This window comes from Microcoleus sp. T3_A4 (assembly GCF_036700465.1).
GTDB lineage: Bacteria > Cyanobacteriota > Cyanobacteriia > Cyanobacteriales > Microcoleaceae > Microcoleus.
This window is the reverse complement of record NZ_JAUBOY010000004.1, coordinates 71,343-186,685: the sequence shown is the minus strand read 5'-3', so window position 1 is coordinate 186,685 and position 115,343 is coordinate 71,343. Positions and strand designations below refer to the sequence as shown.

The 115,343-nt window shown below is 46.2% G+C and carries 96 protein-coding genes and 1 pseudogene (1 of these 97 only partly in view); 55 read left to right on the top strand and 42 right to left on the bottom strand.

Translation table 11 applies throughout. The annotated features are described in order from the left end of the window. On the top strand, nt 1–643 hold the 3' portion of the coding sequence (locus tag QUA07_RS03805) for an ammonium transporter (protein ID WP_333322773.1). It extends 959 nt beyond the left edge of the window; 643 of the gene's 1,602 nt are visible here — the last part of the coding sequence; its start codon lies off the left edge, out of view; the stop codon is at nt 641–643. 415 nt (nt 644–1,058) lie between these two features. Here QUA07_RS03805 and QUA07_RS03800 read toward each other — a convergent pair whose 3' ends face one another. Continuing rightward, entirely contained in the window at nt 1,059–1,661 is a 603-nt protein-coding gene (locus QUA07_RS03800) for an IS607 family transposase (RefSeq protein ID WP_333322771.1), read from the bottom strand. Between the two features lie 282 nt (nt 1,662–1,943). Between QUA07_RS03800 and QUA07_RS03795 the strand changes: the two genes are divergently transcribed. Together QUA07_RS03795 and QUA07_RS03790 are read left to right on the top strand one after the other, a co-directional pair. Then, nucleotides 1,944–2,861 (top strand): SGNH/GDSL hydrolase family protein, encoded by a 918-nt coding sequence (locus tag QUA07_RS03795; RefSeq protein ID WP_333210339.1) that lies wholly within the window; start codon nt 1,944–1,946, stop codon nt 2,859–2,861. Nucleotides 2,862–3,324: 463 nt separating this feature from the next. After that, a complete protein-coding gene (locus QUA07_RS03790) occupies nt 3,325–4,761 on the top strand; it encodes an ammonium transporter (RefSeq protein WP_333322769.1) in 1,437 nt (478 codons plus the stop codon). 126 nt (nt 4,762–4,887) lie between these two features. On the opposite strand, the gene QUA07_RS03785 is transcribed toward QUA07_RS03790, so the two are convergent. Further along, nucleotides 4,888–5,277 carry a GxxExxY protein gene (locus QUA07_RS03785; RefSeq protein WP_333322768.1) on the bottom strand — a complete coding sequence of 130 codons (390 nt, stop codon included), beginning with the start codon at nt 5,275–5,277 and terminating at the stop codon, nt 4,888–4,890. A 200-nt stretch (nt 5,278–5,477) separates the two neighbouring features. Here QUA07_RS03785 and QUA07_RS03780 point away from each other — a divergent pair, with 200 nt between their 5' ends. From QUA07_RS03780 to QUA07_RS03755, 6 genes are all read left to right on the top strand, one after another. Then, complete coding sequence (locus tag QUA07_RS03780) at nt 5,478–6,683, top strand: 4-hydroxy-3-methylbut-2-enyl diphosphate reductase (RefSeq protein WP_333322767.1); 1,206 nt, start codon at nt 5,478–5,480, stop codon at nt 6,681–6,683. 731 nt (nt 6,684–7,414) lie between these two features. Continuing rightward, nucleotides 7,415–9,373 (top strand): CHASE3 domain-containing protein, encoded by a 1,959-nt coding sequence (locus tag QUA07_RS03775; protein WP_333322766.1) that lies wholly within the window; start codon nt 7,415–7,417, stop codon nt 9,371–9,373. Beyond that, complete coding sequence (locus tag QUA07_RS03770) at nt 9,336–9,800, top strand: response regulator (RefSeq protein ID WP_333322765.1); 465 nt, start codon at nt 9,336–9,338, stop codon at nt 9,798–9,800. The genes QUA07_RS03775 and QUA07_RS03770 overlap by 38 nt, the downstream gene beginning before the upstream one ends. Nucleotides 9,801–9,974: 174 nt before the next feature. Beyond that, nucleotides 9,975–11,450, top strand: coding sequence for an ATP-binding protein (locus tag QUA07_RS03765; RefSeq protein ID WP_333322764.1), 1,476 nt, complete (start codon nt 9,975–9,977; stop codon nt 11,448–11,450). A gap of 426 nt (nt 11,451–11,876) precedes the next feature. Further along, on the top strand, nt 11,877–14,795 hold the full coding sequence (locus QUA07_RS03760; protein WP_333322763.1) for a response regulator: 2,919 nt from the start codon (nt 11,877–11,879) through the stop codon (nt 14,793–14,795). Between the two features lie 910 nt (nt 14,796–15,705). Next, nucleotides 15,706–16,203: a hypothetical protein gene (locus QUA07_RS03755; protein ID WP_333216787.1), complete on the top strand. Its 498-nt coding sequence runs from the start codon at nt 15,706–15,708 to the stop codon at nt 16,201–16,203. Between the two features lie 66 nt (nt 16,204–16,269). Here the strand turns inward: QUA07_RS03755 and QUA07_RS03750 are convergent, their stop codons facing one another. The 3 genes from QUA07_RS03750 to QUA07_RS03740 all read right to left on the bottom strand — a co-directional run bounded on the left by QUA07_RS03750 (nt 16,270) and on the right by QUA07_RS03740 (nt 20,902). Beyond that, the gene (locus QUA07_RS03750; RefSeq protein ID WP_039886668.1) at nt 16,270–16,635 is read right to left on the bottom strand and encodes a response regulator transcription factor; all 366 of its coding nucleotides are present in this window, start codon (nt 16,633–16,635) and stop codon (nt 16,270–16,272) included. A gap of 322 nt (nt 16,636–16,957) precedes the next feature. Then, a complete protein-coding gene (locus tag QUA07_RS03745; protein ID WP_333322762.1) occupies nt 16,958–19,294 on the bottom strand; it encodes a polysaccharide biosynthesis tyrosine autokinase in 2,337 nt (778 codons plus the stop codon). 135 nt (nt 19,295–19,429) lie between these two features. After that, nucleotides 19,430–20,902: a polysaccharide biosynthesis/export family protein gene (locus tag QUA07_RS03740; RefSeq protein ID WP_333086208.1), complete on the bottom strand. Its 1,473-nt coding sequence runs from the start codon at nt 20,900–20,902 to the stop codon at nt 19,430–19,432. Between the two features lie 205 nt (nt 20,903–21,107). On the opposite strand from QUA07_RS03740, the gene QUA07_RS03735 reads away from it, so the two are divergent. The 3 genes from QUA07_RS03735 (at nt 21,108) to QUA07_RS03725 (ending at nt 25,327) form a co-directional block, all read left to right on the top strand. Continuing rightward, nucleotides 21,108–22,529 (top strand): O-antigen ligase family protein, encoded by a 1,422-nt coding sequence (locus QUA07_RS03735; RefSeq protein ID WP_333322761.1) that lies wholly within the window; start codon nt 21,108–21,110, stop codon nt 22,527–22,529. Between the two features lie 267 nt (nt 22,530–22,796). Further along, a complete protein-coding gene (locus QUA07_RS03730; protein ID WP_333322760.1) occupies nt 22,797–24,134 on the top strand; it encodes a flippase in 1,338 nt (445 codons plus the stop codon). A 161-nt stretch (nt 24,135–24,295) separates the two neighbouring features. After that, entirely contained in the window at nt 24,296–25,327 is a 1,032-nt protein-coding gene (locus QUA07_RS03725) for a hypothetical protein (protein ID WP_333322759.1), read from the top strand. Nucleotides 25,328–25,366: 39 nt separating this feature from the next. Here QUA07_RS03725 and QUA07_RS03720 read toward each other — a convergent pair whose 3' ends face one another. Both QUA07_RS03720 and QUA07_RS03715 read right to left on the bottom strand, forming a co-directional pair. Then, nucleotides 25,367–26,068, bottom strand: coding sequence for a CatB-related O-acetyltransferase (locus QUA07_RS03720; protein WP_333322758.1), 702 nt, complete (start codon nt 26,066–26,068; stop codon nt 25,367–25,369). 13 nt (nt 26,069–26,081) lie between these two features. Further along, nucleotides 26,082–27,026: a glycosyltransferase family 2 protein gene (locus QUA07_RS03715; protein WP_333322757.1), complete on the bottom strand. Its 945-nt coding sequence runs from the start codon at nt 27,024–27,026 to the stop codon at nt 26,082–26,084. 387 nt (nt 27,027–27,413) lie between these two features. Here QUA07_RS03715 and QUA07_RS03710 point away from each other — a divergent pair, with 387 nt between their 5' ends. The 5 genes from QUA07_RS03710 (at nt 27,414) to QUA07_RS03690 (ending at nt 32,778) form a co-directional block, all read left to right on the top strand. Further along, a complete protein-coding gene (locus QUA07_RS03710; protein ID WP_333322756.1) occupies nt 27,414–28,322 on the top strand; it encodes a glycosyltransferase family 2 protein in 909 nt (302 codons plus the stop codon). Between the two features lies 1 nt (nt 28,323). Continuing rightward, nucleotides 28,324–29,484 carry a glycosyltransferase family 4 protein gene (locus QUA07_RS03705; protein ID WP_333322755.1) on the top strand — a complete coding sequence of 387 codons (1,161 nt, stop codon included), beginning with the start codon at nt 28,324–28,326 and terminating at the stop codon, nt 29,482–29,484. Next, nucleotides 29,484–30,713 carry a glycosyltransferase gene (locus QUA07_RS03700; protein ID WP_333322754.1) on the top strand — a complete coding sequence of 410 codons (1,230 nt, stop codon included), beginning with the start codon at nt 29,484–29,486 and terminating at the stop codon, nt 30,711–30,713. Before QUA07_RS03705 ends, QUA07_RS03700 begins: the two co-directional genes overlap by 1 nt. A gap of 58 nt (nt 30,714–30,771) precedes the next feature. Beyond that, on the top strand, nt 30,772–31,854 hold the full coding sequence (locus tag QUA07_RS03695; RefSeq protein ID WP_333322753.1) for an NAD-dependent epimerase/dehydratase family protein: 1,083 nt from the start codon (nt 30,772–30,774) through the stop codon (nt 31,852–31,854). Between the two features lie 117 nt (nt 31,855–31,971). Next, on the top strand, nt 31,972–32,778 hold the full coding sequence (locus QUA07_RS03690; RefSeq protein ID WP_333322752.1) for a WecB/TagA/CpsF family glycosyltransferase: 807 nt from the start codon (nt 31,972–31,974) through the stop codon (nt 32,776–32,778). A 704-nt stretch (nt 32,779–33,482) separates the two neighbouring features. Here the strand turns inward: QUA07_RS03690 and QUA07_RS03685 are convergent. Next, on the bottom strand, nt 33,483–34,421 hold the full coding sequence (locus tag QUA07_RS03685) for a class I SAM-dependent methyltransferase (protein ID WP_333322751.1): 939 nt from the start codon (nt 34,419–34,421) through the stop codon (nt 33,483–33,485). A gap of 108 nt (nt 34,422–34,529) precedes the next feature. Between QUA07_RS03685 and QUA07_RS03680 the strand changes: the two genes are divergently transcribed. Further along, nucleotides 34,530–34,730 (top strand): hypothetical protein, encoded by a 201-nt coding sequence (locus QUA07_RS03680; RefSeq protein WP_333322750.1) that lies wholly within the window; start codon nt 34,530–34,532, stop codon nt 34,728–34,730. A 323-nt stretch (nt 34,731–35,053) separates the two neighbouring features. Here QUA07_RS03680 and QUA07_RS03675 read toward each other — a convergent pair whose 3' ends face one another. The 4 genes from QUA07_RS03675 to QUA07_RS03660 form a co-directional block, all read right to left on the bottom strand. Then, complete coding sequence (locus QUA07_RS03675; RefSeq protein ID WP_333322749.1) at nt 35,054–36,013, bottom strand: DUF362 domain-containing protein; 960 nt, start codon at nt 36,011–36,013, stop codon at nt 35,054–35,056. 126 nt (nt 36,014–36,139) lie between these two features. Continuing rightward, a complete protein-coding gene (locus QUA07_RS03670; RefSeq protein ID WP_333081738.1) occupies nt 36,140–36,466 on the bottom strand; it encodes a hypothetical protein in 327 nt (108 codons plus the stop codon). Between the two features lie 172 nt (nt 36,467–36,638). After that, nucleotides 36,639–38,063, bottom strand: a complete 1,425-nt coding sequence (locus QUA07_RS03665; protein WP_333322748.1) for an aspartate ammonia-lyase — start codon at nt 38,061–38,063, stop codon at nt 36,639–36,641. 331 nt (nt 38,064–38,394) lie between these two features. Further along, nucleotides 38,395–39,165, bottom strand: coding sequence for an SGNH/GDSL hydrolase family protein (locus QUA07_RS03660; RefSeq protein WP_333322747.1), 771 nt, complete (start codon nt 39,163–39,165; stop codon nt 38,395–38,397). 72 nt (nt 39,166–39,237) lie between these two features. Here QUA07_RS03660 and QUA07_RS03655 point away from each other — a divergent pair, with 72 nt between their 5' ends. From QUA07_RS03655 to QUA07_RS03625, 7 genes are all read left to right on the top strand, one after another. Continuing rightward, nucleotides 39,238–39,795: a helicase-related protein gene (locus QUA07_RS03655; RefSeq protein WP_333322827.1), complete on the top strand. Its 558-nt coding sequence runs from the start codon at nt 39,238–39,240 to the stop codon at nt 39,793–39,795. 2 nt (nt 39,796–39,797) lie between these two features. Beyond that, nucleotides 39,798–40,337, top strand: coding sequence for a SprT family zinc-dependent metalloprotease (locus QUA07_RS03650; RefSeq protein WP_333322746.1), 540 nt, complete (start codon nt 39,798–39,800; stop codon nt 40,335–40,337). 361 nt (nt 40,338–40,698) lie between these two features. Beyond that, nucleotides 40,699–41,553, top strand: a complete 855-nt coding sequence (locus QUA07_RS03645) for a hypothetical protein (RefSeq protein ID WP_333322745.1) — start codon at nt 40,699–40,701, stop codon at nt 41,551–41,553. Between the two features lie 834 nt (nt 41,554–42,387). Then, a complete protein-coding gene (locus QUA07_RS03640) occupies nt 42,388–42,819 on the top strand; it encodes a hypothetical protein (protein ID WP_333322744.1) in 432 nt (143 codons plus the stop codon). 219 nt (nt 42,820–43,038) lie between these two features. Further along, on the top strand, nt 43,039–43,323 hold the full coding sequence (locus QUA07_RS03635; RefSeq protein WP_333322743.1) for a peptidase: 285 nt from the start codon (nt 43,039–43,041) through the stop codon (nt 43,321–43,323). A gap of 134 nt (nt 43,324–43,457) precedes the next feature. Next, the gene (locus tag QUA07_RS03630) at nt 43,458–43,751 is read left to right on the top strand and encodes a hypothetical protein (RefSeq protein ID WP_333322742.1); all 294 of its coding nucleotides are present in this window, start codon (nt 43,458–43,460) and stop codon (nt 43,749–43,751) included. Beyond that, a complete protein-coding gene (locus QUA07_RS03625) occupies nt 43,738–44,067 on the top strand; it encodes a type II toxin-antitoxin system PemK/MazF family toxin (RefSeq protein WP_333322741.1) in 330 nt (109 codons plus the stop codon). The genes QUA07_RS03630 and QUA07_RS03625 overlap by 14 nt, the downstream gene beginning before the upstream one ends. A 95-nt stretch (nt 44,068–44,162) precedes the next feature. Here QUA07_RS03625 and QUA07_RS03620 read toward each other — a convergent pair whose 3' ends face one another. Next, on the bottom strand, nt 44,163–44,630 hold the full coding sequence (locus tag QUA07_RS03620) for a DUF29 domain-containing protein (protein WP_333322740.1): 468 nt from the start codon (nt 44,628–44,630) through the stop codon (nt 44,163–44,165). 202 nt (nt 44,631–44,832) lie between these two features. Here QUA07_RS03620 and QUA07_RS03615 point away from each other — a divergent pair, with 202 nt between their 5' ends. Together QUA07_RS03615 and QUA07_RS03610 are read left to right on the top strand one after the other, a co-directional pair. Further along, a complete protein-coding gene (locus QUA07_RS03615) occupies nt 44,833–45,978 on the top strand; it encodes an iron-containing alcohol dehydrogenase family protein (RefSeq protein WP_333322739.1) in 1,146 nt (381 codons plus the stop codon). A 99-nt stretch (nt 45,979–46,077) separates the two neighbouring features. Next, on the top strand, nt 46,078–47,259 hold the full coding sequence (locus tag QUA07_RS03610) for an aspartate aminotransferase (protein ID WP_333322738.1): 1,182 nt from the start codon (nt 46,078–46,080) through the stop codon (nt 47,257–47,259). Between the two features lie 133 nt (nt 47,260–47,392). On the opposite strand, the gene QUA07_RS03605 is transcribed toward QUA07_RS03610, so the two are convergent. Together QUA07_RS03605 and dapF are read right to left on the bottom strand one after the other, a co-directional pair. Further along, nucleotides 47,393–48,535, bottom strand: a complete 1,143-nt coding sequence (locus QUA07_RS03605) for a hypothetical protein (RefSeq protein ID WP_333322737.1) — start codon at nt 48,533–48,535, stop codon at nt 47,393–47,395. A gap of 229 nt (nt 48,536–48,764) precedes the next feature. Beyond that, nucleotides 48,765–49,607 (bottom strand): diaminopimelate epimerase, encoded by an 843-nt coding sequence (gene dapF, locus QUA07_RS03600; protein ID WP_333322736.1) that lies wholly within the window; start codon nt 49,605–49,607, stop codon nt 48,765–48,767. Nucleotides 49,608–49,919: 312 nt separating this feature from the next. On the opposite strand from dapF, the gene QUA07_RS03595 reads away from it, so the two are divergent. Then, nucleotides 49,920–50,132 (top strand): Hfq-related RNA-binding protein, encoded by a 213-nt coding sequence (locus QUA07_RS03595; protein WP_333150164.1) that lies wholly within the window; start codon nt 49,920–49,922, stop codon nt 50,130–50,132. A gap of 183 nt (nt 50,133–50,315) precedes the next feature. On the opposite strand, the gene QUA07_RS03590 is transcribed toward QUA07_RS03595, so the two are convergent. Further along, entirely contained in the window at nt 50,316–52,631 is a 2,316-nt protein-coding gene (locus QUA07_RS03590; RefSeq protein ID WP_333322735.1) for a cation:proton antiporter domain-containing protein, read from the bottom strand. A gap of 541 nt (nt 52,632–53,172) precedes the next feature. On the opposite strand from QUA07_RS03590, the gene QUA07_RS03585 reads away from it, so the two are divergent. Both QUA07_RS03585 and QUA07_RS03580 read left to right on the top strand, forming a co-directional pair. After that, a complete protein-coding gene (locus QUA07_RS03585; RefSeq protein WP_333322734.1) occupies nt 53,173–53,412 on the top strand; it encodes a glutathione S-transferase domain-containing protein in 240 nt (79 codons plus the stop codon). A 36-nt stretch (nt 53,413–53,448) separates the two neighbouring features. Beyond that, entirely contained in the window at nt 53,449–54,510 is a 1,062-nt protein-coding gene (locus QUA07_RS03580; protein WP_333322733.1) for an NADH:flavin oxidoreductase/NADH oxidase, read from the top strand. A gap of 215 nt (nt 54,511–54,725) precedes the next feature. On the opposite strand, the gene QUA07_RS03575 is transcribed toward QUA07_RS03580, so the two are convergent. Further along, entirely contained in the window at nt 54,726–54,953 is a 228-nt protein-coding gene (locus tag QUA07_RS03575; RefSeq protein WP_333322732.1) for a hypothetical protein, read from the bottom strand. A 40-nt stretch (nt 54,954–54,993) separates the two neighbouring features. Here QUA07_RS03575 and QUA07_RS03570 point away from each other — a divergent pair, with 40 nt between their 5' ends. The 5 genes from QUA07_RS03570 to QUA07_RS03550 all read left to right on the top strand — a co-directional run bounded on the left by QUA07_RS03570 (nt 54,994) and on the right by QUA07_RS03550 (nt 59,857). Further along, complete coding sequence (locus tag QUA07_RS03570; protein ID WP_333322731.1) at nt 54,994–55,899, top strand: D-hexose-6-phosphate mutarotase; 906 nt, start codon at nt 54,994–54,996, stop codon at nt 55,897–55,899. Nucleotides 55,900–56,231: 332 nt separating this feature from the next. After that, nucleotides 56,232–57,758 (top strand): phosphomannomutase/phosphoglucomutase, encoded by a 1,527-nt coding sequence (locus QUA07_RS03565; RefSeq protein WP_333322730.1) that lies wholly within the window; start codon nt 56,232–56,234, stop codon nt 57,756–57,758. A gap of 52 nt (nt 57,759–57,810) precedes the next feature. Continuing rightward, nucleotides 57,811–58,038 (top strand): hypothetical protein, encoded by a 228-nt coding sequence (locus QUA07_RS03560; RefSeq protein WP_333322729.1) that lies wholly within the window; start codon nt 57,811–57,813, stop codon nt 58,036–58,038. Between the two features lie 132 nt (nt 58,039–58,170). Further along, nucleotides 58,171–59,112, top strand: coding sequence for a M23 family metallopeptidase (locus QUA07_RS03555; RefSeq protein ID WP_333322728.1), 942 nt, complete (start codon nt 58,171–58,173; stop codon nt 59,110–59,112). Between the two features lie 208 nt (nt 59,113–59,320). Continuing rightward, on the top strand, nt 59,321–59,857 hold the full coding sequence (locus QUA07_RS03550; RefSeq protein WP_006631395.1) for a late competence development ComFB family protein: 537 nt from the start codon (nt 59,321–59,323) through the stop codon (nt 59,855–59,857). A gap of 131 nt (nt 59,858–59,988) precedes the next feature. Here the strand turns inward: QUA07_RS03550 and QUA07_RS03545 are convergent, their stop codons facing one another. Then, a complete protein-coding gene (locus tag QUA07_RS03545; protein WP_333081766.1) occupies nt 59,989–60,159 on the bottom strand; it encodes a hypothetical protein in 171 nt (56 codons plus the stop codon). A gap of 4 nt (nt 60,160–60,163) precedes the next feature. After that, nucleotides 60,164–60,877, bottom strand: a complete 714-nt coding sequence (gene psb29, locus QUA07_RS03540) for a photosystem II biogenesis protein Psp29 (RefSeq protein ID WP_333322826.1) — start codon at nt 60,875–60,877, stop codon at nt 60,164–60,166. Between the two features lie 344 nt (nt 60,878–61,221). Here psb29 and QUA07_RS03535 point away from each other — a divergent pair. Next, nucleotides 61,222–62,395: pseudogene (locus QUA07_RS03535) on the top strand (RNA-guided endonuclease InsQ/TnpB family protein). A 134-nt stretch (nt 62,396–62,529) separates the two neighbouring features. Beyond that, entirely contained in the window at nt 62,530–63,150 is a 621-nt protein-coding gene (locus QUA07_RS03530; RefSeq protein WP_333322727.1) for a chromophore lyase CpcT/CpeT, read from the top strand. Nucleotides 63,151–63,395: 245 nt separating this feature from the next. Here the strand turns inward: QUA07_RS03530 and QUA07_RS03525 are convergent, their stop codons facing one another. Both QUA07_RS03525 and hemF read right to left on the bottom strand, forming a co-directional pair. Next, the gene (locus QUA07_RS03525; RefSeq protein ID WP_006631392.1) at nt 63,396–63,758 is read right to left on the bottom strand and encodes an STAS domain-containing protein; all 363 of its coding nucleotides are present in this window, start codon (nt 63,756–63,758) and stop codon (nt 63,396–63,398) included. 57 nt (nt 63,759–63,815) lie between these two features. Then, entirely contained in the window at nt 63,816–64,859 is a 1,044-nt protein-coding gene (hemF, locus tag QUA07_RS03520) for an oxygen-dependent coproporphyrinogen oxidase (protein WP_333322726.1), read from the bottom strand. 190 nt (nt 64,860–65,049) lie between these two features. Here hemF and QUA07_RS03515 point away from each other — a divergent pair, with 190 nt between their 5' ends. The 3 genes from QUA07_RS03515 (at nt 65,050) to QUA07_RS03505 (ending at nt 67,251) form a co-directional block, all read left to right on the top strand. Next, entirely contained in the window at nt 65,050–66,120 is a 1,071-nt protein-coding gene (locus QUA07_RS03515) for an Mrp/NBP35 family ATP-binding protein (RefSeq protein WP_333322725.1), read from the top strand. A 131-nt stretch (nt 66,121–66,251) separates the two neighbouring features. Continuing rightward, nucleotides 66,252–66,443 carry an NAD(P)H dehydrogenase subunit NdhS gene (locus QUA07_RS03510; RefSeq protein WP_293145052.1) on the top strand — a complete coding sequence of 64 codons (192 nt, stop codon included), beginning with the start codon at nt 66,252–66,254 and terminating at the stop codon, nt 66,441–66,443. 139 nt (nt 66,444–66,582) lie between these two features. Continuing rightward, nucleotides 66,583–67,251, top strand: a complete 669-nt coding sequence (locus QUA07_RS03505; protein WP_333040001.1) for an HAS-barrel domain-containing protein — start codon at nt 66,583–66,585, stop codon at nt 67,249–67,251. A gap of 192 nt (nt 67,252–67,443) precedes the next feature. On the opposite strand, the gene QUA07_RS03500 is transcribed toward QUA07_RS03505, so the two are convergent. Continuing rightward, a complete protein-coding gene (locus QUA07_RS03500) occupies nt 67,444–67,707 on the bottom strand; it encodes a peptide ABC transporter substrate-binding protein (RefSeq protein WP_333223995.1) in 264 nt (87 codons plus the stop codon). 115 nt (nt 67,708–67,822) lie between these two features. Between QUA07_RS03500 and QUA07_RS03495 the strand changes: the two genes are divergently transcribed. Both QUA07_RS03495 and QUA07_RS03490 read left to right on the top strand, forming a co-directional pair. Continuing rightward, complete coding sequence (locus QUA07_RS03495) at nt 67,823–68,059, top strand: helix-turn-helix transcriptional regulator (RefSeq protein ID WP_333173917.1); 237 nt, start codon at nt 67,823–67,825, stop codon at nt 68,057–68,059. 99 nt (nt 68,060–68,158) lie between these two features. Beyond that, nucleotides 68,159–68,461 carry a Rieske (2Fe-2S) protein gene (locus QUA07_RS03490; RefSeq protein WP_333322724.1) on the top strand — a complete coding sequence of 101 codons (303 nt, stop codon included), beginning with the start codon at nt 68,159–68,161 and terminating at the stop codon, nt 68,459–68,461. A gap of 205 nt (nt 68,462–68,666) precedes the next feature. Here QUA07_RS03490 and QUA07_RS03485 read toward each other — a convergent pair whose 3' ends face one another. Further along, nucleotides 68,667–71,567, bottom strand: coding sequence for a TIGR02921 family PEP-CTERM protein (locus QUA07_RS03485; protein ID WP_333322723.1), 2,901 nt, complete (start codon nt 71,565–71,567; stop codon nt 68,667–68,669). Further along, nucleotides 71,557–73,131, bottom strand: a complete 1,575-nt coding sequence (gene xrtO, locus QUA07_RS03480) for an exosortase O (RefSeq protein ID WP_333322722.1) — start codon at nt 73,129–73,131, stop codon at nt 71,557–71,559. Before xrtO ends, QUA07_RS03485 begins: the two co-directional genes overlap by 11 nt. 127 nt (nt 73,132–73,258) lie before the next feature. On the opposite strand from xrtO, the gene smpB reads away from it, so the two are divergent. The 3 genes from smpB (at nt 73,259) to QUA07_RS03465 (ending at nt 75,496) form a co-directional block, all read left to right on the top strand. Next, entirely contained in the window at nt 73,259–73,726 is a 468-nt protein-coding gene (gene smpB, locus QUA07_RS03475; protein ID WP_006631384.1) for an SsrA-binding protein SmpB, read from the top strand. Between the two features lie 820 nt (nt 73,727–74,546). After that, a complete protein-coding gene (locus QUA07_RS03470) occupies nt 74,547–75,272 on the top strand; it encodes a tetratricopeptide repeat protein (protein ID WP_333322721.1) in 726 nt (241 codons plus the stop codon). Continuing rightward, nucleotides 75,269–75,496 carry an Osc7112_2153 family protein gene (locus tag QUA07_RS03465; protein WP_333081774.1) on the top strand — a complete coding sequence of 76 codons (228 nt, stop codon included), beginning with the start codon at nt 75,269–75,271 and terminating at the stop codon, nt 75,494–75,496. The genes QUA07_RS03470 and QUA07_RS03465 overlap by 4 nt, the downstream gene beginning before the upstream one ends. A 143-nt stretch (nt 75,497–75,639) precedes the next feature. Here QUA07_RS03465 and QUA07_RS03460 read toward each other — a convergent pair whose 3' ends face one another. Further along, nucleotides 75,640–75,786 carry a hypothetical protein gene (locus QUA07_RS03460; RefSeq protein ID WP_333322720.1) on the bottom strand — a complete coding sequence of 49 codons (147 nt, stop codon included), beginning with the start codon at nt 75,784–75,786 and terminating at the stop codon, nt 75,640–75,642. Between the two features lie 737 nt (nt 75,787–76,523). Here QUA07_RS03460 and QUA07_RS03455 point away from each other — a divergent pair. Both QUA07_RS03455 and QUA07_RS03450 read left to right on the top strand, forming a co-directional pair. Further along, nucleotides 76,524–77,267 carry a hypothetical protein gene (locus QUA07_RS03455; RefSeq protein ID WP_333322719.1) on the top strand — a complete coding sequence of 248 codons (744 nt, stop codon included), beginning with the start codon at nt 76,524–76,526 and terminating at the stop codon, nt 77,265–77,267. Between the two features lie 205 nt (nt 77,268–77,472). Continuing rightward, the gene (locus QUA07_RS03450; protein ID WP_333322718.1) at nt 77,473–83,121 is read left to right on the top strand and encodes an AAA family ATPase; all 5,649 of its coding nucleotides are present in this window, start codon (nt 77,473–77,475) and stop codon (nt 83,119–83,121) included. Nucleotides 83,122–83,407: 286 nt separating this feature from the next. On the opposite strand, the gene QUA07_RS03445 is transcribed toward QUA07_RS03450, so the two are convergent. From QUA07_RS03445 to QUA07_RS03410, 8 genes are all read right to left on the bottom strand, one after another. Beyond that, complete coding sequence (locus QUA07_RS03445) at nt 83,408–84,868, bottom strand: IctB family putative bicarbonate transporter (protein WP_333322717.1); 1,461 nt, start codon at nt 84,866–84,868, stop codon at nt 83,408–83,410. A 284-nt stretch (nt 84,869–85,152) separates the two neighbouring features. Then, nucleotides 85,153–86,040, bottom strand: a complete 888-nt coding sequence (locus QUA07_RS03440; protein WP_333322716.1) for a histidine kinase dimerization/phospho-acceptor domain-containing protein — start codon at nt 86,038–86,040, stop codon at nt 85,153–85,155. A 156-nt stretch (nt 86,041–86,196) separates the two neighbouring features. After that, a complete protein-coding gene (locus tag QUA07_RS03435) occupies nt 86,197–87,639 on the bottom strand; it encodes a 1-acyl-sn-glycerol-3-phosphate acyltransferase (RefSeq protein ID WP_333322715.1) in 1,443 nt (480 codons plus the stop codon). 446 nt (nt 87,640–88,085) lie between these two features. Continuing rightward, complete coding sequence (locus QUA07_RS03430) at nt 88,086–90,092, bottom strand: ribonuclease R family protein (protein WP_333322714.1); 2,007 nt, start codon at nt 90,090–90,092, stop codon at nt 88,086–88,088. A 313-nt stretch (nt 90,093–90,405) separates the two neighbouring features. Next, nucleotides 90,406–90,621 carry a 30S ribosomal protein S18 gene (gene rpsR, locus QUA07_RS03425; RefSeq protein WP_006631377.1) on the bottom strand — a complete coding sequence of 72 codons (216 nt, stop codon included), beginning with the start codon at nt 90,619–90,621 and terminating at the stop codon, nt 90,406–90,408. Nucleotides 90,622–90,789: 168 nt separating this feature from the next. Next, nucleotides 90,790–90,978 (bottom strand): 50S ribosomal protein L33, encoded by a 189-nt coding sequence (gene rpmG, locus QUA07_RS03420; protein WP_006631376.1) that lies wholly within the window; start codon nt 90,976–90,978, stop codon nt 90,790–90,792. Nucleotides 90,979–91,016: 38 nt separating this feature from the next. Further along, complete coding sequence (locus QUA07_RS03415; RefSeq protein ID WP_333081785.1) at nt 91,017–91,550, bottom strand: RDD family protein; 534 nt, start codon at nt 91,548–91,550, stop codon at nt 91,017–91,019. 113 nt (nt 91,551–91,663) lie between these two features. Next, nucleotides 91,664–91,906 carry a DUF7219 family protein gene (locus tag QUA07_RS03410; protein ID WP_190658612.1) on the bottom strand — a complete coding sequence of 81 codons (243 nt, stop codon included), beginning with the start codon at nt 91,904–91,906 and terminating at the stop codon, nt 91,664–91,666. A 361-nt stretch (nt 91,907–92,267) separates the two neighbouring features. Between QUA07_RS03410 and QUA07_RS03405 the strand changes: the two genes are divergently transcribed. Then, complete coding sequence (locus QUA07_RS03405) at nt 92,268–93,122, top strand: SGNH/GDSL hydrolase family protein (protein WP_333322713.1); 855 nt, start codon at nt 92,268–92,270, stop codon at nt 93,120–93,122. Between the two features lie 116 nt (nt 93,123–93,238). On the opposite strand, the gene QUA07_RS03400 is transcribed toward QUA07_RS03405, so the two are convergent. From QUA07_RS03400 to QUA07_RS03390, 3 genes are all read right to left on the bottom strand, one after another. Beyond that, entirely contained in the window at nt 93,239–94,138 is a 900-nt protein-coding gene (locus QUA07_RS03400) for a DUF4436 family protein (protein WP_333322712.1), read from the bottom strand. Nucleotides 94,139–94,369: 231 nt separating this feature from the next. Continuing rightward, nucleotides 94,370–95,866 (bottom strand): carotenoid oxygenase family protein, encoded by a 1,497-nt coding sequence (locus tag QUA07_RS03395; protein WP_333322711.1) that lies wholly within the window; start codon nt 95,864–95,866, stop codon nt 94,370–94,372. Between the two features lie 129 nt (nt 95,867–95,995). Beyond that, complete coding sequence (locus QUA07_RS03390) at nt 95,996–97,450, bottom strand: folate/biopterin family MFS transporter (protein WP_333322710.1); 1,455 nt, start codon at nt 97,448–97,450, stop codon at nt 95,996–95,998. A gap of 148 nt (nt 97,451–97,598) precedes the next feature. Between QUA07_RS03390 and QUA07_RS03385 the strand changes: the two genes are divergently transcribed. The 4 genes from QUA07_RS03385 (at nt 97,599) to QUA07_RS03370 (ending at nt 102,965) form a co-directional block, all read left to right on the top strand. Then, the gene (locus tag QUA07_RS03385) at nt 97,599–98,078 is read left to right on the top strand and encodes a hypothetical protein (protein ID WP_333322709.1); all 480 of its coding nucleotides are present in this window, start codon (nt 97,599–97,601) and stop codon (nt 98,076–98,078) included. A 45-nt stretch (nt 98,079–98,123) separates the two neighbouring features. Next, entirely contained in the window at nt 98,124–98,585 is a 462-nt protein-coding gene (locus tag QUA07_RS03380; protein WP_333322708.1) for a cupin domain-containing protein, read from the top strand. A gap of 6 nt (nt 98,586–98,591) precedes the next feature. Then, entirely contained in the window at nt 98,592–99,257 is a 666-nt protein-coding gene (locus QUA07_RS03375; protein ID WP_333322707.1) for a class I SAM-dependent methyltransferase, read from the top strand. A 351-nt stretch (nt 99,258–99,608) separates the two neighbouring features. After that, on the top strand, nt 99,609–102,965 hold the full coding sequence (locus tag QUA07_RS03370; RefSeq protein WP_333322706.1) for a Calx-beta domain-containing protein: 3,357 nt from the start codon (nt 99,609–99,611) through the stop codon (nt 102,963–102,965). A 289-nt stretch (nt 102,966–103,254) separates the two neighbouring features. Here QUA07_RS03370 and QUA07_RS03365 read toward each other — a convergent pair whose 3' ends face one another. The 6 genes from QUA07_RS03365 to kdpA all read right to left on the bottom strand — a co-directional run bounded on the left by QUA07_RS03365 (nt 103,255) and on the right by kdpA (nt 111,007). Further along, nucleotides 103,255–104,493, bottom strand: coding sequence for a sodium:proton antiporter (locus QUA07_RS03365; protein ID WP_333322705.1), 1,239 nt, complete (start codon nt 104,491–104,493; stop codon nt 103,255–103,257). A 175-nt stretch (nt 104,494–104,668) separates the two neighbouring features. Further along, nucleotides 104,669–105,811 carry a universal stress protein gene (locus tag QUA07_RS03360; protein ID WP_333322704.1) on the bottom strand — a complete coding sequence of 381 codons (1,143 nt, stop codon included), beginning with the start codon at nt 105,809–105,811 and terminating at the stop codon, nt 104,669–104,671. A gap of 174 nt (nt 105,812–105,985) precedes the next feature. Next, nucleotides 105,986–106,615 carry a K(+)-transporting ATPase subunit C gene (gene kdpC, locus QUA07_RS03355; protein ID WP_333322703.1) on the bottom strand — a complete coding sequence of 210 codons (630 nt, stop codon included), beginning with the start codon at nt 106,613–106,615 and terminating at the stop codon, nt 105,986–105,988. Nucleotides 106,616–106,656: 41 nt separating this feature from the next. Next, a complete protein-coding gene (kdpF, locus tag QUA07_RS03350; RefSeq protein WP_333322702.1) occupies nt 106,657–106,926 on the bottom strand; it encodes a K(+)-transporting ATPase subunit F in 270 nt (89 codons plus the stop codon). Between the two features lie 157 nt (nt 106,927–107,083). Further along, nucleotides 107,084–109,177 (bottom strand): potassium-transporting ATPase subunit KdpB, encoded by a 2,094-nt coding sequence (gene kdpB / locus QUA07_RS03345; RefSeq protein ID WP_333322701.1) that lies wholly within the window; start codon nt 109,175–109,177, stop codon nt 107,084–107,086. 69 nt (nt 109,178–109,246) lie between these two features. Beyond that, nucleotides 109,247–111,007: a potassium-transporting ATPase subunit KdpA gene (gene kdpA, locus QUA07_RS03340; protein WP_333322700.1), complete on the bottom strand. Its 1,761-nt coding sequence runs from the start codon at nt 111,005–111,007 to the stop codon at nt 109,247–109,249. Nucleotides 111,008–111,441: 434 nt separating this feature from the next. Here kdpA and QUA07_RS03335 point away from each other — a divergent pair, with 434 nt between their 5' ends. The 3 genes from QUA07_RS03335 to QUA07_RS03325 form a co-directional block, all read left to right on the top strand. Continuing rightward, nucleotides 111,442–112,542 carry a HAMP domain-containing sensor histidine kinase gene (locus QUA07_RS03335; protein WP_333322699.1) on the top strand — a complete coding sequence of 367 codons (1,101 nt, stop codon included), beginning with the start codon at nt 111,442–111,444 and terminating at the stop codon, nt 112,540–112,542. After that, entirely contained in the window at nt 112,539–113,231 is a 693-nt protein-coding gene (locus QUA07_RS03330) for a response regulator transcription factor (RefSeq protein ID WP_333322695.1), read from the top strand. Before QUA07_RS03335 ends, QUA07_RS03330 begins: the two co-directional genes overlap by 4 nt. 205 nt (nt 113,232–113,436) lie before the next feature. Then, nucleotides 113,437–115,343, top strand: a 1,907-nt coding sequence (locus QUA07_RS03325) for a DUF4347 domain-containing protein (RefSeq protein WP_333322692.1), incomplete at its 3' end; no start/stop codon positions are given.

Here is a 115,343-nt window from a genome sequence, read left to right as displayed (position 1 = left end):
CGCCCACATTGCGATCACCACCAACACCGGCGGCGCCTTCGGGGGAATTGCTGCAACCATTACTGCTTGGCTGTACCTGGGCAAACCCGACCTTTCCATGATTATCAACGGCATCCTCGCCGGCTTAGTCGGGGTAACAGCTAGCTGTGCTTGGATCAACGTGCCCAACTCTGCCATTATCGGCACGATCGCGGGCATCCTGGTAGTTTTCGCCGTAACTTTCTTCGACAACTTGAAAATTGACGACCCTGTAGGGGCAACTTCAGTTCACTTAGTCTGCGGCATCTGGGGAACTCTGGCAGTGGGCTTGTTTGCTGACGGGCCTGGAACGGGAATTTATACCGCAGGCCCGGCAGCCGGATTGCTTGTGGGCGGAGGTTTCGGTCAACTCTGGGCGCAGTTGGTCGGCATTATCTCTGTAGGTGGGATGACCGTGCTGCTGAGTACGATTTTTTGGCTGGCACTCAAAGCTTTGCTGGGTATCCGCGTTTCTGCTTTAGAGGAGGCTGAAGGTTTGGATATCGGCGAACACGGGATGGAAGCTTACACTGGGTTTGTGAAGGAAACGAGCTTGGATAACAGAAGTGAGACCAGCTACGGCGGTTATGGTGGGGGTTCTGGAGGCAAGACTACCAAACTGTAGAGCGTGCAAAGAGATCGACCAATTCAGCTTTCGTGTCCTACATTAGCTATTTATCAGCTAATTCACGCCTTTATTCAGAAAAACCACAATCTGAAATAGCTGCTAAGTTATGGCTGTCTATCGTTGTGCTCGTGTTTCAATCTTCGATGCGAACGCGGGCATAATTTTATTTTTAGTTGACCTTTAATGGCTGACATATGACGTTGCACAATTTGAGGATTATTATTGTGGGGTGTCCCGCCTGCTGTGAAAATACACGCCTTTGGGCTACCAGATCCCATCTGACAAAAAAATCAAAATCATGCCGCTATTATGCAAAGCCTTACATATAGTAGTTTCCGATTGCATGAGATGTGCGTCGGTAATTGGTAATTGAGAATCTGTAACTAACGAACTTTGCAAGCTGGTGTATTGATTATAGTTTACCGGCAATTGCTTTAAGTTCTTCAACGATGCGCTTGTTCTTGGGATTCCCGCTGCCATTAAGGCGGGCGGAGACAACAGTGATTATTTCTAATATATCTTTAGCTAAATCCTCGTCACAGCTAGTATTTTCGGTTTGATTTATAATCACTACCTCTGTCCCAAAGTGTTCGCACAAATTAAAAATTAGTTCAGAACCAAATCTCAGCAGTCTGTCTTTGTGAGTTAATACCAACCTTTCTACTTGATTGTCTGCGATCGCCCGAATTAGATGTTGTAAACCCCCCTTACTGTAATTAACCCCAGAACCTATATCCTCAATGATTTGGAATTGCCACCCCTGAGATGCACAAAACAATTCCAAAACTTGTTTTTGTCTGTCTAAATCATCTTTTCGGTTGTGACTGCTAACCCGAGCGTAAGCAACGGTTAAAGCGCCCTCGCGTTTTAAGCCCAGAAGATGAGCTAGGTCATAGCGTCTGTGACCGTTAGCGGTGCGTTCCGGTATTAGCTTGCCTTCGGCTTCCCACCTGCGTAAGGTGGAAGCACTCACACCTTTAATTTTGGCTGCTTCAGTTATGGTTAATTTTTTCATTTTTGGATTTTAGCATCAGAAATGGGTAATTTCGGTAAGTTTTAGATATATTTTTGTGCACAGCAGCGGCTTTGACAAATCCGATTCCGGTGCCAGAAAGTTTGGTAGGCAGATTTTTTATGGTAAAGTAGTGCGAAAAAGCAAAGTTCTGCATCGCCGCCCTTGCCCAACACAGCACAGTGCTTGATTATTACAAGAATTGAGGCTTTAATTGAGCGGTAAAATTTGATGCAGCAATCAGTGCAAATTATTCGGTGTGAGGCCTGCAAATAGCTTGAGTTTATGGAGAAGTTTGGAGGAGGTAGCAGAAGTAGAACTCATAAATCCCTCTTAGGGATGGAAGTTAGCCGATCGAAAGCTGTTCCGGTTTGGGCTTTGCTATCTTTGGTGACGAACGGGGTACTGATACTTACAGTCGCTCAACTACTGCTGCGGGGACACAACTTGACAGAAAGCTTCCAGGCGAATGATGCGGTGACGGCAGAAGCGGCCCAGGAACAAATGGGCCAACCGGTGATCTCTGCAAAGGCAGTGCTAGACGTGCCCGTTCCAGGACCGCGACATAAATGGACTTACCAGCAGTGGGTGACGCAGTTGGGTCGCGAAGCTGAGGCGGCGGCGGCGAATCGACCCTCAAGACTGAGTGTTTTGGCTGGGGATTCTCTAAGTATGTGGTTCCCGACTAAGCTGTTACCAGTCGATCGAATTTGGCTGAATCAAGGGATTTCGGGGGAGACTTCCCTGGGTTTGCTGAAGCGGTTGCAGTTGTTCGATAGAACTGCCCCGGATACTGTGTTTGTGATGATTGGGATTAACGATTTGTTACGGGGAAGCACCGACGAAGGGATTTTGGACAACCAGCGGCAGATTATTCGCGATTTGCGGTGGGCTCACCCCAAAGCACAAGTGGTTGTGCAGTCGATTTTGCCCCACAGCGGGGAACAAGCTACTTGGGAAAATCGCGATCGGCTGTTGGCGATTCCTAACAGTCGGATTAGGGCAATAAATCGACGGCTGAAAGAAATTGCTAGTTCGGAAAATGTTTTGTATCTGGATTTGTACCCGCTGTTTGCGGATGCTGACGGCAATTTGCCAACTGAACTCAGCACAGACGGCTTGCACCTTAACGATCAAGGTTATCTGGTTTGGCGATCGGCCCTACAACTGTTCGATCAGATGCAGTTGAAAAATGAGTCATGAGTCATTAGTTATTAGTTATTAGTCATTAGTTAGAAAGATAAAGGATAAAGTAACATTCTCCCCAACTCTCCCCCTCTCCTCCTCCGACTCTCCCCAACTCAAAACTCCCGCCCTCTCCTCAACTCCCCCTCTCCGATAACTCTGCGATCACTGGCTATGTCAAGTATCCACTGATAGATTAAGAAACATGATAGTTAGCTATTTAGTATAGGGTGATACAGAATAACTGTTGGTACAAATGGTGCAATCCAAAAGGCATAGACCATTAGATTGATAGTTGACGAATTTAGATGAGTCCGGCTATACGAAGTCGGGGGGTTGAGGATTGGGGAATTATCTATTGAAGATTTGTTCCGCTAAAACAGGGACTTAAAACCAAATAACTATTGCATCTAAAATCCTCACATCTAAAATCGGCTCGGTCTTCCCGGAAAATTGCTGAGTATGAAAAGGTACAACTAACGTGATCAAAAAAAGTTTAACGATCGGCATCATTGCACTGTGGCTGTTAAGCGTACCGCTGACAGGCAATGCCTTAGCTCAAGATGCTGGTGCCGCTACTGCGGTGGCGCCGAATCCGATCGACAGCGGCGATACGGCCTGGATGTTAATCTCCTCAGCACTGGTATTACTGATGACACCGGGGTTGGCGTTTTTCTACGGGGGACTGGTGCGATCGCGCAACGTCCTCAACACCATGATGATGAGCTTAGTCATGATGGGACTGATCGGCGTCACCTGGACGCTGTGGGGTTACAGTTTGGCTTTTGATGTCACCCCCGGCAACCTCAATGATAAAGGGTTTGCCCAAGGACTCGAAACCTTCATCGGTGGCTTCGACTGGATGTTCTTGAACAACGTCACGGCCGACAAACCTGATCCGATCGGCTACGCACCGACCATACCCCACCAAGTCTTCATGGTCTATCAGATGATGTTCGCCATCATCACTCCAGCCTTGATTTCAGGGGCGATCGTCGAACGGGTAACATTTAAAACCTATTTCTGGTTCGTGCTGCTGTGGTCTACCTTCATCTACTCTCCTTTAGCCCACTGGGTTTGGGGTAAAGGCTGGCTGGGGGCGATGGGAGCTCTCGACTTTGCCGGCGGCACAGTCGTACATATCAGTTCGGGCGTATCAGCCGTTATCGCAGCTTGGATGATCGGGCCCCGCAAAGACCACTTGAACAAGCCCCACACCCCCCACAACGTACCCTACGTCTTGCTGGGAATTGGGATGCTGTGGTTTGGCTGGTTTGGCTTCAACGGCGGTAGCGCTTTGGGATCTGGTTCTTTAGCAACAGTGGCTTTTGTCACCACGATGATTTCAACAGCAGCCGGCGGTTTAACTTGGACAATTGTGGAATGGGTGCTCAGAGGCAAACCGACAGCAGTGGGAATTGCTAGCGGTTTCCTAGCGGGATTGGTGGGCATCACACCTGCGGCTGGATTCGTGCTTCCAGTGGGAGCGCTTTTGATCGGATCGATTACTTCGGTTTGCTGCTTCTTTGCTGTTAGTTGGCGGGCTAAGCTGGGATTTGACGACTCTTTGGATACCTTCCCGGTTCACGGCGTAGGCGGAACTGTGGGCGCTATTCTGACTGGCTTATTTGCGACTAAAGCGGTTAACGCTGCCGGAAATGACGGTCTGTTTGCCGGGAATCCGGGGCTAATCGTGACCCAGTTTGTAGGCGTTCTAGCTACTTACGTGTTTGCGGCTGTCGGCACTTTTGTGATCCTGAAAATTTTGGGGCAGTTTATGGAACTGCGAGTGCCCTCATCTGCTGAAGACCAAGGTTTGGATATCGGCCTGCACGGGGAAGAAGCTTACGGTGAGGATTTTGCCGGCGGTTTCAGTTCGTTTGAATCGAGTTCTCCTTTTGCGCCGAAGAAGGTTTGAAGCTGATTTTGTGAATAAGTTCGATCGTGTAGAGACTCAGCTATCTGGGTCTCTCGGCTTTTTTTAAGTTTTTTTTTAACGAACCGCGAAGGCGCGAAGAGCGCGAAGAAGGAAGAGGAAGAAGGGTTAAGATGAAAGTACGATCCGTTTGATGCCTTCTTTGAGGATGGGAACGTTGAAGTTGATGAGAAGGCCCAAGCTGTTTTTGGTCATTTTAAGATAAGAGATAACTTGGGCTTCGTGGATGGGAGCTAGCTTTTCGACAGCTTTTAGTTCGACAATGAGGATATCGCCAACCATAAAGTCTAATTGACCTTCGCCGACTTGATGACCTTTGTAGGTGATTGCTACTGGCTTTTTAGGCTGACAAGGTATCTCCCGCATCCGAAATTCAACTTCTAAGGATTCCTGATACACTGATTCTAAAAATCCTGGCCCCAAAAGCCGATGCACCTCAATAGCCGCCCCCATCACTCTATAGGCTAAGTGTTCTAGCTGTTCGCCCAATTGTCTCATTACTCTTTCTTCTTCCTTCGTGTCCTACCCTACGGGAACGGCTTCGCCGAACGCGTCTTCGCGGTTCATTCCTTCTTCCCCCTCATGTGTCGATCGTATAAATAGCATATCGCCTCTTCGCTACTGAACCCATAATCGCGATCGCACCCCAAGCATTCTAAAATCAAAGGTAATTAACCTAGATTTCAACTCGATACCGCATGGATACTAAAGCTTTTAAACGATCGCTCCAACAGTCTGAAAACTACCACCGCAAGGGTTTCGGACATGAAGCTGAGGTAGCTGGCGTGATGCAGACGGCTTATCAAAGCAGTCTGATCCAGCAAATTCGCGACAATAATTACAGGCTAGAACGAGGCGCAGTCACGATCCGGCTGGCTGAGGCTTTTGGCTTTTGCTGGGGGGTGGAACGCGCTGTAGCTATTGCTTACGAGACTCGCCAGCATTTTCCGTCAGAACGGATTTGGATTACTAATGAGATTATTCACAATCCGTCTGTAAATCAGCATTTGCGGGATATGGAAGTTGGTTTTATTTCTGTTGAGAAGGGACAGAAAGATTTTTCGGTTGTCGATAGCGGCGATGTGGTAATATTACCAGCTTTTGGGGCAAGCGTCCAAGAAATGCAGTTGCTTAATGATAAGGGCTGCAAGATTGTTGATACTACTTGTCCTTGGGTTTCTAAGGTTTGGAATACTGTTGAAAAGCACAAAAAGAGGAATTATACTTCGATTATTCACGGTCAATACAAGCATGAGGAAACTGTTGCTACGAGTTCTTTTGCGGATAAGTATTTGATTGTATTGAATTTTCAGGAAGCTGAATATGTCAGCAATTATATCTTGCATGGGGGCGACCGCGATGAGTTTCTTGCTAAATTTAGCAAGGCTTATTCTGCTGGTTTTGACCCAGATGTGGATTTGGAAAGTGTTGGTATTGCTAACCAAACTACTATGCTCAAAACTGAGACAGAGAACATTGGCAAGTTATTTGAAAAAACGATGATGCGGAAGTTTGGGCCTGAAAATTTGAACGACCATTTTCAGAGTTTTAATACTATCTGCGATGCGACTCAGGAACGCCAAGATGCTATGTTGAGTTTGGTTGAGGAAAAGTTGGATTTGATGCTGGTGATTGGGGGTTTTAATTCTTCTAATACTACGCATTTGCAGGAAATTGCGATCGACAAAACTGTTCCTTCTTATCATATTGATTGTGCGGAGCGGATTTTACCGGGAAATCGCATCGAACACAAGCCTTTGGGGGCCGATTTGATCGTAACTGAAGGTTGGTTACCGGATGGTAAAATTGTGGTGGGCGTGACTTCGGGTGCTTCTACGCCTGATAAGGTTGTTGAAGATGCGATCGATCGCATTTTCGCGATGAAAGCGGCTGCTGTCGTGTAATTATATTGTTTCGGCACTGCACTCGGAATCATAATTTTCTCAGTGCAGGGCGAGTGTCTTTTTGCGAGTGCGATCGAGACGATCGATCGCAAAAAGATATAATTCCGATGTTAAACTAATTTCAACCCATTAATTCTCCCCAATTACCTGATCGCTCCCATTTCTGATTTCTGATACTATTCACCCGCGTCCTCGCCTCTGTGAATTTCTCCCTGCCTCTCCACGAGGATTATTTTTTAAATAAAATATTAAAAATTCGCCTTTTTTTTGGGTAAAAAGCTTGACTTGGTTATAGCGATAATGTATTATTTAATAATGGGAATAGTGCCAAAATTAAATTTTGTTTGACCACTCCTATTATCTAAAATATAACCCAAAAATCAACTGGGGTCAATAGGTAAAAACTCTTTTCTTTACGCCACAATTTGAAACTGCCCCAGGAACACGAACGATACAAAACTCGATACAAAAAAAGGCGAATTAAGCTTTGCTGGCTATCCTAGATTGTCTGGTGTCTGCCTGAACCACGAAACGCAAGAGAGCGATTTATGGCATCTCCGACTTAAGAGGGATGCGAGGAGGAGCGAGGCTAAACTAGACATAAGATCGCTCGCACATTTGAGCCTTAAATTTATAGTCTTTAGTCGCCGTCTCTGACCGCGCCAAAAATTCAGGTATTCTTAATCCAGCTAAAATAAAAGAAAAAGCAGGACTCGGGTGCCGAGTATTTCATGAAACAATCGCTGACTCGCCAAATCACCGCAGGTATCGGAATGGCCGTGGCGCTGCTAATTTTAAATGCGGCAACTTCCTACCGCAATACTCTCAAGTTAGTCGAAAACGAACGCTGGGTGGGCCACACTCACCAAGTTTTAACCGAACTCGAAGCCACGCTTTCCACCTTAAAAGATGCTGAAACCGGACAGCGCGGTTATTTGCTGACGGGAGAAGAACGGTATTTAGAACCCTATCACAGCGCGATCGCCCGCATCAACGAGCAAGTAGTCGGATTGCAGCAGCTAACGGCTGACAATAAGCGGCAGCAACAGCGCATTCGCGACTTGAAAATTGCGATCAACTCTAAATTAGCCGAACTTGAAGGAACCATCAATCTGCGACGCCAAAAAAACTTAGCAGCAGCCCTGCCGGAAGTAAAAAGCGGTAGGGGAAAGCAAATCATGGGCGGCATTCGGCAGCAGATAGCCGCCATGACTGCCGAAGAAACTCAGCTATTGCAGCAGCGCGCCCGAGAATCTAAAAAAAGCGCTAATTGGACAATCCTGACTTTTACCGTTGCTGCTTTAGTAAATTTCCTGTTGATGGTGGTGGTTTACTATTTGGTGAAACGCGATCAAACTTTGCGCGACAATGCCGAAATCAAGCAAAATCAACTGTTAGAACAGTTAGAACACGATCGCCACTCCCTACAATTAACCGAAGAACGTTTCCGCCTCGCCATTCTCAACGCACCGCTGCCAATTATGCTGCACGCTGAAAACGGACAAGTTTTGCAAATTAACTGCGCTTGGACTGAACTCTCAGGCTACGAATACTCAGAAATTCCCACAATTGAAGATTGGACAGAAAAAGCTTACCACAACCGCAAATCGCTAGTGCAAGCAGATATCGATCGGCTCCACCGCTTAAACGCCCGCATTTCTGAAGGCGAATATATGATTTCCACAGCCAGCGGCGAAACTCGAATTTGGGAGTTTTATTCCGCACCTTTAGGCCAGCTTTCCGACGGCAGAAGTCTAGTAATTAGTACCGCCCTTGACATGACTGCACGCAAGCAAGCAGAAGCGGAAATTCGGATGCTCAACGCTACCTTAGAACGGCGAGTGGAACTTCGCACCACTCAACTTCAAGCAGCTAACGAAGAATTAGAAGCTTTCACCTATACCGTAGCCCACGATTTGCGTGCTCCCCTGCGGGGAATGCAGGGATTGGCTGAAGCTTTATTAGAAGATTACCGTGACATCCTCGACGAACTTGGTCAAGAATACGCCCAGCAAATTGTTAATTCTGGCCAACAACTAGAAGAATTAATCCAAGATTTGCTAGCTTACAGCCGCCTGAGCCGCACTGATTTATCGCTGCAAGTTTTAGACTTAGAATCAGTTGTAGCCGAGGCAATTGCTATGGTAAAAGCTGACGCTAAATCCAGGCAGGCTCAAATCAGTGTTCGATCGCCCTTGCCTGCGGTAATTGCCCACCGCATTACTTTAGTTCAAGTAATCGCCAATCTGCTCACAAATGCTATAAAATTTGTGGAAGGCACACCACCCCAAGTGCATATCTGGGCTCAAGAAATTGAGCAGCCTCAAGAGGGAGAGACAGAGAGCAATACAATGGGAGAATTGACAAGGGGGACAGTGGGACAGTGGGAGCATTCCCAGTTACTGACGGCCACCCCTCTATTGCCAGTCCGCATAATCCGTCTGTGGGTAGAAGACAACGGCATCGGTATTGCTCCGGAACATCAAAAACGCATTTTTCGGGTTTTTGAACGGCTGCACGGTATCGAATCTTACCCGGGAACTGGTATAGGATTAGCTATTGTAAAAAAAGGAGTTGATCGCATGGGCGGTCAAGTTGGAGTGGAATCTCAAGTAGGACAAGGCAGTCGATTTTGGATACAACTGAGGAAGCATGACCCAAATGCAGACGATTTTGCTGGTGGAAGATAACCCCGTTGATATTCTATTGATGCAGCGGGCATTTCGCAATGAGACTTTTGCTAATACTTCGCTGCAAATTGTCCGAGATGGAGATGCAGCGGTTTTTTATTTAAATGGGGACGGAGAATACAGCGATCGCGATCGCTATCCTTTACCTGCGATAATTTTACTGGATTTGAAATTGCCCAGGCGCTCCGGTCACGAGGTTCTAATTTGGCTGAGGCAGCAGCCGGAACTAAAACGCTTGCCGGTGGTTATGCTTACTTCTTCTAGGCAAACACCTGATGTCAAGCGAGCTTACGATTTAGGGGTGAATTCTTATTTAGTTAAACCAGTCGGGTTTGCTTCTTTATTAGAAATGATGCAGAGTTTTAGGGAGTATTGGCTCAACTATACTGAACTGCCGGAACCTAGAGAGATTTCTGGTTTGTATTAGTGGTTTCCCAGTTTTGATTGCTTATTTCGTGGTTAACACGCTCTTTCTGGTAACGAGGAAATTAAGTTTCGAGTGAGGAAGCCCCTCCTCTATCTTAAAGGGGCAACCTCCAAAATTTTTATGATGAGTGATTGAGCGGCCCTCTAGTTAACAGCCAAATTATCAATTGTTAAAGTGGTACACATTCTAGTAATTGACGACAACCCAACGGATCGGCTGCTTGTCAAACGCGAGTTAGAGCGGCAATTCTCCAAATTGCAAATAACGGAAATTCCCGACGATAGATTATTTGCGGAAGCACTGAATCGAGGCGGATTCCATCTGGTAATTACCGACTACCAACTACGCTGGACGAACGGTATAGATGTGCTTAAAACTATCAAAGCCAGTTATCCAGGATGCCCGATTGTAATGTTTACGAATACTGGCAACGAAGAAATTGCTGTAGAGGCGATGAAATCCGGAGTGGATGACTACATTATCAAGTCGCCGAAGCACTACGTCCGCCTTTGCGTGGCGGTTCGCGGCGTACTCGATAGAGTTGCCGCCTGGAAACGAGTCGCCCGACTAGAAAATCAACTTAATTCTCTGCTAGAACGCTTAAATGTCGGAGTTTTTCGAGCGACTTCCGAGGGGAAGCTTTTGGAAAGCAATCAAGCTTTTTTGCGCTTGTTTGATGCCAGCAATTTAGCAGATGTCCAAGGGATTTATCTGCAGCAATTGTTTTTGCAACCCCTAGATTCACGGGAGTCTCGGTGTCAAAATCTGGAAATTACATTTCCTTTGGCAGACGGTCGAGTAAAATGGATTCGGTTTACTCAATATCTCTACAGCGCAGAAGGTGAAAGTACCATTGAGGGATTGGTAGAAGATATTACCGATCTCAAGCAGGCTGAACTTGCTTTGCGCGAATTTAATGAAACTTTGGAAGAGCGTGTGAGAGAGCGTACTGCTGAGTTAGAAGAAGTTAACGCACAGCTCGAATCGTTTACCTATTCAGTTTCTCACGACTTGCGCGCTCCTCTGCGGGGAATTTCGTTTTTTGCTGAAACGTTGCTCCAAGATAGAAGCAGCGAGTTGGATGCTACCGCCCAGGATTACTTGTATCGGATTAATGACGCTGCAAGTCTGATGAATACTTTAATCGAAAATTTGCTAGAGTACAGCCGCCTCAGCAAAGCTAACTTGCCGCTAAAAGCAGTCTCTCTGAATTTAATTGTGGCTGGCTCGATGGCGCAACTAGAGGCTGAAATTGCCCAAAAACAAGCTCGGATAACGGTTGTTGAACCGCTACCTACGGTGTTGGCCCATCCTGGTACGCTGCTGCAAGTCTTGGCTAACTTGCTCTCCAATGCTATTAAGTTCGTGCAGCCGGGGATAGAGCCACAGGTGCGAGTTTATGCAGAAGCTGAGGAGGAATATATCTATCTTTGGGTAGAAGACAACGGCATTGGTATTGCAGAAAAATTTCAAGACAGAATTTTTGGGTTGTTCGATCGCCTGCACGGTCAAGAAGTGTATCCGGGGACGGGAATTGGGCTGGCGATCGCTCGCAAAGGAGTCGAGCGGATGGGGGGTGCGATCGGGGTGAAATCGACTTTGGGAATCGGTACCCGCTTCTGGGTAAAATTACGAAAGTGCGAGAGTTGAGGAAGCAAGTTCGGCAACGCGCAGTGAATCGGGATTTAAAAAAAGATGAGGTTCTACGCAAGAGGCTTTTAACAGCAATATTCTGCTGTAGCTCAAAAAATCAATCAACCCGCTGGTTCACACCCGAAGACAGAATAAACAATTAGTATAATGATAGTTAAGTAATCTCTTGCACCGTTACCGGCTGAGCAGGCTTTCCGATCTGTTTTACAACAACTTACTTAATTAATTTGCTTGTGGACACGCCCCTAAAAAGCTGGTTGAGGATATTACAAGCTGTAAAATATAATAAAATACAAGCAAATACAATAAATTTACCGGCAACTCTAATTAACTCACCAAGTACATATTCAAATTGTCGAGATTGCTTAATAACATATTATTAGATTTAAGAATGTTTGCGCCCATACAAAAACTAAAAGGCTAATGCTGTCTATTCTGTTAATCGACGACAACCCGAACGATCGCCTGATGATCGATCGAGAACTGAGGAAAAGTTTTTCCGATTTAGAAATTAAATCGGTTATTGATATCCAAACTCTCGAACAAATCCTGGCAGTCGGGGGTTTTGATATAGTAATTACCGACTACCAACTGCACTGGAGCGACGGATTAACTATTTTCCAAAAAGTTCACAGTCGCTACCCGAATTGTCCGGTAATTATGTGTACTGACAGCGGCAGCGAACAAGTGGCAGTCGAAGCAATGAAAGCCGGCTTAAGCGATTACGTGTTCAAAGGGCGGCACTTAAAGCGGCTGGCGGGGGCTGTGGGCGAAAGCTTGAAAAAACAGCACTTGCGCGAGAACTACGCGAGAACGTCGGCGCAGTTGGCAATTTCGGAGGAAAGGCTGAGATTGGCGATCGAAGCCTCGAAAATGGGAACTTGGGATTGGAATGTATTAACTGGCGAGGTCGTTTGGTCGGAGGGACACGAACTGTTATTCGGGTTGGAAAAAGGCAGTTTTCCGGGAACTTACGAAGCGTTTTTTGCCTGCATTCACGTGGATGATCAAGCCTCGATCGCCGACGCTCTTGCCTTTGCTTTAGAAAACAAAACAGAATACAAGTACGAATTTAGAGTTTTTTGGCCAGACGGCAGCTTGCACTGGATCTCGGGTAGGGGCAAGTTTTTTGATGATGATACAGGTAAATCGGTGCGATCGATCGGCGTGGTTTGGGATATTACCGATCGTAAATTATCGGAAGCGAGGGTGCAAGAAAGCGAGGAAAATTTGCGCTTTGCTCTAGAAGCAGCTAACACAATCGCTTTTACCTGGGATGTGGCATCGGGGGAAGTCCGCCGTTCGTCCAATGCCGAAACACAGATGGGTTTGGGGCAAGACAGCACCTTTGGTACTTTTGAGCAAAAAAAGAATGCGGTGCATCCAGAAGACCGGGAAAGGTTTTTGGCAGATGTGGATGCCGCATTCAGGGGCACGGGAGTTTACGAGTCGGAATACCGCAAAGTGCGACCCGACGGCTCAGTGATTTGGCTTCACGACAAAGGGCGAGTGGTTTTTGACGCATCCGGTACACCCCTTCGGCTGTCCGGCGTGGCGATCGACATTACGGATCGCAAACAGTTAGAATACGACCGCTCGCGCGCGTTGGCCCGCGAGCAGTCGTATTTGCGCCGCCTGCAAAAGTTAACCTCCGCGTCCGTAGCTATCAACTCCACGCTGTCGGTGGCAGAAATACTTCAGTTAGCTGGCGATAGCGCCCGCCAAATTCTGGAAGTCCACCAGGTAGCGGTCAACCTCAACCCTGGCGCAAACTGGGATGCGGGAATTAGCAAGTTTTCCATGTCAGAAAAATACGCCGCGTGGCAAGATTACTGCGAAGAGCCAGACGGTACGGGCATTTACCAAAAAGTGTGCCAGCACCAACAGGCGATGCGAATGACTCAAAGCGAGTTAGAGGCTGACCCGGCCTGGCGGGGGTTCGGCAAGGCTGCGGGGAAGCACCCGCCGATGCGGGGCTGGCTGGCTGTACCGCTGACGACTCGGGACGGCAGAAATCTGGGATTGATTCAGTTGTCGGACAAGTATGAGGGGGAGTTTGCCGAAGATGATGAAACTATTTTAATGCAGTTGGCTCAGGCGGTGTCGGGGGCGATCGACAATGCCCGACTTTACGAGGAATCTCAGCAAGCAAATCGCATGAAAGATGAGTTTTTGGCAACTCTTTCTCATGAGTTGCGATCGCCCTTAAACGCGATTTTGGGCTGGGCGCAACTGCTGCAGCAACGCAATTTCAATCCGGCTGCTACGGGGCGGGCTTTAGAAACGATCGAGCGAAATGCTAAATTGCAAACTCAATTGATTGATGATTTGTTGGATATTTCGCGCATTATTCGTGGCAAGTTGACGTTGAATCCTTGTGCGGTAAATTTGATTTCAATGGTGGAAGGAGCGGTGAATACGGTGCGGTTGGCTGCCGATGCTAAGTCGATCGATTTGCGGTTTGCAATTGGAGATGTGGGCTTAGAGAATGCGGAATTTTCCGAACTTGGGAAGGTTTCTGGCAATCCTGAATATCAGTTAAATCCGAGATTTTGGGTATCAGGAGACCCTGGCCGCTTGCAGCAAGTAATTTGGAATTTGCTGACGAATGCGATTAAGTTTACGCCGCGCGGGGGGCGAGTTGAAATCCGGCTACAGCGAGTTGATTCGGAGGTTGAGCTGGCTGTTACCGACACGGGAATTGGGGTTGCACCGAATTTTTTGCCTTACGTGTTTGACTCTTTCCGCCAAGCGGATGCTACGATTACTCGCAATTATAGCGGTTTGGGGCTGGGTCTGGCGATCGTCCGGCAGTTGGTGGAACTCCACGGCGGCACGGTTTGGGCCCAGAGCCCCGGACTGGATATGGGATCGACTTTTACTTTCCGTCTCCCTTCGCTGCAGGTAAATTCGATCCCAGACGAGGAAGCGGAGGTTTGGGGTGGCGCTGGTAATTTACTGGGAGTTAAGATTTTGCTGGTTGATGACGAGGTTGATTCGCGGGAATTTATAAGGTTTGTCTTGGCAGATTCCGGGGCCGCTGTCAGGGCTGCATCGTCTGCTGCTGAGGCGTTTGATGTGGCTTCGCACTTTGGGCCGGATGTTTTGGTCAGCGATATCGGAATGCCGGAGGAAGACGGCTATTCGCTGCTACGAAGGCTGCGTTCTTTGAACACTCAGACAGGGAAATTTTGGGCGATCGCTCTGACGGCTTATGCTAGGGATGAAGACCGCGATCGTGCTTTTGCTGCGGGTTTTGACCGACATCTGTCTAAACCTGTGCAACCCGATGTCTTGGTAGAGACTATAGTCCAGTTGAGGCAGCAAGGGCTAACAACGTGAAATAATACCTAGCACTAACCTTGCGGTGAGCGTGTAGGCTTCGTATCTCATCTGCCGTTGCTTTGTTGGGTATCCCATTACTGGGTATTCGTCACCTAAGACGATCCGAGTCTGATATCATGTCCCGTCGATTACCCCTAATAAAAACTCCTGAAACTACTGGTACGAAGCGATCGTCATCATGAGCAATCGTTAGGGCCTCATATGACACAGCATCTCTGGGTTTTTATACCCTTTATCTTCTCCATAGAAGAACCCACGCAGAAGCCCTGTTTCCCAAGGCACAAAACTACTTTCGTACAACAAACATGGTTTATCTTTTACAGCAGGGCATTACCTTACCAACCAGCGGTCTGTTCTTTCCCCCTTTCTCTCGCAGTTTCCCGGTAAGCATATTACTGCTACTATGACCGTTTTGTTATTACAGTCGAGTGGGTGGGTCGCAACCAATTATATATTACACGATAAGAGGACAAGATCGAGAAGTTTTCGATTATTTCTTAGATCTTGCTTTGCTTATATCCCGACGCTGAACTGATTACAGTTACAGCGCGGGACTTACGCCAAAAGAGTTAAAAATTTCAATTAATAATTAATAATAGATAATTGTAATGGGAATTAGGAATTGTGTTTGTAGTGACGACTTTAATCCTCGTAAAACTCGATCGTACTTGCCTTCCTCACTATTAATCTATAATGCTAATTTTACCGGACACGACTTGATTAACCGGACTTGATATGGACAGAAATCGCTCAACTGAGAAATATAAAAATTTGTATTTTTCAAACTATTCAACTTCTGCTTGTGGGGCTTTGCTTCTAGCTCGCCTAAAATATGCAATTTCTATGCCGATTAGGTAATGGGTTTGTGTTAATATGCTAAAATATCCAACAACCACGCGGTAATTAGGTGGACAAACTTCAGACAGATATAGAGGCAATTTACTCTCAAATAGAGGAATTGCGCCTGGAACGCCAGCAGCTTAGTATTGCCGATGTTGTCCCAGCCGGTGATTCGCCCCAAGCGATCGCCGATGCTTATCGGCGTCACGCGAGGGAAACAGCACAAGTGTCGGCAGAAGTCAAGGGGATAGATGACGCGATCGCGGCTCTGTCTGCTCAACTGAGTCAGAAACAGCAGCAGTCGGTAAAGTTGCAAAGAATCACTCCGATGGAGGAGCAAGTTGAAGAAGGAAGAGTGCTTGCTCAGGGACACGCGGAACGGATTAATGAACTGGCGGCGGAACTGGCGGCGGAAGTGAAGGGACTCAAAGCTATCGCCGACCAAATTAGTCCCAGCTACTGGCAGGTTTATTACAAGCCTTTTATTACTGGTTTTAAAAGTATTTCTGTTCCATACGTGCGATCGGACGGGGATGTTTGGACTATTGTCAATCGAGTAGTTTAGAGAGGCTGCGGGAGCAGAAATAATCAGCGCTGAAGACAATTTTTTTCCTGTCCCTATTCCTCCACCTCAACCTCGCAGCAGTTGCTTAATGGTGCCGACCAATTCTTGAGGGTGAAATGGCTTGGCGATGTAAGCGTCTGCTCCTTGTTTCATTCCCCAATAGCGATCAAACTCTTCGCTTTTGCTCGAACACATTACCACCGGCAAATTTTGGGTTTTAGGGTCGCTTTTGAGCCGACGACAGACTTCGTAGCCGTTCATCCGGGGCATCACGATATCCAGAACGACTAAATCTGGGCGGTTAGCCTTGATTTGCTCTAGAGCTTCTACGCCATCACTCGCTACCGTGACGTTGAGTCCTCTACCTTTGAGCAAGTCGGCGATCATCTCCCGCAGAGTGACGCTATCATCAACAACCATAACTGTACTCATAGAATAATCCCTACCAAGTTTCTGGGTTGAAACGTTCTCATTAACGTTTACACTAACGTTCACCTTCAAAGGTGTCTTTTCCTGATTGAGATTGCGCTCTGCTAAATGTAGTTTACCCACTTTTGCTGATTTCTCAATCATTTTCTGAGTAATTACCGCCAAATTTAAAGATCCGCGCAATCTCGGTTGACACACGAGGCTATGTCCGTTAGTCTATCATTTTCTTTCTCAAATGGTACTATTATCAAAAAATCAGGGTATAGCTTGGTTGTGCGTTTCCCGTTGAGGACGGCGGTGCTCGGCCACCTGCATCAACATTTGTCTAATTAGGATTTTTCGTACCAAAAGCGGATAGTTTTTGGTCGTAGACCGTCTCTAAAACGACCGGGCGCTGGCGGTAGCTGTGACCGGTGTTTTTGCAGCCATTAGCAACGATTCCCAAAACGGAAGCTCCAGAAATTTTTAATTCTTCTAAAACTTTGCGAACTTGCGATCGGTCGGTTTGCCCAATTTGGACGACCATAATCGTAGCGTCTGTGTGAGCTGCGATCAAGTGGGTGTCTGCTAAGCCTGCTAGTGGCGGGGTGTCATAAATTACTAAGTCAAAAAATGCTTGAAATTGCTCCATCAGATACTGCATTTTTTTGGAAGAAAGAAGCTTGATCGGATCGGGGGGAATTTGGCCTGCAGTGAGTACAAACAAATTTTCTTGGTTCGGGGCTCGTTGAATCGCGTCATTGAGGCTGAGATCTGTGGAGATGGCATCGCCTAGGCCACGCACGTTTGACAGTCCTAATTTAGCGTGCAGTTGCGGGCAGCGCAAATCTGCATCTACTAACAATACTCGCTGTCCGACTGCTGCTGCTGTGGCTGCAAGGTGCAAAGCTACTGTAGATTTGCCGTCTCCGGCTACGGCTGAACCAACTAAGAGCGATCGAATTGCCCTGCCTGCACTCAGCAAGTGAATGTTCGTGTATAACGATCGAAATGCTTCTAAAAATTGATAGTCCAAGTCGCTCAAAATACTTGGTCCCCCGCTCATCGGACCAGTATGTCTAGCTTCGCCCGGTTCGACTACTTCCACTTTCGAGTTCGATCGAGCCGATGTTAGTTTCCTCTGTCTGGCTGGCGGTCTGCGCTTGACTTTTTTGGTAAACGGAATCACCCCGAGTATTGGCAATCTTGTGGCGATTCTCAGTGATTCTGGAGTGTGGAACACAGTATTTAGTACCTCTACCAGCAAGCCGACTGCTATGCCCAGGAGAGTGCTTAAAATTACTGCCAGCGCTAACTGTTTTCTGGTTTGTTTGACGGTAGCTGTTATAGGCTGGCCGAATTTGTCTAGCGGAATTTGCGGAGGATTTATCAGCACCCAGGGGATTTGCTGCTGAGCTGCATCGATCCGCAACGCTTCTCGTTTTGCCAAGAAGTCCGAAAAACTTTTAGTAACTACTTGCAGTTCCCGCTGTAAATTGTCGTATTGTCGGGTTGTGACTGAAAAATTTCTAATTTTTTGGTTGAGAGCATTTTGCAAAGCGGTCATTTCGCGATCGCGCGCTTCAACTTCTTTGATTTGGGTCTCTAAATTTCCCATCACCACTTTTCTTGCTTGTTGAGTGGCGGTTAAAATCAGTTCTTCCCGACTTTTTCGCAACGCTAAAACTGGCAAACTGTCTTCTCTATACTGAGCTAATTTTAATGACAATTCCGAGTCAATTCTCTGAATTTGACCTAAGAGTCCGGCGTAAGCTTGTCCTTGGGTCATCAGCAGCCCCTGGGGATTATTTTCGTTGAGTAGTTTTTCATAGCTTTGATAGAGGTTTCGCATCCCTTTTAGCTGAACTCTAATTTCTACTTGCTTACCTCGAATGCTTTGAACTTGTTCAGAGAGAGATTTTCCCTCCATCTGAGGTTCAAACAAGTTGCTCTGCTGCCGCAGTCTTTGGACTTGCAGTTGCAGAACTTCCACTCTTTCTCGGAGCTTGGGCATCTCCGTATCTATAAACTTAATACCTTGATTAATGCCCATCAGCCGTTGCTGCAAGCTGTAATCTAGATAAGCTTTAGAAATTTTCTCCAATACGCGGTAAATCTTTTTTTGGTCTGAATCTTTGTAGCGAACTTGTAAAATTTTTGTGCCTTGCTGTTTGCCATCTTTCGTGTAGCTGATGCGCTGGATCGACATTTTTGAGATCAGTTCGCTATAGTTCATTTGGGGATACGAAGCCCGCAATTCCTCAATCACTGGCTGCATCATTTTGGGACTTCGCAAAATCCTAATTTGGGTTTCGTAGTCTAGTAGGCTAATTCCTTCTATATTAATTCTTGCTAAGTCGGCAGATTGGGTATTGTTTAATTGTTTGGATTGCAAACCTTCAGCCGTGGCTGGTTCTACTAACAGGGAAAAGGAGCCTTCATACTCGATCGTAATCTGTTTAGACGTGAGGACGATCGCTGTTCCTGCCAGGGCGCTCAAAGCAATGGTGGCTGCTGCCATGACCAAGAAGCGACGGCGCACGACCCCTAACAACCAGGACAAGTCTAGCTTTTCTTCTTCTCTCTCCTCTACGAAGTGAGATCTGTAGTTCTGAGCTGATAACTCCGGCAGTTTGCCATTCGATTTGGGTTTGAAGGGTTGATAATCTTGTCTGCTATCCATATTCAGCCTGGGTATTTTTGAGGTTGATATTTTTGAGGTTGATATTTTTGAAGCGGCCAGGTCTCGGCTGGGTAATCTTATTGTTTCGTTTATTCTAGCCTTTGCCAGAAATTATCCACCTCACCCGCCGCCTTCTTACCTGAATAAAAATCGGAGAACGTTTATAAAATTTAACACTCCCGTAGCTGGCCCGACAGGTCCGATTACAGCGTTCATGCGATCGACAAAATTGACGAGACCCCTGCGAGATACGATAATCATGTCGTTGTTGCGAAGTTGAGGATTGGTTTCTTCGTTAATTCCTTGAGTCAAATTGACTTCGATCGTCCGTTTAGTAGCTGTACCATCGTTATTGAGGCGGACTAGCTCAACTTTATCCCTTCTAGCTCTGGTATTCTCGTAGCCAAAAAATCCTCTGGAAATTAAAGCTTGATTCAGGGTGGCATTAGCTGGGAGCCTCACGGGATCGAGGGATGTTCTGAGTTCTCCTACTACATAAACGTTAATGCCGACAGGGGCAAAGTTAGTGGTCGCCAGTACGCCAGCTTCTGCAGGGTTGACGATCGTAGCTTTGGGCACGATGATCGTGTCTCCCTGCTGGAGGATTGTATCTTGGGCACCGTCGCCGGACTCTAGGAACTGCCACAGGTTGACTGGGATAATTTGTTCGCCGCTTCTGGTGACACGCCGCACTTGGATTTGCCGGATGTCGGCATCGGAGGTGATGCCGCCGGCTAGCTGAATCGCCCGGATGACGGTGGGGAAACCTTCGCGGCTGAGGTCGTTTGTGGTGTTGCCACCGATCACGACGTAAGCCCCAGGGCGGGTGACTTGACCCACGATGGAGATCGATCGAGGTTTTTCTGGGGGTGGCGAAAAGTTGGCCGTCGCAAATTGACGAGCTTCTGCTTGGTTGAAGTTGGCGACTGTGGGGATCACGATTGTGTCTCTGTCTTGCAAAATGATGTCTTGAGAGATGTCTCCTTCTTGCAAGAATTTCCACAGGTTGACGTTGAGGACTTGATCCGGGCCGTCTCGTTGGGGACGGCGGACGCGGATGTTGCGGATGTCGGCGACACCCGTGACGCCTTCTGCTAGTCTGATCGCTTGGGTGACGGTGGGGTACTGGACACTCGGCGAGGCTCCCGGGCCAGGAGTTAGGGTGATGGTGAAGTTTCCGGGCCTGGTAACTTCTCCGATGACGCCGACGTTGAGGGGGCGGGCGGCGACGAGGCTGACTGTGACTATGGGGTCTTTGAGGACGCGGCGGTAGGCGTTCCGGATGATGTTGGTGGCTTCTACTAAGGTGCGGCCGCGGATGGAGACCAAGCCGATCAGGGGCAGGTTAACTGAACCGTCGGAAAGAACTTCGTAGCCGCGGCTGAGTTCGGGTACTTCGAGTATTTCTACTTGGATGCGATCGCCGCCGCCGAGTTTATAGCTTTCCGGCGATCTCGTAACGGGCGCAACATTCTGGGCTTGCTCTGTGCCTAGCGGGATGGGCAGTTGTGCCGGGGTGCTTCTGGCGTCAGCGAGGACACTGGAAGCAAACAAGACAACACCCACAACCGACCGGGCTATCTGTCTTGGAAAATGGGTGTTAACCATACACCACCTAATTTTATTGACTATGATTTATATAAGTGTAGCCTTTTTAGTGCTGGGCAAAAAGCTCATTATTTTAAGCGATCGCCGAAAAAACGATGCTGTATTTGTGCTTTATGCCTAATTTCTGTGTTAGCGTGGTTCCGGGTTGACGGCTATATTTTATATCTAGATAATTTGGTCTTTTTTCGGATAAAGGAAAGCAATTATGACTGAACCAGTGTCTCTACCAAATATGCTGAAAGAGCTGATTTTAGGTAGTTCTTCATTGACATGGATGCTACTTGCTATAGTCGCGGTAGCCACTATACTATTATTTCAATTTGCTAGCTATAAAAAAATAGGTTTGGCTTTAGAAAAAAGCTTTGCTGGTCTTTATATTTTTATCTCTCCCTTTCTGATACAACCTCCTTTTAATTACTTGCATTTTGTCAACTTGAAAGATCCAGAAGGTGGCATATTAAAACTCATACCTTATTTTTTTTACCCCTGGGTAGTATTTATTTTAATTTCAAGAATTAAAAAATTTAGTAGCAATTTTATAGAAATTTTTGCCAAAGTATTGACAATGAATCCTTTTTTCTTACTTTATATATTACTTCCATTACTGTCTACATTATGGTCTCTAGTTCCTGAAGCAACGCTAAGAGCAGGCCTAGCTTTTTCAGGATTTACTGCTTTCGGGTTTTACATTGCAGCCCAATATAAATGGGAGGATTTATCTCGTTTCTGGCGGTGGGGATACACGGCAATAGGTTTGGCAAGTTTTGTAATAGAACCCCCTGGAGCAGGCGATTTTGTCGGCTTAACCCAATCTAAAAATTCTTTGGGGGGAGTCTTAGCTCTCTGTACGGCATTTTGGTATTTGCATTATTTTCAAGGAGCTAAAACTCAGAAAGAGCGCTGGATTTCTTTGGGAATGATGTTCTTTTCCTTTTACCTAGTAAGGGCTAATAAATCGGGCTCGGCTCTAGTGATTACTATCATATTAATAATGGCAGTGTCGTCACTAAATTTTCTAAAAAAATTAAGTTTTCAGTGGGCATTTACTGCGATTATATGTTTCCTGGTGGTCAGCATAATTATGACTGTTTTTGTAGTAGACAACCTAGAGGATATTATTGTAGGTGGGTTAGGCAAGGACTTGACTCTAACTGGGCGGACAGAATTCTGGCCACAGTTAATCGCTGCGGTCAATCAGCGTCCCTGGTTTGGCTACGGATACGATGGATTTTTTCAACAAGATAAGTTAGGAGCGGGTACTCCTGCTTATTTTATTTATACTCCAAATGGATTTCAACCGAAAAATCCTCACAATGGCGCCATCGGGATCTTGTTAGCCTTCGGTTGGCCGGGATTAATTTTAATGATGACTTCCTTGGTACTCAATTTAGCTTACGCAGTTCGGTATTTGAGTCGTAGCACCCTGGAAGAAGCGGGAATGCCTATTTGTTTTCTAGTGTCTATTATTATAAGCAACATCACAGAAGGTTATATTATAGAGATAGCAAATCCTTGGCTGAGTTACGCAATGTTGACGGTTCGACTTGCGATAGATAATGCTAACAATAGTTCTAACAGTAGCACCAGTAACCCTCAAAGGCGTTCTTTAGCTCACACTGTCCATTGAAGTAACCATTGGGCGGATCGTGGGTCAAGTAGGGGAACATCTCATATTTGTAAAAACACTTCTTCTGATTCCTTCCTTCTTCCTCTTTCCTTCTGCCTCCTACCTCCTGCCTTCTGCCTCCAAACTCCAATTTCTAGGTTGGCTGCTTTCATTGAGACGCTCCCTCAAGTTGTGGTATGTTGTTATAGGATCAACCAGTCTAATTTTGCAAGATTGCCGACCCTGCCAGAACCGCGTTTGTGTTTTGTAAAGATTTAAAATATTCTGATGCTAGATAAGTTAACTGCGGTCAGTCAAAGGCTCGGCCCTAGTCTGCGCCAGGTACTCAGCAACATAGCTTGGCTGTTCACTGACCAAATCTTGCAGATGGGTCTAGGCCTGTTTGTAGGCCTTTGGGTGGCTCGCTATCTTGGTCCGACACAATTTGGATTGCTCAACTACGCGATCGCCTTTGTATCGCTGTTTAGTTCAGTGGCAACGATGGGGTTGGGTACTCTGGTAGTGAGGAATATCGCTCGCGACCCAGAATGCAAAAATGAGACTCTGGGAACAGCCTTCGGACTGCAATTTACTGGTGGCTGCATCACTTTGTTGTTCACTGTCACCGTGATTGCGCTACTCAAGCCCAACGACACTCTGACTCGGTGGCTGGTAGGTATCATCGCAGCAGGAACTATCTTTAATGCTTTTGAGGCTATCAATTTTTGGTTTCAGTCCCAAATCCAGTCAAAATATACAGTGTTGGCTAAAAATTCGGTATGTTTTTTAGTTGCTGCTGTCAGAATTGGGTTAGTGACAATTAAAGCCCCCCTGCTTGCCTTCGCCTGGGTTCGATTGGGAGAGGTGGCATTGGTAGGAATCGCTTATGTATATTTTTATAAGCTTACGGGGAATAAAATTAAGGATTGGCATTTTAGTTGGGAACGGTGTAAGGAACTGCTATCGGAGAGTTGGCCGATAATTTTGTCGGGATTGGCAGTTTATGTGTACTCAAAAACCGATCAGATAATGCTCGGCGCCCTGAATCAAAATGCTCAACTGGGCTATTATGCTGCGGCTGTTAAAATTTCGGAAATCTGCGATTTTTTGCCGATGATCATATCAAGCTCTATTTTTCCCAAATTAGCGAATTTGAGAAAGACAAATTATGAAGAATATCTAAATAAATTTCAAATTTACTCGGATATTATGATATTTTTATGGTTGGGGGTGGCCATACCGATATCATTACTTTCTCCCTGGATAGTGCATCTGCTTTACGGTGAAAAATATGCGAAGTCAGCAGCGGTACTGGCTCTCTACGTTTGGGCGCAATTTGGCAGTAACTTTGGAGTAGCACGGAGCACATATTTGAACATAGAAGGTCAGTTGCGCTACGGCCTTTACTTAACTGTAGTTGGATCTATTTTCAATGTAGCGTTGAACTTTTTACTGATTCCTAAGTATGGAGCTTTTGGAGCAACTGCAGCTACTCTTATAACTTATTTTTACGTGATTATATTAGTCAATTTCTTGATTAAGGAATTACGCCCCTTCGGAAATTTCATCTGGCGATCCCTTAACTTATACAAGGCAGCTTGTAGAATCAGAGGATTAATAAAGTGATTCAAATTAAACCTAAAATCGAACAGCGATCGAATTGCCCCTATTGTGGAACAGAACTTCATCCCAAAAATGTTCTGTGGCACGGTATCCACATTGTTCTAGACTCTAAGTGCGAGGGATGTGGCAGCGAGATAATCGACGATTTGAGAGTAGGTCATGGAGTGAAAAACTACATCCAAGTTAATTTAATAAAAGGAGAAGTTTTTGCAGCCGATACTTACAAAAAGGAATGGTTAGGCAAACCATTACTCTATTCACTCCAAAATCCTCAACCGGAACAACTTGAGATTGTAAAAGAAATTTTTAAACCCTGCAATCGGGTAATTATCTTAAACTGTATCGATCATCTTTATGGTCACTCCCTGCTCAAGTTGCTAAATGCACAAAGGCACTTAGAATGCAATTCTGACTACGGGTTAGTTGTGATAGTTCCTAAGTTCTTAAGGTGGATGGTTCCCGATGAAGTTGCAGAAATCTGGACAGTACCTATGTCTTTAAAAAATGGTCAGAATTACTATCCCAGTTTCGCCGAGTTTGTTGAAGAAGAAGCTAAACGCTTTGATGAAATTTATGTCAGCGAAGCCCATTCTCATCCCAGTCAGTTCGACATCACGCGCTTTACTCGAGTTCCCAAACATAACTTTGAGAACCAAGAAATTAAAATTACTTTTATTTGGCGCGAAGATCGTTTATTAGTTAACCGTTTGCTGTTTCGAGTGCTTAGAAAAATAGATCAACAAGCAATGTCACTGCGATTGCAAAATTTAAAAATTCAGCAGTTATTTGAGAAGATCAGGTTGCAAGTACCAGAAGCACAATTTGCAGTGGCTGGCCTGGGGACAAAAACTAAGTTTCCAGAATGGATTAAAGATTACAGGGTGGATAGTTTTAATGAAAAAATTGAAAAGGAGATTTGCCACCTTTATTCAGAGAGCCGCTTAATAATTGGTCTTCACGGCTCCAATATGTTGCTACCGTCTGGTCATGCTGGTATGACAATTGATTTGATAGATGAGCGGTGGGGAAACTTTGCCCAAGATATTTTATACCAAGAAAGCGACCCGAGAATGGCTACTTTTCGCTATAGATTTTTGCCGTATCAGACTAGCAATGATACACTGGCATTCATAGCGGCTGTAATGCTTCTCAAGTGGTCTAAGTTTAAATCCCAGATTACTGCTGATGTTATATAACGTCCGGCTACTTAGACATAATACCGAATTGGCTAGCATTCAACTATTTTCCGTATTATAAATATGGATGAAGTTGTCAATGTTGTGAAAGTCTTTGACATTTTTTCTCAACCATTGTTCATCCTTGTCCCACCACTTAAACTTCAGCAGAAAATCAATCTTTTGTTCATCAAACCTATAGCGAATAAGTTTGGCGGGAATTCCTCCACAGATAGCATAAGGTGGCACATCTTTGGTGACAACGGCTCCGGCTGCGATGATGGCTCCATCACCAATAGTTACACCATCTACAACAATAACATTTGAGCCAATCCAAACATCATTACCTATATGGACAGTTTTTTCCTCTTCTTCAAAATATTTTTTGTCTACAAAGGTTGTCCCGACTAGCATCTTGGGCGAATAAAATATCGGATGGCTTGAAACAAAATTTCCTACAGGATGTACGCCTAAGCGAATGATGCAGTTTGGCCCAATCGAACAAAAATTGCCGACAACACCATTGAAAATTCGCGTATTATCGCGCACATAAGTGTAAGAACCAATGACAGAATCTTTTATGGCTACGCGACTAGACACACTAACATTGTGACTGATAGTTGAATTGGTAACCAAAGCCATATAGTCTTGATAAAAATTATCATATTTAAACTTGTTGTTCCACCAATTGACTAAAAATCGCAGATATTCAGTGATCGGATTTTTGAGTAGAGAACTGAGAAGTGTTGACATTTTAGACATCGTTACTAATTACTTATTCAAGGTTAAATATTGTGTTCCCGCATAACTTATTTATTTTTTTCTTAATACGCCTGATTAATGGGGGATGATAATCATAAAATGTATCTTGAGTGAATTGATCGGCTACAAAATTTCGGATCGCGTGGTTGGGATGCCTTAAAGGAAAGGTTATTGCTTCCGTTGGCATATTACTGTATATACTATCTTCTCCTGAAGTATGGGTAGCTTGACTGCCAAATCCAATATTAGAAATTAAATTTTTTTCTGGAATAATAGCAAGTCCATTTTGAACCCAACAAGTAAAAAGCCATCTAAAAAACCAATTGTTGAGAGTTCCATCATAGGAAACTTGAAAAGCACTATCCCAAACTTTTACAGATTGAGGATTAGCTAATAAATTTTCGAGAAAACCTGCTTCCCGAAGTTGAGGCCATAACTTCATGTCAATATCATAGTATTGCCATGCTCTGCGCCAAGTTGCCCATCCCCAACAGTTACTAAAACGCGAAAAATAGTAACTGTCTTCTGTTCTTTTTCTCCCAAACTGTAAATTTACACCAGCGATTGACATAATCCGTTTGTCATCTCGATAATGCTCTAATAACTGCTCACAAAAAGGGAAGAAGTTTGGGTGGGGCAAACAGTCATCTTCTAAAATAATTGCTTCCTCTACGGTATTAAATACCCAGTCGAAACCGCTAGAAATGCGATCCTTGCAACCAAAATTAATCTCTGAATAATTTTTCAGAACTTCACAGTCCCAATCGACCCGATCGATAATTGCACGTACAGCGGCGCACTTTTCAGCTTCCCCAGGTTTGTTGGCACGAGGGCCGTCAGCAATTACTAACAGCTTAGGCGGCTTAACTTGTCTAATCGCCTCGAAGACTTTTTCGGTATTATCAACTCGATTGAAAACAACGAAAACAATGGGAGTTTTTATCTGGGAATGTGGCATTTAAACTGTTCAACTCCAAGGATTATAAATATTTTTGCTTAGTAGAACTCATCATTATAAATGTGCTAGGAAGCTTGCAGGGTTGGTCTGTTAACTTAAGTTCTAAATTCCAATTTATCACCAAAAAGTTCGCGGGTCAACTATAATACAGCAATAGTTTACCCAGCCAGACTTCTAGGACTGACGCTCTTAAACTCTCAAACCTTGATACCCCGACCCCCTTGGCTAAGTGGTGCACTCTTAAAGCCCTCTTGTGAAAGGGGGGAGCGACTGCGTAAGCCCTAATTTCGTTCTTGTAGCGGCGGTTGCAACCGCCGAGCGAGTGGCTAAATAAAACACTGTTACTTTTAGCCTTACCTATCGTTAAAAACCGCAACACAGGGAAGAATGAACCGTACTAATATCGCCGTCCTTTTAACTTGCTTCAATCGCAAACAGAAAACATTGGCTTGCTTAGAGGCTCTTTTTAACCAGGCACTTCCAGCCAATGTAGATATTTCCACCTATATAGTCGATGATGCCAGTACCGACGGTACCAGCGAAGCAGTTCACCAAGCCTACCCTCAAGTCAAGATTTTTCATGGGGATGGCAATTTATTCTGGAACGGCGGAATGCGCTTTGCTTTCACCGAAGCCATGAAAGACGATCCCGACTACTACCTTTGGCTGAACGACGATACAATTATGTATCCAGAAGCCCTTAAAACCTTATTAACAACCAGCAACCAACTCGCTCAAAAAGGAGAAATAAAAGCCATCGTCTCCGGTTCTACCTGCGATCCCCAAACGGGTAAAACTACTTACGGTGGCGTGGTGCGAGACCACCCCCTTCTTCCCTTCCGATACCGCCTCGTAGAACCAACTCAAGAAGCTCTACTTTGTAGCACAATACATGGCAACTGCGTTCTACTTCCTCGCAATGTCGTCCAACTTGTGGGCAACCTAAATCCTGCTTTTGTTCATTATATTGGCGATTGGGATTATGGTTTACGAGCGAGACAGAAAGGATGTACAGTTTGGATTGCTCCCGGTCATTTAGGAACTTGTTCCCTCAACCCACAGGTGACAAAAACCGCTGCCAAAAATTTGAGCGAAGGGTTAGATAAAATGAGCACGCCTAAAGGTTTATCTTTTAAAGATGCGACCCTGCAACCGCCTGGAGAATGGAAGGTATTTACTCAGCAGCATGGTGGTTTGTTGTGGCCAATTTATTGGCTGCTACCTTATCGAAGGTTAGTTTGGTTGTCAGTGTTGAGTAAACTGGGATTGACTAAAAACAAAACTCAAGGTGAATAGGATGGTTGACAAAAAGGAATTTCGCATCGCTTGGCTCGTTCCTTCGGCAGAATTTGGGGCCTATTGGCCGCCGGTTTTACATGAGCTCAAAAAACTAATTCCGAACACGATTTTTTATACAGGTCGTCTCTGGCCTCGCTACGATCCGGAAGCTCCTGGTACAGAAGTAGTCGAAGTTGTGGGAGATACTCAATTCATCACCACCCAAAAGATAGAAACGGGGTACAGTCGTGGTTATATTAAGGCTACTCCTGGGATTATTTTTCCTCTTTTGAAATTCAAGCCCCAGGTCATTTTTGCTAGTGGATTTTCGATCTGGACATTGGTAGCTATAATCTTTAAGCCTATAGGGAAATGGCGACTGGTTTTAGTTTATGAAAGTAGTTCCCCGAATGTAGACTTTCGAGATTCTAAGGTGCGCTCGACTATTCGACGCTGGATGGGGAAATTTGCTGATACCTTTGTTTCTAATAGTCGCCGAGGTAAAGAATATTTGGTAGAAGTGATTGGGGCCGACGAAAGTAATATCTTTGCTAAACCTTACATGGTTCCTGATGCTAAAGCTTTGGTACAAAAGTTAGAAAATAATAAGTCTGTATCGTTGTCATTTCCCCACCCAATTTTTTTGTGCGTGGGTCAAGTAATTTCTCGCAAAGGGATTAAGAATCTGTTAGAAGCTTGCACAATTTTGCAAAGCCAGGGGTACTCGAATTACACAGTCATTATCGTTGGAGACGGAGAACAGCGACCGGAACTAGAAGCACTTACAAAAGAATGGGGTTTAGAAAAACAAATTGTTTGGACAGGGTGGATAGAATACGGATACTTGGGGTCTTATTTTCTAGAAGCTGATGTGTTTGTTTTTCCTACGTTAGAAGATACTTGGGGAATGGTGGTGCTAGAAGCGATGGCATTTGGTAAGCCGGTTTTGTGTTCAAAATGGGCTGGGGCTTGCGAAATGATCGTTGAAGGTGAAAATGGTTATATTTTTGATCCCTATCAGTCGGAAGGTATTGCAAACGCGATGCGGGACTTGATTGATTGCCCCGAAAAGTTAGTGATGATGGGGCAAAAGTCCCAGCAACTGATCGCTGAACATACACCAGAAAAGGCTGCCAAATTAATAGCAGATGTGACAGCGCTAGTATTGGAGAAAAGTTGATGAAAGTTCTTTTATCTGCCTTTGCCTGCGAACCGAATCTCGGCTCCGAAGAGGGAGTAGGATGGAATACTGTTATCCAATCTGCTAAACATCACGAAAGTTGGGTATTTACTCGCACGTTTTGTCGATCGTACATTGAAGCTGAACTAGAGCGGAACCCAGTGCCAAATCTGCACTTTGTTTATTTTGATCCGTTTGGGTGGAGCGAAGATTGGAAGGGGAAACAAGGATTGCTGCAACTTCACTACTATCTGTGGCAAATCTGGGCTTATTTTATCGCTCGGAAGCTCGATCGCGAAATTGGTTTTGACATAGTACATCACGTAACTTATGTCAAACATTGGTCTCCAAGTTTCTTGGCGCTGTTGCCGCATCCTTTTATTTGGGGGCCTGTGGGGGGTGCAGAAGCAGCACCAAAGCCTTTTTGGCAAGATTTTAGCCGCCGGGGCAAAATTTACGAAACGCTGCGGGCATTGGCTCAAAGCGTAGGAGAACGAGATCCGTTTGTGGGTCTGACGGCGCGTCGCAGTGCCGTGGCGCTGGCAACTACGGAAGAAACCGCAGCCAGACTGCGATTTCTCAAAGCAAAAAACGTGAAGATTTTCTCGCAAGTCGGTTTATCGCAGCAGGAAATTCAAGAACTAGAGAAGTTTTCTCCCCCGCCTGAGCAACCAATTAGATTCATCAGTGTCGGTCGTCTCTTACACTGGAAAGGGGTGCACTTGGGACTCCGTGCATTTGCGGAGGCGAAGCTGGAACAATCGGAATACTGGATTGTCGGAGACGGGCCCGAAAGGCAGCGCTTGGAAGCTTTGGCAACAGAATTGGGACTGGCAAATAAAGTATTTTTTTGGGGAACTTTATCTCGCACTGAAACTCTTTCTAAAATGGGGGAGTCTCACGTTCTCCTCCATCCGAGTTTGCATGACTCTGGAGGTTTTGTGTGCACGGAAATGATGGGGGTTGGCCGTCCGACGATTTGTTTGGATTTGGGGGGCCCGGCTACTCAAGTGACGGCTCAAACGGGGATTAAAGTGGCTGCTACTGACCCCGATCGCACTGTGCAAGGTCTAGCAGAAGCTATAGTGTGTTTAGCGCAAAATCGTGAATTGCGAGAGCGCTTGGGTCGATCGGGTCAAACGCGCGTCAGGGAAATCTATGATTGGGATGTTAAAGGTCTATTCTTTGCCCAATTGTGCGAAGATGTATTCGATGGAAAATCAGGATAAGTTCTGATTGTTCGATCGGGCAAAACAAAGAAAACTATATTTTTTCAGGCGGTGAAACGTGGGCGTTGCAATCATTACTGGCTCGGCGGGTTTAATTGGTTCTGAGGCGTGTAAGTTCTTTGCCAAACAAGGCTTAGATATAGTTGGCATCGACAATAATATGCGCCAGTTCTTTTTTGGTGCTGATGGTTCTACAAACTGGAACCGCCAACTGCTCGAAAAGTCTTTGGGTACCAAGTATTATCACTTAGATGTGGACATTCGCGACTATGAAGCGATTACCAATATCTTTCAGCGGTACGGCGAGTCGATCGAATTAGTAATTCACACAGCAGCCCAGCCCAGCCATGATTGGGCTTCCCGTGCTCCGAAAATAGACTTTACCGTCAATGCCAACGGCACTCTCAATCTTCTAGAAGTAACTCGCTTGTACTGTCCTAAAGCGGTTTTTATTTTCACTTCTACCAATAAAGTATACGGCGATACGCCTAACACTTTGCCTTTAATTGAATTAGAACACAGGTGGGAAATTGAACCAGGCCATACTTACGAAAGCGGCATTCGGGAAGATATGTCAATTGATCAGTGCCTGCACAGTTTGTTTGGTGCTTCTAAGGTAGCTGCTGACATTTTAGTCCAAGAATACGGTCGATATTTTAATATGAACACCGCTTGTTTTCGCGGCGGCTGTTTGACGGGCCCAAATCACTCTGGAGCTCAATTGCACGGCTTCCTCGCCTACTTGATGAAGTGTGCTGTCACGGGAACTCCCTACACCGTGTTTGGCTACAAAGGCAAGCAAGTTCGCGATAACATTCATAGCGCTGATTTAATTTCGGCATTTTATGAATTTTATAAAGCTCCCAAAAGCGCCCAAGTTTATAATACAGGAGGAGGCAGGTACAGCAATTGTTCGATGTTAGAAGCTATCCAGATGTGCGAGGCCATTGCGGAACGCAAGTTTAATTGGACTTATGCTGAAGGAAATCGCATTGGCGATCACATTTGGTGGATTAGCGACAATTCAAAATTTTCCAGTCACTATCCCAACTGGAAAATGAAATATAACGTTAAACAAATTCTACAGGAGATTTATGAGTGTAACCGCGAGCGTTGGCTGAAAGAGGATGCCAATGATTGAGCGGGGCAAGAAGAATGTGGTGGGAATTTTGGTAAATGATTGAAGAATACAAGGTTAAACAAATCTTAGGGGAGATTTATGAGTGTAACCGCGAGCGTTGGCTTAAAGAGGTGCTCCATGATTGATAAAGGGAAAAAGAATGTACTGGGCATATTAGTTAATGCCGTTAATTATGAAGCGGCTGTTAGCAAAATTATTGCGGCAGCCAGCGCCGGAAAACCAATGTCAGTTTCTGCTCTAGCGGTTCATGGGGTAATGACTGGCGTTCTCGACAGCACTCATCGTTATCGGATTAATCACATTGACTTAGTATTGCCAGACGGACAGCCAGTCAGGTGGGCGTTAAATTTGCTCTACCATACGGAATTGCCCGATCGAGTTTGCGGGCCGAATGCGATGTTACAAATCTGCGAACGTGCGGCAGAAGAAGGATTGCCTATCTATTTGTACGGCTCTCAAGCTTCTGTACTGGAAGCTTTATCTCGCAATCTCTGCCAGCGTTTTCCCAAGTTAATTATTGCTGGAACTCAGCCTTCTAAATTTAGGCACGTTTCGCCCCAGGAGAAACAAGAAATTGCACAGGAAATTCGCAACAGCGGTGCAGCAATTACGTTTGTCGGTTTGGGGTGTCCCCGGCAAGAAGTCTGGGCTTACGAATACCGGGACGACTTATCAATGCCGTTGATTGCTGTAGGTGCTGCTTACGATTTTCATGCGGGTAATTTGGCTAAATCTCCTGACTTTTTATCTAAAATAGGTTTGGAATGGCTGTTTCGGATGATGAAGGAACCTCGGCGTCTTTGGCAGCGGTATGTTTTTTTGAATCCGCTTTATATCTGGTTGTTTTTACTACAAGCTTTGAAAATCAAACAGTTCGACCCCACAGACGCGACGCCGCCTGTAGAAGAAGTATTATATGGTTGAAATTTAAAAGTTTCTTGTGAATTATGGGTACTCACAAGAAAAATTTAAAAAGCAAACACATCGTAACTACTCGTTTTGAGGTGCAACTGCGATCGCATAAGCTGTTCCGGCATTTAAATTGTCTGTCAAAAAAAATTAAAGTCTTGTGGGGTGGGCGTCCCGCCCGCCCTGAATATACAATTTAAATTCGCGACAGCTTATTCAATAAAATTGATATCAAATCGGGTGGCATCCGAAGTATAGTGGGAGCTTAAGAGCTCGCGATTTGGGTAGCGATCTCTTAAGCCCCCACTGATATCATGTCCGAGCGATTAACCATAATATCCCGGTCGGGGCGGGTTTTTGAGATTGTCAATTATTGGCAGGTATTGTTCGTGAGGGGAGGCCCTACAACAATCGCGGTCGCACGACCGGACATGATATGACATGATCCAAATATATGATTCCGATGCAACCGGAAACGATCTTACGCCAGAAAACAATTTTTAAATTATCTATGTGGTAAGGTGCGGACTGCACACATTACATACAAAGTTTGTGCCTCAGTTTTGATCGAGTCAGGTGGATTGCTGGGTCAATAGTCGCATTTGGTTTGACTGTAATCCTGCCATGGGCGATGATCGCAGGGGATCACAAAAGTAGTATGAGTGTATAACCAAACTTGATAATCAAACCAAAAGTTTATTGCCCTTACCTCGATTTGGCTATGGCTTTTGTGCCACAATCCGGATCGAATCGTACTTGTTTTCATCAGCAGCAACAATTGTTTTCAGCAGTAGCTTCCAAGCTTGGAATTTACTGTTTTCTTGGAGCTTTACTATCTGATGAGATGCCATTGAATCGAACACACTGAAAATTTTTCTTTCATCATCGATCCAACTGTTGGCAAATTGGCGATAGTAGCCATTAAACTCAGTAGAAATTATCTCAAATCCCCCTTTTTCACAGATAGCGCGGAAGCTCTGCGGTGTGAAGAAATACAAATGCCTTGGTACATCTAGATGCATCCATGCAATCCCTGATGACTTCAGCCCAATACAAGAGTTATTTGGTACTTCCATTACCAATTTGCCACCATCCACGAGCAATTGCATGGCATTGCGGAGTGCAAGTAAAGGATCTCTGGTATGTTCGAGTACGTGGTTCATCACAATTATGTCGTACTGTCTAGACTTGACTTCCGGGGGCAAAGATTCAGCAGTACCATAAAATACATCAAGACCTCGCTGTTGGGCCAAAACCAAAGCTTGTCGATCGGGTTCTACACCCCAGACTTTGTGATCATCTGCTTGCAATTCTTGCAGCAGGTGCCCGTTGGCGCAACCGATTTCTAATATCGAGCAGGAAGCAGTCCCGAACTGTTGCTTCCACCATTTACTTGTGACATCTACTCCGCGATCAAAACGCCAAGCTAGATGGGTACGCAATTTATCGAAGAAGGAAATAGAAGAGGCAGATACGAAGCCTGTAAAGTCTATATGATGAGTATAATACTCATCGATGTCGTAGAAGCTGGCGATTTTGTTGAAATCGGGTAGAGGATGAATGCATCCAAGTTGTGACTTTTCGCACCAATACAATTGAAATGACTCTTTGTTTGCAGGTCTGCGCCAATCACCGGGTATGAATAGCCACGGTTTCATACTCTCTCCCGATATCGGGCAGACGACGGTAGGGCTTAAGGACGTTTGACTTGGCATTGGAGTTTTCATTATTTAGGTACTTGACGTACTAATAACCACTCGTGTCGGATGTCAAATCCAGAAATCAATTATGTGCGATTAACAATTGCAGAATCCGAAATACAGCAGATGACTGCCCAAAAAATATTAGGTTTCGGAAACACGATTGCTGCGGCGTGGTTTTCAGCTTACATCGAATTTAAGCTAACCCATTTAACTTGCTTTGTCACTTTGCATAAAAAAACTTCACATTCCGCGATCGGGATGTGAGTAAGTTTTCATATATTTACGAATTCAGCAATACTTCAAGTATAAATTAAGTTATAAAACTGGGTAGCGATGTAGGCTGCGAGCGAGACCAATAAAAACTTTCTTGCATTTGTACCTCAATAATATTGCTGAAATCTTTTGCGAAAGCGAAGTATAAAATTTGCCATTTCATATATCGGTGGGCGCAAATGTTGCGCCCGCTACTGTTCCTTGATCTGAAAATTTAGCTCCCAATTGAGTTGGGAAGCCAAACTTTTCTTTAATCTTCAGCACAAGAGCTGATTGACAAGCGCGCATTTTTATGAGTTTGTAGCGAATGCCTCCTATCGATCGGCGTAAGCCCCCATCCGTTCTTTGATAAACCGGATATAAAAATGCCTGAAAGTAGACTTAATCACGCGGGGCATACCAAAGTCGATCGGCATCATGTTTTCCGGCAACTTCCAATCCAAAACCTTGAGATTTTCCGGCTGCAACAGCGGAAAATCAAGATCCTCTAAATTCGAGCACAGTCCTAATCTCATCGCCGCAGCTACAGTGGGAACCGCCGCCGGATCAGCATTAATAATTTCAACTAAAGTTCTGTCCAAAGCAAACACATCATCAGACGCGGCCAAAATTCCCAAAAATTTAGGTTCGCCGCCGCTTGGCCCGTTACCTTCGTGACCGATAATGCCATCCAAAATCGTCAAATTTGGGTTAATTGCCCGGGCAGTTTCTACCAGCATTTCACCGAATCTGGCGCTATCTTTGCCAGCTTCCATGTGCCACCAGGCCTTCATTTTGCCAGGGACGCAGCCGAACAAGTTTTTCACGCCCATTGTCACGGTTAATTGAACGTGAGATTTGAGTTTGGGCAAATTAATCACTACATCCGCTTCCATTGCTTCTTTGCAAATTCGCAGATGATTGAAATCTTCGCTGACAGTTTCGTAGCGTTTTCCTTGAAACTCAACTACTGGCAAATTCAGTTCTTCCAACAGTGGCAAATAACCGTTTGCTTTGGCTACACCCATAGCGCTACCAAAAGCTGGACTATCGCCTAAAAATGGTTTTCCTCCGGCTTCAATGACCATTTGAGCGACGCAGTAAACCAATTCTGGGCGGGTGACGCATTCTTTTGTAGGGCGAGAACCGGTGAGGAGATTGGGTTTGAGTAAAACCCGATCGCCCGCTTTGACAAAAGCCGAGATTCCGCCCAAGGGTGCGAGCAAACTTTCTAAAGATGCTTGCAAGATTTGGCGATCGTATGAATTGGCCTGAACTAAACTAACAGCAGACATAATTATGAATTAATTTGTAATTGGTTATCGATGGGGGAATAATCTCAATGTAACGCAGGCACGGAACACCCTAAGCAGGGTGATCTGCGCCTGCGTTACCAAGAATCATCTCAATACAAATGAACCCTAACTATTCATCGGCAATCTACCAACAGCAGCCCGCTGCATGGTACTAACTCGCAGTGAGTTAGAGAATATTCCTTGACCTTGCAGTTCAGGGATAGCAGGTTTTACTTCTACTTTTACCACCCTGGCTGTGCAGATAAAAACCGTTTGATCGGCTAAATGGAAAGTCAACCAAGGTTGATTTAACAAAGTCAGCACTTCCTCTTGGAATTCTTGTGCAGGCATCGGAATAGTGAAAGTTTCAGCCTGACCTTCCACATAATGAAATGTCACTTGAGTTGTGTTCTCTTTATCTTGAGTTAATTTGGCAAAAGAACCTGCGCGCATAAATTTTGCTCCCCAACTTTAGACTATAAAAAAAACAGAATTAAATCTAAAAAAAATTAATTCTGAATTGTTTAACTTTAACCTGTGACAGCGATCGGGCAGAACTCAGAAGGCAGAAGGCAGAATTAAATCGAGTTCAGCCTTCTAGTTTCTAGCTGATTCCTGCGATCGCCTATACGTTAGCAGAAGATGTTGGCATCGCACTCATTTTCTCTAAATCTAGAACTTTTGCCAAGTCTTCTGCACTCATTAAACCCCGTTCTAGCACAATTTGCCGCAAAGATTTGCCGGTTTCTAGAGATTCTTTGGCGACAGCGGCGGCGTTGAGATAGCCGATGTGAGTGTTGAGGGCGGTAACGAGGGCGAGACTACCTTCAGCATAAGCGAGACATCGATCGCCCTTAGCTTCAATTTTGGCGAGGCATTGTGTAGTCAGGGCGCTGATGGTATTGCCTAAAATTTCGATGCTGTGAATGAGATTGTAGGCAATCAGGGGCATCATCACGTTTAATTCTAATTGTCCCGCTTGGGCGGCCAGGGCGATCGCGCTATCGTAACCCATAACTTGAAAACAAACCATCGATGTCATTTCTGCCATCACAGGATTGTATTTTCCCGGCATAATAGACGAACCTGGTTGCACAGGAGGCAGTTGAATTTCTTTCAAACCAGTTTTCGGCCCGGAGTCCATCAAACGCAAGTCATGGGAGATTTTAACGCAATCCTGAGCGAGATTTCGCAGTGCACCAGACACATTTACAAATGGTGCCATACTCTGCATAGCAGCCATTAAATGCTTTGCTGGTTTCAGAGGTTGGTCGATTAATTCGGATAGAATTTCAGCAACTTTTTGACAGTATTCAGGGTGAGTATTTAAGCCTGTTCCTGCCGCACTTCCCCCCAATCCCAGGGATGTCAAATCATCGGATGCCCTGTCAATTCTCAAGGTATGTTCTTTCAAAATTTGCGCCCAAGCACCAAAGGTGTCGCCGAGTCGAACTGGCACAGCATCTTGTAGGTGAGTGCGGCCGGATTTAACAATATTTTTGAATTCTTCTGCTTTGTTTTCTAGGACAACTACAGCATCCGACAAAGCCGGAAACAGAGTTTTTTCTAACGCCAACAATCCGCCGATCCGAATCGCCGTCGGAATCACATCATTTGTCGATTGACCGTAGTTTACATGATCGTTAGGACTGACGCGCTTGTAATTACCTTTTTCGTCGCCCATAATTTCCAAAGCGCGATTTGAAAGAACTTCATTAACATTCATGTGGTGAGAAGTTCCGGCGCCGGCTTGGTAGACATCAACTACAAACTGATCGCGCAATTTGCCAGCTAGGATTTCATCTGCTGCTTGGACAATTGCTTGACTGATCTCTTGGGGAATGCAGCCGAGTTCGCCATTGGCGAGCGCCGTAGCTTTCTTAATTAAAACACAAGCATCAACGTATGTTGATAAAGGCTTAATGCCGCTAATCGGGAAATTTTCAACTGCGCGCAGGGTTTGGATGCCGTAGTAGACATTAGATGGGATTTGTTTGTCTCCCATCGAGTCGCTTTCGGTGCGATAGGTTGTGGTTGGCTTTTGGGTCATATTGTCTGGTTTGTGATAATTAGGAATTGCACGCACAATTTTTTTGTAACAGCGCTGACTGCCACTGCTGCTTTACCGGGTTCGCTGGCGCCGGAAAGCACAAGTCACGATTGTAAAGAATTATCTCACACTTTGGGGTTAAATCTCAAATTAATCCCAGTTCCAAAAAGACTGCAACTGCAAGCAATATCTAAACTTTGGTGATACAAGCAATCTCAAATCTTAAATAGTACAATGGCGAGCGCCCTCCAGCAGATAAACTCAGATATAATCATAGAAGTAAACCCACTTCACAAGATTATTAAACTAAAATATGTGCTAAGACCCTAGCCTAATTCTGTCCTTTTTTCCGTCCCATTGTATTGAGTAGTTGCGACAGATGCTTGTTGATAATCACATACCCCTGTTCATTTAAGTGTAGTTCATCTGCTCTGTATTTCCGCAACATCATGCCCTGACTATCGGCAAGAATAGAGAAGGTATCAAGCACTATAGTTTTTTCTCCAGCTAATGTGGCGATGTAGGCATTCACTTCTTTAATCGCCGGACTTATCTCATCAGACCAAAAAGGCTTGCGCTGTAGTGGCGCTTCTCCTACTGGGAAAATAGTAGTCACGATCGCTACTGCACCTAGATTCGTAGATTCTTCTACAATTCGCTTAATATTCGCTTGACAATTGGCAACGATCGCATCTCTGCGTTCGGGAAACAAGCCAATGGTTTTCAGATCGTTAATACCAACCTGAATGATTACTAAATTTGGTTTTAGAGGGCGCACATGAGCGGCAAATCTTTGGATCGTCTGAACTGAGGTTTGAGAGCTAATTCCCCGGTTAATGAACTCATATTCACTGATACTAGGCGATATCCAACTAGCTGCTCTAGAGTCACCAAAGAAAACCACACGAGTTTGACCGGTATCAGTAACTTGCTTGAGATTTGTAGGATATTTGCTCAATCCCAGAGGATCTAAACGAGTTTGATTGAGCTCGCGATAAAACTGTTTAGCTCGACTGTAGAGACTAATATTTAGAAAAATTGAACTTCCCAGCACTACTAATACCAGAGTGCTCAACAAAATACTACGTTTGGTCAATATCATGTTTTTAGGTTTGGGCTGCAATTTACTCTCACATCTTACGAGCGATTAAGAGTTATCTACCACCGCTGTTAGCTGCAGAGGACTCCAATTCACCCTAAGTTATATTCCTTCAAATTCTCCCATCGATCAACCCGAATTGTTATTAACTCTACATCCGTTAACGCTTCATGCGCTCCTTTTTTAATTATCGGTGAGTTTCTGGAACAGTTGGATGCGATCGCCAAAATTACCGATTTGCCTCTGATTACGGGGAAGACAAAACAGGCAGAGCGCGATCGGTTATACGAAGCATTCCGTCACAAAGAGATTCCCGGATTAATTCTATCTCGCGTGGGCAATTTTGCCGTCGATTTACCCGATGCCGATGTGTTAATTCAAGTATCGGGAAAGTATGGTTCTCGCCAAGAAGAAGCGCAGCGCCTCGGACGAATTCTCCGCCCGAAATCTGACGGACATACTGCGAGTTTTTATACATTAGTATCGCTACAAACTTGCGAGGAAGATTTTGCCCGACACCGCCAACTATTCCTCACAGAACAGGGCTACAACTATCGCATAGAAGTCCACAAAGATAAAAGACAAAAAGACGGCGCACGATCGGCATCACCATCGAACGAGATGGGAAATTAATTTTGGCAACTCCCCCAGAAGTGCCAATAGAAACATTAGAAAAAGTTGTCAACGATAAGCGTTTATGGATTTACAGCAAACTGCTCGAGAAAGAATCCCTCAATCCTCCCACTGCTGCTAAAGAATATGTATCAGGCGAAGGATTTTACTATCTGGGACGCAGCTATCGCCTCAAACTGGTGGATGGAGTCAAGAGAAAGCCACCCTTGAGATTCTATCAAAGTCGCTTTGAATTGCAGCGGGAAGCCCAGACGCAGGGGAGAGAAGCGTTTATTAGATGGTATTGCGATCGCCTTTCCTCGATTTTAGATACACAAATTGCTGCTGTTGTCTCACGCCTCGAAGCTTCTCCGCGTTCGGTGCAAGTGCGAGATTTAGGCTATCGCTGGGGTTCCTGCAGGCACAAGGGAGATTTATATTTTCAGTGGCGAGTGGCGATGCTACCGCGAACCATGATAGAGTATGTGGTGGCTCACGAGTGGGTGCATTTGATTGAACCGAACCATAATCATGCGTTCTGGATAGGGTCGAGCAAATTGTGAGTGATTGGTGCGATCGTAAGCAGTGGTTAGCCCAGAATGGGGCAAGCTATGACCTTTAGGGATGGGTAAGAAGTGGCTGCGATCGCTTTCATAATTGGGCTGTAGAAACTTGAAAACTCTCGCTATACCTTTATTCAACTGTGATATCAAATCCGTTTGATGGCACACACAATAGAAATGCTCCAGCTAACGCCCATCTTGGATTATCGCATTTTGATAGTGCTGCCTATTAACCGAATTTGATATGAGACCTTACTGGAGGGTGAGACAAGTTTGAATCGAAGTAAATACTGGACGCTAGCATAATGGAAAAGTTATGAGTCAACTGAAAATATCATCTTCTAGGAGCCAATTTTAATAGATGCCTACAGATACTAATAATTCAGAAAAAAATAGTGTACATCTAGAAATAATTCAAGGGTTAAAAGTTCAACCCGAATACTTGTTTATATTTGGAATCCTTTTAATTTTTGCAACAGGATCGGTTTTAGTTGGAATAACTTCAAGCAGTCCAAGCGTTCAATTACTTACATTTGCAGTATTCTTTATCTCTTTGACGGCTTCAATAACTGTTATATGGCTTGTTATAAGCAGTAAAAAAGATATTCGTCAACTTAGATTAACTGAAGAAATATTGAGATTGAATGAAAAAGTTGATCGTCTTTCAAATGAAATTGAATCCGCTTGCAAATTAATTAATATAGTGCATTATGGCTCCCTGATATTTCCTCCTGAGCAGCTATACAGTATTTGGAAAAAATTGATGTATGACTTAGATAATAAGTTCTATGCTTTTAGCTATATTAATCCAGAAGAATGGACACAAGAATATGCTAGAAGATTGCTGTCTCCACTCAAAAGCAAAATTGATACTGACCATGCTGATGTAAATCGGATATTTGTAATTGATGAATTGAGTGAATTGCAAAAATTAAGTGAGGTCATTGAATATCATCACAGGTATGGAATAAATGTTTCATATGTTGAGGCTAAGCAACTGCATGAATCACTTCCTCCGATTTGTGAAAAACCTCTTAATTTCGGGTTCATACTTATTGATGATATGCGTTTAGCTATATTCCGCCTTGACGAGAATCGTAAACTCAAGCAGATTGAAGTTGTTTCGGATAAAGAAATATTTAAAAAATATCAAAAGATTTATGAGCGTACTCGATATATAGCAAAACCTTTACATTCTTCAACTTCAATAATTTAATTTCATAGCATCCCACCGTCTAACAACGCTGCTGCACCGGAACGAATTTAAGTTGTTGTTAGGAGGGAGTATCCCAATTTTGCAACTTGCCCCAAAAATTAACGGGAGAATGAGTCTTTCAGAGAGTGCTAGGAATGTTTTTGCACATTTGGGATGCTCCCACAAAGATGTTTAGTCGGCGTTGCATCATAGACCTCTGACAATATGACTGCTAACCCCAAAGGAGGATAGATTTGGCTAGTACAACTCTATCTCACCCGAGAACAAGAAATTTACAAAACACGTCCTGCGGTTGTGAGTAGTTCGGAAATGTTTAGTTCTATCCCCATTCGCATTATAATTCCTGTGGCTACATTGCCACCTAAATTTTAAAGTCGCCCTTTCATGATTCTGATTCAGCTAACAGAAGAAAACTGTTGAAACGCCGACTCAGCAGGGAAGGTTTTGCAAGGGCGGAGTGTAACTACTGAGCGATTTGTCAGATGTATCGGAAAAGTTTCTGAAACGGTTGTGCAAGAATTAGTAATAAGCTTAATTATCTGTGTTGATTATCCTCCATAAAACCAGGAATGTCGATCGCCCGAATTAGCTTTCTGAACATAAAACATACCAGAGGCTAGTCAATAGGTTGGGTTGCACTGGATTCAGGTCAACAGTGGCAAACCATCATCTAGTGGCGTTTCCTCCCTAAACCCAAACCTACCAAACTTACCCAACTATCCGCCCACTTCCAGCTTCAAAATTTACTATCCCGCAGGATGTTGATTTATTCCCACGGATCTGATTTGTTTGTGACACAATAGAATCTAGTATCCATCTATGTGAGGATTTTTCATGGCTCGTTTTAATCAAATCCTTGTCCTTAGCGCCATCAGCCTTATAGCTTTGGCTGGTTGCGACAGCGCTAAGGAAGCTTCCACTCCGCAAACTTCACCCGCCCCGGTTCCTGCTGCTACTGCTGTTAAAACTGAGAAAGCAGCATCCCAGGGAAACTATGCAGAATTGAGTGGTGTGGTGTCCAGTACCAAAGCAGCAGTTCAGGCTGGAAACTTTACCAAAGCCAAAACCGAATTTGACAAATTCGAGAATGCCTGGAAGAAAGTAGAAGACGGTATCAAAGCTAAAGCTCCTAAAAGCTACGATGCAGTTGAGGATACCACAGAAAAAGTGATGACTGCGCTCAAAAAGTCTCAGCCAAGTAAAGACCAAGTGCTAACTCAATTGCAGTCGCTTGAAAAGACTATTACTAGCATTCCTAAGTCCTAAATTTAAGTGGTGAGTGCTTGATTCTAAAGTCTGGGACGCAGAAACCGAGTTTTTTAACTCCGGTAATTGGTTCAAACCTTGAATAAAAGTTAAAATATCCGGTTTATGTGCGTCGGAGTGCGTAAGTCCTGTGAGAGTTATGCGATCGCAGTTACTTAGAAAAAAGCACTCAACGTTCGCTCCTTATATAACCTCAGTATTCCCAAACTTTCAACCACTATGAAGAGAGCATTTCGCAAGTACCACCGCATTCTAGGCCTTATTGTTGCTTTGCCGATCGCGCTGACTGTCTTGACTGGAATGGTGATCACAATTGTCCGAGAGTGGCCGCTTGGTATAGAAATTTCATCAAGATTCTTGTTAAAAATTCATACAGGTGAAATCTTTCACCTGCAAGCAATTTACCCGATTTTAAACGGCTTGGGAATGATTGGCTTGCTAGTGACTGGTTTAAGTATGTCGGGTGTGTTTGGCCGGAAAAAGCAGCCCACCTCCCACGATTAAAACCACAGAGGTGAGGAACTTTGGCCGGTTATATTGTTGGACTGGCTAGAATCAGGAACGCTCTCACCTTTGAGAGTCGTGACAATATATGTAGGTAACGCAGAAATATAACAAAGCTGAAGGGTAAAAATTCAATGAAACCCACTATTGATGTCGAACAAACCGTGTCAGAAAATTTGCGACTTCTGTCGATAGAAAAACAAGAGGAAGTGCTCGATTTCGTTCAATTCCTCTTGTACAAAGCCCAACAGACAAAGCAGTTTAGCATAAGTTCCGAATCTGGCACTTCAACAACAGAAACACCGCCTCTCCAGCGCTCGCTACTAGACGGCGAAGACTATTTAATTGACCCAGCTACTACTCGCAGCCACGACGCTTTTTTGAAAGGCTACGCACCCGAAGACGAAGGACTTTATGACGACTATTGAGCCTGGTGATTTTTGGGTAGCAAATATTCCCTTTACAGGCGGCGCAGGCTCTAAAAAACGCCCCATACTTTTACTGTGGTTGGATGGCGAGGATGTGGTAGCAGCAGTCGTTACCTCTGCAAAACCCCGCAGCCAAACTGATGTATTTCTTAATGATTGGTCTGCCAGCGGTTTGCGCGTTGCTTCAACAGTACGCTTGTCTAGATTAGATTGTCTGGAAAAGTCTTTGTTGCTAGCAAAAATCGGGCAAATTTCTCAACCAGATGCAGCAGAAGTGAAACGAGTCTGGGATTTGTACGTTAAGCCTCAATTTTAATAACATATAAAGGTTCTGCGTAAGTCCCGATCAGTAAACAGGTTAGGTTGAGAAACCAGGTGACTGCATCAGTCCAAAAAATGCGATCGCGCACATTACTCAAACTTTTCATCTTCTAAAGCGCCATCCGACAAAGTATATTCATCTTCAAAAACTTCTGACCAAGAAAGTGAGGTTAATTGACATTTTTTACCCATTTCATCCTCGGCATCTTTCACCGCAACTTTAAAACATTTCTCCCAGACAGACTCAATAAAATCACGGTTTAAACTAGGCATTTCTTCTTGACTTTCTTCAATCTCACGCCGCGCCGAACGAATACTAATAGCCCAGCTAGCAGTTCGTTTCTCAGGTTGAGATTTCCATTTAATAATATGAAGCATTAAACGAATTAACTGGCTTTTTACTGCTCGTTTTTCGGTTCTTCCCATTGCTTCAATTAAAGATTCTAAACCTGCCGTTGCTTCCATAGATTTTCCTTCTTTGAGAAGTGTCTGGACTGTGACAGCCGTTTGATAATGAGAACACACTGCTAACCAGTCCCAATCTTGTTTAGTCAGCATTGCCCTATCCTTGAAATTGCTTATATTCCTAAATTTATCATAGCGATCGCCCTCAACTGGGCCCTCCCGATCCCATCCCCAACCACAATACTTAATAAAAACTTTACAAAACTTACCCGATCGCCCAACATGGGTTAGAGTTATCCTAGAAAATCCAGCAATCCTGCAAAGCGTCAACATTCTCGTCACTTATCCAGTTTCGATGACTCAAACCCAAAGCACCAAAACCGCCACCGCACCAGCAATTTATTCCTTGACAATTGCTCCCGCCTGTGTGTTGCGGGGTCGATCGGCGATCGCACAAGCCGGAGATGCGATCGCCCGTTTCGGAAAGCGGCCGCTAATCGTCGGCGGCAGCAACTCCCTCGCCGCCGCCCAACCCTACCTGCAACCAATCCTCGAACAGCAGCAGTTAAAATCCGCCGAAACAGCTTACGGCAAGGATTGCAGCGAAACCTGCCTCGAAACCCTCCGCGCAGCAGCCCAAACCCATCAAGCCGACTTCATCATCGGTGTCGGCGGCGGCAAAGCCTTAGACGCAGCCAAACTCGTCGCCCATCAGTGCAAAATCCCGATCGTCACCATACCCACATCAGCAGCCACCTGTGCCGCTTGGACAGCCCTTTCTAACATTTATTCAGAACAAGGTGCATTCCAATACGATGTCACATTAGCCAGATGTCCCGACTTATTAATACTTGACTACGGCTTAATTCAAACCGCACCGCAGCGGACATTAGTAGCAGGAATTGGAGATGCGATCGCCAAATGGTACGAAGCATCAGTCAGCAGCGGACACTCCGAACAAACCCTGATAATTTCGGCCGTTCAACAAGCTAGAATACTGCGCGATATTTTATTCCAAAAATCAGCCGCCGCCCTCAAAGAACCCGGTAGCGAAACCTGGCAAGAAGTCACAGATGCAGCCGTATTGCTAGCAGGAGTAATCGGCGGAATTGGTGGCGCCCAATGTCGCACCGTCGCCGCCCACGCCGTCCACAACGGCCTAACTCATCTATTAGCAAGTCACGGCACATTGCACGGCGAAAAAGTTGCCTACGGCATTTTAGTACAACTGCGACTAGAAGAAATGCTGCAAAACAATCAACTCGCCGCTAGCGCCAGACAGCAACTGCTAAAATTCTACGCCGAGATTGGATTACCCCAAACTTTAGACAACCTCGGACTCGGAGACATTACCATAGCAGAATTGCAGCGCGCCGCCGATATCGCCTGCAATCCCAATTCCGACATCCACCGACTGCCTTTTAAAGTTGTTCCCCAACAATTAATGGCAGCGATGGTTTCTACCACCGCACCTGTGGGAGAATTAAAGATTAAGAATTAAAACAGTTTGTAGTAAGGACTAAAGTCCTGAAAAGGCTGTGCTAGCAAGGACGAAAGTCCTTACTACAAACCAGGAAAACTGACAACTGACACAAAATAAATGACCTTGGATTGGATTAGCCCTGCTGACAGGTTGCAAAAACTACCGCCCTACGTATTTGCCCGTCTCGACGAACTCAAAGCCCGCGCCCGCGAACAAGGACTCGATTTAATAGACTTAGGAATGGGAAACCCCGACGGTGCCACTCCTCAACCAGTAGTAGAAGCCGCTGTCGCAGCCATCCAAAATCCTGCAAATCACGGCTATCCACCATTTGAAGGAACTGCCAGTTTTCGCCGTACTATTACTAAATGGTACAGCCGTCGCTACAATGTTGAACTCGATCCAGAAAGCGAAGCATTGCCTTTGTTGGGTTCTAAAGAAGGTTTAGCACATTTTGCGATCGCCTATATCAATCCAGGGGACGTAATATTAGTACCGAGTCCTGCTTATCCCGTATTATTTCGCGGGCCAATCATTGCGGGTGCAAAAGTTCACAACATCATCCTCAAACCCGAAAATGACTGGGTAATTGACTTAGCCGACATTCCCGACAGCGTAGCCGAACAAGCCAAAATACTCTATTTCAATTATCCCAGCAATCCGACTGGAGCAACTGCACCCCGCGAATTTTACAAAGATATTGTGGCTTTCGCACACAAGCATCAAATCTTGCTGGTTCACGACTTGTGTTATGCGGAATTAGCCTTTGACGGCTATCAACCGACAAGTTTATTAGAAATTCCCGGCGGTAAAGAAATCGGCGTCGAATTTCACACCATGTCCAAAACTTACAATATGGCAGGCTGGCGCGTCGGTTTTGTAGTAGGAAATAGCAAGATTATTCAAGGTTTGCGGACATTAAAAACTAACCTAGATTACGGTATATTTTCCGCATTGCAAACAGCAGCAGAAACAGCACTGCAATTGCCGGACAGTTACTTGCACGAAGTGCAGAATCGTTACAGGACTCGCCGTGATTTCATGGTGGAAGGATTGGCAGAATTAGGGTGGAATATTCCTAAACCTCTGGCTGCAATGTATCTTTGGGTTCCCTGCACTCGCGGCATGAGTTCTACTGATTTTGCCCTGAATGTTTTGCAGCAAACGGGTGTTGTGGTGACTCCTGGTAATGCTTTTGGGCCGGGCGGCGAAGGATATGTGAGAATTAGTTTAATTGCAGATTGCGATCGACTGGGAGAAGCCCTGCGGCGTTTGAAACAAGCAAACATTCGATATTAGTCATTAGTCATTAGTCATTAGTCATTAGTCATTAGTTATTGGTTATTTGTGGGTTGTTAGTTGTTAGTTCTTATTGGTTATTTGTTGGTGATAATAACCAATAATCAACTAACAACTGACAACTGACAACTGACTATAACGTTTTAATTTGCTCAATCACCCAATCAAAAGTTTCCATAACTTGGTTGAGGGCAGATTCATCTTGCAAAGTAAACAAAGCCAGAGTCGGCGACCTTCTCTCACCCGGTTCTGTAGGCAGCGACAGACCGATCGAACTCAGCTTACTTCTCAATTCCAGCCAATTTTGTTCCGCATTAAAAGGCTGCTGGGAACCATAATTATCAGCAGAAATCTCCATTCTGCCAGCAATATCTACAGTGAATAACTGATAGGGCTTTCTGCCCTTTTGAGGCAATTGAGCGGCGAAACCGCCGTAGGCATCCCCCGTTCCCCACTGGATTTGAACTTCGGGTTCTTGACTTTTTGCCCACAGGTAAATTTCTCTTGCCATTTGCGCCTCGTCCGCGCCTCGTCTAGCTTTGATTTCCGCAAAAAATGAAGATTCATCCCAGCGCCTTCTTTCGCGCGTTGCGCTGGATTTTTTCTGCTGTGCTTCGGCTGTCTGACCGATCACTCTGGGAACCAGCGTTTTCAAACCGTCTTCGCTTACATACTGCTTAATTTCCAGGGCCAAAACTTCAACCGGGTCCATTTGTTCGTTGAGAAATTCCACAACTCGACGCATTTCAGCGGAAATCTCGTCAGCTACAAACACTAAGCGAACTTTACCAGCTTGCAAATTAGTTTTAACCTTCTGCCAAAATAGGTCTTCATTAGCATCCGCACCGAGAAACTCTTCAAAAATCTGTTCAGGATCGCGACCCCGATCGCGACAATTAGCTTCAAACAGAGCAATAATTGAATCGATGGGCCAGTAAAACAACGCATTAGCAGCATAGTCGATCGACTGACCCAAAACTTTTTGCCGCAGTTCGGCATTCGGAGTTCGCCGCACATCCACCAAAGTAGGAACGGCATTTTGGTCGAGAAACAAATGATCCAGCGACCACTGCACCGCTGTTTCCTCATCGCTGGGTGCAGCTTCCCGCGAAATTAACAGCCACCTGCGCGCCGTCGCGCGATCGATTTGGTCTCCCGCGATCAAATTAGGATAAGTTACTAGCAAGTCTTGTAACTGGTCTTCCGAGTCGTAGGGCTGTTCCATCATTTCTACCAGCCTGTCGTCGTCCTGAATCAGATAAATACCTCCAGCCATGCCAGCCCACCTACTTAATTTTAGATTTTAGATTTTAGATTTTAGATTTTAGATTTCAGGCTTAGTTATTAGTCTTCAGTCTTCAGTCCGCAGCCAATAACTTCTGAAGGCGGAAGGCATTAGTCAGAATTCAATAAAAATTTTGAAGTCAATAATTTTTATTGTTTGTTAATTCAACAAAAAATCCCTTCTGACTAATGACTGATGACTAATAACTGATGACTAATGACTAATCACTAATACAACCAGTAAATACTCGCTGTGCCGGCCCAGTCATGTAAATCCGCCCAGAAACTTCTGCCCATTCGATTTCCAAAACGCCGCCGGGGAGTTCAACCGCAGTTACCCGATCGCACTTGCCTACCAACACCCCAGCTACCACAGCAGCACAAGCACCAGTCCCACAAGCTAGAGTAACACCCGCGCCTCTTTCCCACACCCGCATTTTTACATAGTCTGAACGTACCACTTCAATAAATTCCGTATTGGTACGCTGCGGGAATGCTTTGTTGTGCTCGAATTGAGGCCCGACAGTTTCTAAAGCAATAGCCGCAACATCCTCTACAAACGTAATGCAGTGAGGATTACCCATGCTGACACAGGTAACAGACCAAGATTTATCAGCAACTTCGATCGGCACATCTATAGCTTTGGCATCCGCTGCAGCCAAAGTTGTCGGAATTTCCGCCGCCAGCAGCCGGGGCACTCCCATATCCACCTTAACCTGACCGTCCGATCGCAATTCCGGGGTAATCACACCAGCCAGAGTGTGGATGCGGTACTGAGTTTTCGCCTCTGACCCTTCCAAATCGGCGATAAACTTAGCCAAACAGCGAATCCCGTTGCCACACATTTCCGGTTCCGAACCGTCGGAGTTAAAAATCCGCATCGTATAGTCAGTGTCGTTTTGACCCGGAAGAGCAAATATCACACCGTCTGCGCCAATCCCGAAATGTCGATCGCACAAATCCACAGCTTGTTCTGGCGTGATCGCCGGTTCTGACGAGTGGCGGTTGTCAATCAGAATAAAATCATTTCCCAGTCCGTGATACTTCGCAAACTCGATCGGCATAAAAACAAACCTCTTTTGGTTAAAACTGATTAGATAATTTGCTGACCAAATTACCCATTTCCCAGTATTATAAAACTTTATGCAATTTATAGTCCTTTCTACTGAAATATAAACAAATATAATATTTATAACTCCACAGGGATATCTAATTAATGCTGATGTCAATGGCTCAATGAATATCGGTCGAAAACTAGCTACCAACTAATTTCTCTCTCATCGGGTACAGGCACTTGTAGTTGCGGCAGTAAGGGTTAAACGGTATAAAGAGAAGAATATGGTTTAAGGTAATATTTGACTATATTTTTCTGAACTATGTCTGAATTTGAAACCGGATTGCCCAGCGTTCGCTTAATACAAAGCTACATCAAAGACAAAAAACAGGTGGAGATCAAACTCCTTACCGGCGACTTAGTAGCTGGCAGAATTTTTTGGCAGGATAATAGCTGCATTTGCCTCCTCGATCCCTCAGAAACACAAATTCTGATCTCGCGACCAGCCATTGCTTATCTCAAACCCAACGGCTGAGAGTGGGGAATGGTGAATGGGGCATGGGGCATGGGGCATGGGGCATGGGGCATGGGGCATTGTTGACTGTTCGCTGTTGACTGTTCGCTGGAAAGCTCACCACTGCCAACTGCCCACTGCCAACTGCCCCATGCCCCATGCCCACTGTCAACTGCCCACTGCCCACTGCCCACTGCCCGCTGACTAATCGCTAAACAGCTTTTCGATGACTTGGGCCTTGACCAAAGGCAGCTTTAAAGCAGGTTGTGGCACCGGTGGTGAGGCCGTCCGCTGCATCAAGCCGAGCTCGTAGAAGCCGCCACACAGCAGCAAACGATCGCCTTCTTGCAAATTGCTACTTCCGTCGGGCCAGCGAGTAAATTTCCCTTCCCGGCGGATCGCCCGCACCTGCACCCCGTACTGGGTCAGCACATCTACCTCTGACAGTTTTTTGCCCGCCCAAGGGCTCTTTGCTGGCAGCCTCAGCCACTGGCAAGAACTGTCACCCTGCGGTACTGCAACTTCCCCCTTCGCCAGCAACTCAAAACTGATGAGTTCTTCCGGTTCTCCCACTACAAAAAGTCGATCGCCCGGCTGCAAAGCTGTCTTCCCGTTAGGATAATCAATTTCCTCGCCATTCTCGCGGACGATCGCCATCACACTGACGCCTGTCAACTGGCGCAGGTTAGTTTCTTCCAGAGTCATGCTGGCAATGGGAGAACCCGACGGCAAGCTGTACCACTCGCTGTTCATATCTCGAACTGCCACTTTCAAATCCCGCGAAACCGCCAAAGGTTCGCGCGGTGGCCGCAATTCCAGATAGCGGCTGCTGCGAATTTGCTGCACTTCCCGCCCGATCGCCATTGCCGAGATCCCAATACTAGCCAACAAGTGGGCAGACAGTTCTAAACTAGCCTCAAACTCCGGCTGCACGACTTCCCAGGCCCCCAGTTGGTAAAGCAGTTCGATATCTTTATCTTGGTTGGCCCGCACCACAATATCCAAATCCGGGACTAATTCTAAAGCCCGCTTCAGACACAAGCGAGTGCTCATGGGATCGGGAAGGGCGATCGCCATTGCTTTTGCCCGTTCCACCCGCGCGGCTTCCAATACGTGCAAGCTGGCAGCATTCCCGTAAATGTAAGGAATTCCTTGCATTCTGCACTCTTGAATTCTACTTTCTGACTCATCGATTACCACAACAGAACAGTTGCGGCTTTGCAGCATTTTGACTAAAATTCTGCCGACTCGCCCGTAGCCACAAACCACAACATAATTTTGTTCCGGCAAACTTTCAGCTATTTCCACAGGTTGAGATGTTTCGTCAAAATAGCGCTGCAAAGGCCCGAAATTTTCCGCCCATTTCAATAACTGTGGCACGCTTCTCAACACAAACGGAGTTAGCACGAGGGTGACGGCTGTCGTTCCTAAAATTAACAGGTAAACGTCCCGCGAAACCAGCCCCATAACTTGGCCGGCACTAGCGAGTACAAAGGAGAATTCTCCTATTTGAGCTAAGCCCAAACCTGCGATCAATGCTGTTTTTAGTGGATAGCCAAATAGTCGGACGATCGGCGTTATAATCAAGAATTTGCCGACAAATACTATAAATACCAGTCCCAGAATTACTTCTAGATGGTTCCACAGAAACATCGGGTCAATTAACATCCCGATAGTGACAAAAAATAAGGATGCAAAAATATCTCGCAAAGGCTCGACATAAGTTAGAGTTTGGTCGGCATATTCCACCTCCGAAATCATTAAACCCGCCACAAATGCGCCCATCTCGATCGAAAAACCCAAATATTCTGTAAGCAGCGCAATCCCTAAAGCCAAAACCACAACTCCCAGCAAAAACAGTTCCCGGCTTTCTGTTTGCGCGAGGTAGCGCAGCAACTGCGGTACGATCCAAATGCCCGCGACTACAGCACCGATCGCAAATAACCCGATCCGCAGCAGGGCCCACGCTACCGTCATGCCGATCGCCTCTGCTGGCTGATTGAGTGCGGGCAAAACTGCTAGCATTAGCCCCAAAGCCAGATCTTGAACTACTAATATTCCCAGCATGACTTGACCGTGGGAAGTACCGGATTCATTGCGTTCCATCAAGCATTTCAGGACGACTGCGGTCGAGGAAAGCGACAGAATCGATCCTAAAAACACGCCTTGAGCAGGCGATTCTACCCACCCTACAGCCAAGGAAATTGCAGTAGTAATGGCGATCGTCAGCACAATTTGCAAGCCCCCCCCGCCCAAACTAATGGTTTTAACTTTCTGGAGTTCGGCGAAAGAAAATTCCACTCCCAAGGCAAATAACAGAAAGGCAACCCCGAATTCAGCCAGGGTGTCTACCTGAATTAATTCTTTAATCAGCCCCAAACCGGCCGGCCCAACTACGATCCCTCCAAGGAGGTAGCCGAGAATTACCGGCTGTCGCAATAGCGATGCAAAGAGTCCTCCTGCTGCGGCAGCAGCGAGAACTAGAACTAAGTCAACGATCAGTCGGAAGTCTTCTTGCACAACTTTATGAAAAAAGTATAAAGTTATATTATAGTGTCTAATGTGTTGATTATGTTTAGTGGGTTGAATGTAGTTGGGGAGTCAGGGCAACTGCAACTATAGAACCAGGTATTTTCTGATACCAAAGAGTTTCACTCCTCAAAAGAAGCTTAACCTCTGGCAAGTAGATCGAGGCATTGCGCCTTGATTGAGGGTAATGTTTCACCTCAACGATATGAGCGCGGAGAGATTAAATCAAGTTACTTTATTTAATGAATTTCAGGCGGAATAAAGTGGTGTTGATTACTTTTTTCTATTGGGCGGTTTTATCACGGTTTACGTTCACAGATCGGCGCTCGGTAAAAAGGATTAGTTAACATCGTTTTTATTTATTCAAGCCCTGCTTGCGGATTTACCCGATATACTGGATAATTACTCAGGCACTTTTGTGTCTTTTTCTAGTAATCCCCGGTTTTGCTAACAATAAAGATTTAGGTTTTAGACAAGTGATTTGGTCGTTGCTCTTGATACCTCAAAATGACTTGTCCATTCGGGATGTAGGTTGGACAAAGCTGCCATCGCACCTGTAAAAACTGCACTAGAGGCGATCGAGTCCCTAACTGTAGGACACCCGTATTTGCTCGGTCACGAACTGAGCATTGCCGATTTTTACCTAATTCCGGTCTTCACCTACCTATCGCAGACCCCAGAGTACGAAGCAACGATGGCTCAAACTCCGAAACTGCGGACTTGGTGGAATGAAGTCAGTCAACTTCCCAGCGTCAAGAAAGTCTGTACTTGACATCTGTAGCATTTTATAAATCACGGGTTTACAACCATGTCGCATTTATTTGAGCCATTGGATCAACGTGGCGTTACCTTCCGAAATCGCATTGCAGTTTCTCCCATGTGTCAATATTCAAGCGTTGATGGATTCGCGAATGATTGGCATCTGGTTCATCTCGTCAGTCGAGCCGTAGGAGGGGCAGGGCTTGTCATGACTGAAGCAGCGGCAGTCGAGCCTGAAGGACGAATTACGCCGCAAGATTTGGGAATCTGGGACGATGCTCATATTGAAATGTTGGCGCGAATCGTCGAGTTAATTCACCGCAACGGTGCGGTTGCGGGAATTCAATTGGCTCATGCAGGTCGAAAAGCCAGTACAGCACTTCCGTGGGAGGGCGGCGATGTGCTTTCGGAATCTGAGGGAGGATGGACTTCGATCGCCCCTAGCGCCATTCCATTTAAACCCGATAGCCCCGCCCCCATTGCTCTGAGTATCGAAGAGATTCAGAAGCAGACGGCACTCTTTGTCAACGCAGCTCAACGCGCCCTAGAAGCCGGATTTGAGGTAATCGAGATTCATGCTGCTCACGGCTACCTACTACATGAATTTCTGTCTCCCTTGAGCAATCAACGGACTGATGACTATGGTGGCAGTTTTGAGAATCGCATCCGGTTTTTATGTGAAGTTGTACAAGCGGTGCGAAATGTTTTGCCCGATCGAATACCACTTTGGGTTCGCATCTCTGCAACCGATTGGGTTCCAAATGGTTGGGACATTGAACAAAGTATTGTACTCAGCGATAAATTAAAGTCACTGGGCGTTGATTTAATCGATTGTTCTTCAGGCGCAATTGTATTCGGTGAAAAGATTCCCACGGGTGCAGGTTATCAAACTATTTTTGCCGATCGCATTCGACGCGAAGCGAACATCGCCACCGGAGCCGTTGGTATGATTACTGCACCCGCCCAGGCTGACCACATCATTCGTACAGGTCAAGCAGATATGGTGTTACTTGCCAGAGAAATGCTGCGCGATCCTTATTGGCCGATGCGGGCTGCGAAGCAACTACGTCAGTCGGTGCCTGCTCCAATTCAATACGATCGCGCTTGGTAATTAAGCGGATTTGCGATCGTCGGTTTTACACAAATCCACTAGGAATAACTTTTTTAGTGTTTCTGTAAACCAGTCGCTCAATAAAGGCTTTTTTGATGCGGCCTCAAGTACAAGGCAGGTTCCCATTGCCGTGACGTGATTCGATGCGAACGCTAGCGGATGCAGTCACTCGGATAGCGCTCTTTGGCTTGTTTTAGGCGCATTTCTGGCAATTGTCACCTGAAATCACCCTCGAAGAGATGCGGAGTTTGGCGGCTGCGCCGTGTTTTGATGAACTGCTGCATTAGCTGGCTGACGGGGAACTCAGCAAGGTGTGTCGGTGGGTTCGATCGCACATCCCCTGGCGAGGTGTTGGCACTCCCAATTCGTTTCTCTGAGTGCATGATTGTGTCGATCGCACCTTCCCCCGTCCAACCCAACAATCTAATCAATCTCGCAACCATAATATCGGATAATTGTAAAGCAATTCACCAAGCCAAAAGCATGAGTATTGACCAATTAAACACAGACTACGGCATTGCCGGGAACCTCACCTTCGCCACCGGAAACGGTGGTTTCCCGATGATTCACATCGACAACGGCCAAGCCAAAGCCTTAATTTCTGTGTATTCCGGTCAAGTGCTCTCCTTTCAACCCGCCGCCGAAACCACAGACTTGATGTTCGTCAGCGAAAAAGCTTACTACGCCGAAGGGAAAGCCATCAAAGGCGGTATACCCATCTGTTGGCCCTGGTTTGGCCCAGATCCCGAAGCCTTGGGGCGTCCGAGTCATGGGTTTGTGCGGAATCGCCTCTGGAATGTGCTAGAAACCGCCACAACCCCAGACGGCGCAACCAAAGTCACTCTCGGACTCAAGGATACCGATGAAACTAGAGCAATTTGGCCCCAAGCCTTTGAACTGGCGATCGCAATTACGATCGGCACCAGCCTCACGATAGAATTAATCACCCGCAATCTAGGCGACAAAGCATTTCCCCTCACCCAAGCTTTCCACACCTATTTCCAAGTCGGCGATATCAACCGCGTGCAGATTTTAGGCTTAGAAAATAGCCAGTATCTTGATAAAGCGGATGGTGGTGTCGAAAAAACTCAAGTGGGTGCAGTAGTAGTAACAGGTGAAGTCGATCGTATTTATCTTGATGTCACCAATGAATTAGTCATTGACGATAGCGCCCTCAATCGTCGGATTCGCATTAAATCATCTGGTAGTAAATCCGTCGTAGTGTGGAATCCCTGGGTGACAATTTCTGCAAATATGGCCGACCTTGATGATGCAGATTATCAGCGTTTACTCTGCGTAGAAACGACCAATGCAGCTACAGATATTGTCGAAGTTCCCCCTCATGGTGAGTTCCGCTTGCAGGCAATTTACAGTGTGGAACGCGACTAAGAAATTAGAGCTTAAGCTTAGCGGTGATGGGGTCAAAATTCTCCGTCAGCGGGTCAACATTTCAATTGGATATTTTGGGCGTTGCTCAAATCCCACCCACAAGACTGGGATTGTTTCTTTAAATACAACTTAAATGCCGATTAGCTGATTGAATTGAAAAACTCTGTCACCCTAATGACTAATAATACCAAATCAAAAATTTCTCCGCTGTTTATTTCTTAGTCCGCGAAAGACGTTCGGCTAAGCTGACTCGAACCGTCTAGCCACAGACAAAACTTTGTATGATCGGTTTCAATCGCCGACTCCGATCTTTTTACTTACCATCAATTATTATGCAAATCTTCAACTGGACAAAACTTCAAAATGGATCAGACATTCGCGGTATCGCCCTCGAAGGCGTTCCCAATGAAACAGTCAACCTAACGCCCGAAATTGCGACAATCTTAGGTAAATCCTTTGTCAGTTGGCTGGTGCAAAAAGTCAATAAACCAGCGGCAGAATTAACGATCGCGATCGGGCGCGACAGTCGCCTATCAGGGCCAACCTTAATGCAAGCAGTCATGGAGGGAATCGCCTCAGTTGGGGCAACCGTGTACGACTTTGAAATGGCCTCAACCCCCGCCATGTTTATGAGCACCATTACCCCTGGTTTTGATTGCGACGGCGCGATTATGCTCACTGCTAGCCATTTGCCATTTAATCGAAATGGCTTAAAGTTTTTCACTGCCAAAGGTGGGTTACAAAAGCAGGATATTACAGATATCTTAACACTAGCCCAAAGCAATTACTTTCAGCCCGCCTCATCGCTCGGTAAGATTACAAAGCATGATTTTATCTCAGTTTATGCTAACCAATTTGTCACCAACATTAGGGAAGCAGTCAATCATCCCGATAATTTTGAGCAACCACTAACAGGATTAAAAATTGTTGTAGATGCAGGAAATGGTGCTGGCGGTTTTTATGTTGATAAAGTTTTAAAACCTTTAGGTGCAGACACCACGGGCAGTCAGTTTTTAGAACCCGATGGTACTTTCCCCAATCATGTGCCAAATCCCGAAGATAAACAGGCAATGCAGTCAATTTGTCAAGCGGTAATTGAACATCAAGCGGATTTTGGGATTATTTTTGATACCGATGTCGATCGCAGTGCGGCCGTCGATCAAGTTGGCAAGGAACTCAATCGCAATCGCTTAATTGCCTTGATTTCTGCCATCATCTTAAAAGAACACCCAGGCTCTACCATTGTCACGGATTCTATCACCTCCGATGGCTTAACGCAATTCATCGAACAAGATTTAAAAGGGATTCACCATCGCTTTAAACGCGGCTACAAAAATGTGATTGACGAGTCGATACGCCTCAATGAAGCCGGACAGGAATCATGGCTGGCGATTGAAACCTCTGGACATGGAGCTTTGAAAGAAAATTACTTTCTGGATGATGGCGCTTATTTGGTCAGCAAATTGTTGATTGAATTGGCTAAGTCAAAGCTAGCAAATCAATCTTTGCCGGATTTAATTGCGAATTTAAAAGAACCCGAAGAAAGTGCAGAGTTTCGGATTAAAATTGGTGTGGATGATTTCAAGGCTCACGGCGATCGGGTTATTGAACAACTGCAACAATTTGTCTCGACGCAAGCAGACTGGAAAATAGTTCCCAATAACTACGAAGGTCTGCGAATTTCCTGCACGTCAGCTAGCGAATCCGGCTGGTTTCTGTTACGCTTATCACTCCATGATCCGGTGATGCCTTTGAATGTGGAGTCGAATGTTAAGGGTGGTGTCGCTCGCATAGTGGCTAGGCTTTTAGCTTTTTTCCAAACCACCGAATCTCTTGATTTTTCGGCACTATCGATTTAAGTTTTACTCGTGTCAGACTATTACTAAACCCAACCCAAGGAGGAATTTCATCATGTGGCTTTTAACCATAAAATGTTCTGCTGAAAGCTGGGATACCCATTCCAAAGCTTTCAAAGCGATCGCTGATAAATATCCGGCTACGCCTCTTTCTTCCAAAAAGATGAAAGGCGATGGTCAACGGATTATGGAATATCAGCTTGAGAATGTCAATGATGTAGAGGAATTTATGGAAGAATGCTTAACCTTAAATGGTTTCACCGCTACCTTTGAATCCCTATAAATTTAGGTGATAAGATTATAGCCATTCTCAATTTTTATCTACGGCTGTTTCTCTGGACTCATTGCGGATTGCTATAGTTAGTCTAGATAGTTAAAAATATATCAGCGAGAGAAAGGTTAAGGACTGCTAGTGATGGTAATGACTGTGAATCGAGACAACTGCGGGCTAAGTACGGAAATAATTACAGGTCGGATTTTGCGGTGGGGGCAGTTGAAAGCAAACAAGCTAACCGCCAGTTCGATCGGGGGAATTGTTGCTGGCTTTCTGAGTTTTGCCCTGCCGGTGCAAGCTTTGCAGGTAGTTGTGACGCCGGCCAATCCCCAACTGGGAGATACGCTGTCAGTAATGATTCAGGTTGACGGTAACGGCGGGGAAACTCCCAAAGTGTCTCTACAGCAAAAAAACTACCCCGCGTTTCCGATCGGCAACGGCCGCTTTCGGGCCCTGCTACCGACGACGCCGCTAGAGAAACCCGGTGGTCGCCAAATCCAAGTCGCAGGTGACGGACAAGTGCAGAACTTGAGCGTCCAAGTGCGCGATCGAGATTTTCCTACTCAATCCATCTGGCTACCGCCCGGGAAAGACGAGGAAGGTACAGATGCTGAATTCGATCGCGTAGACGCATTTAAAGCACTCGTGACACCCGAAAAACTTTGGGACGGCAAATTGTTGCGCCCCAACTACGGCGAAATTACCACTATTTACGGGGTGCGACGCTATTATAATGGGGTATTTGCTCAAGACTACTACCACCGCGGCGTGGATTACGCGGGTGCTTCCGGTTCCCCTGTAGTGGCACCAGCAGCCGGTCGGGTGTCTCTAGTGGGACGTGAATCGCAAGGCTTCAAAATCCACGGAAACGTGGTTGGTATCGACCACGGTCAGGGCGTAGCAAGTATTTTGATGCACCTCAGCCGGATTGATGTCAAGGAAGGCGATGTCGTGAAAGCCGGTCAAGTAATTGGTACTGTGGGGTCAACGGGGGCTTCTACAGGCCCTCACCTGCATTGGGGACTTTACGTGCATGGGCAGTCGGTCGATCCTGTACCTTGGCGACTTCAGGGAGTTGAGTAGGAGTTTTTACAGGTTTTGACGGATTTATCAGTCAATTATGGGGTAAGTTTGTGGCTAGGGTGTGCAGATAACTGTGATGGGTTATCAGTATTGAGTTAGGATTTGTATAAAATTTCTCAACTCAACTCTCAAAACTCGAATCTCAAGACGCTAACAATCGCGTCTTCACAAAACTTTATTGATGATGCCGTTGAGCGGGGACGCATATATGAGTATTGAAAAAATTGTTGAACAGGCTTTGCAGGATGGCTATTTAACGCCGTCTATGGAAGCTGAGGTGGGACGGATCTGCAATACGGCTTCGGAATTGTCGATCGAAGAGTACATGGCTCTCGATCGTCTGATGGGCTCTTTGTTGACTGGCGAAGTTGTAGTTCTGCCACGCAAACAGTTCATCAACGTGATGGAAGAGTTGGTACTCAGCGATGCGATCGCTAGGGTAGCAGAAATTGAGGCGACGAGCGACCTGAGTCTGGATGTGGGAGATATTGCAGCTTATGCTTTAAATAGGCTGCCACCTCTGTACGCTACGACGGAAGAGGGCGCTCACTTTCAAAGGGCTAGGGCTAAAGAGCAACTTCACGATTTGATTTCCAAAGAAGTCAACGCAGCGATCGCCCGCAACTTGGATCGGCCCGACACCCCAAACCCCACAGCTTTGGGCAAGTCTTCGGGAAACGAAGTTCTTTCACAGCTAAGCACTTGGCTGCAAGCTAACGCCACTAATTTTGAGCCCCAGCCTTAGTACCACCCCAACAGCTATATTTTGATTAAGTCGATCCCGCTCAATTCAGAAAGCGGGATTTTTAGTTTCTGGGCAACCAACATCTGAAGGCACAAGGCCGAAGCCAGAATTCAAGAAAAAAAATTAAAAATTTAAGAGTTTTTATTTGATGTAAAAAATAAAAAACTCCCTCTTTCTTCTTCCTTGTTCCTGACATCCGTTACATCCGTTAGAGAATCCGTTGCCGAACTTCCTTCTTCCTTGTTCCTGACATCCGTTACATCCGTTAGAGAATCCGTTGCCGAACTTCCTTCTTCCTTCAAACGATTAATTGCTGCTGTCAGAAGACTCAGCGGAGGGGCCAGCGGTAACTTTTGTTTCTCGCTTTTCGCGTTTTTTCCGTTCCGCTTGGATGACATCTTGAAGCACTATTCGTGCTTGAGCCATTTTTTCCAAATTGCTGCGGTACAAATCTAAATCTTTGCTAACTTTGTCTTCTGGCAGGTGCAAGGCCACACAGACTTTAGCGATCGCGTCGTTTCGCGTTTCTTGGTCTTTTACTAAGTTAGGGTCAGCTTTTTCTAACAGCGAGAACAAACCGATCGCGAACAAGCGGCTGTACTTAAATTGAGGGTTGCTGGCGATCGCCCCTAAAGACGCTTGCAAATCCGCTGTATCTTCAAAGCTGGTAGAGCGATCGAGCCACGAGAGCAACTCTTGCCCAGAAAGTCTATCTGCCAAGCTTTCCAATCGCTGAGCGTCTTGGTTGTAGCGCTCTGGATCGTCTTCTAGGGACTTGCACAAAGCGTTAAAAATCGAAACTCTGTCGGCTTCTGGGGCGTACCCAAGCATGAATCGATCAAAAGCTGTCACTACACCCAAAGCATAAATCGGGTCGTATTGAAAATCGGCATTCGCTGAAAGCAAGTGCATTTCTACCATCAACTCTTCCACCACTCGACGGTAAATTGAGTTGATCGGTCGAGTGTGAATCGTATAGAAACTTCGCTTAGTATCTGAAACAGTACGGTTATTGTTCACCTGAGTCTTATAGATAAATAATTTTGCCGTAGCGGGCGTGCCAGCGCGGCGTGAGTAAAGTCGGGGGAGTCTATCTGCGATCGGGCTGACAAAAATTGCCAGTTTTTTAAGCGTTGCCGCCGGATTGCGAGACAATATTTTATCAAAAATATTTTACGCGCGATCGGCAGCAACCATTAATATGTCGCAATAGGAGGGGCAAAACCCCAGTATCTTTACAATCATAGCTCTTCTGGGATCGCTCATCAGAAAAATGGGTAGAAACCCCGTCCTTATAGAACGGCTTCACAAAAAGACACAAAACCAAAGCGACTAACTCACAAAAGACGTGCTAGAGCGTGAAGATGGAAAAAGCCTACCGCTACCGATTCTACCCGACCGTCGAGCAAGAAAATCTCTTGCGACGGACAATGGGTTGTACCCGGTTAGTGTATAACAAGGCTTTGCCGGCCCGCACGGAAGCTTGGTACGAGCGTCAAGAGAGGGTTGGCTACAGAGAAACTTCCTCGATGCTGACGAATTGGAAAAAAGAAGAGGAACTCGACTTCCTCAACGAAGTTAGTTGCGTACCTCTTCAACAGGGACTCAGACACCTTCAAACAGCTTTTACCAATTTCTTTGGGGGACGAGCCAAGTACCCTAATTTCAAAAAAAAACACAACGGTGGTAGCGCTGAGTTCACCCGCGTCAGCTTTCCGTTGGGAAAACGGGCAAGTGTTTCTGGCAAAGTGCAATGACCCGCTACCTATTCGCTGGAGCAAACAAATTCCAGCAAGCTGTGTTCCTTCTACTATGACGGTAAAACTAACACCGGCTGGACGCTGGTATGTCTCTATACTTGTAGACGACTACACGCTCAAACCACTTCCCAAAACAAATAAAACAATCGGCTTGGACGTGGGAATTAGTAGCCTGAGTGCTACTAGCGACGGCAATAAGATTGCCAACCCCAAGCATTTCAAGCAGCTTCGTAAGAAGTTAAAAAGGAAGCAAAAAGCTCTAGCCAAAAAGCAAAAAGGAAGTCGTAACCGTGAAAAAGCGCGGGTGCAACTGGCTAGAGTCCACGCACAAATAGTCGATGTCCGCAAAGATTTCTTGCACAAGCTAACAACTCAAATCATTCGTGAAAATCAAACGATTTTCGTTGAGGACTTGGCTATCAAGAATATGGTGAAAAACCATAAATTAGCTCTTGCTATTAGTGACGCTAGTTGGGGCGAGTTAATTCGCCAGCTAAGTTACAAGTGCCAGTGGTATGGGCGAGAGTTTGTAAAAATAGACCGCTGGTTTCCCAGCTCTAAACGCTGTGGAAACTGCGGTCACATTGTTGAAAAATTGCCGTTGAATATTCGAGAATGGGAATGCCCTAAGTGTGGCGCAAACCACGATCGTGACATTAACGCAGCAAAAAACATTTTGGCGGCTGGGCTAGCCGTGTCAGTCTGTGGAGGGACCGTAAGACCCGAACAGAGCAAATCTGTTAGGGCGGGTGCTATGAAGCAGAAATCTAATCGGTGACGATTGGGAATCCCTGTACCTTTAGGTCAGGGTGGATGTCAAAAATCTAATCTTCTGACTTGCCCCGATCGGCTAACCCTGTATCACAATTAAGTTTTTTTTGTCAACCCCTAATCCTGAAACATCAAACAAACATGACAATTTCTCCTGAATTAATAGCTTTAGCCCAGTACATGGCGGGCGAATTTGACAACCGGGAACAAGCGCTAGCAGAGCCGACGTGGTACGTCCACCTTCGTATGTGGCAAAGACCCCTGCCGGTTCGGTTATTTTCCGAACCCAGCATTGCCCTGTTTGCCGAACAAGCCAACATTCTGAAATTAGACAACCCATACCGCCCTCGAATCGTGCAACTGAGGCACTCACAGATAGCGCCAGGACTGATTGAAGCTCAGTATTATATGTTCAACGACATTACAGCCGTCAAAGGAGCCGGTTGCAACCCCGACTTGCTTAGAAAGCTAACGAAGGAGCAAATCCAACTCCTCCCCGGCTGCACCCTCTCGGTTTCAGTGGAAAATTTAGCCTCAAACAGCTATCGCTTTCGCGCATCTTTGCCGGAGGGCACTCGCTGCGGCTTTGCCTACGGGGGGCAAAATTACCAAGTAGACTTGGGATTTGAAGCCGCAGGCGAGGAATTTCTCAGCTACGACAAAGGAATAAGCCCCACGACAGGCAAGGCTATCTGGGGAGCTTTAATGGGCCCTTTTAGATTTGTCAAGCGTCAGGATTTTGCTCCTGAGATATTGGTTTGAAGCAAGAAGCAACAAGAAACAAGGAAGAAAAATTTAGCTATCTAGGATAGAAGGCAAGACTTTACCTGGACCTATTCTTCTACTTTAGTGTTTTGGTGAACCTCTCAATCTCTCAAGAAAGAAAGAAAACATAAGGAAGCTGGCAAGAATTTACCTGCTTCCTGTTCTTGTGCAGGGCTCCGGTGCATTTTGTGAGCCTCAAGCTTAAATTGAGCTTACACCGCAACCGATGCCAGCGGGAGTGGTCAACTTGCGCGTGGCACCCCCTCTAGAGCTTCTTCTTCCGTTTCAAAGATTTCAAACACAGAATCCATCATGGTGACTTCAAACACCAGTTTGGCTTCGGGATGAACATTGCAAATGCGGAAACTTCCCTTAACTTTATCCGCATCCCGCATACCTGCTACAAGTGAGGTCAGGCCAGAGCTATCGATAAAGTTAACCTGACCAAGATTCACTACAACATGGCGGCTAAGTTTGGAAATACACTCTTGCAACTTGAGGCGGAATTGCCAAGCTGTAGTGATGTCCAACCGTCCTGTCGGTGCTAAGACGATAACTGTTGTACCGTCTTGAAGCGTGTGGGTTTTTTGATCAATATGAATCACTGACCCTTCCCTCAAATTTATTATCTATCGCGGTGGTTACTGTCCCAGTAGTTTAACTCAGGTCGGTGACTGCTGAGGCATCCAATTCGCCCAATCTTGCGGTTTTAAGAACTTGGAGTAGAGTTCGGCTTCGGGAGAGTTGGGTTCTGGCTCGTAACAATATTCCCAGCGTACCAAAGGTGGCAGGGACATGAGAATCGATTCCGTGCGTCCGTTGGTCTGCAAGCCAAAGGTCGTGCCTCGATCGTACACCAAGTTAAATTCAACGTAACGGCCGCGACGGTAAAGTTGGAAATTACGCTCGCGCTCGCCGTATTCTTTCGATCGGTGCTTTTCAATAATAGGGGTGTAAGCCGGCAAAAATGCCCGGCCACAATCCTGTACGAAGGCGAACAGCGACTCCCAAGTTCTAGGTTCCGGCACGCCGATGTTGTTGCTGCACTCAGCCGCTTTGCCTTTGACATTATGGTCACGGTAAAGCGCGCCTTGAGCGCTTTGGTAGTCAAAAAACAGGCCACCCACGCCGCGGGTTTCTTGGCGGTGGGGGAGATAGAAATATTCGTCGCACCAAAGTTTAAATGTCGGATAATATCCGGGATGGTGGCGATCGCAAGCCGCTTTCAGAGTTTTGTGAAAATGAGCTGCATCCTCAGCCAACGGGTAATAAGGAGTCAAATCCACACCGCCGCCAAACCACCAAATCGGGCCGGCCTCAAAATAGCGGTAATTCAAGTGAACCGTAGGCAAGTAGGGATTGCGGGGGTGCAGCACCATCGAAGTGCCAGTTGCATAGAAATCGTGACCTGCGGCTTCTGGGTGCTTTGCCAGAATCAAAGCCGGCAAACTTTCGCCCCAGACTTGGGAAAAATTGACTCCCCCTTGTTCAAAAACATTGCCTTCCCGCATGACGCGAGAACGCCCGCCGCCGCCTTCGGAGCGTTCCCAAGAGTCTTCCTTAAATTTGCCAACGCCATCGAGCTGTTCGAGGGATTGACAAATTTCGTCTTGTAGGGTTTTCATAAATTGGCTGACTCTAGCTCTAGAGTCAGCGGGCGGCAAAAACGGGGAAGTGGCGGTTTTAAGTGTTGTAGAAACTGTCATAAAATTTTCTGTTGTCAGATTTGAGTTTTAGATGGGCGATGAATCCCAAATCCAGTCGTCATGTAATTATGCCACCGTAGGTCTGCAAATGATCGCTATGAAGTTACATTAAAAAATAGCAATAAAAATATACTTAAACGTGCGATCGAAAATTCGCTAACCCAATTGCAGAGCTATGGTGGAGAACACAATGCCCAATACACTCGATGTTAGTTCAGTCTTAGAAATCCTGCGACCCGTGCAAGACCCCGAACTACAAAAGAGTTTGGTGGAATTGAACATGATTCGTAACATAAAAATTGACGGCGGTGTCGTCAGTTTTACTTTAGTGCTGACAACGCCTGCTTGCCCGCTGCGAGAATTTATTGTGGAAGATTGCCAAAAAGCGGTCAAACAGTTGCCAGGAGTTGAAAAAGTGGCGGTGGAGGTGACAGCCGAGACGCCACAGCAGAAGGGAGTGGTCGATCGCCAAGGCATTGAAGGCGTGAAAAATATTATCGCAATTTCCAGCGGTAAAGGTGGCGTCGGCAAAAGCACGGTGGCGGTAAACGTGGCCGTAGCGCTAGCGCAAACCGGCGCTAAGGTAGGTTTGCTGGATGCGGATATCTATGGGCCCAATGACCCGACAATGTTAGGTCTGGGAGACGCGAAAGTCATGGTGAGGGACGGAAAAAGCGGGGAAAGCCTCGAACCCGCCTTTAATTACGGCGTCAAATTAGTGTCGATGGCGTTTTTAATTGACAAAGACCAGCCCGTCATTTGGCGTGGCCCGATGTTGAACGGGATCATTCGACAGTTCCTCTATCAGGTGAATTGGGGCGATTTAGACTATTTGATTGTCGATATGCCTCCGGGTACTGGAGACGCGCAGTTGACAATGGCGCAGGCTGTGCCGATGGCCGGTGTTGTGATCGTGACCACACCGCAGACTGTGGCTTTGTTGGACTCTCGCAAGGGTTTAAAGATGTTCCAGCAGTTGGGAGTGTCGGTGTTGGGAATTGTGGAAAACATGAGCTATTTTGTGCCGCCGGATATGCCTGACAAGCAATACGATATTTTCGGTTCAGGTGGCGGGGAAAAGACTGCTGCTGAGTTGGGAGTGCCGCTGTTAGGCTGCATTCCGCTGGAAATTCCGTTGCGGGAAGGTGGCGATTCGGGGGTGCCGATCGTCGTGGGACAACCGGGTTCTGCTTCAGCTAGGGAGTTGCGGGCGATCGCGGGCCGCATTGCCGGTAAAGTTTCCGTAGCAGCTTTAGCCTAACAAACTCTCGTTTCGGGGCTTTGCCTCGCGTCTTCCGGTTGACGAAGATTTGCCTAGTTCTCAGGCTCTGCTTGGGAACTAGAAACGATAAACGGTAAGCTATAAAGAGCAAACTTAACATTCAAACAATTATGATTTTTCCAGGTTCGGCAGTTCGAGTTAAAGATAAGGGTGAGATTTACTACGCCTTTCAAGGACAAGTCCAGCGAGTTACCGACGGAAAAGTCGCGGTACTGTTTGAAGGCGGGAATTGGGACAAGCTGATTACGTTCCGCCTGTCGCAGTTGGAACTTGTCGATGCTACGGCTGGCCGCGCGAAATAGTCAGCGGTCATTAGTCATTGGTAATGGGTAATCTGTAATTTGTAATTGGTAAAGTACCCAAGACCAGGCTACTAAATGAAAACCCTTGACTAATGACTAATGACTGATAACTGATGACTAATGACTAATCACTAAAACTATGCGTTTACCTTTACCCCAATTTGCTATAAAAGAGCGCCATCCCGATCGCATTGCTGAGGTAATCGAGACCGCAACTTCGGAGTTTCTGGCTCAATGTTTAGAACCGGAAGACTTAAGCTTTCCCGTGATGCCACCTTTTGGGAGTTGGGTGAAGGCCGAGGATGAAGAGTCGAAAAATCAAATTTACGGCGTGGTTTATTATGCCACGACTAGCCCGATCGACTCGGTGCACAGAGCTCGCGCTTTGGGTTTGTCGCTGGAAGAGTTGCGGGAGGAACAACCGCAGATTTTTGCGATGCTAAAAACCGAGTTTCGAGTGGCGATTGTCGGGTATGAGGCTGCGCCGGAAAGGTTGAATGGTCACGGCCCATCTAGGGGTAAAATTTATCAGTATTTGCCGCCGCGCCCGCCGCAAATTCACCAGGCGGTTTATCGCTGCGAACCCGATGAGGTGATTGATTTTACGGTGCAGTTGGATTTTTTGAGGACGCTGCTGGGGGTGGCTAATGCGCCGGTGGAGGCGCTGACGGCGGCGGCGATTCGGGAGATTTATCAGTTGCGGATGCGCGATCGATCTTGGTTGGTGGAAGCGGGGAGGAGTTTGAGTGTTTTGTTGAAGGATGATTACGATCGGTTGCGGGTGATTTTGAGTCAGATTCATCCGTAGGGAAAAGCTGAATAGTATGTTTGAGGCCGATCGTCAAATAGTGAGGCGATCGCACCAGCCAGACTCTGGTATTTGATCGACCTTACAATTAAATTGAGAAAGAAGAAACGATCGCACTTAATTTAAAATGCGATCGCCCCCTTCAGTTTTGCAGAACACTGCGTCTGATGTCAAAGAGCATTTTTGCCCAATTTAATCTAAAGAAACATAGCGAATCAAACTCCGCATGAGCTTGCCGATAGTCGGGGCAGGTAAAATCTGCGACCATTCTTGAACTGCTGCAAAACGACGCAAGTAGAGTGCGCTAACAATTTTATCGATTCCCTTCTGCGAGCCAATCACTAGGATCAGCACAGGTTCCCGGTCTGGTTCAGCAGGCACAGGATTTGGCTGTGATGTCGGCGAGGTCGGGATTTCGTTGATATCTGTGGAAACAAAAAGCTGTGTTTGAGTCATTGCGGTCTATCTCCTCGATCTAATAGGTGCTAATTGTCAACTGAGCGCAGTGTACCGCATTAGATGACAATCAGCAACGTTTACAGGAGGGTGACTCTCTGACACAATCGGGAGCATGGGAAGAGCAGGTAAAGCCCTCAAAAAAATATTAGAGGCATACGATATCAGTCAATATCAATTGGCGGCAAAGATGGAAATCGATCGCTCAAACGTTAGCCGTTGGGTGAGCGAAGAACGAGACCCATCTGCCGAGGCGGTATTTGCGATTAAGCAAGCGTTGCAGACCTTCAATCGGGAGGCGGCTAATGAATTCGTCAGGTTGTACCTGGGAAATGGCGAGGAAAACGATTAGGTTATCAGGTGTGGATGAGACCTCACCGATCGCCCTTGCTGCATTCAAGGGCGATCGCCTATTAGTTTGCAATCATTTATTTAAAGCGAGAAAGATTATATGTGGGTAGAGATAACAGGGGTCAATCAAGTTCCCGAATGGGGTGTGTTGAAGGTAAAAGTTGAGGGGACTTCGCTGATTTTGAATCGTCAAGGGGTGAATGTCACTTGTTACCGCAATGCTTGCACTCATTTAGAATATCCGATCGACATGGGTAAGGTAAATAACGGTATCATTACCTGTCCGTTTCATAAGTATCAGTACAAATTAGATAGCGGTAAATGTTTGAATGCACCCGCCGATTCCCTGGAATCTTATCCGGTAAAGATTGAGGGCGATCGCATTTTTGTGGAGATAGATTAGTTATTCGTTATTCGTTAAGTCCGACAGGGGTTTAAACCCCTGTCTCATAGCTCAAGTCGTCTCCAGACGACTGTAAATTAATATGTGATATCAAATCCGGCTTAAATACCCCCTCACTCTCTTAGTCTGCGGAGGCCGACTTTGCTTTTGTAGTAGCGGTTTCAACCGCCCAATCATCGAGGGAGTAGCCAACCCGGATTTACTGTCAACCTACCATTTTCGCGCGCCGCTGACGGAAGAAAATCGCCAAAAGCCCGATCGCACCTACCACCAACAGCAGCCATTCTTCGGGTTCAGGAACCCCCGAAACATTCAGAGGATTATTCGGCTTACTCAACTGTTCCTTACCGGATTCTACCTCGCGTTCAAATCGATCGCTCTTAGCTTCCGCTGCTTTTAGCTGTTCCCTTTGCGCGTCATTAACTAACACAATCATCGAAGAATAAGGCGTCACCACTTTGAAATTTTTAGCTACTGCGTGCATCGCATCCAGTTGCGTCAATTGATTGGAAGTTTTCTGCTTGCTAAGTGCAGTTATCAACTGGCGCGCCGCTATCGGTTTAAAGCCTTCATTTCCGGCATTTTTTGACTCTGCAACGGCGGCCGATTTTGCACTTTTTTCCGACTGTGGCGTTTTGGCATAATTCCAAACATAGCCGTCAACAACACTAACGGTAGATTTGCCCGAAGCTGTTGTGGTTGCTACTCGCTGCATCGCCTCTTTCATATCCGTAGCAACTCCGCCGCCACTATCTTGAATCACCTTCAAAGTTGCGTCGTCGTAGCCGGGGGGCAAACCACCCAAATGCACTGTCCATAGGGGTGCAGAGATGGAAAGTTTAAGTTTGCGATCGTCCGACAATTCGTAACTGTGGCGATCGCTCACCAAAAATACAGTATCATAACTTTTCTCGCCCCGCAACTGTGCAAACTGTTGCAGCATATCTTTGAGCTGGATTGTACCGTAAAATGTCACCTTTGCCGCATCGAAACTGCGTAAATCTTCCACAAACTTAGGTGGCATTCCCGCAGCGCTGGCGACATACAAATCAACAGCATTTTTGCCTGCTGCATTAGCTTTCAACCATTCAAAAGTCTCTTTTACTTCCTTACTTTCCGCCGCCATGCTGCGGGAAGTATCGAGAATAACTGCAAATTTTTTGCCTTGCGGTAGCGAGTAATTTGCATCAGCCAGCGGCTTAGCAGAAATGATATTTCCTCCCGGTAGAATCGCCTGCTGCGCTGTTAGCGGTTGCTGTGCGACTGCGGGCAAAAAGGGTGGTAGCCAAGTTTCTCTGGCTTCTTTCCCGCTGTATTTTACCTCTTTTCCGGCGATCGTGCGGCGAGTATTTTGGTTCCAAAAAATGTTGCGTTTTTCAGCCAAAACAGGCATCGCCCAACCCTGCGGCTGGCGCATGACTTTGTAAGTCAGCCACAGGTGCATTTCCGTTGGCCCGTCAGTTTGGGTGAATTCTCGTTTAGCCGGGATTGGAAAAGCCCGCAAACGGTATTGTTTGGGGCCAATTTGTTCTAGCAAAGCCGGATCGACTCTTTCTACTACCTGTTGGTTGTAGACTTGCTGGGCCGCACCGCGAGGCGATACCGTAAATACAAAACGTTTGTTTAAATCCCCAGTATCTCCCAGCCAAACTCCTGTAACTGCGGCGCTTTCAGGCAGGGAAAAGTAGTAAAATACTTCTTGTAAGTTCGGCGTTTGATTTTTGTAAACTTCGTAGAGTTGAACGTCAGCCCAGTCGCCGTTTTCTTTGACTGTCACTTCTTGCGACTGCAACCATACTTTTTCTTGATTGACATTCAGCAAACCTGCTTTAGCTTCTTCCCGGTTTGATGTTGACTGTACCGCGTGTTTTACTGCTTCTCTGTCGCCTTTTTGCAGTTCCGTATCGAAGAATTCGCCGTAGAGTTTTTCGGCTTTTTCCACATCAGCACTAGAGCCTTGATACAAAAACGGCGACATTAAAAAATTATAGCTGTTCTGCAAGGTGTGAGCCGCTTCGTCAGGGAAAATCCAAATATTTTTGTACATCTCATAAATGTGGTTGTTTTCTCCTACAGTGCTGAGGTAGCGGTAAGGGGACAAATAAGCGTTAACTAAGCCGGATCGAATTGCATCAGATTTGGCTAATAAAGTTTGGCGGCTGCTGTCGTTTGCGGGGGGAGTCGCCAACATTTTCAGTGCTGCAACTTGTGGCTGCTGCTGCAAAGCCGAGAAAATAGCCAGCCAAGCTGCTATGACTCCCAAACTTCCGATTAGCGCTTTATTTTTCCCGTATTGTTCAGCAAAACTCTGCCATATTTTCCGGCCGGAATGAATGTAGAGAAAGCCGTACAGCGAAGGCATAACCACGAACAAGCTACAGGTTAAACCAAACAATATAAACGATAGCGGTATCCAAATTAAAGCAGAGGCCCACGCCCCGTATTTAAACATCTCCAGAAATGGTGAAACCCATGTAAACTTGAAAAATTGAATGACGAAAAATAAGAATCCATAAAGTGTATACAATGCCACAGGTACAGCGTAATAAAGCAGCAATGTTGCCGCCCAAATACCAACTACTAGCATTAAACTGTGGCATCCTAATTGCAGCCATGCACTTCGTTTTTTTCCGTTTGCTTGTAAATAACGAGGCTGTTTATTATGAGAAGTTTGAGAATCTGAGATATTGTGAACATTTTCTCTTTTACCCAGATATCCGTATAGCATTTCCACTGAAAATGCCGCGATGCACAAAACAATAGTAGCGATGATTAGAGAACTAGCTGGAGTGAGTTCTCGCAGCAGGAACAAGCGGAGCAAACAAAGCAAAAATAGCGGTGCTTCTACGCCGTAAAACCAACGCATTAGCTGTAGGGGTTGCTTGCCAAAACGCCTACCTCCTATTACAGTACATACAGTGGGTACTGCGATCGTAGCTGCCATGGTCAAAGAAAACTCTAGCGGGATGGTGCCATCGATTGTCGCCATAATTAATGGCACTCCTATAATAGGCAAAAGTCCCAAGTAAACAATCGATAAAAACGTCAAATTCCACGCCCAAAAAATCGTTTGAAAAATTCCATCAAATACCTGTTTAATTTTCATTTATTTCTCCTTGTAAGCTTTGTTTAATGGTATCGTATACGTTACCAGCAAACTCTTTTACTTCATAATTTTGTGCTTGTACCGGACTGTCAAATAAAATAGAAACTAGCACCCAATTGTGATTTTTGTGGGTGAGGTCGCTACCGATACGGGACATGAAGTTATCTGTAGTTAGCTGTGCAGATTGCAGCCAGTATGTAGCGGATAGTTGGTTGTCTTGGAGAGACAGCCAGCGCCCCGTTACAGCAGGAGTTAGCTGTGTTTTTTCTATGCGATTGACGGGAATTCCGCTCGCTACAAAACACAACTCGGGGGCGTGATAAGTTTGCCACGATGTGCTGGCTACTGTGAGCATGGAACCGCGCAAGTTGCCGGCGACAAATCTGATTTTTTGTGTTTGCGTGTCCGGATAGTTGCCAAAGAATTTTTGTTCGGTAGCATTCAGGGGAATCGACTCTGATTTAATATATTCAGGCAATCTTAAAGGTGCGATCGCCATTTTTGACGTTTCTACATGAGACAGTTGAGCCATGACTGCCAAAACTATGACTGCGGCAATTATTCCGGGTTTGGCTAAAGGGTGATTCTGTAGTATTTTTGAGTTGGATTTTGCAGAAATACCGCTGGTTTTTTTTTGCTGAAATTTCGGTACTCGTTGCAGCATTAACCAGGTTACAAAAGAAGCACATACTAAACCGACAATTCCCAGAGGAACGTGCATAACTTGTGCTAGGTTTGGCTGGTTAAACACTTCTGAAACCAGGACTAACACGGCAACCCGGGCAGTGTTAGCAGACACTAACATTAAGAGATTAGCAGCGCCGACGGCTAGCCATCTTAAACTTAATTTACGCCCTTCCAGCCAGGTAGCAGCTAGCAAAAATAGCGTTCCGACTAAGAGGGTTTTAATGCCGCTACAAGGCACGTCAACGTGAGCGATGCCGTTTTCCAAAACGATAATATCGTAAGAAGAAATAGCGCCAACGTGCAGCATTGACAGCAACTGTTCTACTACCTGAGCAGTCAGCACTCGCGCCGGCAAACCTAAGCCGCTATTAAACTGACTGTTGAATGGTAAAATACAAGCCAGCAAGCCCGCCACAGGCAAGTTTTTTTGCCAAAAGTTCTGCTCGACGAATAAGCCGCACAGCCCGTAAGTTCCGAGGATAAATAGCAGGACAGTAACTTGTTTGATATCAATTATGTACTGAAGGGCGATCGAGCAAATACCCGCACTCAACATCAACAGCAGCGGATATCGCCTCAAAACGAAATTTGGCGAAAATCCCGGCGGGCGATTTTCTTCGAGGGCTGCGCTAACGCAGTTCCCGCTCGATCGCACTACTAATGCTACAATCAGAAAGCCAATTACTATTTTATATAGTGTGGGTATCTCAACAAACGAGGATAACAGCCACTTAACAGCCGAGATATTGGCCCAAAACCAAGCAAGCGCCAGCAAAAAAGGAGCCAGCCAAACCAAATTAACCGCAGGATGAGGAGTAACAGAATCTGGAATTGCAGAATCAGTGATATTGGTGCGCTGCATGATACCGCTTGACATTCACGTTGGTGACATCTTAGCTCAGCCAAATTGGTAATGTCCAGACCGATTATTTAAGTTTTGTCAAGCTTCGATTTTCTCTACAGAGAAGCTAGCGTTATAATAATTAATTTTAGCGGAGGTAAAAATGAGCGAAAAAAGCCCAGGATACAAAATTGTTAGCGATAACCGACAAGCGCGCCATCTCTATGAAATTATAGAGACATACCAAGTGGGAATCGAATTGAAGGGAACCGAAGTCAAATCAATTCGGGAAGGAAAAGCCAATTTGCGGGACGGATATGGTTTAGTTCGGAACGGGGAACTGTGGCTAATCAACGTTCACATTTCGCCTTGGAGAAGTGCTAGTAACTATTTTAATCACGAACCCCGCCGCACCCGTAAATTGCTGATGCACAAGCAGGAAATTCGCAAATTAATCGGCAAAGTGGAAGAAAAAGGCTTGACTTTAGTGCCGTTGAAAATGTATTTGAAAGGCGGCTGGGTAAAACTTGATATCGGTTTGGGTAAAGGGAAAAAACTGTACGACAAGCGCGAAGATTTGAAGAAACGCGAAGACAAGCGGGATATGGAAAGAGCGATGAAGCAATTTTAGTCATTAGTCATTAGTCATTAGTCATTAGTCATTAGTCATTAGTCATTAGACATCTCCGAAAAATCAACTCAAACCTTTGATACTCGAAGGTGGAAATTTAATTTATGGAGATGTTTATTAAGCTGTTCTGCATTTAAATTGTATCTCAAAAAAAAATCAATTCTTGTGGGGTGGGCGTCCCGCCCGCCCTGAATATACAATTTAAATGGGCGACAGCTTAGTCAGGAGTCATTAGTGGTTCATGATTGGTGATTGCTGATTAATGATTGGCTATTTTAAATCGATTTCGGTTCATTACTCATCATAATATTTTTCAAAATCCTCAAGGGAGGATTTTGAGGACTTCCACCGTCACTACAAACTTAATTAGAGTTATTTCACCGGAGTCCGTCTTACAGCAGATTCCAGGTTGATGAACTAAACCCCAGCTCGTTCCATCCCCGTAGGGAAACGGCCCAGGGTAAGTCCCTACACTTCATAAACCTGGAATACGCTGTATCTCCTCATACAGTCGCATACTGTCGATCGACTGACCGCCGACTAAGTATTATTACTTAAGCGAGGGGAAGAGTTCTACCTTCTTCCTGCTTCCCGCTTCTTTTTCCTGAAAATATCCGGATGGCTTGTGGAGTCTCATGAATGATTAACCTATGCTCGAATACCTCTGGCTAGTGGGAGCATTACCCAAGCATTCGGCTGTGGACTGACAAACTCTTATGAGAAATAGGCTCAAACCTGAGTCATTTCTTAAGATTATGATGCCATTAGGGTGGCAATTAAATCTGGTAAACAAAATATCGCCCAACTCTCAAGTTAAAAAATGCTAAAAATGACACCATTAGCTAACATTTTCAATGCTATGAAAGAGCCAGCGAAAAAGCATCAAAACTCCAAGTGGGGAGCCTTCTTGCTGATGCTAGCAGTAGGCTTTGGCGGCTGGCAAATTGGGTTGCCGGAACTGGCATCTTTTTTTAATAATAGGGCTTTTGAAAACTACAAAGCCAATCGATTCGCTGATACTCAACAAGCATATGAGTTAGCGCTCTGGGTAGATCCAAAAAGCCGAACAGCTCTTTACAATTTAGGATGGCTTTGCGAAGAGGTGCAAGATTTACAATGCGCCAGAGCAAAATATCTGCAAGCTGCCAAACTCGGTCTGCCTGCTGCTTACAGCAACCTGGCTAGGTTATATATAGTTGATCAAAAAAACTATCCGGCTGCGGTTCACTTCCTGTGGCAAGGTTTGAAATTAGCTGAGGACGATCGAGTAAAATATTCTTTACTCAAAAACTTGGGATGGGCACGCCTGGAACAGGGTCGATATTCAGAGGCATTGCAGCATCTGGATGAAGCGATTAAACTTGATAGTGAAGGACCAGCAACTTACTGCTTAAAAGCGCAAGTCCTAGAAAAGATGAAAAATACTAAGGAAGCGCTACCGCAGTGGAAAATTTGTCTAAAGTATGCGGATTCTCAAGAATTCGATGAGGATATATGGATAGGGATGGCACGTCAACGATTAAACGAGGAAAAAAGAAATAAATGAAACGCACAGTTTTGCTTTCATCAACCCTACTGGCAATTATAACGGTCCTGGAGCTAAGTCAAGCCTCAAAAGCAGTGCCAACTCCTGCGACTGTTAAACCTGCCCTTAATCAATCAGTGGAAATGCTGTTCAGCTCGAATCCGTCGATGCGACAGTGCAGAGATAGAAATGGTGGAAAATATGCGTGTCCGAGATTCATCATGACTCCGGAGAGCGAAGAATAAGAGTTATTTTCAATAAATTTTGTAGAGTGTACCATCACCACTTTACACAAACAGGTATGTAGTATGTAGTAGTAGTATGCAGGGTGCGCACTGCGCACCTTACTATCGATCATTGCTGTGTCCTTACAGCCACGATGTAGCGATCACTTCGATATCCGCTGCTGATTTGTCCAATTTACTCGTCCCACCTTCTGAGCCGCTTTTTTCGCTGCTTCGCCGGAAATAATATCATCGGCTTCAACTTGCTTCAAACCTCGGTCAACTTTGTCAAGGAAGTAAACCCTATTCATAACTTCCTCAAAAGTAATCTCTGGTGGGATTTCCTCTACGACCTTTAAGACTCTATATTTTACTGTAAGTAGTTGGACAGAATTAATTACACAAAATAGAATCGGAAATTCTCTTCCTGTGAGCCTTGCAAAATTATATCTGTGTAAATATTTCTGTCCATGTACTTAATATCTGACATGACCCAGACTTTTTTGTTGAGTCTGCTCTAGGATAACAGTCTCTGTCCTCCTATCACAGTAGTCCGTGTCAGTATATCTACATAATCGTAGATTTACTTAGTTAGGCTAACAAATTTAGACAGGACGAAACCTAGACTGAAACTGGATTATATAAATTTGAGATTCAAATTTTACCGATAACCTCTAATTTTCAAAGTGCTTCAGATAGATAAAAAGCAATCAGTAGCCTCCGTCTAATTACTGAATAATGGGAAATACTTAGTATTAAATGAGCAGTTTGAACAGTTGGCTAAACAGTAGTTTTCCCGATAGCTCTAACAAAAATTTTAAGTTACAATTGCTTGAAGCGATGAAAGTGCCTTCACTCATTTTTAGAAACTCCAAGTTGTGACTGCATCAGTCTGATTTTATTTGACTGATTGCCCTTAATGTGAGGAGATTTTAAAGAATTTCCTGTTACGAATAAGCCGCTACTTCAAATTCCTTGGAAGAGGGGGAATTTGGGTATAGCTAAATTCAACTCCTAAATAGTTGCCCATTACTTGAGGAAAATTGAGATGAAAACACTTCTAGATATAATAGAGAAAAAGAATCAGGAGTTTGCTCAGTTGCCGTTTTTCGAGTATATGAAAGATGAAAGTGTGGAGCCTCGCCAAAAACTGGCATTTGCGCCAGTGATTACCCCACTGGCGCTGGAGTTCAGCGAGTTGTGCAAGCGGGTTTTGCGACAGGAACCCACGACAAACAAGATTCAAGAAATCGTGAATCGGCACACTTATGAAGAACATTTTCACTGGCAATGGTTGCTGGAAGATATGGAGAAGATGGGCATGAATTATTCCATGCCTTTCAGCGACGTTGTGCGATTCATTTGGAGTGAGCACACCAAGGTATCTCGCTCCATGCTTCCTCTGTTTGAACGCTACACCTACCAAGCCGATCCGATCATGAAGCTGGTGGCGATCGAGGTTTCTGAAGTCACAGCCAATGTTTTTTTCCGGGCAACCAATCCGGTGGCAATGCAACTGCAAGCCATGACAGGGGATGAATTACGCTATTTTGGTATGTGCCACAATCACATTGAAAATACCCATACGCTCCATACTCCAGCCTCTTTGCAAGCCATCAGAGAAATTGAAGTGCCAGAGGAGATTCGCCAACAAGCGATGGAGTTTATTGATGTCGCCTTTGACTATTTTGCAGAACTGGTCAATGAATTTTTGGTTTACATCAAAACTCATTCCTACGAAAATCCGTTTGGCAAGGCGGCTCTTTCAGAGCCAGTGTTGAGCGCCGTCTAATTTATTGCCATTGGTCAGTTGTTGTAGCGATGGTAGAACGGATAACGCTGCTGTTCTACCATCGTTTTTCAGTAGTATTACTTTTATACTTACAAATGGCTTGTGCTCTATCTATTCCATCGGTTTATGCTGAAAAAAATATGAGTGTAGTGTGAAAGTAACCTTGAGAGTGGATAGAATGAATCCATTGTCTTGAATAGGGTTTATGCTAAAGAGCTTGATTGGAATTCCAGGATATCGAATTCATGAAATGATTTACACCAGTTCCAGAACGGTGGTTTACCGGGGCTGGCGAGAGTGGGATCAAACCCCCGTTGTGATCAAACTTCTAAAAACGGCTTATCCCAGCCTGGTTGAATTAGCACAATTCAAGAACCAATATGCGATCGCCCAAAGTTTGAACATGGCTGATGTTGTCCGTTTCTATAGTCTGGAAACCTACCAAAATCAGCTTGCTCTAATTATGGAGGACTTCGGAGGAATTTCACTCAAGGAGTATGCAGCGCTTTGGGGCCAGCAGTCTGAAGTGAACACCTCACTTGATAAGGCTCCTCGCTACGAGCCACTGTTTCTCACCGAATTTTTGCAGATTGCGATCGCCCTTGCCCAATCGCTCCACAATCTCTACCGTCATCGCATTATTCATAAAGATATCAAGCCTGCCAATATTTTAATTCATCCCACCACCAAGCAGATTAAGCTGATTGACTTTAGCATCGCTTCCCTGCTGCCCAGAGAAACGCAACTTTTGACCAGTCCTTCAGTGCTGGAGGGGACGCTGGAGTATTTATCCCCCGAACAAACCGGGCGGATGAACCGGGGCATTGACTACCGCACCGATTTCTATTCGCTAGGCATCACCTTCTACGAATTGCTCACTGGCCAGTTACCGTTTCAATCGGACGATGCGCTCGAACTGATACATTGCCACATCGCCAAACAAGCCCCCGCCGTCCATAACCTGAATCCTGCCGTGCCCCAGCTCCTCTCGGAGGTGGTGAGCAAACTGATGGCGAAGAATGCCGAAGATCGCTATCAGACCGCCTGGGGACTGAAGCACGACCTGGAAACCTGTTTGCATCAATGGAACGCAACGGCCATCATTGTGCCGTTTAAGCTGGGATACCGGGATACTTGCGATCGCTTCGTGATTCCTGAAAAGCTCTATGGTCGGGAAGCGGAAGTGACCATGCTGCTGGCAGCCTTTGAGCGGGTGCAGCAGGGTGCCACCGAACTGATGCTGGTGGCGGGCTTTTCCGGCGTGGGTAAAACGGCCGTCGTCCACGAAGTGCACAAGCTGATCGTGCGCCAATACGGGTACTTCATCAAAGGCAAGTTCGATCAATTCCAACGCAATATCCCCTTCTCGGCGTTGGTGCAGGCGTTCCGCGACTTGATGGGGCAACTGCTGACCGAGAGCGATGCCCAGATCGATCTATGGAAGACCAAGATTCTGGCGGCACTGGGGGAGAATAGCCAGGTGATCATCGAAGTAATTCCAGAACTCCAACGAATCATTGGTGAGCAGTCTCCTGCGTCGGAACTGTCCGGCAGTGCAGCCCAAAATCGCTTTCATCTGTTGTTCCAAAAGTTCATCCAGGTTTTCACCACGCAAGAGCATCCCCTGGTGGTTTTTCTGGATGACCTGCAATGGGCAGACTCCGCCTCGCTCAAGCTGATGCAACTGCTGATGAGCGAAGCAAAAAGCCACTATTTGCTGCTGGTGGGTGCGTATCGGGATAACGAAGTTTCGTCCGCGCATCCGTTAATGCAGATGATCGAAGAACTGCAGCAGGCATCGGTCACGGTCAATAAAATTGCTCTAGCTCCCTTGACCCCCATCCACCTGAATTACTTGATTTCCGATACTCTAAATGCCTCACCAGAGCAAGCAATGGCCTTGACAAAGTTGGTGCATCAAAAGACCCAGGGGAATCCTTTTTTCAGCAATCAATTTATTAAATCGCTTTATGACGATGGACTGATTATATTTGATGCCTCGGTGGGCGGTTGGCATTATGACATCGCCCCAATCCGCGCTATGAGCCTGATTGAGGATGTGGTGGAATTTGTGGCCAAGCAATTGCAGAAGTTGTCGCTGGAAACCCAAAATGTCTTGAAACTGGCGGCTTGTATTGGCAACCAGTTTGACCTGGAAACGTTGGCGATCGTGTATGAGCAATCTCCCACAGAGACGGCTGCTGCTTTGTGGCAAGCCCTCAAAGAAGGAGTGATTTTGCCTTTGGGCGGCGAGGGATACAAATTATTCCCGGCCGATGGTTGGACACTTGTGACAGAAAATGCACCCATCCCTAGCGCTCAGGAAAAACCGATCGTCTCCTACCACTTTCTTCACGATCGCGTCCAACAAGCAGCCTACTCGTTGATTCCAGACGATGACAAACAGGCGACTCATATCAAAATCGGGCAACGGCTGTTGAACAATGTGCCAGAAGCCGAGCGAGAAGCCAACGTTTTTGAGATTGTGAATCACCTGAATATCGGTATCGAGTTGATTCGATCGCAGGACGAGCGGGAGCAACTCGCTCAACTCAACCTGATCGCAGGACGAAAAGCTCTCGCTTCCACCGCGCACAAAGCTGCTATGGAGTATTTGACCGGGGGAATCCGCTTGCTGCGATCGGACTGCTGGCATCGTCAGTATGTGTTAACCCTGTCTCTGCATGAGTCAGCGGCTGAAGCGGCTTATCTCTGCGGAGCCTATGAGCAGATGGAGGAACTGGGTGAGGCCGTGATGCAGCAAGCCAAGACTTTGCTCGATCGCGTGGGCATTTACGACATCAAAATTCAGGCCTATACAGCCCAAAATAATGTGCTGGCTGCGATCGCGATCGCTCGGCAAGCAATGGCACAGTTCGGCCTGGTTTTTCCTCTTGAACCCACCCCGGCTGACATTCAGGCAGCCCTCCAAGAAACGGCTGTTCTGCTGGGCGGGCGTAATCCAGAAGAACTGGTCGATTTGCCGATGATGACGGCGGCAGACAAACTGGCGGTTGTTCAAATTGTGGCCAGTGTGGCTCCCGCTGTTTATATTGCCGCCCCGAATCTGTTTCCGTTGCTCATTTTGTCGCAGGTGAAAGCCTCGATTCAGTATGGTAATGCGCCCTTTTCTGCGTTCTGCTATGCCTGCTACGGGATTCTTCTAAACGGGATTTTGCAAGACGTTGAAGTGGCCGATCGGGTGGGAAAATTGGCGTTAGGGTTGAATGCCAAGTTGAATATCAACGTCATCAAGCCCACGGTTTTATATGTCGTGGGTGCTTTCCTCATCTATCTGAAATCTCATCTCCAGAATGCTGTGCAGTTGATGTTGGAAGGCTATAAAATTGCGCTCGACACGGGAAATATCTACTACGTCGGCTTCAATACGAAAGATATTTGTCAGTATTCCTATTTCCTGGGGCGAGAACTGCCTCGGCTAGAGGAAGATATGCAGGCTTATAGTCTTGTCCTGAAGAATTTCCAACTAACTACCACCCTCAACTACTGCCGGATCTATCATCAAGCGGTTCTTAACTTACTAGGTAAGGCCCAGAATGCTTGTGTTCTGACTGGTCAAGCATTGAACGAGGAAGAATTATTACCTCAGCTAATTGCTGCAAATGAATTTACAGGACTTCACTATTTCTACGTTCATAAACTAATTCTCTGCTATCTGTTTGGGGATCTGTCTTTGGCGATCGCAACTGCTACTCAAGCCAGACAGTATCTAGGAGGAGGTACCGGATACGCCACGATTCCGGTCTTTCAGTTTTATGATTCGCTCACTGCGCTGGCTGCCTATCCTACTGCTACACCGTTTGAACAGGCAGAATTGCTGCAACGAGTGACTGAGAACCAGCAACAAATGCAAACCTGGGCCAGTCATGCGCCCATGAATTATCTGCATAAATTTGAGTTGGTGGCAGCGGAACAGTGTCGGGTGTTGGGTCAAACGGCGGTCGCGCTCGATCACTACGATCGCGCGATCGCGGCGGCCAAAGCCAACGAATACACGCAAGAAGAAGCCCTTGCCAACGAACTTGCAGCTCGATTCTATCTAGACTGGGGCAAAGAAGCGATCGCTCAGGTTTACCTGACGAATGCCTATTATGCCTATGGACGCTGGGGCGCGAAGGCAAAGCTAGATGACCTGGAACACCGCTATCCCCAACTCTTGGCTCCGATGGTGCAGGGCGAGGACGCAAGCTCTCCCATCCGGGCCGTTCGCTCCACCACCACCGGGGCGGGACGTAGTAGCAGTTCCAGCATTTCCGAAGCTCTAGATTTGGCAACGGTGATCAAAGCATCTCATGCGCTGGCCGGAGAAATTGAGTTGGAGAAGCTACTGGCAACGTTGATGCAGGTAGTGGTTGAAAATGCCGGAGCCGAAAAATGTGTACTGCTGCTGCGACATGAGGAAAATTGGGTGATTGCGGCCCAAACCGCGACCAATATTGAGATCGAAACTCCGTTAGAAGTGGGGACCCAGCGCTCCCAATTCGGTGAAAATTCGGCGTTTGGCTTGCGCTCGCGACCCCTGCGATCGAGCCGCGACATTCCCCACTCCGTTGTCAACTATGTTTCCCGCACTGCCGAGCCTTTAGTGCTGGATGATGCCCGACTGGAAACGACCTTTGCCACCGATCCCTACATGATTCAACAACAGCCCAAAAGCTTGCTGTGTATGCCAATCTGTAATCGTGGCAACCTGATTGGCATGGTGTATCTGGAAAATAATTTGACCATCGCCGCTTTCACCCGCAGCCGTATGGAAGTTCTGCGGTTGCTCACGGCGCAGGCAGCGATCTCGCTACAAAATGCAATGCTATACAACAAGCTTGCCCTGGCAAAAGCGCAACTGGAGCAAGCAAACCACACGCTGGAAGAGCGAGTGGAGCAGCGAACTCAGGAATTGCACGAGAAAAATCAACATCTCTCTGCCACCCTAGAGCAACTGCAACGCACGCAAACCCAATTAATTCAAACTGAGAAAATGTCAGGGTTGGGGCAACTGGTGGCTGGAGTGGCCCATGAAATCAACAATCCAGTGAACTTCATCTACGGCAATCTGATCCACACTGCTGAGTATACGGGGCATTTACTGGACTTAGTGGAGCTTTATCAACAGACCTATCCAGCGACCAACCGCCAAATTGAGGAGAAGATTACAGAAATCGACTTAGAGTTCCTGATTGAAGACTTGCCCAAGATACTGAGTTCAATGAAAGTAGGGGCCGATCGCATTCGTCAAATTGTCCTATCCCTGCGAAACTTCTCGCGACTGGATGAAGCAGAAATGAAGCCTGTTGACATCCATGAGGGAATTGACAGCACACTCATGATTTTGCAAAATCGGCTGAAAGCAAAACCCGATTGTCCTGCCATTGAAGTTATCAAAGAATACGGCGATTTACCAACGGTAGAGTGCTATGCAGGTCAGTTGAACCAGGTATTTATGAATATTCTGGCAAACGCGCTTGATGCTTTAGATAACTACAACGCTCAGCGTTCTGCAAAAGACGCACTCAATAATCCAAGTTGCATCACAATTCGGACTAAGTTATTTACTAACAATACTCAGCCTAGTCATTCTAAAAGAGTGGTGATTCAAATTCAAGACAACGGTTCGGGGATGACGCAACAGGTTAGACAACAGTTGTTTGACCCCTTCTTCACCACAAAACCTATTGGTAAAGGGACTGGATTAGGACTGTCAATTAGCTATCAAATTGTAGTTGCTAAACATGGTGGCTCCCTCCAATGCTTTTCTGAACCCGGTCAAGGGGCTGAATTCTGGATTGAAATTCCTGTTAGCCAAAGCAGTAGTGACTGTACTGCCGTGGCTAACTGAGTATTCGTAGGGCTTGGAGGAGCGGTATTTGAGAAATAATATCATTTCCGGTTACACTCCTTATGATGTTGACGGTTGACGGTTGACTGTTCACTGTCCACTGTCAACCGTCAACCGTCAACAGCGAACTTGAATTTACTATTCCGATGCTAACGGATTGGATATAAGGGGTGGAATCCTTGCTGGACAATGGTTTCAATTGCTGCGAAAGCGGATGATGTTAGGAGCAACACCCTCTTGCTCGCATCCGCACCGGGCGGGGAGAAAGCCCCGCCAGCAATTCTATCTACTCGCCCTCTGTCAAAGCTGAATCTTCCTTATGGTGCGAGTTGCTGTAAAAACTAGCAATAATCGCCACCATCAACCACCACAGCATATTAACTTCCGGCCGGTACCAAACTGTATCGACAAAACCGTGGGCCATCATGCCGGCTAAAGTTGCGATCGCCCCAATCAACCAAAACCCCTGATTCGATTTGAGATTTGGGATTTGAGATTTGGGATTTCGGGATTCTTCCTGTAAATTAGAGATGTTAAATTGTGCATCCCGCAGATTTTTGATCTGCAACAAACCTTGATTGACGGTGACAGTCATCAGCCAAAGGAAACACATTAAACCGATAAAACCGGTTTCCACCGCAATTTCCAGCAGCACGGAATAAGCGCTCAAAGCAGTGAATCTCGGCTTCATATAAAGCGGATAAACTTTATTAAAAGCAGTGTTTCCCGGCCCAATTCCGAGAATTGGCCGATCGCGAATCATGTCAATCACCGCCGTCCAAACATTAATCCGAAAATTGTTGCTGCTGTCACCTCGGCCGATAAACATACTCGAAACTCGATCGCGCAGAGGCTCCACTAAAGCCACTCCCAAAATTAAGGCCCCAGCCAAACCTCCTAACCCTAACGGCAGCGCCCAAGTTCGCCAGAACCGAGGCATCAAAGGGCTGTACCAGTACCACAGCAGCACTAAAAATACCACCAGTAGAGCCACAAAACCGATCCAAGCACCCCGGCTGTCCGTGTAGCGCAAACACGCGCAATTCACTATCAGCATCGTCAGCGCTAAAATTTTTGTTCCCCATCCTTTCCACACAAAAAGTGCGGCGGCGCTCAATGCAATAGCTGGCAGTAAATAGGAACCCAGCAAGTTAGGATTTCCCAGAAAGCTGTAAACTCGCGTGACATTGGCTTGAGTAGAAGTCGGATCGTTCCAAGTAGCTAATGGCGGCACTTTGTCAATCCACTGCCGCACGCCGTAGAAACTGACAACTAGAGAGACGTTCAAAAATACGGCAATTAACCACGATCGCCAACGGGGCGATCGCAATATCCGAGCCATCAGCGCAAAAAACAGCAAATACAGCGTTAGCTTGCTCCAACCAGTAGCAGCGGCGACTTTCACCGGCGACATGGCGGTTGCGACGGTGGCAATGCCCCAGTACAGCAGTACCAGCAAGTGAATCGGCGTGAAGGGGATCTCGCGATCGTCCGAAACAGTTAGCAGCACCCAAAATGCAGCGCTAGCCGCCATCAACACCCCCACCAAGGCATTGTTTACAAACGGCGCAAAACCGAAAGTCAAGGCCAGCAAAACAAAACCCAAGGGTTCTGCCCACTGCATCAGCCAGCTACTTTGTCGCCAACTGCGTAAAGAGCCGATCGCCAAATTGAATAAATAACTTCTACTTTGCCACTGAGAGAGTGGCAAATTTGCCAGAGTTAACTGTTGCCAAACTGAATTCATTTTTAGATTGATTATTGGGAATTGGGAATGGGGAATTGAGTCTAAAAGCATGGACAATTGGTAGTAACTCCAATCTTGCGCCATTCTTCCTGAAGGCTTTTCTGGTCGGCTCCACAAAGAATAAATTTCTTGTGGGTGGGGCACGCGAGCCCGCGCCTAAAAGGCTTATTGAGAATGGTGCAACATCTCAGTATTAATTAACAAATGACTTGTTTCTTCTTCCTTCTTCTTTCCATCCGTTACATCCGTTAGAAAATCCGTTGCCGAACTTCCTTCTTCCTTCTTTAGCCTTCCAACAATTCCGTAGCATTTGTGCAGGGCAGCCAGAGCACGTAGCGATATCCAGATTCCGGGGTTCCTTGAATCGAGAGTTGACCGCCTTGAATTTCCACCAATTGGCAGCAAAGCAGCAACCCCAAGCGTTCCCGCGCCCCGTAACCAGCTAAAACAGGTGCGCTATCCTCTGCATTCTGTGCCACCAAAGCCGCCAACTCAGAAAACGCCAGCGCTAAGCGCTGCGAACCCTGTGTCGGGAATTGCGGTTCGAGTCCGAGGGAGTCGGTTTCGGAGTTCGATGGCGAACCGCTACCAGATCCGGCATTCAACAAGTAGTCGGTGTAGAGTTTAGCATGGGGCAAACTTTCCCCTAACCAAGGATGAAAAACCCAAACTCCGATGTTGATACCGTCTTCTTTCCGAGAAACGTGGACTCGAATCACGCTGCCTGCCCCAGCAGATTGAATAATGCTAAAAATTAAGTGGTGCAGCATTTGCTGAACCTTATCTTTATCTACCAACCAGATGCGCGACCCGGGCCCCATCGACAAATTAATTTCTTGCTCTCGTCTACTTGCCGCGGAGGACAGGATGGTCACAACCTGCTGGCACAAAGTTTCTATATCGACTGCGGTTCGCTTCAAGGTGAAAGCGGAATCATCTAGTTCTGCCAGTTCCAAAATTTCTTCAACTAGCGATCGCAAAGAGCGGCTGCTGTCTTGGATCACGTCAATATATTCTTTTTGCTTGCTCGTTAAGGGGCCATAAATTTCTTGTTTCAACACGCTTGCCATGCCGAGGACAGAAGTGAGTGGTGTGAGCAATTCCTGCGCTAAATTATTTAGCAGTTTTACCTTAATTGAGTTAGTAGACAAATCGATAGGTTTGTTAGTCATCGCTAATTTTTATTGGTTCATTGTCGAGCGAGGTTTTTCGGTTCATTAGACCTCTTCCAAAAGTCTATAACAATTTGTTTATAATTCACCAAAAAAAACGTAGTGAATAAACATATATATTCCTTCTTCCCTAAAAGCTCTTGTTTATCTGAGTAATTAAGATTTAATCATTGCTTCTAAAGCTGATTGCAAGTCTTGAGTGAGTTCGGCAACTGCTAACCTGCGGCTGGTTTGATATCGATCCCAACGATCGCTCACTGATATGGGTTCGCCCACGGTCATTTGTACTTGCTGTTTGCCCAACTTGGGGCGACCGAAAGGATTTCCCCCTTTGATGCGAGCCAGTACGTCCCACAGCAGTAAAGTTGTTTCTGCCAAACGTTCTGCTGTCAGTTGTTCTTCGACGTACCTGCCCGTGACGGACACGAAACTTTCTACAAGTCTCATGTGCCACATCCGAAGACTTGCTTCTTCAGCGAGGCGATCGGCTAATCCTCTTTCTAAGGGAGAAAGTGCTGCAATATCTTTGATATCTTCTCGATAAATATACTCCCAGCCTGCTTGTTCCAGACGGCGGCAGCGGTCTATTAAACTGCCTTTGGGCTTTAAGTTAAAATATTCTTCTGCTACTTGCAAACCCACGTCTAACAAAGCTTTCAGTCGAGCCATCATTACTTCATTGCCCGAATCATTTCCCGTTTTTTCTGGTAGCGATAATGATGTCAAAATAGATGTTTCAGGCAGTAAAGTTTTATGATAAAAACGGCTGTAAAATTCTTCCATTACTGCTAGCAAATGGCTGCCAAGTCGAATCAGGCGCAGATATTGGAATTTGTGATTGTGGTTTTCGGAATCGGAATTTGCAGTCTTTAAATTTTCGATGTCGGTGCGATCTAATGGTGGCAGTCCGCAATCAATTTCTAATTGAGTTAAAAGTTTTTCTAGGGGTTGCCAAGGTGGGTTGATATAGCGGTATTGAATGCCGATCGGCACAATTAAAACTTTTTCAGTGCGTCCGGCTTTCACCAAATCTTCCAGGCACCAGAAGCCCATTTGAGCAATTCCCGGTTCGAGGGGGCTAACTATTTCATTGTGACCGTTGGTAGCGCCTTCTGGGGCGGCGGCGATCGGGAATTGGCTGTTGGCAAATAAATTGCGGGCCGATCGCAATCCGACGCGATCGATTTTACCGCGAACAATCGGAGTGCCACCGAGTTGGGAATACAACCAGCCGACTCCCGCACCGGCCCACAGGGGAATGCCGCGATCGTAGATAAAGTGGGAATGTACGGGGAATTGCAAGGGAATGCCTTTGGCGCGCGCTGCCTGGGGAACGAGTTTCCAAATTAGTTGTCCCAAACAGTAGGGATCGTCTGAGTTGGGATGGCGGAAGGCTAGCAAGAAGCGAACTTTCTGATTTTGAAATTGGTGGAATAGTTCGGCGAGGGTTTCGACGTTTTCGGCTTGAACGTGGCTGATACTCGTCCGAAATCGCAGCCACCAGGGGAGTATTTGCTTACAACCTTGCATCACTAGCGGGTTGTAGGCTGGGGGTATAAATTCCAGCGGCGGCTGAACTTGGCTAATTGAATTGGGCATTTTGCGATTTTAAATTTTAGATTTTAGATTTTAGATTACTAGGCTGCGGTAAAATTTTCCAATTTTTATGATGCTGAAGTTTTTTTATTAACCGCAGAGGACACAGAGGACACGGAGGAAGAGAGGAGATAGCAAAGCGTGTCAATTTAACGTCAAAAGTATTACCCGTCTTGGATTGAATATCATGTCCAGTCGATCGACCCCAATATTTTGGTCGGGGCGGGTTTAGGGGATTTCTGGCTTATATTACAGATCGGGGGTGAACTAGCCTTGACCAGAATTAGGATTATTTTACAGGACTAGATATGAAACCATCATCTTTTTTACCCCCCTACCCTTGACAAGGGGGATGCGAGGGGGTCAGAAACTCGACTAAAAACGAGATTTATCCTCAGTTTCAGCCTTCACCACAGCTTTTTGCAATCTAAAATCTAAAATCTAAAATCCTATTGTGCGGCTTCAAATATCATTTCCTGGAAGTTAATGACATCCGATCGCGGATCGCAGTGTGTGACTTTGACTTCTAGTCGATCGCCTATTGCGACCGATCGACCAAATCGCATTGCCAATTCTAAACCCAAATCTTCCAATAAAATCAATCCGAGATTGCTGTCTTCCCTCAGCCAGCGCAGCATTAAAGCTTCCCAAACTTCATCGGGGTTGCGCCGCAAATATTCCAATCCCCAATAGCGGTTAGTTTGGCGTTCGACAGTGGATGCTTCTTTAACTGCGGTGCCGAGACACATCACAATATCCTGTATTTCTTCAGCGGAAAAAGGTAGTGGTTCGCCCCGCAGGTGGGCTTTGATTTGGAAGTGAGTCAGCAAGTCGGTATAGCGACGGATCGGGGAAGTAACTTGAGTGTATAATTCCAAACCCAAGCCGGCGTGGCGTCCGGGGGTGAGGCCCATTTCGCTGCGGGGCATACACCGGCGCACGGCGCAAGCGCGGGCGGGGCCTGCGGGCACGGCCAGCAGTTCTTCATCGGGAGGAAGTTCGGGCTGCGGCTGATAGCGGTAGGGTATGGGCAGGTTGTGAGCTTGACCGTAGCGGGCGGCTAGTTCGCCGGCTAAAATCATCATTTCGGCTACTAGCATCCGGGCTGTGGAGTCGTCGATGACGTGGATTTTGATGTCGTCGCCGTTGACTTTGATGACTGATTCGGGCATGAAAATGCTGATTGCGCCTTGGGCTTCCCGCCATTTTTGGCGCAGTTTTGCTGCAGAGGCGATCGCTGCTATTTCCGGTTCTGCTTCGATTCCCAACTCCAGCATTTCGTCTACGTCATCGTAGGTCAAGCGGTAGGTGGGTTTTATGGTGCTGATGTGGATGCTGTAATCTTGAGCCGCGCCGATTTCGTCTAAGGTGACGCTGAAGCTGAGCGCGCTGCACTCTTTGCCTTGAATTAAACTCATTGGCCCGGTTGCCAAAGCTGGGGGAAACATGGAGATCATTCCCGTGGGCAGGTAAACCGTAGTGGTGCGCTTTCTGGCTTCGAGGTCGAGTTCGTCTCCGGGGGAAAGCAAGCGGGTGGGATCGGCGATGTGTATCCAGATCCGCTGCTGGCCGTTTTCGAGGAATTCTAAGCTGAGGCCGTCGTCGATTTCGGTGGTGCTTTCGTCGTCGATCGTGTAAACCTTGAGGTGAGTTAAATCGAGACGATTTGTGTCGGAGTCTGTTGGGGGATTTTCTAGGCAGCGTTGGGCCACTTCTAATACCTTTGCGGAGAATTGTAGGGGAATTTGGCTGCGCCGCAAAAACAGGTTTTCGTGGGTACTCCAGAGGCCGAGCTCGACTAGGAGGCCAAATGCTGCTTCGGGGTTTTCGGATCGTTGTAAGCTGGCTAAAGTTTCTAAGGCTGGGGTGCGGTGCGTTGCTTCTTCTCCCAGGAGGGCAAAGCGTTCTAGGGCGTCGAGGCGAGTTCGATCGCTATTTTCCCAATCTACATTTTCCCCTGCCAGCCGCTGTTTGACTCGATCCCAAAATCCTTGGGATTCTTGGTGTCGCTGCTGTTCTACTTCTTGCTGGTGTTTGATTTCAGCTACTTGGGCGGCCGGTCGCGGTTCGTAGCGATCGCCCTTTTGTTTGAAATACAGTTTGTCTGTTGATAGCAAACAGTAGGCCGCGTAACACTGGGCCGCACTACTCTCCGAAAATAGCAGCATTGCCAGGGATTCGGGATCTGCTGTTTCTCCGTCACCGACTAAAAGTTCCCAAGCGACTTCTAAACTCGACGGATCTGAGTATGCTTCTACTTCTTTGAGAAATTTGGGAATATCGGAGGGTTTGTATGTTTCTCCGACTACTTCGTAGGTGATTTGTTTGGGCGGTATGCTGTGCGGTTGACCGTTTTCGTCTACCACGACCCAGTTTTTCTTGCCGTCGGGGCGATCGGCAACTGCCAGACGGCGGTCGCCGTGCACTCTAAATTCTACTAACGTTCCCTTCTCCACTTGCCAGCTTTATATTTGAGATTTTGGATTTTTACAGTAGCCACTTATCGAGTTTCGAGCTTGCGATTTTAGATTTTGGATATTGGCAATTTTTCTGGTCAATTGTGAAAGTTAAAATCTAAAAAGTTGTTTTTTCTTCTTGCTTTTTTTTTAACTTTTGACTTGTGATTAAGACTTGCGCTGCTGCGACTCTTAACCCTATTTCGCGATTTTTTCGCTGCATTCTTGCTGCACTATTAATGACAGAAAGACGTTTTTTTCGCGCAAGCCTTATTCCCAGTCCAAAATCTAAAACCCAAAATCCCAAATCCTGTTAACCTTCTTGGTTTACGAAGGGCATCAAAGCTACAATTCTTGCTCTTTTGATGCTTCTGGTCAGGTCTCGCTGCTGTTTTGCGGTCAAACCGGTAATCCGGCGGGGCAAAATTTTACCGCGTTCTGTGACGTATTTTTTGAGCAAATCTACATCTTTGTAGTCGATCGGGTCTCCTGGTTTGATGGGCGAAACGCGCCGGCGAAAGTAAGTCATGGTTTGTTGTTTGTTGACTGTTGTTTGTTGACTGTTGATTGTGAGTTTTTAGTTATTAGCCGTTAGTTGCTAGCCGTCAGGAAAGCATTGGTTAATTATCTGCTTTTCGCCGATCAATATCAATTGCCAACAACTGATGACTGATGACTAAGGACTAATGACTAATCGCTACTTGATCTCTTTGTGGGCAGTGTGGCTGTTGCAATGGGGGCAGAACTTTTTGAGTTCCAGCCGCGCCGTCGTGTTGCGACGGTTCTTGGTTGTGGTGTACCGAGACACGCCTTTTGAGCGTTTGCTTACGTTTGTACGGCACTCAGTACACTCTAGAGTAATTATGATGCGGACGCCTTTAGCCATAATTCTAAATAAATTTCGACTAATTTAAACACAATTTATTATCTTCTCACATTGCTCTGCACTTGGTCAAGCAATCTTCTAACTTTGATGTCGAGGGAGTAGCCACGGCGGGTTCCGACGACGATCGTCCCGCCGATGCGATCGTGGAAAGCTTGGGGAAATCTTTCGGCGGAGGTGAGGGCAACGCTACAGTCGATCGCCAGGGGCAGCATCAGCAGCAAGACGGCGGCGTTGGTAGATGTGAGTCCACCTATACCTGCGAAGGCTAAGGCGGCGCAAAAGCCCAGTAAGGCTTCGCGCTTGCAGAGTTCTTGCACTCCGGGAGTCCGGTGGAATCTGGTATCGGCAATTTTCATGTCCAAGGCCCAGCGCCCCAGACTTTGACCTTGGTTTTTCCTGACGATGGCTACGCGCATGATCAGCCACAGCAGGACAAAAAATATGGTTTGGACGATCGCATTATTGCCCAGAAGCAAACTGGGCAGCCAAACTGCGATTCCGTCGATGCAGAGGGCCGCGGCGCGGCGGCCGACGGATACTTTGGGAAGGAGGGGTACTAAATCGGAACTCATAGGCAAAAAGGTCGAGCGCCACTAGCTACTTTTTCATTTTTCATCTTAAGCTGTGGATTAATCGATCGGCATCAATGGCGCGTAACTCAACTTCCAAGCCAACCGCTAATTATTCAAGCTGAAAATGGATTTTCGCCAATTCCCAACTGCTTTTTCGACTTTTCCACCTGTTCCCACAGTGTTTGGATCTGAGTAAATGCCTGTTCCACAGAGATTTTACCGTTAGATGTCAAGGAACTGATGTAACCCACTCGCTGAGAAAACTCTTGTAAATTCGCATTAAATACCAAATTCTCTGGTTTTACCTCACCGTAATAGCGATTTTGAGGATATAAAAAATTTGAATTTGCTACCATTGCTTTAACCTCGCATGAAAAGTTGTTTCCTGAACTAATCAATAATATTATAAACTGCGAACACCTGCTCAAGTTGTGCCGTAAGTAGCAGAAATCATGTGACATTGGGCGAACTTTTTTGTGATGGGAATTACACGGACTGATCGGGGCAACAAAAACCTCAGTGATTTCACCTGTACAACTTACGCAGGCGGGGTCAACAACCAGGTTTCTGCCTTAAGGCTTATAACTTAGGATGTGGCGTCCAAACCAGGTTTTTGTTAGTCCATGACTGAGTTATTGAAATAAGTGACAAAAACCCCTGCAATGGATAATATTATTGCAGACATAAATAGTTAGAGTTTTAATAGGAATCTGCGTAATGTCTCCCAATGCGCTATCGCCCCGTCCCAAAACCCGGCTGAGGCAATTTTTAATTAGACTTGCCATTGCTGTAATTGCTGCTGTTATCGCCTTCAACCTCCCTCACTCCTTAATTCCAGTGTTTAAAGAATCCGCATCCCAAGCAACGCCGGCACCAGAAATCCAGAACTTGCTCACCGGCAAGCGCAAAATTGTGATAGTGGGCGACAGCATCACCGAGGCGGGGAAATACCCCGGAGGTTACGTTTGGCTGCTGGAACGCTATCTGAATGCCCTTTATCCCGATCGCAAAATCGCAATCATCAACGCCGGGATCGGCGGTAACAAATCGACTGATATGCAAGCGCGCTTCCAGAAAGATGCGATCGATCAAAAGCCAGGTTTAGTGATGATTAATGTCGGAGTCAACGACGTTTGGAACGCTTTCATAGACTTCCCAAACAATCAGTTTTATCCGGAAGGCAACTGGTCCGCGGGAGTGCAAGTGGCAGAATATCGGGAGAAAATAACTCAAATGGTGCTGGCCGCAAAAGCCGCAGGAATTCGAGTTGTACTGCTTTCTCCTACTCTGATAGGGGAAAGTATCGACGGCCCAGAAAATCGCAGGTTGCAACAGTATGTTGCCGCGATGCGAGAAATTGCGTTAGAGAATCAGTGCTTGTTTATTGATTTGAATACGCCTTTTCGGGAAGTTATCGGCACGTATCAAAAGCACGCGGGCAAGACTCTGAATTTGTTGGCTGCAGATGGAGTGCACCCCAATCAATCGGGATATCGAATTATGGCTTTTACTATCTTGCGCGGTTTGGGCGTACCCGCAAAGGATATTGAGAATTTGGAAGTCAAAAATTGAATCTTTGAATTTAGTTAACAGTTGACTTTTGGCTGTTAATTGAAAGTATCAAAGCTACAAGCCCCCTGATTTATATCGGGGGTAAATTATTCCAATATAAAATCTAAAATCTAAAATCATTCAATCGGCGGATGATACCGCTTTAACCAACAGCTACCGATAATCACCAACGCCACCACAACTATAATTTCCGTCCAAAAAAAGGAAAGGAAATCGCTGGCAGTTCCCACGGGAGGCACCCCCGGTTGAGCGTTGCGAATCGCGGGAAAAGCAAACAGCATGACAGCAGTCCAACTCAACATTCCCACTTCCGGCAACTTGCCTGATTTCATCACTTTCAATGCTAGCAAAAGCGCCATAATTGACAGCACCCACATGATCACAATTATCACTAACGCAAAGAATTTCACCGGCAGTGATCGAGTTGCAGAAACATCGATATAAATAAAGATAGATGAATTCTCTTCCATCGGCTTATAGCTGATGTCGAAACCGGGAACATCGGCATTAAACTTAAATTCCAGCGGCACGGGATTCAGTTCAAAGGGAGCAAACTTTTTCCCAATCGAAGGCAGCGGGTCAATCGAAATAGCTACTTTAGCAATGTGCCTATCAAACGGGTAATTGTTAATTTTTCCTTTGACTAAGTTAAACTTCAATGCAGGGACAATCATCGGTTTACCTTCTTTAAAGGTAATTTCCGAATCCGGTACGTTTGCGCCGTTAACTGTCATTAACAAGTCTTGAGCTGGGTAAGTTGGCCCTTTTTTATAGATACCTTTTAGTTCAAACTGCAAGCGGGCTTCTAATTCGTTTTTAATGGGATCAACGGCTATTAATGTCATTTTGACCTCAACCAAGCCTTTGGACGCTACAGTGCTTTCTGGAGATAGATTATAAGGCTCTTGAGCGTTAGCATTGTGAGAGTAAATAGATAAGATGATTGCGAAAATTGCGAGGAAAGTGCCAATTAAAATAAGTATTTTTTTGAAATTAAATATGTTGATAGTTTGCATTTATTATGATATTTTACATCTTGAATAGTTGTTAGCACTCCCAGCAGTCCGCCAGGGGTTTAAACCCCTGGCTCATAGCTAAAGTCGGTTGAAACCGACTAAAGAAACTCGATCGATAATAAATCTTGGTTTTAGTCCTCTTTTAGAGGACTTTCGCTGTGAGCCGGGGGTTTAAACCCCCGGCGGGCTGTGGCGCTCATCGGCGCAAGAACCAGGCGAATCAACGGGCAACTACGAACCGATAGGAAGCAGTACATTTGGTGTGAAACTTCCGTGCAAACCGTAGGGAATGTGCTGTTTTAAATGCAAGCGCGCTACCGGGCCTTTGGTGATGTCGCGAGCATCTAAAATCACTAAGGTCGATCGATGATTAGCTGCATCATACATTAAAACCAGCAGCCAGCCGTCATCCTCCGCAACAGCATCGGGACGGGTAACAAACACCGGTTCCCCCGCAAAACCGCGTGGTGCCGCACTCCAAATGTGCCTTTCACCAGTCACGAAATCAATTTTGAGGATAGCTTGCAAAGGAGCATTTCCCGTGGGAGCATCAGCAGCACCGATATAAAGATATCGGTAAGGCTGTCCGACATTATTGGGATGCAGAGTCGGAAACTCGCAGCACCGAGTTTCAACAACTTGATGCTGCACGGTTTTGTCTTGCAAATTTAACTTAAACCGCCACAATTCGCCTGCGGGGACGCTCTCAAAATCAACCTCGCGAAAATCGCCGTCCGCTTCTACTGTGGGAAATGATTCGTAACAAACTGAGTCAACAAAAACTTCGTCTCCTTCTTCCCAGGCGTTGCAGTGGTGGAAGACAAAACAAGGTTCGGTTTCTAATATCTTTACCTCGTCAGTGCCGTTGCGGGGAATTAAAATTGCTTGCGTTGGCTTGTTTGGCGAAAATTGAATGCACTGGGATGCACTCCGAAATCCTAACACGAAAAGCAGCGGATTGAAGCTGACGGGATTTTGGAAGAATATGCAGTAATTCGGGGTAATTACCATGTCGTGCAGGAAGGCAAAACCCGGTATTGCGTGGGCGTGACGCTGCAAAAGTTTGCCGCTTTCGTCGAGTTCGTAAATCGTGATGGTACTCGACAAACCGGGCTTGACCGAAAAGTTTACTAATCTGTCTCCTTTGCCATTTTTCCCTTTTTCAATTCTGGGGTGGGCGGCGAAGGCTTCACCGGGTTGTAAAATGCCGTCTAGAGTGTCTAAGCCGAGTGTTTCTAGGGTGCGGGGGTCGAGTCTGTAGGGCTGTGCGGCTTCCCAAAGTGCTAGCAGTTTGTCGCCCCAATAAATGATGTTGGTGTTGGCAATGTTTTTGATTTTGACATCAAAGATGTTGGCTAGCCAGCCCCCTGGCTTCTGTGTGCCGAAAACGCCTCGGTGGAGGATTTTTCCGGCTTTTTGTTCGGCGATATAGCCTTCTGTGTGTATGAATCGGTTGCGGAAATGGGCGCGACCTTCGGATATTGCGATCGCACAAACCATCCCGTCACCGTCAAACGGGTGGTGGATGCGCTGGCCGTTGACATCCAATAATCCCGGCCCGTTGCGAAAGAATGTGCCTTGCAAGCCAGCGGGGATTTCGCCTTCTATGTCGTCAATCCAGTAGTCGGATTCGTTGGGTTGGGATTCGTAACCGCGCTGCCAGTCTGTGCGATCGTATGATACGTTTTGAGCTGCGGTTTGAGATGCGGAAAGTTGTAAGTCTTGCATTGGTGTTACGGGAGCGAATTTTTTAACCGCAGAGAACACAGAGGGCGCAGAGAGAAGGAAAATCGGAGAATTTGGAAACACAGTTAAATTCATCCGTGTATCCGTGTCAAAATCCGTGTGTGCCTGCCTTTATTTGCTGTCTGCGGTGCGGCTTTGTGACCTTACTGTCGGTACTAAGTCGGGAAAGTATTCGGGCATGAAATGCTGTCCGCCTGGTTTGGAACTGCCGATTTCTGGTTCTAATACGGGAAGAGACTTTTGAGAATTTGGATCGGCGCTTTCTGTACTATCGGCGGGCAGCCAATTTAAGAAGGGTAGGGGCAGAAGTGTGGAGAGGTTTGTGATAACAATTAGCAGCCAGAGGTTATCGAAATTGCGATCGGTAATTCCTAGCAAGTGGGTCAAAAGTGCGCCGCCTTCGTGGGAAATAAGTCCTGCTAAGTTGGTGACTGACATCAATACGGCAAATAAAGTTGCTTCCACGCCTGGGGGACACAATCTGGCGGAGAGTACGAGCACCGGCATATAAGCAATTTGTCCGATTACTGTCAGGATCAGGCTGTCTCCGATGCTGAACCATTGATCGTCAATTCCTAAAGCTCTGTTGGCATGAGTTACTAATAATAAAGTAGTCATGCCCAAAGTAGCCGCAAGGACGGTTGACCAGCCAAAAATTACTCGAAATGGAACTGTTTTGAGGAAGCGTTGAAACAGCCAGATGCCGGCGAGGGCGGCAATGCTGGTAACGAGGCGCACTCGGCCCAGAAATTCTGGTTGAAAGCCTAATTCGTTGGTGGTGAAAAAGAAGAAGGCGGAGTCTGAGCTTGGGGTGGCTTGCCAGAGGAAGAGAAAGGCGGTGGGCAGCCAAATTGTTTTTTGGGTAACAGCTTGCCGCAGTTGTTTGAATTGGTCTTTGACTGTTTCAAAGTCGGTTCTTTTGTCGGTTTTTTCTTCGGCAATTAACCAAGCTGTTGCTGATACAATTAGCGGGAAAGATGCGGTGATTAAAAAGATAGTATGAGTGCTGAAGTGTTGCAGCAGGGAACCGCTGAGGTAGGCGGTAATTAGTCCGCCGAGGGCTGCAGCGCCCCAAGACAAGGATTGCAGGGAACCGGCGTCGGTAACGGATTCTTTTCTGGCCCTTTCGACTACCAGGGAGTCGGCGATTACGTCACTGACGGCGAGGGAGAGGGAACTCAGGGCGATCGCGCCTGTAGCTGCAAGCGGTGTGTGTACAATTGTTGCGAGGCTCACCCATGCTAAGGTTCCCAGCAGCCCGGAGAGGACGATGTAAGGGCGTCTGCGGTAGCCGAATATCGGTAAGCCGTCCGACATGAAGCCGAACACGGGTTTGATAATCCAAGGCAGGGCTACGACGCCCAGCATTGCCGAAACTTCTGCCGGACTCATACCTAGTTCGTCTTTGAGAAAGAAGCTGACGGCTAAGCGGGCTAGTCCGAGAATGCCTTGGACGAAGTAAATCAGTAAGATGGCTATGAGTTCGGGGGTTGGCTCATTCCCAAAGAATACTTTTTCTTTTAAAGATTCTTTGAGTTTGCTGACGCCGGAGGAGGAAACGAGCATTTTAGCAATATTTCTTAATGAATCTCAATATTTATAACACATTCTTAATGGCTTGCGGGAACTGTCGGAGGTGGGATGCGGAAGTGACGGGGAAGTGGCAGGTAATATAAAATTATGATGAGCTCGAATTAAAGGATTTTTGGTAGCAATGAAAGCAGAGATTAGAATTGTCTTTCTCGCAGCGACTTGGATTTTAGGAATGGGGGCTAATTTAGCCTCAGCAATACCCGTTGCTAACAAGCAAGGTGATTATCCGGTGCCACCTGCGAGACAGCGGGGCAACAGGCAGGTAAATTGGTTGGTTGTTGACTCTGATTCTAAAGGGTTAAATTGCCGGATGGCTCAGAGATTTCGATCGATTTCTGTAGACGGTTTGGATGCGCCTGCTGAGTTGTTTGAAAGAAATAAACATAATGTTTCGCAGTGGCCTGTGGTGACTGTTTTTCGGCGGGGACAGCGCTTGGAAGCGGTGACGGGAAATAATGCTAATCAAATTATGATTTCTGACTCTCAGGGCAAACCTTGGCTGCCGATTTCTACTGATAAGGGTAATTGTTTTGTGCGGGCTAACAGCCGTTTTATTAAACCGATTCGGGAAAATCCTACTACTTTGAAACCGTTAGAATAGCTAATTTTTTTTATAAAAGTGGGCAATTGGTGAAAGGAATGTTTTATGATTATCGATCCTAAAAATGTGCCACAAATTACGGGTTCCAAGTACCCTCAGCAATTCCAATCTGCTGTTGCGGGGAGAGTTAAAAAACGATTGGGCGATGCTGCCGGGTTGCAGAATTTTGGGGTGAATTTGGTGAGACTTGCGCCGGGAAGTTGTTCTGCTCTCAGGCATTGGCACACTCGTCAAGATGAGTTAATCTATGTTCTGGAAGGGGAAGTTACTCTGATTGCAAATTCGGGAGAGCAAGTGCTGAAACCGGGTATGGCGGCGGGTTTTCCGGCGGGTGATGCAGACGGGCATCATTTAGTCAACCGCAGCAATGCAGATGTTGTTTATCTGGAAATTGGCGATCGCACTCCGGGAGATAGTGCCGAATATCCCGATGATGATTTAATTGCCAAAGCTAGCGATAATGGTTGGATTTTTACTCGTAAAAATGGCGAGATTTATGAGGATTAAAAATTTATGAGTCAAGTGAATCTTTGGACTTCTGCGGAACACGCTTTGTGGTATCTTGCTAAAGCTGATGGAATTCCTCACCGCACTGAAGGTGAAGCGATTTTGTTGGAGGAAGTGCCGAAAAATGTGAAGCGAATTCTGGATGTGGGCACGGGAGACGGGCGGTTGCTGGGTCTGCTTAAGTGCGATCGACCAAATGTTGAATGTGTGGCGATCGACTTTTCGCCGACAATGCTGGAAAAAGCCAGAATTCGCTTTGCTGATGACCCGAATGTCACGATTATCGAGCACAATTTTGACGAATCGCTGCCGGATTTGGGCAAGTTTGATGCGGTGGTTTCTAGTTTTGCGATTCATCATGTAGCAGACGATCGCAAACGTTCGCTTTACACCGAGATTTTCGAGCTTTTGGAGCCCGGAGGCATTTTTTGCAATTTGGAACACGTAGCGTCAGCAACTCCCGCTTTGCATGATAAATTTCGAGAGGCAATTGGTATTAGCGATTCGCCAGATGATCCGTCTAATCAATTGCTTGATGTAGAAACGCAATTGCGCTGGTTTAGAGAAATTGGTTTTACCGATGCAGATTGTTATTGGAAGTGGCGGGAACTCGCTTTATTAGTTGGGGTGAAACCAGTCACCCCTGTCAACGTGGTGCAGAAGGCTCCCTAATGCTTGAAATTTCGTTGCAGCCGCAAACTCGCTTTGATTTTTTTCAATCGCGCGAGACAATAAACTTTGTTTATTATTGATCTGCAACCGATAGGATGACGTAAAGTTGATCGATCGCACCAGCTACACGGGCTGGGTGAAACCAGTTTCATAGCTAAACAAAACATTAGTAGATTGCAAAGCCTACGCACTTCCTTTAGCCAGCCCAACAGTGGAACTTAATAAAGTTGGTAGCGTCATAGATTCTAATTTGCAATATCGCACTACGCGCGATGGAAATCGCGATCGCTTCCGCTAACCCGCGAGATCCGCGCTAGAGCAACTCCGCTCAGTTAGCATCTATCAAAAAAAATGGCTACACTCGAAGGTACCCCCAACAACGATGTTTTAATTGGCTTTCCTGGAAGTAACTCCCTCTCCGGCAAACAAGGCGATGATACGCTGTTTGGCGCAGAAGGGGACGATCAAATCTTTGGCAACCAAGGTAATGACTACATCTTGGGCAACCAAGCCAATGATACCCTCTACGGCGGCAAAGACAGTGACAAGGTTCAAGGCGACGCAAACGAGGATTGGGTGTTTGGCGATAACGGTAATGATACCCTCGAAGGAGGGCAGGGCAACGATTTTGTGCGCGGCGGCAAAGAAAATGATTTGCTATCTGGAAATGAAGGCAATGATGTCCTATTTGGAGATAGCGGTGCCGATACCTTAAGGGGTGACGAGGGTGACGACATTTTTGTCATCGGGCGAGTACAAAATAATTCAGTTAATACCGGCAGTTCTACTCTTGCCAATGCTGACTTGATTGCCGACTTTAGCCTGGGTACAGACTTAATAGGACTCGATGGAGGCTTGGAATTTCAAGACTTGAATATCTCTCAAGGAACAGGCGATTTTGCCAGAGATACGATCGTTCGAGATAACGTGACAGGCGAATATCTCGCTATTTTAAAAGGTATTAACAGCAGCAGTATCCGAGCCGCCAATTTCACCACCTCACTCACTCCACTTACCTCAAACTCAACCCCCAGTATCTTAGAATTCAGCACCTCTAGCTACAGTGCCGACGAGGGCAAGAGTGGCACTTCCGAAATAGTCGCCACACTTCAACGCACTGGCAGCACCGAGGGGGCAGTCAGCGTTCAAGTGGAACTAGATACAACTTCCACAGCTACTGTTACCGAAGACTACATTAACAATCTGCCAGTTACTATCAACTTTGCCAGTGGCGAAGAATCCAAAACAGTATCAATTCCTCTTGTGGGAGATACGATTGTCGAACCAGACGAACAGATTAAAGTGAAATTGGTTAATCCTGTAGGTAGGGTAACTTTAGGAAGTCAGCCAACTGCTACTTTAACTATTATTAACGATGACATATCAATCCCCAGTCTCTTAGCATTCAGCACCTCTAGCTACAGTGCTAACGAGGGCAACAGTGGCAGTCCCAATCAAGTTGTCGCCACAGTTCAACGCACGGGCAGCCGTGAGGGGGCAGTCAGCCTCCAAGTGGAACTAGATACAACTTCCACAGCTACTGTTACCGAAGACTACATTAACAATCTGCCAGTTACTATCAACTTTGCCAGTGGCGAAGAATCCAAAACAGTATCAATTCCTCTTGTGGGAGATACGATTGTCGAACCAGACGAACAGATTAATTTGAAATTAGTTAATCCAGTAGGCAGGGGAATTTTAGGAAGTCAGCAAACTGCTAGCTTCACTATTATTAACGATGACATTTTGCCAACGGTCAGCATCGCTGCTATAGATGAGGCAGCATCAGAAACAGGCAACAATCCAGCCACTTTTCGCATCAGTCGCACGGGTGAGGGTGGCGGCAACTTAACAGTCAACCTAGCAATAGACGGTAGTAGCAACAATCCAACTAAACCTAGCGACTACACCCTCAGCGGTGGTGGCTTTTCTGTCAACAGTTCAAATGTCACTGTCACCATCCCTGAGGGACAAAATTTTGTAGATGTGAGCCTCACGGCTGTCGATGATATCCATGCTGAGGCACAGGAGACGCTGAAGCTGAAACTAGCAGATGGGAATTACCAAGTTGATGCTAACCAAAACAATACTACTGTCGCGATCGCAGCCAATGATACTGTAGTTGTCAATAGCAATGACAGCCTGATAGACTACAGTCTGGCAGAAGGTTCGTTTCGACAAGCACTGCTGAATGCTAACGCTTTTACTGGGAATGATACTATTACTTTCAATCTGCCAGCCGGGCCACAGACAATCAATCTCACAGGAGTATTACCTGAGATTAGTGGCGATGTCACTATTACTAATAACACTGGTTCTAGCAACTTGACAGTACGGCTGGATACGGGCGGAATTTACCGGATTTTCAAGGTAAACAGTGGAGTCAGTGCGACTTTTGATGGATTAACCATCGCCAATGGTTATACAAGAGACGGCGCCGGCATCTATAACGACGGTGGCACAGTCAATGTGACCAACAGCACTCTCTCTAACAACACTGTGACAGGTGACACTGTGACAGGTGGCAGGGGTGGTGGCATCTACAACAATGGCGGCACAGTAAATGCGACCAACAGCACTTTCTCTAACAACCGTTTGAGCAATTTCTTTAACCCCAATTTGAATCCCATCCCCAGTGGTGGTGGCATCCACAATGAGGGTGGCACAGTAAATTTGACTAACAGCATTTTCTCAGGCAACAGTGGCTTCGCACCAAGCAGAGGCGGTGCCATCTCAAACAATAGCGGCACAGTAAACGTGACGAACGGCACTTTCTCAGGCAACCGCGCTACCAATGGCGGTGGCATCTCTAACAATGGCCCAGGCACAGTCAAAGTAGCAAACAGCACTTTCTCTGGCAACGTTGGAGTGCGTTTTACCCTAGGGGTTCCGGCAGGAGTAAATGGTGCTGCCATCTCTAACCAAGGCGGTACTGTGGAGGTGACAAGCAGCACTCTTTCTGGCAACGATGCGGGCGGTGGCAGTGGTGGCGGCATTTATAACCGTGAGGGTGGCACAGTCAAAGTCACGAACAGCACTCTTTCTGGTAACACTGTCGGTAGTTTTTTTGAGAGTGGTTTGTTTGGTGGTGGCATTTATAACGATAACGGCACAGTAGAGGTGACGAACAGCACTCTCTCTGGAAACACAGCAACCAACGCAGGTAGCAGGGGTGCTGGCATCTATAACAAAGCTGGCACGGTAACGCTGACAAACAGCACTCTCTCCGGCAACAAAGCAAACCCCTCCAACAGTGTGCCATCATTTCCCTCGTTGTCTTCCCCTGCAAGTGGCGGTGGTATATGGAACGGCGGCACGGTGAATGTCAAAAATACTATCATCGCTCTCAACAGTGCCACCACTGACCCTGACGTTTTCGGCAGCTTCGCCAGCGGTGGCTACAACTTAATTGGCGACGGTACTGGCAGCACGGGTTTTACTGCTGTTGGCGATCAAGTTGGCACTGCTGCTGCACCTATTGACCCCCTACTAAACCCCCTGGCAGATAACGGCGGTTCGACTCAGACTTTGGCACTGCAACCGGCTAGTCCCGCTATTAATGGTGGCGACCCAGCTTTTGTTTTAACGTCTGGACCTTTTATCGGTCCTCCCTTCTACGACCAGCGGGGTATCTCTCCTTTTAATCGCGTTAGCGGGGGAATTATTGACATCGGCGCTTTCGAGTTCGAGTCTCCTCTTGTCCCTTAACACCTGTAAGATGCGTTGCAATGCCTTTGCTTTCAACTTAAGAGTGAGGGAATAACTCACGCACAGAAAGCAACGGTGTGCGCTTTGGGGGCGATCTAGAATTAAGATTTAGTAGGGTGCGTGACTCTCAATCATCTCACTGGTAAGTGAAGAACTCAAAGTCACACACCTTACTCAATTAGTCCTGGACGCAGAAACCAGTTTTTTTTAGGAAGAGACTGCATGGTTAATCTTTAATAGAAGCGAAAAACCCTGTTTTTAAAGGTATTTATGCGTCTAGGACTATGAATTAAATTAAATCCGGGACTTTAGGTTTGATTTGGCGCTCGTACCAGTTCATTAACGGGGTGGAAGTAATGCCGTGCAAAACCACAGAAATTATGATTGTTGTAAAGGTAATCCAGGCAATTTTTTCGGCGGTTTCGCCTTTTAAACCGTTACCAAAAGCATAGGTAAGATAATAGATAGAACCGACACCACGGATACCGAACCACCCGCAGAGCCAGCGGCTGGCGGGGTGCAAAGGACTGCCGATCGTACTAATCCAAGCTCCCACAGGCCGGATTATAAAAATCAACAATCCAGCTACTAGGAGGGCGTAGCCTCCATATGCCAACATAGGCTCTAAGCGCAAAAGTGAACCTAATAGTAAAATAGTTCCTACTTCCATTAACTTTTCTATACGCTCGGTAAAGTGCAGTTGGGAAAGCGGCTTTTCTGGGTTGCGGTAACTCCGCTGCACGACAATTCCTGCTACAAAAACGGCGAGAAATCCGTAGCCGTTGACTACTTCTGTGAGGGAATAGGTAAGCAGAATTGTGCTGAGGGCAATGAAATCTTCCATTAATTGATCGGCCGGTCTATAGTGTTGGAGTTGCCGATCGATCCAGGTGACGGCTTTAGCTACTAAAATACCCATAACGATACCTGCGGCGATCGCCCAAATCAAGTCAACTGCTACCCACTGCGCAAACCAGTTCGACCAGTTGTTATCTTTTAGCGAATAAATGCCGAAATAAACAAAGGGAAAAGCTAAAGCATCGTTCAAACCGCCTTCCGATGTTAAACCAAAGCGCAATTCATCGCGATCGTCTAGATGAGCTAACTGAACTTCTGAGGCCAAAACTGGATCGGTGGGAGCGAGAATTGCTCCCAGTAAAATCGCCGGGCCCCAATCTAATTTTACAAACCAATGACCGATAGCGGCCACTGCAAAAATAGAAATCGGCATTAAAAAACCGATCAGCCGCACTGTGGAATTCCAAGCCCAAAATTGCAGCGGGCGATTCATTTTTAAGCCGCAACTGAACAGAGAAACAATAACTACAAATTCTGTAAGCCTTTCTAAAAATTCAGCTTCGGGACGCAAGTCAATCAGCTTGACGCCGTAGGGTCCCAATCCGATACCGACAATTAGATAAATTAAGGCATAAGATACAGGCAATCGCGAAATCCAGCCGGAACCCAAGGTAACGGTAAGCAGGAGGATGCCAATAACTAGCAAGTTGAGAATGTAATCATCCACCATAGCGATTGCATTTTTAATCAGGTTACTAAGTGCGATTCTGGCACGTAAAATCTTCGGGTGCATCCACCGCCCGCTAGATTCAGCTATCCTCCGAAAGTTGCAGTTTTTATGCTAAATGACTAACAACTCACAACTCACAACTACTGACTACTGACTGCTGACTAATAACTAATGACTACTGACTTTTTTCGGTAGCGATGATGTGCAAATCTACGTGTTTGAGCGATCGCACTAACTGTTGAGTCAAAGAACCCCGCAGCAGCAAATGCCAGCGGGATTGCTGGCTTTCGCCGATCACAATTTGAGTAATGCGATACTGTTTAGCTACCTCCGAAATCACTTTGGCTATATTAGTCCCGTTTACCCGCAAAAATTGCCCCTTAAATTCTTGACATAGTTTCTCACAAGTTTCAACGTGCAAGCTTTCTGCTTTTGTTAAAAATCGGTCTGGATCGTTGACAAACACAGCATAAAATGGAGCATTCATGTAGCTAGCAATCCTCGCGCCCCGCCGCAGCAGTTGCAAGGAGTTCGGATAAGTTGAGATGCACACTAAAACTCGTTCGTGAATGTTGCAAGATTGACCTTTTAAAGTTGCAGCATCATCTTCCACATTGTCTGCGACTTCTCGCAGGGCGAGTTCTCGCAAAGCGATTAAATGACGGCGCTGGAAAAAGTTTTCTAAAGATTGTTCAATTTTTTCTGGAGCATAAATTTTGCCTTCTAGCAACCTTTCTTCTAAAGTTTCCGGCGTGACATCGACAACGACTATTTCGTCAGCATCTTCGAGGACGCGATCGGGCACTCGCTCTCGCACTACAACTCCGGTAATTCGAGCTACTAAATCGTTGAGACTTTCTATGTGCTGAATGTTGAGGGTGGAGAAAACATCAATTCCAGCCTTGAGAATTTGTTCGACATCTTGATATCGTTTTTCTCTCAGAGAACCCGGAATGTTTGTATGAGCCAGTTCGTCTATTAATGCTAATTGAGGACGGCGTTCGATGACAGCATCTGTATCCATTTCGGTGAGCATTTTTTCGCCGCGCCGCATTGTTTTTTTGGGTACTATCTCCAATCTTTCTGCTTTAGCTGCTGTCTCTTTCCGGCCGTGAGTTTCTAACAGTCCAATTACCACATCAATGCCTTCAGATTTGAGCCTGTGTCCTTCTTCCAGCATTCGGAAAGTTTTGCCGACACCGGGGGCCATGCCGATAAATATTTTGTGCTTTCCCCGGCGGGTAGTGCGATCGTAAGTGCGGTTCGGTTGGGCGTAAACCGCGTCTGGATTGTTGGTAAGTTCGCTAGAGTGAATCATAGCTGAGTAGTGAGTTGTGAGTTGTCAGTTGTCAGTTGTTAGTTGTCGGTTGACAGTTGTCGGTTGTCAGTTGTCAGTTGGCGGTTGTCAGTTGGTAGTTGGCGGTTGCTATAAATAACAAGTAACAAATGACTAATGACTAATGACTAAGGACTACTGACTATTGACTGTAAACTATTGTAAACGATCGAGAGCCAAATTCAGTTTCAGGACGTTAACTCCCGGTTCACCGAAAATGCCGAGAAATCTGCCATCTGTATTTTTGGCTACCAACATTTCTACTTGATTTAAATTCAGCGATCGTACTTTTGCTATCCGCTGAATTTGCGTGCGAGCTGCCTCTACACTAATGTGTGGATCGAGGCTAGAACCAGAGGTGTACACTAAATCAGCAGTTGGTTTGATACCAGCTTTGTTAAGGCGATCTAATTCAACTTTCACCCCTTTAAAACCATCTTTCTCATTGCCTCGCTTCAGCAAAACCGAGTTACTGGGGGCAAGGTTGCTAGCACCGGAAACGCCTGTTCTTTGACTAACATTTTCTCCCTTTGTCGGATCGTAATTTTCTGTCGCAAAGCTGCTGTAATTGGTGGTGCTGGGACGGCTCCAAAAATATCTTTCCGAGGAGAAAGGCTGACCGATTAAAGCAGAGCCAACTACAACTCCTTGGTTGGTAATTAAGCTGCCGTTTGCCTGGGAGTTGAAGGCCATTTGGCCGATTACTAGCAAGATTAAAGGGTAAATAAGGGCTGTAATTCCCCACAAAACCAGGGTAAGGCGAATGGCTCTAATTATTTCTCTCATAAATTACCTCGATCGGTTATTTGCTAAGGGTTAATTATTGACTAAAATCTTTCCGGCTGAAAGATGACTACGAACAAGTAAATAGAAAGGGCGATAATCACCAAACCTAGGAGACTTAAACCCCAGACAGCTTTTCGGGTCAAATCTTCACCCGCAGCAGCGTAGACAGCGGGGGCAACTATAGCATTGAAACACATTACTAGAAATAGCTGCACCGGGATTGGGTGGCGCTGCCAAAGCCTTTGTGTTAACTCAAGATTTTCTTGGAAATCTCTGGGAAAAACATCCTTTAGCAAATCATTTCGTTTCATAAATTCTCCTGATTTTGGGAATAAATATCGGTCTTTTTATTGGATGATTTTTTGGGTAAAATCGAGGCAGAGCCTCTGGATCTGCGTTGCCCGGCAGAGCCGGGGAACGAGATTAATCCGTGTATCCGTGTCAAAATCCTTGTCATGCTTTCCCGATCTATGCTAGCCCAACGGCGGTAATCAAAACATCAATAACTTTGATGGCGATAAACGGCGCGACTGCTCCGCCCAATCCGTAGATTAAAATATTCCGCTGCAACAGTTGATTTGCAGTCAAGGGTCTAAACTTTACACCAGTTAATGCTAGTGGAATCAAAGCGGGAATAATCAAAGCATTGTAAATTAATGCCGACAAAACTGCGGATTGACCGCTGGCTAAACCCATGACGTTTAAAGCCCCAACAGGGGAAAATATTGCCGGAATAATTGCAAAATATTTAGCGATATCGTTGGCTAGGGAAAATGTGGTCAGCGCGCCGCGAGTAATCAGCAATTGTTTGCCAATTGTAACTAAATCAATTAGTTTTGTGGGGTCTGAATCTAAGTCCACCATGTTCGCTGCTTCCTTCGCTGCTTGGGTTCCCGAATTCATCGCGAGTCCTACATTTGCCTGGGCTAGTGCGGGTGCGTCGTTGGTTCCGTCTCCTGTCATTGCTACTAATTTGCCTTCGGCTTGTTGCTTGCGAATTACGTCGATTTTGTCTTCGGGAGTGGCTTCGGCAATGAAGTCGTCAACGCCTGCTTCATCGGCAATTACTGATGCTGTAATTCGGTTATCTCCGGTGAGCATAATGGTGCGAATTCCCATTTTTCGCAGTTGGTCAAATCGATCGCGAATTCCCGGTTTGATGACATCTTTTAAATAGATAATGCCGTAGGTGTCGCTGCCTTGACAAACAGCTAAGGGTGTGCCTCCCAAGCGGGAAACTCGCTCGTAAGCTGCATCGAGATCCGGCCCGAAATTGCCGCCGCGCGATCGCACAAAACCCTTCACCGCATCAACCGCACCCTTGCGAAGCTCCGTCCCATCGGGCAAATCCGTGCCAGACATCCGCGTTTTTGCGGAAAAATCCAGCCCAGTGGCGTTAGCGCGATCGAAATCCACCTGTGCGCCCAAATTCTGAGCCAAACGGACGATCGACTTTCCCTCTGGAGTATCGTCAAACACGCTCCCATCCAAGGCTACCTGCGCCACTTCTTGCAGCGAGTGACCGTTAACCGGAATGAATTCTTCGGCTAAACGGTTCCCCAGCGTGATCGTCCCCGTTTTGTCCAAAATCAGCGTATTCACGTCGCCGCAAGCCTCCACAGCGCGTCCAGAGGTCGCTATCACGTTAAACTGAGCGACGCGATCCATGCCCGCAATGCCGATCGCGCTCAGCAAACCTCCAATGGTTGTTGGAATCAGCGCCACCAGCAGCGAAATCAGCGTCACCACGCCCACGGGAGTTTTCACATAATTTGCGATCGGCGGAATCGTCGAAACCACAATCAAAAACACCAGAGTCAGCACCGCCAGCAGAACCGTCAGCGCGATCTCGTTCGGCGTTTTAGAGCGTTCTGCGCCCTCTACCAGCGCGATCATCCTGTCCAAAAACCCCTTACCCGGATCTGCCATCACCCGCAGCGTCAGTTCGTCGGAAAGGATGCGCGTCCCGCCGGTAACGGAACTGGCGATGTCCGATCCGGGTTCCTTGAGCACCGGTGCGGATTCGCCAGTGATCGCAGATTCATCCACCGACGCGACACCTGCGATCACTTCGCCGTCGGCAGGAATGACATCGCCTGCGATCACTTTAATTTGGTCGCCGCGTCTCAGAGATGTCGAACTAACTTCTTGAATTGAACCGTCTGGTAGGAGTTTGCGGGCTGTTGTGTCGGCTTTGGTCGATCGCAGTGCATCTGCTTGCGCTTTCCCCCGCCCTTCTGCTATCGCTTCGGCAAAATTAGCAAATACCAAAGTAAAGAACAAAATAAACGTGACTAAACCGTTGAAAACTCTCTGATTTTCGCCGGGAACCGGGCCGAACAGCGTCGGGTCGATAGTTAATAATGCAGTCACAATTGTGCCAACCCACACCACAAACATCACCGGATTTTTCAGCATCACCCGTGGGTTTAGCTTGACAAAAGCTTGTTTAAAAGCTCTTTGATAAAGACCTTTTGTATTTGCTTTTGGCGTGTGCTTGCGAGACTCACGAGAGCCTCTAGCAGGTTTTTTTGGGGGATCAGGGGTATGGGAAGAAGTCATATCGATTGGGGATTTTTAATGAACCACAGAGAACACAGAGAAAGAGAAGAGTGAGGTTGAGAATTTTGGCTACTGAGGTGGAGGAGTTGGTGTTGCTAAGGGTGTTGTGGGTGCAGTTATCGGTGTCGGTTCAAATTTGCCGCTGCTAATTTCATATCCTTCGGCAATTGGCCCTAAAGCTAGAACTGGGAAAAATGTCAGCGCGCCCAGAATTATAATTACTCCTGCGGTGACGCCGGTGAACAAAACTGAATCGGTTCTGAGAGTGCCCGTTGTTTCGGGAACCAGTTGTTTGTTCGTCATGCTGTCAGCTAAAAGCAGTAGGGCAATAATCGGAACGTAGCGCCCCAACAGCAGGCTAAAACAGGTGCTTAAATTCCACCAAAGTCCGGTAGCTGCGGGTTGAGAGTCGGCCAATCCTTCCAAGCCAGAACCGTTGTTGGCTGCAGCCGAAGCGTATTCGTACATCACCTGGGAAATGCCGTGAAATCCCGGATTGCTGATGCCGCTCAAACTGTCGGTAAATGCGAGGGAAATGGCACCAGGGATTAAAACTGCGATCGGGTGAATTAACAAAACTACGCTGGCTAAAACAATTTCTCGTTTTTCAATTTTGCGTCCCAAAAATTCTGGCGTTCTCCCCACCATCAATCCGGTGAGAAACACGCTCAAAATGGAGTAAATAAACAAGTAAGCAGTTCCCGTTCCTTGTCCGCCCCAAACGATTTGCAGAAACAAATTAAACAGAGTAGCAAAACCACCGGGAGGCATTAAAGAATCGTGCATCCCGTTGACAGCGCCGCACATTGTCCCTGTCGTAGTGACAGCCCACAGTGCAGTCTCTGCCCAGCCAAATCTAACTTCTTTGCCTTCTAAATTTGGTTGTTGTGTGCCCAGTAAATTATTAATTTCAGGGTTGCCGCTGTACTCGCCAAATGCTGCAATCCCAATCAAGATAACGTAGATGCCAAACACCATCCAAAAAATCAGCCATCCCTGCTTTTTGTTGTTGGCAAACCTCCCGTAGGTGTGAATCATAGCTGTTGGTATAGAAACCATTGCTAGTGTTTCCAGCAGGTTGGTAAAAGGGTTGGGATTTTCAAAAGGATGAGCCGAGTTAATGGCAAAAAATCCGCCGCCATTTTCTCCCAGTTGTTTGATGCTTTCAAAGTGAGCTACTGGGCCGCGAGCAATGATTTGCGTGCCGCCTTCTAATGTACGAGCTACCGCCGGCCCTGCTAGGGTTTCTGGCACTCCCGACATTAGCAAAAGTAAGGCACTTATTAAAGAAAGGGGTAGCAGGATTCGGGTGATTGATTGAATTAAATCGATGTAAAAGTTGCCCAATGGACGGCCGGTTAATCCCCGGATAAAAGCAATCCCTACTGCTAAACCTGTAGCGGCTGAGGTAAACATTAAAAAACCCAGAGTTAACTGGGATAAATAAGTGAATGTTGTCTCGCCGGAGTAATGCTGTTGGTCGGTATTGGTAAGGAATGAAATAGTTGTGTGCAGCGCAGTATCCCAGGTTGGGGCAGTTAAGCCGGTGGCATTTAAAGGCAGCACTCCTTGAAGCATGAAAATTAGGAAAACAAATATGCCCATTGCTGCATTGCTGTACAGTAGCGATCGCGCATATTGCCAACCTGTCATCGAATCTATAGACCGGATATTGCTGGATTTATAGATGAGTTGTTCTAGAGGTTTAATAGCCGGGTCTAAAATGGTTGGTTCTCCCATGTACACCCGCGCCAGGTAATTACCAAAAATAGGGGCGATCGCTACTACAATGATTAGCGTTAATGCGATTTGAATTAATCCTTCAAGCATAACTGAGCCAATACTTCCTTAAAAGTGCAATCTGCTTTTAAAAATCAATATACTTGCCATTAGGATTTTTGATAATCAGCCCGCAGGTATAAGTTGCCGTTTACCCGTTATGCTTAGCTGCTATATATTTTTACGGACAGACAAATGTTTAACTATTTAGCAGTATCTATGCTGGCAGATATAGATGTTCTCTAAACGCTTGTTTTTGCGTCAAAAGAGACAAATTTCGGGAGCATCTCATATTTGTAAAAACACTTCTTCTGGCTCCTAAATTCTGACTCTTCCCTCCTGCCTCGCAGCAAGAGAGCCTCAAAACTCCAATTTTTATCTTGCTGCTTTCATTGAGATGCTCCCCAAATTTCGGCGATGAAAAACCGCAGGAATAAGGCAGAGAGTAGAGTGTAAATATAAAATATAAAATGGATGGATAAAGGATGTTAAGCAGCTTATTGAAAATCACAGACAACCAGGCAATTCAAGAGAAGTATTTGCGGGGGATGTGGTCGATCGCAAGTTTATTTGCGATCGTTGTAGTGCTGGAATTTACTACGCCGTCGGAGTATCTGTTTGGGTATTTATACACAGGGCCGATTTTACTGGCAAATTCGCGCTTGAGTCGGTTGGGTAAGTTACAGATTACGCTGGTAGCAGTAGCTTTGACGCTGTTAAATTTGTGTGTTCCTCCTGGAGAAATGATCGCCCTAGCGACAGTTGCAAATAGATCGATCGCAGTCATGGCTTTAGGGGTGACGGGATATTTGAGCGATCGCAACCACCAGTACCAAGAAGCGATCGCGATCGCTAAAGCTGAGTTGCAGTCGCAGCAGCAGCTAGCAAGCATCCGAGAAGATTTTGTCTCTACTTTGAGTCACGACTTAAAAACGCCGATGCTAGGGGCGATCGAAACAATTAAAGCTTTTCAGTCAGCAAAATTTGGGAATGTCACCGCCAGTCAGCAAAAAGTTCTCGAAACAATGGCGCGATCGCACAAAATGTCTCTACAATTAGTAGAAACGCTGCTGGATGTTTACCGCAACGATGCCGAAGGTTTAAAACTGCAACTTGCGCCCGTAAATTTAGTTGCTTTGGCAGAAGAAGTAATTGCCACCCTGATAGATTTATCGGCAGCGCGCCGGGTTTACATTAATATGAGTTACGGAGAGTCAGATTTCCGCCGCTCTTTGTGGGTAAACGGCGATGCAGTGCAACTTCAGCGCGTTTTTGCTAATTTGTTAACAAACGGAATTAACCATTCTCCTCGCGGTGGTAAAGTAGAAGTGGTGATGGAATTTTATTCAAGTTATCAGGTGGTGAAAGTTATTGACAGCGGGTTAGGAATTACTGCAGAGGAACTGCCCCGCTTGTTTGAACGTTTTTATCAAGGAAACGGCGATCGGCAAGCCAAAGGATCGGGATTGGGCTTATACTTATCTCGCCAAATTATTGAGGCGCACGGCGGTATAATTTGGGCAGAAAATAAATTGCCACACGGCGCTTTGTTTGGATTCCGACTCCCTGCTATCCCAGAGAAATGAAACCAGCTTATCCATTGCGAATTCTCCTAGTTGAAGACGACGAACTGTTTCGGTTGGGGCTGCAAACGCGGTTGCAGCAAGAAATTTGCTTGCAAGTAATTGCCGAGGCAGAAGATGGCGAAACAGCAGTAGAACTGACTCAGGAACACTTGCCCGATGTAGTGGTTCTCGATGTCGGTTTGCCGGGAATTGGGGGTATTGAAGCGTGCCGCCAAATTAAACAGCGACATCCAGCAATTCCCGTTTTAATCTTAACTTCTCATTCGCAAAAATCCTTAATTGAAAGATTGATTGGTGCGGGTGCTCAGGGCTATTGTCTCAAAGGAATTGCGGCGGAAACTTTGGTGTTGGCAATTCGATCGGTGGCGGCGGGCGCTTCGTGGTGGGATCAGGCCGCGACTGCGGAAATTCGGGCGGTTTTTGCTAATCCCGAACCTGTGAAAAATGGGTTAAAATCGGAACTTTTAGAGAATCCGCTGACGAAGCGAGAACAGGAAATATTAGCTTTAGTTGCGGCGGGAAAAAGCAATCAGGAAATTGCACAAATATTGTGCATTGCTCCGGGGACGGTGCGAGTTCACGTGCACGCGATTTTGCAAAAGTTAGAAGTGCGCGATCGCACTCAAGCAGCAGTGCTCGCTATTCAGAAAGGATTGGTTGCTGAAGAACTTTTGGCGATCGAACCCTAAAAGGTCAACTTTTGTACTGGGATTGTCGGTTTTTGAAATAATTAATTATTTGCTAAACGCGCCTCTACAAGATGAATCTGTAGCAGCTTCACGGAAAGTTAATATCAGTCTTGATTGTTAATTTTACTCATGACATTTAATGTGTGAATTTGCTAAGCTCGACACATCTTAATTTTCCTACGGTCATCTAACCAGAGGTGTAATTGTGCAAAATTTTACCAGTTCAGTTTTTAGTTCGATCGCCTTTCTCGATTCTGCTGTTCCAGATGCCCAAACTCTCCGCAACGGCATCGCAGCGGGGACAGAATTAATTATCCTTGATGCGGTCCGGGATGGAGTAGCACAAATTACTGAAGCGCTAGCGAGTCGCAGCAATATAAAAAGTATTCATATCATCTCCCACGGTCGCCCCGCGAGTTTGCTGCTAGGCGCGATCGATCTAAACTTGACAAATTTAAAAACTTATGCTAACCAATTGCAGCGTTGGTCGCGATCGCTGGCAGACAGTGGAGAGATTTTGTTGTACGGGTGCGATGTAGCGGCGGGCGAAAAGGGCGCTAACTTTGTGCAGCAACTGAGTCAGCTAACTAACGCAAAAATTGCTGCTTCTAGATCGCCGATCGGCAGTTCAGCTATAGGCGGAGATTGGGAATTAGATTATACAACGGGAGCGGTGTCATCTGGGTTGGCGATCGACCCAGCAACAAGAGCCACCTATCAATTTGCCTTCGGCCGTACCCTCTACGACGGCACAAACTATTCACCACTACCACCAACATCAGCAACCACACCAGGCATCGGGACAGCAGCCGGTACTCAATTAGCTTACGGGCAGATACCTCTACCTGCCCCAGTGGGTACTGCTCCCCTTGCCACTGGTGCGTTCTCGCCCAACACGGGCATTGATACTGCTAGCGTTACCGCCGCCAATAACACTACAGGCTATGCGGGCTACACCAACTACAGATACACTCCTACTCCTGCGCCAGGAACATTTACTCCAGTCAACGCAACTTTCCCGGCCCTCAACCTTACTAACGGCTATAGCGTCTCTTTCAACGTTGCAATTACCGCGGAAAACAGTGGTAGTGACGATCGAGCAGGTTTCAGCATCATCGCTATTAGCAGCGACGCTCCAAAAGGCATTGAACTCGGTTTCACCAACGGCAATCTCGGCCCTAACGGAGGCATTTTTGCCCAGCAAGATAATCCCCTGTTCACTCGCGGGGAAAATGCAGCTTTTAACATCAGCAATGCTACCGACTACAAACTGGTGGTTCAAGGCACGAGTTACAGCCTGTTTGCTGGCGGCACAGCATTGTTGACAAATCAGTCGCTGCGGAACTACGGAGCATTTAATCCAGCAACCAGCCAGCCTGCTTTACCCTTCAATCCCTACACCCAGTCAAGCTTTTTATTTTTCGGCGACGCCACGGATCAAGCAAGTGCCACTTTTACTCTCGGCCCCATCTCGGTTAATAATTTCCCGGTAGCCGTCAATGACAGCTACAGCGTCGTGCACGACAAAGTGCTCAGCCAATTTCCGGGAGTCTTAAGCAACGACACCGACGCCAACAGCGACCCGCTGAGTGCGACTTTAGTCACAGGCCCAACCAAAGGTACGATCATATTTAACCCCCTCGGCGACTTCACTTACACTCCTAACCCTGGCTTTGTCGGTACTGATAGCTTCACCTACACCGTTAGCGATGGGACTGATACTAGAACTGTCCCCGCCACGGTGAACATCAACGTTACCAATAATCAGCCCACAGCAAATCCCGACACCTACACGGTTCTGCACGATAAAGTTCTCAGCCAATTTCCGGGAGTCTTAAGCAACGACACCGACAGCGACTTAGATATGCTGAGTGCGACTTTAGTTACAAGCCCGACCAACGGTACGATCATGTTCTATCCCAAGGGCGAGTTCTTTTATACTCCTAATCCAGGCTTTGTAGGCACTGATACCTTCACATACAACGTTAGCGACGGGGCTGCGACTGTCCCCGCCACGGTGAACATCAACGTTACTAATAATCAGCCCACAGCAAATCCCGACACCTACACGGTTCTGCACGATAAAGTTCTCAGCCAATTTCCGGGAGTCTT

Coding starts and splice junctions, on each gene's coding strand:
- QUA07_RS03800 (WP_333322771.1), bottom strand. CDS start 1,661: ATGAAAAAATTAACCATAACTGAAGCAGCCAAAATTAAAGGTGTGAGT.
- QUA07_RS03795 (WP_333210339.1), top strand. CDS start 1,944: ATGGAGAAGTTTGGAGGAGGTAGCAGAAGTAGAACTCATAAATCCCTC.
- QUA07_RS03785 (WP_333322768.1), bottom strand. CDS start 5,277: ATGAGACAATTGGGCGAACAGCTAGAACACTTAGCCTATAGAGTGATG.
- QUA07_RS03780 (WP_333322767.1), top strand. CDS start 5,478: ATGGATACTAAAGCTTTTAAACGATCGCTCCAACAGTCTGAAAACTAC.
- QUA07_RS03775 (WP_333322766.1), top strand. CDS start 7,415: ATGAAACAATCGCTGACTCGCCAAATCACCGCAGGTATCGGAATGGCC.
- QUA07_RS03770 (WP_333322765.1), top strand. CDS start 9,336: ATGACCCAAATGCAGACGATTTTGCTGGTGGAAGATAACCCCGTTGAT.
- QUA07_RS03760 (WP_333322763.1), top strand. CDS start 11,877: ATGCTGTCTATTCTGTTAATCGACGACAACCCGAACGATCGCCTGATG.
- QUA07_RS03750 (WP_039886668.1), bottom strand. CDS start 16,635: ATGAGTACAGTTATGGTTGTTGATGATAGCGTCACTCTGCGGGAGATG.
- QUA07_RS03745 (WP_333322762.1), bottom strand. CDS start 19,294: ATGGATAGCAGACAAGATTATCAACCCTTCAAACCCAAATCGAATGGC.
- QUA07_RS03740 (WP_333086208.1), bottom strand. CDS start 20,902: ATGGTTAACACCCATTTTCCAAGACAGATAGCCCGGTCGGTTGTGGGT.
- QUA07_RS03735 (WP_333322761.1), top strand. CDS start 21,108: ATGACTGAACCAGTGTCTCTACCAAATATGCTGAAAGAGCTGATTTTA.
- QUA07_RS03730 (WP_333322760.1), top strand. CDS start 22,797: ATGCTAGATAAGTTAACTGCGGTCAGTCAAAGGCTCGGCCCTAGTCTG.
- QUA07_RS03720 (WP_333322758.1), bottom strand. CDS start 26,068: ATGTCTAAAATGTCAACACTTCTCAGTTCTCTACTCAAAAATCCGATC.
- QUA07_RS03715 (WP_333322757.1), bottom strand. CDS start 27,026: ATGCCACATTCCCAGATAAAAACTCCCATTGTTTTCGTTGTTTTCAAT.
- QUA07_RS03710 (WP_333322756.1), top strand. CDS start 27,414: ATGAACCGTACTAATATCGCCGTCCTTTTAACTTGCTTCAATCGCAAA.
- QUA07_RS03705 (WP_333322755.1), top strand. CDS start 28,324: ATGGTTGACAAAAAGGAATTTCGCATCGCTTGGCTCGTTCCTTCGGCA.
- QUA07_RS03700 (WP_333322754.1), top strand. CDS start 29,484: ATGAAAGTTCTTTTATCTGCCTTTGCCTGCGAACCGAATCTCGGCTCC.
- QUA07_RS03690 (WP_333322752.1), top strand. CDS start 31,972: ATGATTGATAAAGGGAAAAAGAATGTACTGGGCATATTAGTTAATGCC.
- QUA07_RS03685 (WP_333322751.1), bottom strand. CDS start 34,421: ATGAAACCGTGGCTATTCATACCCGGTGATTGGCGCAGACCTGCAAAC.
- QUA07_RS03680 (WP_333322750.1), top strand. CDS start 34,530: ATGTCAAATCCAGAAATCAATTATGTGCGATTAACAATTGCAGAATCC.
- QUA07_RS03675 (WP_333322749.1), bottom strand. CDS start 36,013: ATGTCTGCTGTTAGTTTAGTTCAGGCCAATTCATACGATCGCCAAATC.
- QUA07_RS03670 (WP_333081738.1), bottom strand. CDS start 36,466: ATGCGCGCAGGTTCTTTTGCCAAATTAACTCAAGATAAAGAGAACACA.
- QUA07_RS03665 (WP_333322748.1), bottom strand. CDS start 38,063: ATGACCCAAAAGCCAACCACAACCTATCGCACCGAAAGCGACTCGATG.
- QUA07_RS03660 (WP_333322747.1), bottom strand. CDS start 39,165: ATGATATTGACCAAACGTAGTATTTTGTTGAGCACTCTGGTATTAGTA.
- QUA07_RS03645 (WP_333322745.1), top strand. CDS start 40,699: ATGCCTACAGATACTAATAATTCAGAAAAAAATAGTGTACATCTAGAA.
- QUA07_RS03640 (WP_333322744.1), top strand. CDS start 42,388: ATGGCTCGTTTTAATCAAATCCTTGTCCTTAGCGCCATCAGCCTTATA.
- QUA07_RS03635 (WP_333322743.1), top strand. CDS start 43,039: ATGAAGAGAGCATTTCGCAAGTACCACCGCATTCTAGGCCTTATTGTT.
- QUA07_RS03630 (WP_333322742.1), top strand. CDS start 43,458: ATGAAACCCACTATTGATGTCGAACAAACCGTGTCAGAAAATTTGCGA.
- QUA07_RS03625 (WP_333322741.1), top strand. CDS start 43,738: ATGACGACTATTGAGCCTGGTGATTTTTGGGTAGCAAATATTCCCTTT.
- QUA07_RS03620 (WP_333322740.1), bottom strand. CDS start 44,630: ATGCTGACTAAACAAGATTGGGACTGGTTAGCAGTGTGTTCTCATTAT.
- QUA07_RS03615 (WP_333322739.1), top strand. CDS start 44,833: ATGACTCAAACCCAAAGCACCAAAACCGCCACCGCACCAGCAATTTAT.
- QUA07_RS03610 (WP_333322738.1), top strand. CDS start 46,078: ATGACCTTGGATTGGATTAGCCCTGCTGACAGGTTGCAAAAACTACCG.
- QUA07_RS03605 (WP_333322737.1), bottom strand. CDS start 48,535: ATGGCTGGAGGTATTTATCTGATTCAGGACGACGACAGGCTGGTAGAA.
- dapF (WP_333322736.1), bottom strand. CDS start 49,607: ATGCCGATCGAGTTTGCGAAGTATCACGGACTGGGAAATGATTTTATT.
- QUA07_RS03595 (WP_333150164.1), top strand. CDS start 49,920: ATGTCTGAATTTGAAACCGGATTGCCCAGCGTTCGCTTAATACAAAGC.
- QUA07_RS03580 (WP_333322733.1), top strand. CDS start 53,449: ATGTCGCATTTATTTGAGCCATTGGATCAACGTGGCGTTACCTTCCGA.
- QUA07_RS03575 (WP_333322732.1), bottom strand. CDS start 54,953: ATGGTTGCGAGATTGATTAGATTGTTGGGTTGGACGGGGGAAGGTGCG.
- QUA07_RS03570 (WP_333322731.1), top strand. CDS start 54,994: ATGAGTATTGACCAATTAAACACAGACTACGGCATTGCCGGGAACCTC.
- QUA07_RS03565 (WP_333322730.1), top strand. CDS start 56,232: ATGCAAATCTTCAACTGGACAAAACTTCAAAATGGATCAGACATTCGC.
- QUA07_RS03560 (WP_333322729.1), top strand. CDS start 57,811: ATGTGGCTTTTAACCATAAAATGTTCTGCTGAAAGCTGGGATACCCAT.
- QUA07_RS03555 (WP_333322728.1), top strand. CDS start 58,171: ATGGTAATGACTGTGAATCGAGACAACTGCGGGCTAAGTACGGAAATA.
- QUA07_RS03550 (WP_006631395.1), top strand. CDS start 59,321: ATGAGTATTGAAAAAATTGTTGAACAGGCTTTGCAGGATGGCTATTTA.
- QUA07_RS03530 (WP_333322727.1), top strand. CDS start 62,530: ATGACAATTTCTCCTGAATTAATAGCTTTAGCCCAGTACATGGCGGGC.
- hemF (WP_333322726.1), bottom strand. CDS start 64,859: ATGACAGTTTCTACAACACTTAAAACCGCCACTTCCCCGTTTTTGCCG.
- QUA07_RS03515 (WP_333322725.1), top strand. CDS start 65,050: ATGCCCAATACACTCGATGTTAGTTCAGTCTTAGAAATCCTGCGACCC.
- QUA07_RS03510 (WP_293145052.1), top strand. CDS start 66,252: ATGATTTTTCCAGGTTCGGCAGTTCGAGTTAAAGATAAGGGTGAGATT.
- QUA07_RS03505 (WP_333040001.1), top strand. CDS start 66,583: ATGCGTTTACCTTTACCCCAATTTGCTATAAAAGAGCGCCATCCCGAT.
- QUA07_RS03500 (WP_333223995.1), bottom strand. CDS start 67,707: ATGACTCAAACACAGCTTTTTGTTTCCACAGATATCAACGAAATCCCG.
- QUA07_RS03495 (WP_333173917.1), top strand. CDS start 67,823: ATGGGAAGAGCAGGTAAAGCCCTCAAAAAAATATTAGAGGCATACGAT.
- QUA07_RS03490 (WP_333322724.1), top strand. CDS start 68,159: ATGTGGGTAGAGATAACAGGGGTCAATCAAGTTCCCGAATGGGGTGTG.
- QUA07_RS03485 (WP_333322723.1), bottom strand. CDS start 71,567: ATGAAAATTAAACAGGTATTTGATGGAATTTTTCAAACGATTTTTTGG.
- xrtO (WP_333322722.1), bottom strand. CDS start 73,131: ATGTCAAGCGGTATCATGCAGCGCACCAATATCACTGATTCTGCAATT.
- smpB (WP_006631384.1), top strand. CDS start 73,259: ATGAGCGAAAAAAGCCCAGGATACAAAATTGTTAGCGATAACCGACAA.
- QUA07_RS03470 (WP_333322721.1), top strand. CDS start 74,547: ATGCTAAAAATGACACCATTAGCTAACATTTTCAATGCTATGAAAGAG.
- QUA07_RS03465 (WP_333081774.1), top strand. CDS start 75,269: ATGAAACGCACAGTTTTGCTTTCATCAACCCTACTGGCAATTATAACG.
- QUA07_RS03460 (WP_333322720.1), bottom strand. CDS start 75,786: ATGAATAGGGTTTACTTCCTTGACAAAGTTGACCGAGGTTTGAAGCAA.
- QUA07_RS03455 (WP_333322719.1), top strand. CDS start 76,524: ATGAAAACACTTCTAGATATAATAGAGAAAAAGAATCAGGAGTTTGCT.
- QUA07_RS03450 (WP_333322718.1), top strand. CDS start 77,473: ATGCTAAAGAGCTTGATTGGAATTCCAGGATATCGAATTCATGAAATG.
- QUA07_RS03445 (WP_333322717.1), bottom strand. CDS start 84,868: ATGAATTCAGTTTGGCAACAGTTAACTCTGGCAAATTTGCCACTCTCT.
- QUA07_RS03440 (WP_333322716.1), bottom strand. CDS start 86,040: ATGACTAACAAACCTATCGATTTGTCTACTAACTCAATTAAGGTAAAA.
- QUA07_RS03435 (WP_333322715.1), bottom strand. CDS start 87,639: ATGCCCAATTCAATTAGCCAAGTTCAGCCGCCGCTGGAATTTATACCC.
- rpsR (WP_006631377.1), bottom strand. CDS start 90,621: ATGACTTACTTTCGCCGGCGCGTTTCGCCCATCAAACCAGGAGACCCG.
- rpmG (WP_006631376.1), bottom strand. CDS start 90,978: ATGGCTAAAGGCGTCCGCATCATAATTACTCTAGAGTGTACTGAGTGC.
- QUA07_RS03415 (WP_333081785.1), bottom strand. CDS start 91,550: ATGAGTTCCGATTTAGTACCCCTCCTTCCCAAAGTATCCGTCGGCCGC.
- QUA07_RS03410 (WP_190658612.1), bottom strand. CDS start 91,906: ATGGTAGCAAATTCAAATTTTTTATATCCTCAAAATCGCTATTACGGT.
- QUA07_RS03405 (WP_333322713.1), top strand. CDS start 92,268: ATGTCTCCCAATGCGCTATCGCCCCGTCCCAAAACCCGGCTGAGGCAA.
- QUA07_RS03400 (WP_333322712.1), bottom strand. CDS start 94,138: ATGCAAACTATCAACATATTTAATTTCAAAAAAATACTTATTTTAATT.
- QUA07_RS03395 (WP_333322711.1), bottom strand. CDS start 95,866: ATGCAAGACTTACAACTTTCCGCATCTCAAACCGCAGCTCAAAACGTA.
- QUA07_RS03390 (WP_333322710.1), bottom strand. CDS start 97,450: ATGCTCGTTTCCTCCTCCGGCGTCAGCAAACTCAAAGAATCTTTAAAA.
- QUA07_RS03385 (WP_333322709.1), top strand. CDS start 97,599: ATGAAAGCAGAGATTAGAATTGTCTTTCTCGCAGCGACTTGGATTTTA.
- QUA07_RS03380 (WP_333322708.1), top strand. CDS start 98,124: ATGATTATCGATCCTAAAAATGTGCCACAAATTACGGGTTCCAAGTAC.
- QUA07_RS03375 (WP_333322707.1), top strand. CDS start 98,592: ATGAGTCAAGTGAATCTTTGGACTTCTGCGGAACACGCTTTGTGGTAT.
- QUA07_RS03370 (WP_333322706.1), top strand. CDS start 99,609: ATGGCTACACTCGAAGGTACCCCCAACAACGATGTTTTAATTGGCTTT.
- QUA07_RS03365 (WP_333322705.1), bottom strand. CDS start 104,493: ATGGTGGATGATTACATTCTCAACTTGCTAGTTATTGGCATCCTCCTG.
- QUA07_RS03360 (WP_333322704.1), bottom strand. CDS start 105,811: ATGATTCACTCTAGCGAACTTACCAACAATCCAGACGCGGTTTACGCC.
- kdpC (WP_333322703.1), bottom strand. CDS start 106,615: ATGAGAGAAATAATTAGAGCCATTCGCCTTACCCTGGTTTTGTGGGGA.
- kdpF (WP_333322702.1), bottom strand. CDS start 106,926: ATGAAACGAAATGATTTGCTAAAGGATGTTTTTCCCAGAGATTTCCAA.
- kdpB (WP_333322701.1), bottom strand. CDS start 109,177: ATGACTTCTTCCCATACCCCTGATCCCCCAAAAAAACCTGCTAGAGGC.
- kdpA (WP_333322700.1), bottom strand. CDS start 111,007: ATGCTTGAAGGATTAATTCAAATCGCATTAACGCTAATCATTGTAGTA.
- QUA07_RS03335 (WP_333322699.1), top strand. CDS start 111,442: ATGTTAAGCAGCTTATTGAAAATCACAGACAACCAGGCAATTCAAGAG.
- QUA07_RS03330 (WP_333322695.1), top strand. CDS start 112,539: ATGAAACCAGCTTATCCATTGCGAATTCTCCTAGTTGAAGACGACGAA.